Source organism: Hungatella sp. L36 (assembly GCF_014288035.1).
In genome coordinates this window covers 288,358-403,700 of record NZ_JACOPC010000003.1, presented here as the reverse complement: position 1 = coordinate 403,700, position 115,343 = coordinate 288,358, and the positions used below count along the sequence as shown (strand labels likewise).

Annotated in this window: 106 protein-coding genes and 1 pseudogene (2 of these 107 only partly in view); 11 read left to right on the top strand and 96 right to left on the bottom strand. The window is 50.2% G+C overall.

Going from position 1 to position 115,343, the window contains the following annotated elements; translation table 11 throughout:
• Window positions 1-618 carry the 3' portion of a hypothetical protein gene (locus tag H8S80_RS10695; protein WP_187049052.1) on the top strand. Its footprint begins 354 nt before the window's first position, so only the last 618 of its 972 coding nucleotides appear in the window; the start codon falls outside the window, past its left edge; its stop codon occupies window positions 616-618.
• Between the two features lie 212 nt (window positions 619-830).
• Here the strand turns inward: H8S80_RS10695 and H8S80_RS10690 are convergent, their stop codons facing one another.
• The 11 genes from H8S80_RS10690 to H8S80_RS10640 all read right to left on the bottom strand — a co-directional run bounded on the left by H8S80_RS10690 (window position 831) and on the right by H8S80_RS10640 (window position 10,603).
• Window positions 831-1,331: a metallophosphoesterase family protein gene (locus tag H8S80_RS10690; protein WP_002604602.1), complete on the bottom strand. Its 501-nt coding sequence runs from the start codon at window positions 1,329-1,331 to the stop codon at window positions 831-833.
• Window positions 1,328-1,942 carry an RdgB/HAM1 family non-canonical purine NTP pyrophosphatase gene (gene rdgB, locus H8S80_RS10685; RefSeq protein ID WP_117630769.1) on the bottom strand — a complete coding sequence of 205 codons (615 nt, stop codon included), beginning with the start codon at window positions 1,940-1,942 and terminating at the stop codon, window positions 1,328-1,330. Before rdgB ends, H8S80_RS10690 begins: the two co-directional genes overlap by 4 nt.
• A gap of 27 nt (window positions 1,943-1,969) precedes the next feature.
• Entirely contained in the window at window positions 1,970-3,520 is a 1,551-nt protein-coding gene (locus H8S80_RS10680; protein WP_117630768.1) for a lectin like domain-containing protein, read from the bottom strand.
• 4 nt (window positions 3,521-3,524) lie between these two features.
• Window positions 3,525-4,682: a THUMP domain-containing class I SAM-dependent RNA methyltransferase gene (locus H8S80_RS10675; RefSeq protein ID WP_412300522.1), complete on the bottom strand. Its 1,158-nt coding sequence runs from the start codon at window positions 4,680-4,682 to the stop codon at window positions 3,525-3,527.
• 1 nt (window position 4,683) lies between these two features.
• Window positions 4,684-5,232: a phosphodiesterase gene (yfcE, locus tag H8S80_RS10670; RefSeq protein WP_002604606.1), complete on the bottom strand. Its 549-nt coding sequence runs from the start codon at window positions 5,230-5,232 to the stop codon at window positions 4,684-4,686.
• A 67-nt stretch (window positions 5,233-5,299) separates the two neighbouring features.
• On the bottom strand, window positions 5,300-5,608 hold the full coding sequence (locus H8S80_RS10665; protein WP_002604607.1) for a rhodanese-like domain-containing protein: 309 nt from the start codon (window positions 5,606-5,608) through the stop codon (window positions 5,300-5,302).
• A 192-nt stretch (window positions 5,609-5,800) separates the two neighbouring features.
• The gene (locus H8S80_RS10660) at window positions 5,801-6,016 is read right to left on the bottom strand and encodes a hypothetical protein (protein ID WP_002604608.1); all 216 of its coding nucleotides are present in this window, start codon (window positions 6,014-6,016) and stop codon (window positions 5,801-5,803) included.
• A gap of 309 nt (window positions 6,017-6,325) precedes the next feature.
• Entirely contained in the window at window positions 6,326-7,051 is a 726-nt protein-coding gene (locus tag H8S80_RS10655; RefSeq protein ID WP_002604609.1) for a C40 family peptidase, read from the bottom strand.
• A 136-nt stretch (window positions 7,052-7,187) separates the two neighbouring features.
• The gene (locus H8S80_RS10650) at window positions 7,188-7,883 is read right to left on the bottom strand and encodes a C40 family peptidase (RefSeq protein WP_002604610.1); all 696 of its coding nucleotides are present in this window, start codon (window positions 7,881-7,883) and stop codon (window positions 7,188-7,190) included.
• A 208-nt stretch (window positions 7,884-8,091) separates the two neighbouring features.
• Entirely contained in the window at window positions 8,092-8,565 is a 474-nt protein-coding gene (locus H8S80_RS10645) for a DUF1700 domain-containing protein (RefSeq protein WP_002604611.1), read from the bottom strand.
• Window positions 8,566-8,665: 100 nt separating this feature from the next.
• On the bottom strand, window positions 8,666-10,603 hold the full coding sequence (locus H8S80_RS10640) for a fructose-1,6-bisphosphatase (RefSeq protein ID WP_002604612.1): 1,938 nt from the start codon (window positions 10,601-10,603) through the stop codon (window positions 8,666-8,668).
• A gap of 343 nt (window positions 10,604-10,946) precedes the next feature.
• On the opposite strand from H8S80_RS10640, the gene H8S80_RS10635 reads away from it, so the two are divergent.
• The 3 genes from H8S80_RS10635 to H8S80_RS10625 are packed head-to-tail and all read left to right on the top strand — an operon-like array spanning window position 10,947 to window position 13,931.
• Entirely contained in the window at window positions 10,947-11,753 is an 807-nt protein-coding gene (locus H8S80_RS10635; RefSeq protein WP_117630767.1) for an MBL fold metallo-hydrolase, read from the top strand.
• A 53-nt stretch (window positions 11,754-11,806) separates the two neighbouring features.
• Window positions 11,807-12,985, top strand: coding sequence for a M23 family metallopeptidase (locus H8S80_RS10630; protein WP_002604614.1), 1,179 nt, complete (start codon window positions 11,807-11,809; stop codon window positions 12,983-12,985).
• A 49-nt stretch (window positions 12,986-13,034) separates the two neighbouring features.
• On the top strand, window positions 13,035-13,931 hold the full coding sequence (locus tag H8S80_RS10625; RefSeq protein ID WP_117630766.1) for a helix-turn-helix domain-containing protein: 897 nt from the start codon (window positions 13,035-13,037) through the stop codon (window positions 13,929-13,931).
• A gap of 33 nt (window positions 13,932-13,964) precedes the next feature.
• Here the strand turns inward: H8S80_RS10625 and H8S80_RS10620 are convergent, their stop codons facing one another.
• The 7 genes from H8S80_RS10620 to leuB form a co-directional block, all read right to left on the bottom strand.
• Entirely contained in the window at window positions 13,965-15,152 is a 1,188-nt protein-coding gene (locus tag H8S80_RS10620; RefSeq protein ID WP_117630765.1) for an iron-containing alcohol dehydrogenase, read from the bottom strand.
• 435 nt (window positions 15,153-15,587) lie between these two features.
• A complete protein-coding gene (locus tag H8S80_RS10615; RefSeq protein ID WP_117630764.1) occupies window positions 15,588-16,835 on the bottom strand; it encodes a DUF1015 domain-containing protein in 1,248 nt (415 codons plus the stop codon).
• A gap of 142 nt (window positions 16,836-16,977) precedes the next feature.
• The gene (locus tag H8S80_RS10610; RefSeq protein ID WP_002604618.1) at window positions 16,978-18,141 is read right to left on the bottom strand and encodes a phosphoglycerate dehydrogenase; all 1,164 of its coding nucleotides are present in this window, start codon (window positions 18,139-18,141) and stop codon (window positions 16,978-16,980) included.
• Between the two features lie 19 nt (window positions 18,142-18,160).
• Complete coding sequence (gene serC, locus H8S80_RS10605) at window positions 18,161-19,246, bottom strand: 3-phosphoserine/phosphohydroxythreonine transaminase (protein ID WP_002604619.1); 1,086 nt, start codon at window positions 19,244-19,246, stop codon at window positions 18,161-18,163.
• Between the two features lie 27 nt (window positions 19,247-19,273).
• A complete protein-coding gene (ilvB, locus tag H8S80_RS10600; RefSeq protein ID WP_029467333.1) occupies window positions 19,274-20,953 on the bottom strand; it encodes a biosynthetic-type acetolactate synthase large subunit in 1,680 nt (559 codons plus the stop codon).
• 53 nt (window positions 20,954-21,006) lie between these two features.
• On the bottom strand, window positions 21,007-22,677 hold the full coding sequence (gene ilvD / locus H8S80_RS10595) for a dihydroxy-acid dehydratase (protein WP_002604621.1): 1,671 nt from the start codon (window positions 22,675-22,677) through the stop codon (window positions 21,007-21,009).
• Between the two features lie 29 nt (window positions 22,678-22,706).
• Window positions 22,707-23,789 carry a 3-isopropylmalate dehydrogenase gene (leuB, locus tag H8S80_RS10590; protein ID WP_117630763.1) on the bottom strand — a complete coding sequence of 361 codons (1,083 nt, stop codon included), beginning with the start codon at window positions 23,787-23,789 and terminating at the stop codon, window positions 22,707-22,709.
• 341 nt (window positions 23,790-24,130) lie between these two features.
• Between leuB and H8S80_RS10585 the strand changes: the two genes are divergently transcribed.
• The gene (locus H8S80_RS10585) at window positions 24,131-25,054 is read left to right on the top strand and encodes a LysR family transcriptional regulator (protein WP_002604623.1); all 924 of its coding nucleotides are present in this window, start codon (window positions 24,131-24,133) and stop codon (window positions 25,052-25,054) included.
• 182 nt (window positions 25,055-25,236) lie between these two features.
• Window positions 25,237-26,583, top strand: coding sequence for an SLC13 family permease (locus H8S80_RS10580; protein WP_117630761.1), 1,347 nt, complete (start codon window positions 25,237-25,239; stop codon window positions 26,581-26,583).
• 71 nt (window positions 26,584-26,654) lie between these two features.
• On the opposite strand, the gene H8S80_RS10575 is transcribed toward H8S80_RS10580, so the two are convergent.
• Complete coding sequence (locus H8S80_RS10575; protein WP_002604625.1) at window positions 26,655-27,833, bottom strand: MalY/PatB family protein; 1,179 nt, start codon at window positions 27,831-27,833, stop codon at window positions 26,655-26,657.
• Window positions 27,834-28,042: 209 nt separating this feature from the next.
• On the opposite strand from H8S80_RS10575, the gene H8S80_RS10570 reads away from it, so the two are divergent.
• Entirely contained in the window at window positions 28,043-28,372 is a 330-nt protein-coding gene (locus H8S80_RS10570; RefSeq protein WP_243010356.1) for a hypothetical protein, read from the top strand.
• Window positions 28,373-28,458: 86 nt separating this feature from the next.
• Here H8S80_RS10570 and H8S80_RS10565 read toward each other — a convergent pair whose 3' ends face one another.
• From H8S80_RS10565 to H8S80_RS10445, 24 genes are all read right to left on the bottom strand, one after another.
• Entirely contained in the window at window positions 28,459-28,959 is a 501-nt protein-coding gene (locus H8S80_RS10565; RefSeq protein WP_038258873.1) for a MarR family winged helix-turn-helix transcriptional regulator, read from the bottom strand.
• A 100-nt stretch (window positions 28,960-29,059) separates the two neighbouring features.
• Window positions 29,060-29,569 (bottom strand): hypothetical protein, encoded by a 510-nt coding sequence (locus H8S80_RS10560; protein ID WP_117630759.1) that lies wholly within the window; start codon window positions 29,567-29,569, stop codon window positions 29,060-29,062.
• A 129-nt stretch (window positions 29,570-29,698) separates the two neighbouring features.
• Window positions 29,699-30,679, bottom strand: a complete 981-nt coding sequence (locus H8S80_RS10555) for a DUF4340 domain-containing protein (RefSeq protein WP_117630758.1) — start codon at window positions 30,677-30,679, stop codon at window positions 29,699-29,701.
• Between the two features lie 47 nt (window positions 30,680-30,726).
• A complete protein-coding gene (locus tag H8S80_RS10550) occupies window positions 30,727-32,097 on the bottom strand; it encodes a GldG family protein (RefSeq protein ID WP_002604630.1) in 1,371 nt (456 codons plus the stop codon).
• Window positions 32,098-32,121: 24 nt separating this feature from the next.
• Window positions 32,122-32,988: an ABC transporter permease gene (locus H8S80_RS10545; RefSeq protein ID WP_117630757.1), complete on the bottom strand. Its 867-nt coding sequence runs from the start codon at window positions 32,986-32,988 to the stop codon at window positions 32,122-32,124.
• Window positions 32,989-34,218 carry an ABC transporter ATP-binding protein gene (locus tag H8S80_RS10540; RefSeq protein ID WP_243007834.1) on the bottom strand — a complete coding sequence of 410 codons (1,230 nt, stop codon included), beginning with the start codon at window positions 34,216-34,218 and terminating at the stop codon, window positions 32,989-32,991.
• 233 nt (window positions 34,219-34,451) lie between these two features.
• Window positions 34,452-36,041 carry an ATP-binding protein gene (locus tag H8S80_RS10535; RefSeq protein ID WP_117630755.1) on the bottom strand — a complete coding sequence of 530 codons (1,590 nt, stop codon included), beginning with the start codon at window positions 36,039-36,041 and terminating at the stop codon, window positions 34,452-34,454.
• A gap of 439 nt (window positions 36,042-36,480) precedes the next feature.
• On the bottom strand, window positions 36,481-41,223 hold the full coding sequence (locus H8S80_RS10530; RefSeq protein ID WP_118090452.1) for an Ig-like domain-containing protein: 4,743 nt from the start codon (window positions 41,221-41,223) through the stop codon (window positions 36,481-36,483).
• A gap of 200 nt (window positions 41,224-41,423) precedes the next feature.
• A complete protein-coding gene (locus tag H8S80_RS10520; RefSeq protein ID WP_117630753.1) occupies window positions 41,424-41,813 on the bottom strand; it encodes a hypothetical protein in 390 nt (129 codons plus the stop codon).
• 122 nt (window positions 41,814-41,935) lie between these two features.
• The gene (locus H8S80_RS10515; protein ID WP_117630752.1) at window positions 41,936-44,407 is read right to left on the bottom strand and encodes a helix-turn-helix transcriptional regulator; all 2,472 of its coding nucleotides are present in this window, start codon (window positions 44,405-44,407) and stop codon (window positions 41,936-41,938) included.
• 426 nt (window positions 44,408-44,833) lie between these two features.
• Window positions 44,834-46,093, bottom strand: coding sequence for an ABC transporter substrate-binding protein (locus tag H8S80_RS10510; RefSeq protein WP_117630751.1), 1,260 nt, complete (start codon window positions 46,091-46,093; stop codon window positions 44,834-44,836).
• A 78-nt stretch (window positions 46,094-46,171) separates the two neighbouring features.
• Window positions 46,172-47,086: a helix-turn-helix domain-containing protein gene (locus H8S80_RS10505; protein WP_117630802.1), complete on the bottom strand. Its 915-nt coding sequence runs from the start codon at window positions 47,084-47,086 to the stop codon at window positions 46,172-46,174.
• A 16-nt stretch (window positions 47,087-47,102) separates the two neighbouring features.
• Entirely contained in the window at window positions 47,103-48,182 is a 1,080-nt protein-coding gene (locus tag H8S80_RS10500) for a glycoside hydrolase family 88/105 protein (protein WP_117630750.1), read from the bottom strand.
• Window positions 48,175-50,703: a hypothetical protein gene (locus tag H8S80_RS10495; protein WP_117630749.1), complete on the bottom strand. Its 2,529-nt coding sequence runs from the start codon at window positions 50,701-50,703 to the stop codon at window positions 48,175-48,177. Before H8S80_RS10495 ends, H8S80_RS10500 begins: the two co-directional genes overlap by 8 nt.
• A 14-nt stretch (window positions 50,704-50,717) precedes the next feature.
• On the bottom strand, window positions 50,718-51,551 hold the full coding sequence (locus tag H8S80_RS10490) for a carbohydrate ABC transporter permease (RefSeq protein ID WP_110321994.1): 834 nt from the start codon (window positions 51,549-51,551) through the stop codon (window positions 50,718-50,720).
• A complete protein-coding gene (locus H8S80_RS10485; protein WP_002604639.1) occupies window positions 51,541-52,416 on the bottom strand; it encodes a carbohydrate ABC transporter permease in 876 nt (291 codons plus the stop codon). The genes H8S80_RS10490 and H8S80_RS10485 overlap by 11 nt, the downstream gene beginning before the upstream one ends.
• Before the next feature lie 346 nt (window positions 52,417-52,762).
• Entirely contained in the window at window positions 52,763-54,064 is a 1,302-nt protein-coding gene (locus tag H8S80_RS10480; RefSeq protein WP_187049050.1) for an MATE family efflux transporter, read from the bottom strand.
• A gap of 95 nt (window positions 54,065-54,159) precedes the next feature.
• Window positions 54,160-55,035 (bottom strand): sugar phosphate isomerase/epimerase family protein, encoded by an 876-nt coding sequence (locus H8S80_RS10475; protein WP_117630747.1) that lies wholly within the window; start codon window positions 55,033-55,035, stop codon window positions 54,160-54,162.
• 1 nt (window position 55,036) lies between these two features.
• A complete protein-coding gene (locus H8S80_RS10470; protein WP_117630746.1) occupies window positions 55,037-55,852 on the bottom strand; it encodes a sugar phosphate isomerase/epimerase family protein in 816 nt (271 codons plus the stop codon).
• Window positions 55,853-55,984: 132 nt separating this feature from the next.
• Window positions 55,985-56,662 (bottom strand): amino acid ABC transporter permease, encoded by a 678-nt coding sequence (locus tag H8S80_RS10465; RefSeq protein ID WP_117630745.1) that lies wholly within the window; start codon window positions 56,660-56,662, stop codon window positions 55,985-55,987.
• 11 nt (window positions 56,663-56,673) lie between these two features.
• Window positions 56,674-57,519 carry a transporter substrate-binding domain-containing protein gene (locus H8S80_RS10460; protein WP_117630744.1) on the bottom strand — a complete coding sequence of 282 codons (846 nt, stop codon included), beginning with the start codon at window positions 57,517-57,519 and terminating at the stop codon, window positions 56,674-56,676.
• Window positions 57,520-57,540: 21 nt separating this feature from the next.
• Window positions 57,541-58,272 (bottom strand): amino acid ABC transporter ATP-binding protein, encoded by a 732-nt coding sequence (locus tag H8S80_RS10455; protein ID WP_278320505.1) that lies wholly within the window; start codon window positions 58,270-58,272, stop codon window positions 57,541-57,543.
• Window positions 58,273-58,289: 17 nt separating this feature from the next.
• Window positions 58,290-59,069, bottom strand: coding sequence for a cupin domain-containing protein (locus H8S80_RS10450; RefSeq protein ID WP_117630743.1), 780 nt, complete (start codon window positions 59,067-59,069; stop codon window positions 58,290-58,292).
• Window positions 59,070-59,096: 27 nt separating this feature from the next.
• Window positions 59,097-59,837, bottom strand: a complete 741-nt coding sequence (locus H8S80_RS10445; protein WP_117630742.1) for a hypothetical protein — start codon at window positions 59,835-59,837, stop codon at window positions 59,097-59,099.
• Window positions 59,838-60,246: 409 nt separating this feature from the next.
• Here H8S80_RS10445 and H8S80_RS10440 point away from each other — a divergent pair, with 409 nt between their 5' ends.
• On the top strand, window positions 60,247-61,242 hold the full coding sequence (locus H8S80_RS10440) for a LacI family DNA-binding transcriptional regulator (protein WP_117630741.1): 996 nt from the start codon (window positions 60,247-60,249) through the stop codon (window positions 61,240-61,242).
• Between the two features lie 78 nt (window positions 61,243-61,320).
• Here H8S80_RS10440 and H8S80_RS10435 read toward each other — a convergent pair whose 3' ends face one another.
• A complete protein-coding gene (locus tag H8S80_RS10435) occupies window positions 61,321-62,154 on the bottom strand; it encodes a MerR family transcriptional regulator (RefSeq protein WP_117630740.1) in 834 nt (277 codons plus the stop codon).
• Between the two features lie 167 nt (window positions 62,155-62,321).
• Here H8S80_RS10435 and H8S80_RS10430 point away from each other — a divergent pair, with 167 nt between their 5' ends.
• Window positions 62,322-63,722: an MATE family efflux transporter gene (locus tag H8S80_RS10430; RefSeq protein WP_243007833.1), complete on the top strand. Its 1,401-nt coding sequence runs from the start codon at window positions 62,322-62,324 to the stop codon at window positions 63,720-63,722.
• 47 nt (window positions 63,723-63,769) lie between these two features.
• Here the strand turns inward: H8S80_RS10430 and H8S80_RS10425 are convergent, their stop codons facing one another.
• From H8S80_RS10425 to H8S80_RS10380, 10 genes are all read right to left on the bottom strand, one after another.
• Entirely contained in the window at window positions 63,770-65,455 is a 1,686-nt protein-coding gene (locus H8S80_RS10425; protein WP_117630738.1) for an alpha-glucosidase, read from the bottom strand.
• Window positions 65,456-65,482: 27 nt separating this feature from the next.
• A complete protein-coding gene (locus H8S80_RS10420; protein WP_117630737.1) occupies window positions 65,483-66,334 on the bottom strand; it encodes a carbohydrate ABC transporter permease in 852 nt (283 codons plus the stop codon).
• Window positions 66,334-67,203: a carbohydrate ABC transporter permease gene (locus H8S80_RS10415; protein ID WP_002604644.1), complete on the bottom strand. Its 870-nt coding sequence runs from the start codon at window positions 67,201-67,203 to the stop codon at window positions 66,334-66,336. The genes H8S80_RS10420 and H8S80_RS10415 overlap by 1 nt, the downstream gene beginning before the upstream one ends.
• A gap of 26 nt (window positions 67,204-67,229) precedes the next feature.
• Window positions 67,230-68,546 carry an ABC transporter substrate-binding protein gene (locus H8S80_RS10410; RefSeq protein ID WP_002604645.1) on the bottom strand — a complete coding sequence of 439 codons (1,317 nt, stop codon included), beginning with the start codon at window positions 68,544-68,546 and terminating at the stop codon, window positions 67,230-67,232.
• A gap of 439 nt (window positions 68,547-68,985) precedes the next feature.
• Window positions 68,986-69,963: a LacI family DNA-binding transcriptional regulator gene (locus H8S80_RS10405; protein ID WP_117630801.1), complete on the bottom strand. Its 978-nt coding sequence runs from the start codon at window positions 69,961-69,963 to the stop codon at window positions 68,986-68,988.
• 238 nt (window positions 69,964-70,201) lie between these two features.
• Window positions 70,202-70,678: an HD domain-containing protein gene (locus tag H8S80_RS10400; protein ID WP_117630736.1), complete on the bottom strand. Its 477-nt coding sequence runs from the start codon at window positions 70,676-70,678 to the stop codon at window positions 70,202-70,204.
• Between the two features lie 204 nt (window positions 70,679-70,882).
• Complete coding sequence (locus H8S80_RS10395) at window positions 70,883-72,610, bottom strand: Hsp70 family protein (protein ID WP_002604648.1); 1,728 nt, start codon at window positions 72,608-72,610, stop codon at window positions 70,883-70,885.
• On the bottom strand, window positions 72,607-75,978 hold the full coding sequence (locus tag H8S80_RS10390; protein ID WP_117630735.1) for a J domain-containing protein: 3,372 nt from the start codon (window positions 75,976-75,978) through the stop codon (window positions 72,607-72,609). Before H8S80_RS10390 ends, H8S80_RS10395 begins: the two co-directional genes overlap by 4 nt.
• A 13-nt stretch (window positions 75,979-75,991) precedes the next feature.
• A complete protein-coding gene (locus H8S80_RS10385; protein WP_117630734.1) occupies window positions 75,992-76,855 on the bottom strand; it encodes a DNA-3-methyladenine glycosylase family protein in 864 nt (287 codons plus the stop codon).
• Window positions 76,856-76,894: 39 nt separating this feature from the next.
• Window positions 76,895-77,515: an HAD family hydrolase gene (locus tag H8S80_RS10380; protein ID WP_002604651.1), complete on the bottom strand. Its 621-nt coding sequence runs from the start codon at window positions 77,513-77,515 to the stop codon at window positions 76,895-76,897.
• Window positions 77,516-78,011: 496 nt separating this feature from the next.
• On the opposite strand from H8S80_RS10380, the gene H8S80_RS10375 reads away from it, so the two are divergent.
• Window positions 78,012-79,388: a [FeFe] hydrogenase, group A gene (locus H8S80_RS10375; RefSeq protein ID WP_002604652.1), complete on the top strand. Its 1,377-nt coding sequence runs from the start codon at window positions 78,012-78,014 to the stop codon at window positions 79,386-79,388.
• A 5-nt stretch (window positions 79,389-79,393) separates the two neighbouring features.
• Here the strand turns inward: H8S80_RS10375 and H8S80_RS10370 are convergent, their stop codons facing one another.
• The 4 genes from H8S80_RS10370 to H8S80_RS10355 are packed head-to-tail and all read right to left on the bottom strand — an operon-like array spanning window position 79,394 to window position 83,381.
• The gene (locus H8S80_RS10370; protein WP_002604653.1) at window positions 79,394-80,731 is read right to left on the bottom strand and encodes an MATE family efflux transporter; all 1,338 of its coding nucleotides are present in this window, start codon (window positions 80,729-80,731) and stop codon (window positions 79,394-79,396) included.
• Window positions 80,728-81,981, bottom strand: a complete 1,254-nt coding sequence (locus tag H8S80_RS10365; protein ID WP_117630732.1) for an MFS transporter — start codon at window positions 81,979-81,981, stop codon at window positions 80,728-80,730. The genes H8S80_RS10370 and H8S80_RS10365 overlap by 4 nt, the downstream gene beginning before the upstream one ends.
• An 18-nt stretch (window positions 81,982-81,999) precedes the next feature.
• A complete protein-coding gene (locus tag H8S80_RS10360) occupies window positions 82,000-82,503 on the bottom strand; it encodes a GreA/GreB family elongation factor (protein WP_002604655.1) in 504 nt (167 codons plus the stop codon).
• 32 nt (window positions 82,504-82,535) lie between these two features.
• Complete coding sequence (locus H8S80_RS10355; RefSeq protein ID WP_025531964.1) at window positions 82,536-83,381, bottom strand: LytTR family transcriptional regulator; 846 nt, start codon at window positions 83,379-83,381, stop codon at window positions 82,536-82,538.
• A 177-nt stretch (window positions 83,382-83,558) separates the two neighbouring features.
• Here H8S80_RS10355 and H8S80_RS10350 point away from each other — a divergent pair, with 177 nt between their 5' ends.
• Window positions 83,559-84,554 (top strand): GGDEF domain-containing protein, encoded by a 996-nt coding sequence (locus tag H8S80_RS10350; RefSeq protein ID WP_117630731.1) that lies wholly within the window; start codon window positions 83,559-83,561, stop codon window positions 84,552-84,554.
• 87 nt (window positions 84,555-84,641) lie between these two features.
• Here the strand turns inward: H8S80_RS10350 and H8S80_RS10345 are convergent, their stop codons facing one another.
• From H8S80_RS10345 to rplX, 38 genes and pseudogenes are all read right to left on the bottom strand, one after another.
• Window positions 84,642-85,919, bottom strand: coding sequence for a 4Fe-4S dicluster domain-containing protein (locus H8S80_RS10345; protein WP_002604658.1), 1,278 nt, complete (start codon window positions 85,917-85,919; stop codon window positions 84,642-84,644).
• 171 nt (window positions 85,920-86,090) lie between these two features.
• Window positions 86,091-87,191: a DUF362 domain-containing protein gene (locus tag H8S80_RS10340; protein ID WP_117630730.1), complete on the bottom strand. Its 1,101-nt coding sequence runs from the start codon at window positions 87,189-87,191 to the stop codon at window positions 86,091-86,093.
• Between the two features lie 123 nt (window positions 87,192-87,314).
• Complete coding sequence (locus H8S80_RS10335; RefSeq protein WP_117630729.1) at window positions 87,315-87,806, bottom strand: hypothetical protein; 492 nt, start codon at window positions 87,804-87,806, stop codon at window positions 87,315-87,317.
• Window positions 87,807-87,934: 128 nt separating this feature from the next.
• Complete coding sequence (dgt, locus tag H8S80_RS10330) at window positions 87,935-89,365, bottom strand: dGTP triphosphohydrolase (RefSeq protein ID WP_117630800.1); 1,431 nt, start codon at window positions 89,363-89,365, stop codon at window positions 87,935-87,937.
• 87 nt (window positions 89,366-89,452) lie between these two features.
• Window positions 89,453-90,226: a hypothetical protein gene (locus H8S80_RS10325; protein WP_117630728.1), complete on the bottom strand. Its 774-nt coding sequence runs from the start codon at window positions 90,224-90,226 to the stop codon at window positions 89,453-89,455.
• A 230-nt stretch (window positions 90,227-90,456) separates the two neighbouring features.
• Window positions 90,457-91,725: a sensor histidine kinase gene (locus tag H8S80_RS10320; RefSeq protein WP_117630727.1), complete on the bottom strand. Its 1,269-nt coding sequence runs from the start codon at window positions 91,723-91,725 to the stop codon at window positions 90,457-90,459.
• A complete protein-coding gene (locus tag H8S80_RS10315) occupies window positions 91,725-92,438 on the bottom strand; it encodes a LytR/AlgR family response regulator transcription factor (RefSeq protein ID WP_117630726.1) in 714 nt (237 codons plus the stop codon). Before H8S80_RS10315 ends, H8S80_RS10320 begins: the two co-directional genes overlap by 1 nt.
• A gap of 728 nt (window positions 92,439-93,166) precedes the next feature.
• A complete protein-coding gene (gene rpsI, locus H8S80_RS10310) occupies window positions 93,167-93,559 on the bottom strand; it encodes a 30S ribosomal protein S9 (RefSeq protein ID WP_117630725.1) in 393 nt (130 codons plus the stop codon).
• A 27-nt stretch (window positions 93,560-93,586) separates the two neighbouring features.
• Window positions 93,587-94,021: a 50S ribosomal protein L13 gene (rplM, locus tag H8S80_RS10305; RefSeq protein ID WP_002604666.1), complete on the bottom strand. Its 435-nt coding sequence runs from the start codon at window positions 94,019-94,021 to the stop codon at window positions 93,587-93,589.
• A gap of 206 nt (window positions 94,022-94,227) precedes the next feature.
• Entirely contained in the window at window positions 94,228-96,228 is a 2,001-nt protein-coding gene (locus H8S80_RS10300; RefSeq protein ID WP_117630724.1) for a KUP/HAK/KT family potassium transporter, read from the bottom strand.
• Between the two features lie 504 nt (window positions 96,229-96,732).
• Window positions 96,733-97,467 (bottom strand): annotated as a pseudogene (gene truA, locus H8S80_RS10295) (tRNA pseudouridine(38-40) synthase TruA); the annotation flags it as partial.
• A 16-nt stretch (window positions 97,468-97,483) separates the two neighbouring features.
• Window positions 97,484-98,284 carry an energy-coupling factor transporter transmembrane component T family protein gene (locus tag H8S80_RS10290; RefSeq protein WP_002604669.1) on the bottom strand — a complete coding sequence of 267 codons (801 nt, stop codon included), beginning with the start codon at window positions 98,282-98,284 and terminating at the stop codon, window positions 97,484-97,486.
• The gene (locus H8S80_RS10285) at window positions 98,278-99,177 is read right to left on the bottom strand and encodes an energy-coupling factor transporter ATPase (protein WP_025532236.1); all 900 of its coding nucleotides are present in this window, start codon (window positions 99,175-99,177) and stop codon (window positions 98,278-98,280) included. Before H8S80_RS10285 ends, H8S80_RS10290 begins: the two co-directional genes overlap by 7 nt.
• Entirely contained in the window at window positions 99,167-100,072 is a 906-nt protein-coding gene (locus tag H8S80_RS10280; RefSeq protein WP_002604671.1) for an energy-coupling factor transporter ATPase, read from the bottom strand. Before H8S80_RS10280 ends, H8S80_RS10285 begins: the two co-directional genes overlap by 11 nt.
• A 188-nt stretch (window positions 100,073-100,260) precedes the next feature.
• A complete protein-coding gene (locus H8S80_RS10275; protein WP_181987875.1) occupies window positions 100,261-101,280 on the bottom strand; it encodes an N-acetylmuramoyl-L-alanine amidase family protein in 1,020 nt (339 codons plus the stop codon).
• A 27-nt stretch (window positions 101,281-101,307) separates the two neighbouring features.
• A complete protein-coding gene (locus H8S80_RS10270) occupies window positions 101,308-102,540 on the bottom strand; it encodes a cell wall-binding repeat-containing protein (protein WP_002604673.1) in 1,233 nt (410 codons plus the stop codon).
• Between the two features lie 185 nt (window positions 102,541-102,725).
• A complete protein-coding gene (locus H8S80_RS10265; protein WP_002604674.1) occupies window positions 102,726-103,793 on the bottom strand; it encodes a 5'-3' exonuclease in 1,068 nt (355 codons plus the stop codon).
• A gap of 255 nt (window positions 103,794-104,048) precedes the next feature.
• On the bottom strand, window positions 104,049-104,543 hold the full coding sequence (locus tag H8S80_RS10260; protein ID WP_117630721.1) for a macro domain-containing protein: 495 nt from the start codon (window positions 104,541-104,543) through the stop codon (window positions 104,049-104,051).
• Between the two features lie 316 nt (window positions 104,544-104,859).
• On the bottom strand, window positions 104,860-105,396 hold the full coding sequence (locus H8S80_RS10255; RefSeq protein ID WP_002604676.1) for a bL17 family ribosomal protein: 537 nt from the start codon (window positions 105,394-105,396) through the stop codon (window positions 104,860-104,862).
• Between the two features lie 94 nt (window positions 105,397-105,490).
• Window positions 105,491-106,459 carry a DNA-directed RNA polymerase subunit alpha gene (locus H8S80_RS10250; protein WP_002604677.1) on the bottom strand — a complete coding sequence of 323 codons (969 nt, stop codon included), beginning with the start codon at window positions 106,457-106,459 and terminating at the stop codon, window positions 105,491-105,493.
• 117 nt (window positions 106,460-106,576) lie between these two features.
• On the bottom strand, window positions 106,577-107,170 hold the full coding sequence (gene rpsD, locus H8S80_RS10245; RefSeq protein WP_025530789.1) for a 30S ribosomal protein S4: 594 nt from the start codon (window positions 107,168-107,170) through the stop codon (window positions 106,577-106,579).
• 16 nt (window positions 107,171-107,186) lie between these two features.
• Window positions 107,187-107,588, bottom strand: a complete 402-nt coding sequence (gene rpsK, locus H8S80_RS10240; RefSeq protein ID WP_006771855.1) for a 30S ribosomal protein S11 — start codon at window positions 107,586-107,588, stop codon at window positions 107,187-107,189.
• A 98-nt stretch (window positions 107,589-107,686) separates the two neighbouring features.
• Window positions 107,687-108,055, bottom strand: a complete 369-nt coding sequence (gene rpsM, locus H8S80_RS10235; RefSeq protein ID WP_002604679.1) for a 30S ribosomal protein S13 — start codon at window positions 108,053-108,055, stop codon at window positions 107,687-107,689.
• 28 nt (window positions 108,056-108,083) lie between these two features.
• Window positions 108,084-108,197: a 50S ribosomal protein L36 gene (rpmJ, locus tag H8S80_RS10230; protein WP_003497809.1), complete on the bottom strand. Its 114-nt coding sequence runs from the start codon at window positions 108,195-108,197 to the stop codon at window positions 108,084-108,086.
• A 185-nt stretch (window positions 108,198-108,382) separates the two neighbouring features.
• On the bottom strand, window positions 108,383-108,601 hold the full coding sequence (gene infA, locus H8S80_RS10225; RefSeq protein ID WP_002604680.1) for a translation initiation factor IF-1: 219 nt from the start codon (window positions 108,599-108,601) through the stop codon (window positions 108,383-108,385).
• A gap of 36 nt (window positions 108,602-108,637) precedes the next feature.
• Entirely contained in the window at window positions 108,638-108,904 is a 267-nt protein-coding gene (locus H8S80_RS10220; protein WP_025530788.1) for a KOW domain-containing RNA-binding protein, read from the bottom strand.
• Window positions 108,905-108,924: 20 nt separating this feature from the next.
• The gene (map, locus tag H8S80_RS10215; RefSeq protein ID WP_002604682.1) at window positions 108,925-109,689 is read right to left on the bottom strand and encodes a type I methionyl aminopeptidase; all 765 of its coding nucleotides are present in this window, start codon (window positions 109,687-109,689) and stop codon (window positions 108,925-108,927) included.
• Between the two features lie 3 nt (window positions 109,690-109,692).
• Entirely contained in the window at window positions 109,693-110,337 is a 645-nt protein-coding gene (locus H8S80_RS10210) for an adenylate kinase (protein WP_002604683.1), read from the bottom strand.
• A gap of 83 nt (window positions 110,338-110,420) precedes the next feature.
• Complete coding sequence (gene secY / locus H8S80_RS10205) at window positions 110,421-111,743, bottom strand: preprotein translocase subunit SecY (RefSeq protein ID WP_117630720.1); 1,323 nt, start codon at window positions 111,741-111,743, stop codon at window positions 110,421-110,423.
• Between the two features lies 1 nt (window position 111,744).
• The gene (rplO, locus tag H8S80_RS10200; RefSeq protein WP_002604685.1) at window positions 111,745-112,185 is read right to left on the bottom strand and encodes a 50S ribosomal protein L15; all 441 of its coding nucleotides are present in this window, start codon (window positions 112,183-112,185) and stop codon (window positions 111,745-111,747) included.
• Between the two features lie 25 nt (window positions 112,186-112,210).
• Complete coding sequence (gene rpmD, locus H8S80_RS10195) at window positions 112,211-112,393, bottom strand: 50S ribosomal protein L30 (RefSeq protein ID WP_002604686.1); 183 nt, start codon at window positions 112,391-112,393, stop codon at window positions 112,211-112,213.
• A gap of 13 nt (window positions 112,394-112,406) precedes the next feature.
• A complete protein-coding gene (rpsE, locus tag H8S80_RS10190) occupies window positions 112,407-112,916 on the bottom strand; it encodes a 30S ribosomal protein S5 (protein ID WP_002604687.1) in 510 nt (169 codons plus the stop codon).
• Window positions 112,917-112,935: 19 nt separating this feature from the next.
• Window positions 112,936-113,304 (bottom strand): 50S ribosomal protein L18, encoded by a 369-nt coding sequence (rplR, locus tag H8S80_RS10185; protein ID WP_002604688.1) that lies wholly within the window; start codon window positions 113,302-113,304, stop codon window positions 112,936-112,938.
• A gap of 18 nt (window positions 113,305-113,322) precedes the next feature.
• Window positions 113,323-113,865, bottom strand: coding sequence for a 50S ribosomal protein L6 (gene rplF, locus H8S80_RS10180; RefSeq protein WP_002604689.1), 543 nt, complete (start codon window positions 113,863-113,865; stop codon window positions 113,323-113,325).
• 66 nt (window positions 113,866-113,931) lie between these two features.
• Window positions 113,932-114,333 carry a 30S ribosomal protein S8 gene (gene rpsH / locus H8S80_RS10175; protein WP_002604690.1) on the bottom strand — a complete coding sequence of 134 codons (402 nt, stop codon included), beginning with the start codon at window positions 114,331-114,333 and terminating at the stop codon, window positions 113,932-113,934.
• 23 nt (window positions 114,334-114,356) lie between these two features.
• Window positions 114,357-114,542: a type Z 30S ribosomal protein S14 gene (locus H8S80_RS10170; RefSeq protein ID WP_002604691.1), complete on the bottom strand. Its 186-nt coding sequence runs from the start codon at window positions 114,540-114,542 to the stop codon at window positions 114,357-114,359.
• Window positions 114,543-114,557: 15 nt separating this feature from the next.
• Entirely contained in the window at window positions 114,558-115,097 is a 540-nt protein-coding gene (gene rplE, locus H8S80_RS10165) for a 50S ribosomal protein L5 (protein WP_002604692.1), read from the bottom strand.
• A gap of 21 nt (window positions 115,098-115,118) precedes the next feature.
• A protein-coding gene (gene rplX, locus H8S80_RS10160; protein WP_002604693.1) for a 50S ribosomal protein L24 crosses the window boundary here: on the bottom strand, window positions 115,119-115,343 show its 3' portion. It continues 81 nt past the right edge of the window; only the last 225 of its 306 coding nucleotides appear in the window; the start codon falls outside the window, past its right edge; the stop codon is at window positions 115,119-115,121.

Sequence of the window (115,343 nt, the reverse complement as noted above, 5' to 3'; positions counted from 1 at the left end):
TTACGTTTCGCCGACTACGACGCCAAACTTGATTCACGTTTCGCCGACTACGACGCTAAACTCGTTTCACAATTCGCCGACTACGACGCCAAACTTGATTTACGTTTCGCCGACTACGACGCCAAACTCGTTTCACAATTCGCCGACTACGACGCCAAACTTGATTTACGTTTCGCCGACTACGACGCCAAACTTGATTCACGTTTCGCTGACTACGACGCAAAACTCGTTTCACAATTCGCCGACTACGACGCTAAACTCGATTCACGTTTCGCCGACTACGACGCTAAACTCGATTCACGTTTCGCCGACTACGACGCTAAACTCGATTCACGTTTCGCCGACTACGACGCCAAACTCGATTTCCGCTTCGAATCAACCACCGCATACCTTCTGTCAGAAATAGACACCCGTATTGCCAAGAGCGAAGCCATGCTTCTCGATGAAATTGAGCGCATCCACATGCAGGTATGGGAAAACTCCAAAAAGCTGAAGCAGCTCCAGAAGGACGTATCCTCGCTGAGATCGAAAGACAATGATTTCGGCATCATTTATTCCTATCTGAATAAGCTCGACTTCCGGGTCTGCAGACTGGAGTCTGCCCTATCGCCCCTATAACCCCTGAAATGAAAAACGCTCCGGCATATCGTTGCGGGAGCGTTTTTATAAACAAACAGGTATCTGGCAGTACGGACTACCAGACCTTCGTATTCTAATATTCCATTTTTCTGTAACATCCCAAATCCACTTACACACCTTTACACATTTCTTCCCACAAATTTCACTACAAACACTTCTTCCGCAATCTCTTTTTCTTAATTCTCCACCCACTAATTATACTGCGGCTCCAGAAAGTTTAAAGTAAAATGCGCCTTCCCCTGATCATCCAGTTCCATAATCATAAACGACGGTTTCCTGCCATCCTGTCTGGGATAAGACAGACTTCCGGGATTCAAAATAGTTACACCGCCCCGCACCTCATAGAAAGGTCTGTGGGTATGTCCATACATGACGATATCCAGACGGCGGTCTCTCGCCTCCTGCTCCAAGCGCTCCACGCCCAAAGACACATTATAATAGTGACCGTGAGTCAGAAGGACGCGGTACTCTCCGATCTTCAATTCCTTCTCCCGGTCTAAATTGGAAAAAAAGTCGTTGTTTCCCAGCACCATTTCAAGGTCACAGCCTTCTCCAACCCAGCCGGCGATTTTCGTTTCGCTGCCTTCCGCATCGCCAAGATGAATAAGCATATCGAGCGGCGATGTCTTCTCAATCACTTTTTTCAGATTATCGTCTTTTCTGTGTGTATCGCTCACAATTAATATCTTCATCGCACGTCCCCCTTATAGATCTCTTCCAGCTTCCGCTTCATCGCCTCAAGCGCTTTTCCGCGGTGGCTGATCCGGTTTTTCTGCTCCATGGTAATCTCCGCGCTGGTCACTCCGAACTCCGGCAGGAAGAGGATCGGATCGTATCCAAAGCCGCCATTTCCCGCCGCTTTTTCTGCAATGGTTCCCTCCATGGTCTCTTCCGTATGGATAACACTTCCATCCGGCAGCACAGCTGCAATATTGCACACAAACCGGGCGCTTCTGTCGTCACCGGCCGCCTCATTGACCCTGGAGATAATGGTCTGATTCTTGATCTCATAGGAAGTATCCTCGCCCATATATCTGGCTGAATAGATACCCGGTTCGCCATTTAGGCAGTCCACCACCAGGCCGGAATCATCCGCAAGGACAATCCCCCCGGTCTCAGCCCACACCGCTTTCGCCTTGATCTCCGCGTTCTCACCGAACGTTTTCCCATCCTCGACGATCTCCGGATCGGCCCCGGCCTCTTTCATGGATAAAATCTCCATTCCCAAATCGGCCAGAATCAGCCGGATCTCCTTCATCTTTCCTTCATTGCCAGTGGCAAATACGATCCTGTTATCACTCATTTGTATATTCTCCTTCATAAAACGGATTCACTTCCTGTCCGTGGTATAGGCCTTCAGGCAGAGATTGCATTTCTGCTCCTCCTCGACCCTGGTAAAATTCACCCCATCGGGACTAATGTACCCCTCACCGTCACTGATGTCCACGATCGTCTTTCCATCCCCTGCATCGTATTCGATTGCGGCCGGATGGACGCTGTCCGGAGTCGTTAGCTTCACCAGCACGGCAAACCGCTCCCCCGGTTCAAGATCCAGCCCAGCCCTTGTATCTGCTTTCAGAGGGATCGTATAGAATCCGGCATAGTCGAGACTTCCTGACGCCGCCAGCTCCCGGTTTTTGAAACCGTCTCCGGCCTTTATGGACTCCTCGTCCCCGATATTTTTCACAACATAGACTTCATAGGAAGAATGTCTGTCTGTGGCATAGAATCCAGCCGCCTCCAGAGTCTCCTTCCCCTGCGCCTCATAGACATTGGAGAACCATACCGTATCGGAACCATATCCCAGCTGCCCCACCCAGCCCCTTAAATCTGTCTGGTAGTTATGGTCGTAATGATCCGGATCTTCCACATCCGTGTAGATAATATTATTCAGCCCGATATTGGAGTCGTAATACGACACATAAAAATATCCGTCATCGCCAAAGCCGTCTCCCCAGCTGTTCATGCAGATAAACGCTCCATCGCCATTGACTTCCGTGTTAAAATTCTCCCGCGGATACTCGTCATCCCATCCGATGATCACGGAATCATGGTTCGGCGGCTGGGACCCAATATAGCAGTAGGCGTATTTTTCCTCATTATAATGAACGGACTGGCTTTCCTCGTCCGTCATGGAAGTGTATAGGGAGCTTTGTACGCCTCCGTACTGCAGAATGGCCCGCTTAATCTTTTCATAATCTTTTCCCGGCACCAGTTCGACTCCCTGGACATGTTTGACCGCCTTTAAGCCCGCGGGAGAGACACCGTCTCCATAGGGATCATCCGCCTCCAGGACCGGCCCCTTCCAGGACAGGAGATACGCCATGGACATCGTATACTCCCCTCCGTCGCTCTGCGGAATGCAGAAACCATTATTCAGGGACATATGATCCTCTGAAAAGTCGTATACCTCATTGGGAAGCAGACGCGCTTCCAGCGCCATCAGAGAGGCAAAGGCCCAGCAGGTTCCCAGAGAGCCCTGGTTCTTTATCGAAGGCGCCCGGCCTGTTGTACGGCCGTCATAGGCCACAGGAAGCACCTCCGGCACCGGATTCGCGGCATTCCCCGTCCCATCAGTTCCGGCGTCTCTCCCCGTCTCCGACTTCAGCGGTCTGTTAAATTCTCTGCCGCCCATCTCCGCATTTCCATTGCCCTGGGCCACATCGTTTTGAGCCGCATTGTCCTGATCTGCATCCCCCTGATCTGCCTCCCCCTGATCTGTACTGTCCTTACCGGCATCTCTGCCGTTATCCCCGGTGCCCGTAAATGCCCATTCCGGTACTCGGAAGCCGCCTGTCGGCCACCGGCCGTTAATCCAGAGTACAGCGGTTCCGGTGAGCACCAGAATTGCCGCCGTTCCCAGCCATTTTCCTGCTTTCAACTAATCAATCTCCTGTTTTCCGCTTCGGAGGTTTCGGTCCCATAAACTGGTAGAAATACGTCTTCATCATACCATTGTAGATCTTCCGGTTCTTGTCCGCTTTTCGCCCGACGTACCGTTCCGCATCCTCATAAGCGGTTATCATATAGAGGGACCAGGAATCCAGCGCGCGGTACCGTTCACCGATCTCCTTATACAGCGCCGGCAGATTCTCCTTCTCCTCAATTCTCTCTCCATAAGGCGGATTCGTAATAATAAATCCATACTTCTTCGGATGGCTGAGCGCACTTAATGGCCTCTGCTGGAAATGAATCATATGATCCACACCGGCAGACTCCGCATTGGCTCTCGCCGCCTTCACAATATCGCCGTCGATATCGTACCCCTGGATATCGACCTCCACCTCTGTCTCCAGCAGATCCGAGGCCTCATCCATGGCCTCATACCAGAACTTCCGCGGTATGATGTTCTTCCAGTCTTCCGCCAGGAAGGACCGGTTCATGCCGGGCGCCATATTGGCCGCTATCATGGCTGCTTCAATCGGAAATGTACCGCTTCCGCAGAAGGGATCCACCAGAATCCGCTCCCGGTTCCACGGTGTCATCATGATCAGAGCCGCGGCCAGGGTCTCCGTGATAGGCGCCTTGCTGGTAAGGGTACGGTAGCCTCTTTTATGGAGCGAATCTCCTGAAGTATCGATCCCTACCGTCACCTCATCTTTATACAAAAATACACGGAGCGGATAGCTGCTTCCGCTCTCCGGAAACCATTCCAGGCCATACGCCTTCTTCAGCCGTTCCACCATGGCTTTCTTCATGATCGACTGGATATCGGAAGGGCTGAACAGCTTGCTCTTGATAGAGGACGCCTTCGCAACCCAGAACTTTCCGTCCTGAGGAATATATTCCTCCCACGGAATACTCCGCGTATTCTGAAATAACTCTTCAAATGATTCCGCATGAAAGCTTCCCACTTTCAACAGGACACGCTCTGCCGTGCGCAGAAATATATTCGCGCGGCAGATGGTCTCTTCATCTCCGATAAATGTCACACGGCCGTCTTCCACCAGTGTGATATCATAGCCCAGATCCGTAATTTCTCTTTTTAAAACAGCCTCCATGCCAAAGTGACACGGTGCAATGAGTTCAAATGTTTTTTTCACTTTATTCTCCCAGGTTCTTTTCTTTAATCACGCGGCCCTCGAAATCCAGGATCCGAAAGACCCCATCCTCCAAAATCGCGTATGTCGGCGGATTGCCTTCCTTCGGTATGGATACGGAGCCGGGATTTAAGATGGTAATATCCCCGCACTGATCCGCCCGGAGCACATGGGTGTGCCCATGAAGCAGCACATCCCCCTTCTGCATGGGTGGAAGGTGATTCTCATGATAAACGTGGCCATGTGTGGCATAGATGGTAATTCCATCCATCGCCAGCAGTGCATAGTCCGCCATCACAGGAAATTCCAGCACCATCTGGTCCACCTCCGTGTCACAGTTTCCCCTGACACAGTAGATTCTGTCTTTACAGCCGTTTAACATGGCCAGCACCTCTTTGGGAGCATATTCCTTCGGCAGATCATTTCTCGGTCCGTGATAAAGAATATCTCCCAGTAAAACAAGGCGATTCGCTCCGGATGCCTCAAACGCTTCCAGCAGCTTTCTGCAATAGAACGCGGAACCGTGGATATCGGACGCAATCATATATTTCATAAGTAAATTCTCCTTCTTGCATTAATAGGTATATTTTAAGTCTTACAGGGCGTATCTGTCAATAAATTTACCCTCGAACCAGATATTTTCCGCGGTAATAGGCGATTCCGTTGGCCACATTCAGCACAGAATACCCCATACGGGCCAGATAGCGGCAAACCATCATACTTTGTCCGCCTCTCGCACAGTAAAATACCAGCAGCTTATCCTTTGGAAGTTCGGAAACTCTCTGCTCCATTTCCTCATACGGAATATTGACAGCCCCATTTAAATGGGCTCTCTGATACGATGCGGCATTTCGCAGATCAATCAGCATCATATCGTACTCATTTTCTATATAATAATCGACTTCACCAATCGGTATTGTCTTGAACATACAATCACCTGTCCTTTCTATTACCATTATATTCACGACCCGTGAAAAGTTTATCTTTCTGATCATGGCTGCAGGAAAGGCGTCCTTACAATCAAAAAGCACAGGGAGATATGCTTTCGCATCGTTTCCCTGTGCTTTTCGACGAAATCATGAACTTATTGGCAAGTCCTTATTTTCGTGCCACCAGACAGATTAATAGTCAGACTTATTCTGGCTGTTATTCTGGTTGTTGTTGCGGCTGCTGTTCTGGCTGTTGTTCTGGCTGTTGTTGCGGCTGCTGTTCTGGTTGCTGTTCTGGCTGTTGTTCTGGCTGTTGTTCTTGTTGCTGTTCTTGCTGTTGTTCTGATTGCTGTTCTTGGAAGAATTGCTGCAATCGTTGTAGTTATCATTGTAGTTGTTATTAGACATCTTATGATACCTCCTGTCGGATTTTTTGTTACACGGTTAGTATGGCTGATTCCTCAAATATTATACGAAAAATTATGAAAAATAACTTTGCTTTTTTCATCTGCCTATATTATAATTAGAGTGAGGAATTAGATTTCCTCATCCTTATTAATTATTTATACTCCCCTCAGAAGAGTCCGGATAGCTCCCCTATCCGGGCTCTTCCTTTTTTTGACCATATTTTTGATCCCGGCGGATGCAAAAGACTCCCGGCAGCCAGTGCCGGGAGTCTTATATCCCTTATCGAAAATCCAGTTATCCGCTTGTCCATTATTCGCCAATGACATTGACAATCTTGACGGGAGTCCGGTAATTCCACTGAGAAATCTTGATTCCCGTTTTATAGGTGGAGGAGTGTACGATCTGTCCATTGCCGATATACATGGCTACGTGATTGATCGATCTTCCGTTCCCGTAAAAAATCAGATCGCCGGGCTTCATCTGGTCAGAACTCACAGCTACTCCCTGAGAGGCCTGTCCGCCTGAAGAACGGTTTAAAGAAATACCTGCCGCATGCTGCATGATGTATCTCGTAAATCCGGAACAATCCACTCCGGTATGAGGATCACTGCCGCCATAGGCGTAACGTCCGCCCACAAACTGCAGTGCGTAATTGACAACACTCTGTCTGAACTCCGCAGGAGCATCGTATGCTGCTTCCAGTGCGGCGATCGTCGCCTCGTCGGTCTGGGTAACTGTTGCATTCCCGTCGACCGGAAGATAACCGTATGTATCCTTAACCTTCACTTTCACGAATCCGTCACCCATGTCTTCCACGACCTGGAATGATGATCCCCTGGAAGCTGCCATCAATACTTCCTGGCCGCTCTCATCCGTGCTGATATTCACGGTCTCTGCTTCAACTGTTGCGATATAATTACCTGAACTGAGTCCTGGTCCGGAAACTTCATCCGCTTTGGCATCTGCCGGATTTGCAAGTACGATTGCTCCACAGAAAGCCAAAAGGCTTAATGTTTTCCATGTATTCTTTATCATTGGGACATTGCTCCTGTTTTTTACTTTTTCGTTCTAATTATTACGTAATTGTTAAATTCATTACGTTTATTATACATTTACCTTGCTTTTCAGTCAAGTATTATTTCATTCTGATAACATTCCATTATTTTCCATATCAGTTCAGCACTCTGACTACCTTGACAGGTGTACGGTACGTCGCGTTGGATACCTTGATTCCCGTCCGTTCCGTGGAGGCATGTACAATCTGTCCGTTGCCGATATACATGGCCACATGATTGATATAGCCCTTGCCGCCGTAGAAGATTAAATCGCCCGGTTTAATCTCGCTGTAGCTGACGCTGCGTCCCTCTCCCGACTGTGCTCTGGAGCTGTGGCTTAAGGAAACGCCTGCCGCGTGCTGCATGATATATCTTGTGAATCCGGAACAGTCGGCTCCGGTATTCGGGTCCGTCCCACCGTATACGTAACGGTTCCCTACAAACTGAAGCGCATAATTCACCACATCCTGACGCAGCTTCACGCTTTCATCCACTTTTTCCTTTGTCTTCTCGATCAGGGTCGCCCGATTGCTCGGTATGTACCCCTCGCCTTCCGCGGTGCTGATCTTTACCCAGCCGCCGTCTGCCGGTGCGGCAACTTCATAAGTCTGCCCCCGTAAGACTTTCGTAACTGCCTCTCCGCCCGCGTTCTTTGCCTTCCGTACCACGACGTCCGGCGCATCTATCTTCGCATACAGTGTTGTACTTGTTTCCACTTCGATCTCTGCCGCTTTTGCGGTAACCGGTGAATTCCAGGCCAGAACCGCATAGAGGCCGATGACCCCCAGCACTTTCCAAGTTTTGTTCCCCATGTTTTTCCAACTCCTGATTCTTACGTTTTTATTTCGTTTGTTTATCATTATGTAATATGTTACATAAATGTTACAAAAATTAGTATACTCTACTCATCGTCATATGTCAAGCAAAAATCAGGCAAAAACGGCAGTCATACCGAAAACACCGGTATAACTGCCGTTACACTTTTGTAATATTTATAATCTGTTTTTAATAATTTTCTTTTTACCGCCTGGGGCCCCGGATTAACCAGACCACCAGAAGAATCAGAAGAAGCGGTCCCATGAGAGGTATCAGAAGACTGAATAAACCGGTCACAATACTTGCGACGATGAAGAAGAACAGTACTGTCACAACCACAGCCAGAAGCTTCCAATACCACTTGTTCAAATCAACAAAGTGGAAATGGCGGCCCGGTCCGGCCTCTTCCTCATATACCGTCTGGCCCTCGTTCCGGTACGTATCATACGCAGACTGGTAGCTTCCGCCCTCTCTGGCGTTCTCCGTGGCCTCCATGATCGTCTTAGCGATCAGCCTCGGATCTCCGATCGCGCCGGTCACTTCGTCTTCCGTCTGGCCGCCCGCCGTCTCCGTTCTGATATAATCGTCGTAGTATCTTATATTTTCCTCAATCACATTTCCAGGCACTTCGCCGGTCAGCGTGTCCCGCAAACGCTGTAAAAACTCCTGTCTGCTCATTGAAGCCTCCTTCAGTAAAGTAACTGACCTTTCCTAGTATACCATTTCCCCCAGGCTACGTAAAGGAATCTTCTGTAAATTAATTATTAAAATTTCATAATTATTCTACTTTTTCCTTTAATATGCCTTCTCTGTAAGCGCCTACCAGTTCCTTCAGATCCGCAATGCGCCCCGCCAGCTCCACACCCTTGTCCGTGTCCGCCACCATGACCCGCTTATGCATATTCTCCACAATGGATACCCGGGGCGTGCTCTCTTTTTCCGGGTCAAAGGGCTTGTGCTCGGCCAGGGCCAGGTGGTTGGAATTATAAATCAGGGTATACCCGGCGATTCCGGTCCTGGACTGGTACGCCTTCGACAGGCCTCCGTCAATGATGAAAAGCTTCCCTCCCGCCTTTACAGGAGACTCTCCCTCCTTGATTTTAACGGGCACGTGGCCGTTGATAATATGGGAACCCGATTTCGGAAGCCCAAACTCCTCCAGGATCCGGTCACACGTCTCTTCCTTGACGCTGAGCCGGTAATACGGATTCATCGGTTCTTTATGAGTGGCCGGGTCCTCGATAAAATAGTGCTCGAAGGTCGTCATCTTGCCTTTACCGTAAACCGGTGACTTGGCCCCACACCACAGATACCACATAAAGTCCATGGCATCTTCCTTTTCCGGCGATTCCTCCGCCATGAAATACGCGTTCTGCACCTTCCGGTCCACGTAGTCCATCAGCGCCTGCCCCGAATAGGAAATGCCGTCCACCACGATCTCGTCGAAGCTTCCATCCTCCTTCATCGGGATACAGCCATGGTAAAGCAGATTGGAATTATAGCATTTGTAAAGACTTCCATGAGAATAAAGGAAACGGATATGCTTATGCAAAAGCTCATTGTGTTTAAATGACAGCTGAAGCGTATGAAGAAGGTCTTCCTCCTCTGCCGTTAATCGAAGCGGATCCTTAGGGTCCACCGTTGGAAATGACAGATCCAGCATCGGATATTCCTTTCCCTCCAGCACCACCACGCCCCGATCGAAATCGACAGCCTCCAGAAGTCTCCTGTCATCCATCTCATACTCCGGATGGCGCCCGATAATCTGCCCCTGCACCTTGAACTGAATGATGGCGATGGCCTTGTGCATCTTGGCCGCCAGCCCCGGATCCACCGCATCGTAGATATTTTCATCCAGAATCTGCGGAACAAAACGCTCGCACAGGTCATTGTGGTAAACCCTGGCCGCGAACATGGAAAGCGGACGGAGATTGATTCCGTAGCCGTCTTCCAGCACATCGAAGCTGTTGTAGCTGATCGCAATGCGCAGCACATTGCAGATGCAGGCCAGGTTGCCGGTTGCCGCTCCCATCCAGGAAATATCATGGTTTCCCCACTGGATATCCACATCATGGAACTGCATCAGCTCTTTCATAATAATATCCGCCCTGGGGCCTCTGTCAAAAATGTCACCGATAATATGCAGGCTGTCGATCGTCAGATTCTGAATCAGTTCACACAGCGCGATAATAAATTTATCTCCGACCCGGATGTCGATGATCGAACGGATAATCTCGCTGTAGTATACCCGTTTATTGTCGTCATTATAATCCACATGAAGAAGTTCATCGATCACATAGGCAAATTCCGGCGGCATTTTCTTTCTCACCTTGGAACGGGTGTATTTGGAAGAAACCACCTTGCAGATCTGTACCAGACGGTAAATGGCAACTCTCTGCCAGTCGTCCGTAGCCAGTCCCTTCAGCTGCATCTGGCTCACCACCCGCTCGGGATAGCAGATCATGTTAGCCAGTTCCACCTCTTCTTTTTCCGGAATAATATGGCCGAATGTCTCCGTGATCTTTTCCCGGATAATACCGGAAGCGCTGCGGAGCAGATGGATAAATGCCTCATACTCTCCGTGCAGGTCACTGAAAAAGTACTCGGTTCCCTTTGGAAGCCCCTGAATCGCCGTTAAGTTAATGATCTCGCTGGAGGCCGCCTTGATTGTCGGATACTCCCGCGACATCAGCTTCAAGTAAGCTAAGTCTCTCATAATCCTCTCTCCTCACCCATCATGCCGCTGCCTGAGTCACCGCAGACCGTCCCTCCTTTCCCTTTCCATACCGTGCAGCCGCATCTCTAATAAAGTAATAGTAACATAAAATATGGCCTTTTGAAAGCCCCATTCCCCGGCACAAACCGCGTAAATTCTACATATGGTCCTTCCAAACAGATAAGCCTGCAAATCCTGCCCCCGTGGGACTTGCAGGTTTTTTTAAGTTGTAGTAACATACTTACAGAGGGGCGTAAGACCCCCGAGCAGGAAATCTTGCCGCATACGGCATTCAATAAGCAGGACAGCCCAGATCCGGCTGTCTGTAATCAGGAGGCAGAAAGTGGAACAGTTATATGTATTCGGAACCGGTCACGCCGCTGTGACACGGTGTTATAATACGTGCTTTGCCATAGAAAAGGACGGGGAATTTTTCATGACGGACGCAGGCGGCGGCAACGGCATTCTGAGAGTTCTCCAGGACATGAATGTGGACATGACCCACATCCACCATATCTTCGTCACACACAGCCACACAGACCATATACTGGGAATCGTCTGGATGGTACGTTTCATCGGCACAAAGATTTTAAACGGCTCCTATGAGGGGCAGCTGCATTTATACAGCCACAAGGACTTACTGCCGGCCATCGAGACCCTGTGCCGCCTGACCCTTCAGGAGAAGCTGTGCCGCCTCATCGGGGACCGCATCGTGCTGATTCCTGTCTCTGACGGAGAACAGCGGCAGATACTGGGCATGGACGTCACCTTCTTCGACATCCACTCCACCAAGGCAAAACAGTTCGGTTTTACCGCCATACTCTCAGACGGGAGGAAGCTCACCTGCTGCGGGGATGAGCCATTGAATCCTCTCTGCGCCCCCTATGTGGAAAACAGCGCCTGGCTGCTTCATGAGGCCTTCTACCTGTATGAAGACAGGGACCGTTTTAAACCATACGAAAAGCACCACAGCACCGCCAGAGACGCGGCCGGAACAGCCAGAGACAGGAACGCGGAAAATATCGTGCTGTGGCACACCGAGGACACGGATCTGGAACATCGCAGGGAACGGTATACGGCAGAAGCGGCAGAGCTGTTCCATGGCGGGATCTTTGTTCCGCGTGACGGGGAGATCATCCCGCTTTCATAAAATTTCATATTCTCTCCACTTTCCGCATAGGATGAGATGGAGGAGATTTTCTTATGAAATCATGGAAAGAACGAATCGCAGAATCGCCTGAGACTCTGCACCACATTATTATTTACATAGAGGTCATCGTACTGACGCTCCTTTTGGTATCTCTTTTTCTGATCACCCCAGGCGGAAAATTCTCTTTTCCGGCGTCGAACCAGGACGGAAAAGCCACCTCCTCCGAGGCGAAGAAGTATATCAAGTGGGTAGACTTTAAGGTAACGGCCAAGGCCATGCAGGAGGCGTTCCGGTACGATGTCAACACCTGCCAGTCCAGCCCCCACCTAAACTGGGTGGATCTGCTCTCCTATTTAGGGACACGGTACGGCGGAGATTTTTCCAAATACTCCACCAAGGACTTAGATGCGCTGGCAGAACAGCTTTTATCCGGAAAAACGCTGGAGGAGCTGACGGCAAACATGAAGTATTACACCTACTACCGCCAGGCCTACGGCGCCGTTTTAGACGGTCTCGTCGGTCAGTACGACATCCAGATCGCCGCGGAAAATGCGCCCTTATTCGCCACTCCGGCGGTCAACTCCGACGGAACCACGGACCCGGACCGCGTGTGGGTCACAAAATATGGTTTAAAAGCCTTTTCTCCCATTGCCAAGGGATTTCCCTATCAGGATTACGACGACTTCGGCGTCTCCCGTTCCTACGGCTACAAGCGCCAGCATCTGGGCCACGATATGATGGGGCAGGTCGGTACTCCCGTGATCGCAGTGGAATCGGGATATGTGGAGGCCATCGGCTGGAACCAGTATGGCGGCTGGAGACTCGGTATCCGCAGCTTTGACGGAAAGCGGTACTACTATTACGCGCACTTACGGAAAAATTATCCCTACCATAAATCCCTCAAGCAGGGAAGCATCATCACAGCCGGCGATGTCATCGGCTATCTGGGAAGAACCGGTTACAGCCGGACAGAGAACACCAATAATATCGATGAGGCGCACCTGCATTTCGGCCTCCAGCTTATTTTTGATGAGTCTCAGAAAGAAGGAAACAACGAGATCTGGGTGGACTGCTACGAACTCACAAAGTTTCTGTCCATGAACCGCTCAGAGACGCTCAAGAATCAGGAAACCAAAGAGTACGACCGCATTTACGACATGAAGGATCCGGATATTCCGAACAACTTCGTGCCCCACGCCCCTTTGCCGGAGGAACAGCATATTCCCGATTAGCATAAAGAAAGGGGCTGCATTCACACATACAGAAAAAGGGGATCCAGTCATGAATCCAGTCAAAACCGGAGCATTGATCAGAGAACAGCGAATTGAAAATCATTTAACGGAACAGGAGCTGGCCGAAAAGGCCGGAATCTCTGTGGAATTACTGGAGTCGTACGAACAAGGTACGGCTCTTTTCCGTGCCTCCGTCTTAAAGAGGCTGACCGGGCCGCTGGGCCTGTCCCTGATGGAACTGATGTATGGAAAGAGGCTCACTGCCGTGCGCAGTTCCCATCTTCATACGATCCGCATGGACCTTATTCGGACCGCCTATGATTATAAAGAGTATTACTGGATTATCGACGGCAAGGCGATTGTCACTTATCTGGACGAGTGGGTTCGTGCAGGCAGCTGTCCCGATTTAGAGCCCTTCGGTTCTCTCACCGGACTCCTTCCGGCCTGGACCGGCGAACTGATATGGAAGGCGGACAACCGTTTCATCTGGGAAATGATCGACTCGCCGGAAACGCTCAATGTACCGATTCTGGTCTGTGAAGACGACTGCGATCTAAGCTGCATCGTCATCCTGGCCAGAATACGAAAAACAGAAAATCTCGTCTTCTGGGAAAAGCTGGGACGCCTGACTCATGAGAACGAAGACTTCAATCTGGAAAAACGTTCCGGAATCCTTTGCCTGGAGGCCTATACGGATGAAGACTGGGAACAGTACGGCGATAATATCGCCTGTGAGCCGTGTGACAGCGCAGAATACCGGCAGTGGATTTCCTCACACTGGGATGAGGAACTGATTCGAAGAAGACGCAACTATACGAAGCCCTACATGCAAAACGAGGCTCATATCCAATGGATCGCAGAACCTGGCTGGTGTTTTGAAAGGGCTGCATATGACCGCATGGTGGAGGCGTTCCGGGATGTATATAAGGCAGGCGGAAAGCGCTGATTTGCTGCGTTTACCGTCTGCCTTATTTCACCCCTAAAGTGCCATTCGATAGATATCCATCATCTCATGCTTCCCCAGCTCTCTGATTCCCGGAAGCACCCGTCTGCCAAAGTTCGTACACTTTTCAGCCATCTCGTCAAAGTCCTCTTCCTTCACGTCGGCTTCCAGTTCCGTCAGCCGAACCGGCATATTCAGGCTCTTAAAATAATCCTCCATCCGCTGAATGCCATCCAGCGCAGTCTTTAGCGGGTTCTCGAAATTCATCTCCACATCCCAGACACGGACAGCCAGCTGGGCGAACCGCATGGGATCGTCACCGCAGACGTATCTGGCCCAGGAACAGAAGAGCGCGGAAAGACCAGCGCCGTGAGCCACCTCCGGATATTTCCCCGACAGCTCATGTTCCAGCTGATGAACCGTCATCATGACCTCCCGTCCCAATCCGGTTAAATCATTATGGGAAAGACTTCCCGCCCACATCAGGGTCGCTCTCGCCTCATAATCTTCAGGGTTTAAGTCCACCGCGGTTCCTGCCTCTATGACGGCCTTCATAAGCCCCTCTGCGATACGGTCTGTCAGCGCCGTGTCCTTTGTAGTGCCGCCTAAATACCGTTCCAGCGTATGCATCAGAATATCCACAGTCCCGCATCCGGTCTGGAATCTGTTCACCGTAAAGGTCAACTCCGGATTGCAGACAGCAAAAAGCGGCCGATGGGTCGGACAGTTAAAGCCTCGTTTCAGACCATTCTCTTCATTGGTGATCACGCAGGACTGGCTCGTCTCGCTTCCCGAGGCGGACAGCGTCAGAATATTGCCATGCGGAAGTGCCTTCGGAGGAACGGCTTCCTTCTTAAAGTACTTCCATGGGTCAATCTCCGGATTCGGTGTCCCATCCGCAATACACTTTGCGGAGTCGATCACACTGCCGCCTCCTACCGCCAGGATAAAGTCCACGTTCTCCCGGCGGCAGATCTCCATGCCTTCCAGCGCCTTAGACAGCGTCGGATTCGGCTGCACTCCGCCAAAGAGTATGGATTCAATTCCTGCTTCTTCCAAAGATGCCGTCACCTGGTCCAAAAGGCCGCTTCTCTTCACGCTGCCGCCGCCATAGTGGATCATAACCTTTCGGAAACCGTACTCTCTGATGATCTCTCCTGCACGCTTCTGCGTGTCCCTGCCAAAAATCACTTTTGTGGGGACACAGTATTCAAAATTATTCATAGCTTTCCCTCCCTGTTCTATGCCAATCCCGTTTAGAGCTTTATTGTTTCAATTCACGCTCGATCCTTTCACAGAGTGCGGCTGCATCTTATAGATGCGCGGCTCGACTTCATGTCAGTGGGGGATACCGATTTCTCTCCGCCCGTCAGCGCCGGCAATAACATAAAATCAGCCAGTTCCAAATTTACATTGCAATCAAAAGAATACTATAAAATATCTCCAATCTCTGATCAGCTTATTGAAAGTATATTTACAGTATTTTTGATATTGATCGATGTTTCCATTTTACCATATACAGTTGTATTTTTCAATCGTCAAAATGTTTTATTTTTTGTGCAGGCGTAAACATTTTTACTGTATTTAAACGTACTAAATCAGCAATTAATCAAAAAAAGAGCAGGAAAGTTTTCACACTTTCTGCTCTTTCTGCTTACTCTACCTCCTGCGCAGCAGATGTATAAACAACCCGCTCCGCAGCTTCGGTTCAAACCACGTGGACTTTGGCGGCATCAACAGGCCCGCATCGGCCACATGGAACAGCTCTTCGATCGAGGTCGGATACATGGAAAACGCCACTGTCATATCCTCTCTGCACCTTTTTTCCAGCTCCGAAAGCCCCCGGATTCCGCCGATAAAATCAATTCTCTGATCGACTCTCGGATCACCGATTCCAAGAACCGGGCCCAGCAGGTGATCCTGGAGAACGGAAACGTCCAGCCCCTTCACCGGATCGCTGTCAAGTAAACGCTCTGCCGCTGTGAGACGGTACCATTTTCCACATAAATGCATTCCAAAGGTACCTTTTTCCACAGGCGCAAAGCCTTCTGTCCCCATAGAGTCCACTAAAAAGCCGGCTTCTTCCACACGGGTTAAGAATTCTTCCTCCGTCATGCCGTTTAAATCCTTCACCACGCGGTTGTAGGGCATGATCATCAGCTGGTCATCAGGGAATAAGACTGACAGGAAATAGTTAAACGGCTCCTTTCCCGTATAGTCCGGATTCTCTTCTCGCCGCTTCAAACCAACCTTAACCGCGGAAGCCGCGCGGTGATGGCCGTCCGCGATATACGTGGCCGGAATTTCCGCAAATGCCTCTTCCACCGTCTGGATGGAATCCGCATTGTCGATCTCCCACACACGGTGACGGATCCCGTCCTCTGCGGTAAAGTCATACAGAGGCTCTGTACCCGTCTTTAAATTCACCACTTTATTGATCATCGGGTTGGAACGGTATGCCAGGAAGATCGGGCCGGTCTGCGCGTCGGTAGTATCCACGTGCCGGATTCGGTCCAGTTCCTTCTCTTCACGGGTATTCTCGTGTTTTTTTACCACTCCATTCACGTAATCATCGATGGAGGAACACGCCACGATTCCCGTCTGCTTTCTTCCATCCATGGTAAGCTCGTAGATATAGTAGGCCGCCAGGGGATCCTGCACGAAAGTCCCGTCTGCGATCCAGCTCTCAAGCATCTCCTTTGCCTTATCGTAGACGCGGTCATCATACATGTCCATGTCGTCCGGGAACTGGGATTCCGGCCTGTCAATATTTAAAAATGATTTCGGATTGGCGGCGGTTACTTCCTTCGCCTCCTTCCGGTTATACACGTCATAAGGGAGTGCGGCCACACGGGCAGCATACCTTTTATCCGGTCTCACACACGGAAATGGTTTTACTACAGCCATTTTTTCTCCTTTTCTTCTATGAGTACTCCCGGAAACTCCGCCGCAAAGACAGGTACGAGAGCATTTTCGGAAGTACTCCAGCGTCCAAACGGGCCATGGATCCTTCCATGCCCCGTCTGAACTGCTGCATTTAATTGCTTCATTACTTAATTACACGTACCCGCAAAACGCCCTTAATTGCATTAAGCTTCTGAATCATCATTGCATCCGGTGTGGACTCCAGATCCAGTAAGGTGTACGCGTATTTATCACGGCTCTTGTTGGTCATATCGGAAATGTTGACATTTCCGGCCGCGAGAGTTCCGGTTACCTGGCCGATCATGTTCGGGATATTCAAATGCATAACCGCAACACGGCTTGCCATCTGGCACACGCCCATGTCACACGCCGGGAAATTAACGGAGTTGCGGATATTGCCGTTGTCTATGTAGTCCATGATCTCCTCGACAGCCATTCTTGCACAGTTGTCCTCTGACTCCTCTGTGGACGCTCCAAGATGCGGAATCACGATGGCGCCTTCCATATTGACAGACTTTGTGTTCGGGAAATCCGTCACGTAGCATTTTACCTTCTTGGCCTTTAACGCTTCCGCCATGTCATCCTCATTCACCAGCACGTCGCGGGCGAAGTTTAAGATCACCACGCCGTTCTTCATCTGGGCTATGGATTCACTCTTAATCATTCCTCTGGTGCTGTCTAACAGCGGCACATGGATGGTGATATAATCGCATTCGCGGTAAATTGTCTCCACGGAGGTAATATGCCTGACATTTCTGGAAAGCATCCACGCCGCATTGACCGAGATAAACGGGTCGTATCCGTAGACCTCCATACCGAGGGATGCAGCCGCGTTGGCCACCTCCGCGCCGATCGCTCCCAGTCCGATGACACCCAGTTTCTTTCCCTTGATCTCGCATCCGGCAAATGCCTTCTTGGCCTTTTCCACGGATTTAGCGATATTTTCGTCTTCTTTATTATCCTTTACCCAGTTGATACCGCCTACCACGTCACGGGAGGCCAGCATCAGTCCGGCAATTACCAGTTCCTTTACGCCGTTGGCATTGGCTCCCGGAGTATTAAACACTACGATTCCTTTGTCCGCACACGCATCCAGCGGAATATTATTGACTCCGGCACCTGCACGGGCTACGGCAAGCAGATCATCAGGAAGCTCCATCTCATGCATGGAAGCGCTTCTTACCAGCACGCCGGAGGCCTCTTTCATATTCTCGGTTAACTCATACTCTTCATTTAACAAAGCCGTTCCTTTGCTGGAAATGGCATTCAGGCAATATATCTTCTTCATATCCGCGTCTCTCCCTTTCCTATTTACCATTTCTGGCTTCAAAATCCTTCATAAAGGCAACCAGCGTTTCCACGCCTTCCATCGGCATAGCATTGTAGATGCTTGCACGCATGCCGCCTACGGATCTGTGACCCTTTAAGTTCTCGAGGCCCGCCGCCTTTGCTTCCTTTACAAACAGAGCGTCTAAATCGGCGTCTCCGGTTACGAACGGCACGTTCATTAAGGAGCGGTCTTTCTTCTCTACCGTGCCCCTAAACATCTTGCTGTTATCCAGGAAATCGTACAGAAGATTCGCCTTTTTCTCATTGTACTCCTTCATCGCTGCCAGGCCGCCGCGGTTCTTTAACCATTTGAAGACCTTGCCGCAGATGTAGATGCCGTATGCCGGCGGAGTATTGTATAAGGACGCCGCGTCCGCATGGGTCTTGTAGCGCAGCATGGTTGGTGTTCCGGGAAGGACGTCTTCCGTAATTAAATCCTCACGGATAATGGCGATCACCACACCCGCCGGGCCTACGTTCTTCTGGGCACCGCCGAAGAGCAGACCGTATTTTTCCACGTCAACAGGTTCTGATAAGAAACAGGAGGAGATATCAGCTACCAGTGTTTTTCCTTTTGTATTCGGCAGCGTTTTGTACTTTGTACCATAGATCGTGTTGTTTTCACAGATATAAACGTAATCCGCATCCTCTGATATCGGCAGATCGGAAACATCCGGAATATAACTGAAGGTCTTGTCGGCACTTGATGCAACGGCGTTCGCCTTTCCATAAAGCTGTGCCTCCTGATACGCCTTCTTCGCCCACTGTCCCGTGATGATGTAATCGCCGACACGGTTCTTCATTAAGTTCATCGGAACCATGGCAAACTGCTGGGAAGCGCCGCCCTGTAAGAACAGCACCCTGTAGTTGTCCGGAATGCCCATTAAATCCCTTAAATCGGCTTCCGCCTCATTGATAATGGTTTCGAACATCTTGGAACGGTGGCTCATCTCCATAACTGACATGCCGCAGCCCCTGTAATCCATCATCTCGTCGGCCGCTTCCTTTAAGACTTCTTCCGGCAGTACAGCCGGTCCTGCGGAAAAATTGTACACTCTGCTCATATCTCTTTCCTCCTCTTTGATAGGGTTCTAAATCTTCAGATCATTTTCGTCGAACGCATCCTGAATCGGCGCTCCCGGAGAAACCATCGGGAATACCTTATCATCACAATGGATCTGACAATCTATAACAACAGGAATGTTAAGCCCGATGGCTTCCTTAAGAACCGGCATGAACTCATCCTTGCTGGTTACCCGGTAGGCCTTCGCCCCCATTCCTTCTGCTACCTTAACAAAATCAACCGCATCATTTAATACTGTATGGGAATATCTCTTTCCATAGAACAAGGTCTGCCACTGACGTACCATTCCAAGCACATGATTGTTTAATACCACCTGGATAACCGGGATATTATAGCGCGTCGCAGTTGCGATCTCGTTCATGTTCATACGGAAGCAGCCGTCGCCGGCGATATTGATAACGACCTTGTCTTTGCATCCCATCTTGGCACCCAGCGCGGCACCCAGGCCGTAGCCCATGGTTCCAAGGCCCCCTGATGTGACAAAGGTTCTGGGATGTTTGTATTTGTAGAACTGGGCGGCCCACATCTGGTGCTGGCCTACCTCGGTCGTGATGACCGCATCGCCCTGAGTCAGTTCGTAGATCTGTTCCACCACATAAGGACCGGTTAAAAGGTTCTTGTCGTAGCGGAGCGGATACATATCCTTCATACGGTCGATATGAGCCAGCCACTCATCATGGTTGACCGGATCGAGCCGTGCGTTTAACTTCTTGAGAATCGTTTTGACATCTCCGATCACGCTGGCGTACGTCTTCACATTCTTGTCGATCTCAGCCGGATCCACGTCAAACTGGAGAATCTTCGCATTCGGCGCAAATTTGGCCGCATTGCCCGTCACACGGTCGCTGAAACGCGCTCCCACTACGATCAGCAAGTCGCATTCCGTGATTCCGAAATTGGAGGTCTTTGTCCCGTGCATCCCTACCATACCGGTATAGAGCTCGTCGGTTCCGTCAAACGCACCTTTTCCCATGAGGCTGTCTGCCACCGGGGCCTGAATCTTATGGGCGAAGGACTTAAGCTCATCCGCCGCGTCCGCAATCACTGCGCCGCCGCCGGCAAAGATGAACGGCTTTTTCGCATTGCGGATTAAGTACAGCGCCTTTTCCATGTCTTCCTCAGTGATTGTCGAATTCTGGCGCACGATCGGCTCCGGAGCCTTGTATTCGTAATCACAGGAATTGGCTGTGACGTCCTTGGTGATATCGATTAACACAGGGCCAGGTCTTCCGGTCTGTGCAATCGTGAAGGCACGCCTTATGGTATCTGCCAGCTTCGTTATATCCTTGACAATAAAATTATATTTCGTAATCGGCATGGTAATGCCCGCAATATCGATTTCCTGGAAACTGTCACGGCCGAGAAGGCTGACAGCCACGTTGCAGGTGATCGCCACAACCGGGATGGAATCCATACACGCGGTTGCAATTCCCGTTACCAGGTTGGTAGCGCCAGGTCCTGATGTCGCCATGCAGACGCCCACTTTGCCGGTAGCTCTCGCATAGCCGTCAGCTGCGTGAGCCGCGCCCTGCTCGTGAGAGGTCAGGATATGGGTAATTTCATCCTGGTGTTTATAAAGTGCATCGTAAATATTGAGAATCGTTCCTCCCGGATATCCGAATACCGTGTCTACACCCTGTTCTTTCAGGCACTCAATTACGATTTCTGCTCCTGTCAATTTATTCATACGCCTTACTCCCTTTCTCTTATTGAGCGCTCTCGAAAACTTTGAGAATGCCCTTATTTCCCCGGTACCTCCAGGATAGCCCCCTTGCTTGCCGGTGCTGCCATAGCCGCATAACGCGCTAAGTATCCTGTCGTTACTTCCGGAACTCTTGGCTGCCATTTCGCCTTTCTCGCCGCCATCTCCTCATCGGAAACCTTCACGTCGAGACGGTTGTTGTTGATATCAATGAGAATTATATCCCCTTCCTCGACAAGTGCGATCGGACCGCCTGTCGCAGCTTCCGGACACACATGGCCGATGGATGCGCCTCTCGACGCGCCGGAGAAACGGCCGTCTGTGATCAGCGCCACTTCCGAGCCAAGTCCCATACCTGCGATGACCGAGGTCGGGTTAAGCATCTCTCTCATGCCAGGACCGCCTTTCGGTCCCTCATAACGGATCACGACCACGTCGCCCGCCACGATCTTTCCGCCTTTGATCGCAGCCACCGCGTCTTCTTCACAGTCAAAGACTCTCGCCGGCCCTTCGTGCTTTAGCATCTCAGGAGCCACTGCGGATCGCTTCACCACTGCGGAATCAGGGGCTAAATTGCCCTTTAAGATGGCGATGCCGCCGGTCTTGCTGTATGGATTTTCTACCGGACGGATCACCTCCGGATTTAAGTTGACACTGTTTTTAATGTTCTCGCCGACTGTCCTGCCGGTTACGGTCATGCAGTCCAGGTTTAAGAGTCCCAGCTTGCTGATCTCCTTCATAACGGCGTAAATACCGCCTGCCTCATTCAAATCTTCTATGTAAGTAGGCCCCGCCGGTGCTAAGTGGCACAGGTTCGGAGTCTTTGCGCTCAGTTCATTGGCAATATCTACATTCAATTCCACTCCGGCCTCGTATGCGATCGCCGGCAGATGAAGCATACTGTTGGTGCTGCAGCCAAGCGCCATATCCATGGTGAGAGCGTTCCGGAAGGCCGCCTCTGTCATAATGTCGCTCGGTTTAATATTTCTGCGGTACATCTCCATGACCTGCATGCCCGCGTGTTTTGCCAGCTTCAGTCGGTCGGAGTAAACCGCCGGAATCGTTCCGTTGCCCTGTAAGCCCATGCCCAGGACCTCGGTTAAGCAGTTCATGCTGTTGGCCGTATACATACCGGAACAGGAGCCGCAGGTCGGACATGCCTTGCACTCATACTCCCTGACTTCTTCTTCCGTCATGGTGCCGGCCGTATAGGCGCCTACCGCCTCGAACATGCTGGAAAGGCTGGTCTTGTGGCCCTGCACATGGCCCGCTAACATTGGTCCGCCGCTGACGAACACTGTGGGTACATTAATGCGCGCCGCTGCCATTAAAAGTCCGGGTACATTCTTGTCACAGTTGGGAACCATGACGAGAGCGTCAAATGCATGTGCCTTCGCCAGACATTCTGTGGAATCTGCGATCAAATCTCTCGTAACCAGGGAATACTTCATGCCGATGTGGCCCATGGCGATTCCGTCACAGACGGCAATAGCCGGAACCATGACCGGAGTACCGCCTGCCATGGCGACTCCCATCTTAACCGCCTGCACGATCTTATCCAGATTCATGTGGCCTGGTACGATCTCATTATAGGAACTGACGATACCGACGAGCGGACGCTCCATCTCTTCTTCCGTCATTCCGAGGGCATGGAACAGGGAACGATGCGGTGCCTGCTGCATGCCTTTTTTTACTGAATCACTCTTCATAATCTGTCACTCCTTTTCTTTGTACGTTCTTAAATCCGCTCTGCAATTAAATCTCCCATCTCGCTGGTGGAAACCTTCCTGCAGCCCACCGACATGATATCGCCCGTTCTGAAGCCCTCGGACAATACCTTCTGAACAGCCGCTTCCACTGCATCCGCCTCCCGATCAAGATCGAAGGAAAAACGAAGCATCATGGCCGCTGACAGAATCGTGGCGATCGGGTTAGCAATGTTCTGTCCCGCAATATCCGGAGCGGAACCGTGGCTCGGCTCATACATGCCGAATTTGCCTTCATTCATGCTGGCAGATGACAGCATTCCGATGGAACCGGTAATCATACTCGCCTCATCGGATAAGATATCTCCAAACATGTTCTCGGTTAAGACTACGTCAAACTGGCCCGGATTCATTACCAGCTGCATCGCACAGTTGTCGACCAGCATATGGCTCAGCGCTACCTCGGGATAATCTTTGGCAACCTCTTCCACGACCTTTCTCCACAGCCGGGAGGAATCCAGCACATTGGCCTTATCCACGCTGATCACTTTCTTCCTGCGCTTCATGGCAATGTCAAATGCCTTAATAGCTATTCTCCTGATCTCATTCTCGTTATATGTAAGGGTGTCTACGGCGGTCATGACGCCGTCCACTTCCTTCGTACTGCGCTCTCCGAAATACAGGCCGCCGGTCAGTTCTCTCATAATAACCATGTCGAAACCGTCACCGATAATCTCCTTCTTTAAGGGGCACGCCTCAGCCAGCTCCTCGTAGAGATAGGCCGGTCGGATGTTGGCGAATAAATTAAGACCCTTGCGGATTGCTAACAGGCCCGCCTCAGGTCTCAAGTTCGGTGCCACGTCGTACCATCTCGAATTTCCCACGTCTCCTCCGACTGCTCCGAGAAGAACGGAATCACTTTTTTTTGCTGTCTCCAATGCTTCGTCCGTAAGAGGGACACCGTATGCGTCGATGGATACGCCGCCCATCAGAACCTCGGTATAGGAAAACGCATGGCCGTACACATTTCCGACCCTGTCTAAGACTTTTTTAGCTTCTCTGATGATTTCCGGTCCAATACCATCCCCGGGAATTACTGCTATATTATAATTCATTTTTCTATCTCCCTCTTCACAATTCTGTTCTGTCACTGTACCATGCTGATGTATTTCCCTTCATCATAGAACATTTAGAGGGATTTTTCAACTATATTACGGGATTTTTCTGCAAAATACTATATGAGATTGGAATTAGTACTATAAATGGAAGTTATAGAAATGGGGCTCAGAACGTGTTTATGTTTCTGCCATAGCATGGAAACCAGTGTCACTGCGGCGGCCCGGTACGATACCTATCTCTTATTCACTGCGATTTTTCAGCAGTTTCCTGCCCAGTATGATATGATAGCAGGATACAGGAAAACGGGAACTGGAATCCCCCGTGAATGGAGGAAGGTATGAGAATCGACTATCTGATATATTTTCTGAATGTGACGCAGACCCGTTCTATTAATATATCTGCAAAACAGCTTTATATATCCCAGCAGAGCTTAAGCCGCGCCATCAAAACTCTGGAGGAAGAGATCGGCGCGCCCCTGCTGAAACGCCACTATTATGGGGTCGAGCTGACTGAAGTGGGGGAAATTGTGTCCGAATACGCGGGACGCATCGTAAAAGAGCACTATGCCATGAGGAAATCGCTGCTGCCATACTTAGAGCCCGTATCTGAAGCATTTACCGGCCGGCTCCGTCTTGGCATTAATTACCATATAATTAATGAAGTTCTCCATACCATTGTCCATACCTTTGTCCGTCAGAACCCCGGCGTCCGCTTTTCCGTCAGCGAACACAGCGTGGAATGGATGCGTCAGGCGCTGATGGATGGAGAACTGGACCTGGCGCTGTTCGGGGACTGGGAGGAGGAGAATCCGTCTCTTTCGGATTCGTTGATCTGCGAGGAACTATACCGGGCGGATATGCTTGTATGCGTCTCCCAGAAATCTTCCCTTTCCGCCAAACGCGTCATCCGGCCGGAGGAACTCTTGACAGAACCGCTGATTCAATATGAGAATCAGTCTATCACAGAAAAATTCTTTAAAGGATACGGAAATCCCAGAATTCTTCTGGAGACCAGCAGTACGGAGCTGTTCCGCCAGATGGTACAGGACGGTGCGGGGTACGGGCTGACCAACCGTCTGGACTGGCAGGAAGACTACTCCTTTGCTGAGAAAAGCAAGCTGTCGGTCATTCCCGTAAGCCACCCGCACGCCGCCATCCGCTACCAGCTTCTGTACCGTAAAGAGGACCGTCTGTCCCCATGTCTTGCCGCGTTTTTAACCATTGTCCGAAAACGGTTTGCGCTTCTGGAATCTCATCAGTAGGCAGGTTACAACTTTTTGTTGTATCCCCCCAAAGGGATACTGATATGCAAACCTCCCGCATTTTGATAACATATGGCCATAATTGTTATGTTTTTGACAAACAAAAGAATGGCCGTAACCTCTTTTTCCAACCGTTATTTGTGAGGAAAGCTCCGGGGCTTGCGAGCCAGACGGAGGGAAAAATGAGTACAAAAAAATTAGAAATTCTTAAATGGGCGGCGGTTCTGGGAGTACCGCTCCTTATCTTCTGCATGCCGGAATCCGGGGCTTTCAGTCATCCGATCAAGCTTTTCTTATGCCTTACCGTGTGGGGTGTCATGACATTTGCCATGGAACTTCTGCCCAATATCGTACCGGCCATTGTTCTGCCCGTAGGTTATGTCATGTTGTCGCTCACCGGCTTTGAGACTGTATTCAGACCGTGGACCACCAACATTCCATGGATGGTCCTGGGTGCGTTTATCCTGTCGAATACACTGGAACGTATCGGACTTTTGAAGCGAGTGGCGGTCTGGTGCATTGTGAAAACCGGTGGCACCTACACCGGTATTTTGTGGGGAATCTTCCTGTTTGGCATGATCTCCAACTTAGTCATGCCCGGAGGCTTTGTCCCGGTTACTGCCGCATTTACCTACGGTATCTGCAAGGCGCTCGGCATTCAGAAGTCAAAGGCCGGCGCAGGCATCATGCTGACCGGTGTCTTCTCGACCCTGGTTCCAGGCTACTTCATCTTCGATCCCAGCAATACGGGAGTTTTGATGGGATCTGCGGAACTATCGATCACATACCTGGAATATTTAAAACAGAATCTCATATTCCTGCCGCTCATTCCCCTTCTGGTTTTCATCCTCTCTAAGATATTCCGGCCGGAACATGCCGTCAGCGGAAAGGCATATTATAAGGAAGAACAGAGAAAGCTGGGAAAGATTACCTCCGCTGAAAAGAAGGCAACTGTCATTATCATCTGCCTCTTCCTGTACTTAATCAGCGGCCAGGAAATGATGTTTGGCTTCATCCTGGCGGCGTTCGCAGGCTTTATTCCGGTTATCGGCATTTCCAGGGAAGAAGATTTCCGGACGGTCAATTACCCGTTTCTGTTCTTTATCACAGGCTGTATGACCATCGGAATGGTTGCAACGGAACTGGGCTTCGGCCAGATCCTGGCGGATATGCTCTTCCCGTACCTCTATCAGATGCACGAGACGGTTCTCCTGGGCGCGGTATGGTTTGTGGCTGTGATTGTGAATTTCCTGCTGACGCCGCTGGCCGCCATGGCCTCCCTCGGAGCGCCGCTGGCCCAGCTTGCCCAAACTCTGGGAATCAATCCCCAGCCGGTGCTGTATTCCTTCTTTCAGGGGCTGGATCAGATCCTTCTGCCCTATGAATATGCGCTCTACCTGATCTCATTTTCCTATGGCATGATGTCGTTGAAGGATTTTGTGAAGGGGCTTGCCATGAAAATGGCGGTGGCATTTTTGTATCTGATGGTAATTGGAATTCCATACTGGCATCTGATCGGTCTTCTGTAATCGAAAAGAGGAGGTCCGGCGGTCTGTACACACATGACTGATCGGACTTCCTCTTTTTCTGCTGCTCTGCCTTACAGTGTATCGAGTGCTGCTTTCATTCTATTCATGCACGCTTCCACTGTACTTCTCTGGGCCGCTGCGTTGATCCGCTCGAATCCATTGCCTTCGGGTCCGAAAATATAGCCTTCGTCGAATACAATTCCGGCTTTCTGAACCATCAGCTCCTCCAGTTTCTCAGGATCGGAGCAGTATTCATTTAAATCGAGCCATACCAGGTAAGTTCCCTGGCAGTCCATTACCGCTGCCTTTGGCAGATTCTCCTTTACAAACGATTCTATGTAACGGATATTTCCATCGATATAGGCCCTGGCCTGATCCAGCCACTCCTCCCCTTCCGTGTAAGCCGCGATGATGGCAGTCAGACCGAAAGGACTGCACATGCCAACGGATAAACGATTAGAGACTACATCGGTCCACTGCTTCTGATACTCTTTATTAGGAATAATAATGTTGGAAAACTGCATTCCGGCCAGGTTAAAGGTCTTGCTGGGGGCGGTGCAGACGATGATTCTGTCACTGTAGTCCGGCGCAAGCTTTAATAACGGCGTATGGGTGACTCCGACTCTCGTTAAGTCCGCGTGAATTTCATCGGATATAATCCACTTATCATACTTCTTTGCAATATCGACAATCTTCCTTAATTCATCCTCTCTCCACACACGTCCAACCGGGTTATGAGGACTGCACAGAATCATTCCCTTCGTATTCTCATCGGCGAATTTTCTATCCAGATCATCGAAATCCATCTCATAGGTGCTGCCTTTTCTAACCAGAGGACTATTGACCACTTTCCTGCCGTTGGCTTCCACTTTTCCCGTAAATGGGTGGTAAACTGGCCTCTGAATAATGACTCCATCCCCTTCTTTTGTCAGGAACTGAATCAGAAATGCCAGCGCAGGAACGACACCCGGACTGAAGAATATATCATTTTTGTCAATCTCCCATCCGAACCGCTTCCGGTACCATCCGGTAACGGCCTCTTTGCAGTCTTCATTTTCATAAACCGTGTAGCCGAAAATCCTCTGGTCTATCCGCTCATGAAGAGCACGGATAATGGGCTCTGCACAAGGCAGATCCATATCCGCGATAGATACCGGAATGGCGTTTTTTCCGGCTTCCTCCGGTATGGTATCGAACTTGCAGCAGTGTGTGCCTCTTCTTTCTACCAGTGTGTCAAAATCATACTTCATATTGCAGCCTCCTGTCATCTGTTGTTATTTACTCACTTATTACTCCGATACCTTTTTTAATTCATCTTCGTATAAGCCAATTAATATTTAATCTGCTTAACCGTTTATTCTATCATCAGATTAATACATCTCCCGCCGTTTGTCAACAGGAATCTATCTGTGTTTGAATCTAAACCGTTCAGTGCTTGAATCTGCTGGTAAGGCATGGTATGATACATGTAATTCAGAGCATGAACCATTCATTTGAAGCCTTCGAACCGTCACCAGAGAATGGAGGACATACCGATATGATTACCATATTTAATCGAAAAGAACTGGCCATTACTTATTCCATGAAAGAGCAGGCACGAATCCGCGATATCTTAACCGCAGAAGGAATTGATTATATCATCGACACCAAGGGAACAGTCATGCGCAATATGGGAGCGCGCGGTCCCGCCATACAGCAGTTTGGCGAGAATATCACTGCCAGCACCGAATACAGAATCTATGTTCTAAAAAAGGACTATGATAAAGCATCGCACTTAATCCATACGTAACAGAGTCAAAAGGGCCGCTGCGAAAGTAAGTATTCTTTCGCAGCGGCCCTCAGTACTACATCATCACGCAATACTGTACTGGCTATCTAATCGGCCCTGCCGTTTCCCGACAGCTGCCGGCTTTCCTCCACGTCCAGCTTAAACGCCCGGTTCAGTTGATTCTGGATTCTGATATACGTCCTCATCTCTTCTTCAGAGATCTCATCCAGCATATGATACGTCCTTTCATAGCAGGCATTTTCAAAATCTTCGTGCTTTTTATAGATAACCTTCCCCTCATCTGTCAGATAAAGGTTATACTCCCGGTTATTCTTTTCGTTCCGCTCCTGCCTGATCCATTCCTTTTTCTTAAGCTTGCGGATCAGCTGGGAGCAGGCGCTGTTGGTCTTATGAAACTCCCTGGACAGTTCCGAGGCCGTAATTCCCGGCTGGTCTCCGACAGCCTTGATTATCTGAGACTCTGCCTGGTAGAGGACGGTTCCGTGATAATCATGGAGCAGAGAATCGTATTCATCAATCGCATCTACGCCTTCATCCATTGTTTTTAACAGTTCACAAAATAATTCATATCGTTTATCTACGCCCATAGCCCCACTCTCTTCCCTGTTGGTTCCTTTATTGTAAGTGGAAATGCCTGTGTTTGTCAATATGGCCCTGCCTGTGTTTCTGCCTTTACGTATTCCGGCCTCACGGAAGGCCCTGTTCATCCGCTAGAAACGGTACTGCGATCCCGGCCAGCTGTTCAAACAGCTCCCGGCCCTTTTCTCCGCCTAATCCATAACCGATATGAACCTGCTTCATCCATTTATCCCCCTGCCGGTACTTCATAATCGTTCCATCCGAATAGAAGAGATACGTATCGTAATCAAATTCCGTATAATACACGGTTACACTCAGTTCTTTCGCCGCCTCTGTAAACTCGTTCCGGGGCTTATAAACGTAGGGCCGGTATTGATACGCCCCCAGTATGTCTATGCAGGGCTGAAGCCGGCTTCCCTCCGCCAGGTATCCCGGCGTCTTCCCATGATCCGGATTCTGAACGTCTTCCGTATAGGCGAAATGGATTCCATAGATTTCAGTCCCCCTTCGTAGAAAGGGCTGAGGAAATGTGGCCGCTATATAGGTCAGAATGACAAGTACTGTACAGAATATAAGGAGAACCTGTTTCTGGGACAGTTTCCGCTTCTGTTTTACCATCTTCATTCACCTCCGTCTGCCAAAACCGATTATCCTTTTCTACCTTTATCATACTACATTTGCAGACTGCGGAAAGTAATTATTTACTAAGTTATTCTTACGATATTCAGAGGGGAAGAGGAGAACTTTTTATTCCTCACCCCCGGTATCAACCGTCATGCATTTATCCAGAGTCGTTTTATCGATTTCGTTCACATATTTGGAATCCGCTGTCCTCGTATAGTAAGTAGTTCCATCCTCGCCGGTATTTCCTACCGCCAGCGTAAATGTCTTCTCTTCTCCGTCCTTCTCATACGTATAGGTCAGCACCGCCTGTGGATGATCCAGCCCGTAGCCAGCCAGTTCTTCGTCCGTAACCTTGTAATTCGCGCAGCTCTTAACCACAAGGCCGCTCAGCGAATCTGCCAGCACATTGAGTGCCGCGTTGTCCGGCAGTTTGTTGTCTTCCGTATCGTCCGAACCGCGGTACCAGGCAATGGTTCCGTCCTCATCCAGTGTCTTCTTCACATAATGTTCGCTGACTCCGTTTTTCTCTATTGTGATCGTCTGGATATCCGTCCCCAGGACAGCCGGGAACTCTTCCAGCGCCATCATATCCTCCAGTCCGTAAGCCGTCTCATCGAACAGGGAGGAACTGATGAGATAAGGCACATTCTGCCCGTCGATAACGGCATAATAGTTTCCGTCGTCCGTCTTATCACCGATGAGAATGGTGGTCGTATCCCCTTCATCTGCCGATACGGTCACCCGCCGCACCGGTGTATCCAGGCCGTATGCGGTCAGATCGTCCCCGCCCTCCAGTTTTCTCACTGCCGGAAGCTTCTTCACCGTTCCTGCCAGTGAATCCATGCGGGTGGTATTTACCGGAAACTGGCCGTCACCGTCATACGTCCAGGAATCGCCATCCTTTGTAAATGCCAGTACATTACCGTCATTATCGTAGGAAACAGCCTTTATTTCAGAGAAATCAGTCATATATATTTTTTCGTTTTCCGCCTGCTGCTGTTCCTTTTCCTTTGTATGAGCCTGATACGCCCCGACACCGGCATAGATAACGCCCAGCGCCGCGACCACCAGACAGCCTATAAGCAGTCCGTAATTCTTCTTCATTGCCACGCCTCCATTTTTATTTTGCCGCACGGCTAAATAATTACTTTCTATAAACGTCTCCGCTTCAGCCATACCATAAGGCCCGCCGCCACGGTTATCACCGGAATGACGAGAATAAAGACGATTCCCCACATGCCGCCATGTGTCACCGTGTTGTATGTCACCTCGAGGCTCTTGGACGGTATGGAAACGTTGGTCACATCTTCAAAATTGGCCGTTACCGCGTTCATAAACAGGTCCAGATTCGTAAGATTCGTAAAGGTACTGTTTAATCCGTCATCGATCAGAGAAGGCGTACCGAATACCGTCAGTCTCGCAGTGCCGGAATCCAGTGTTTTCACCGCCGTTGCCCCGAGAATGTAGGTGCCCGGTGTCTGCCCGTTTTCCGTGACAAGCATGCCGCCATCCGTTGTCTCCATAAACGGCTCTACCGTAACCTCATCGGGAAGTGTCTCCAGCTGGCTAAATGCAGCGGACTGAAGGATCAGGGCAGTGCTTTTTCTGTCAATTCCCGTCGTAATCTCACTGCCGGATACGAGAGTCGGGAAAATGTAATAGGGATTATTCTGATAGTAGCTCTTTGTATCGGCCGCCAGGCCATTTTCCATATTTAGACCGTAGGCGGTCATAACGGCATTCAGATTGGGGCGGTCCTTATCGGAATATCCGGCAATTAAAAGTACATTTCCGCCGCCATCCAGGTAGTCTGTCACCATGGTTTTCTCATCGTCAGCAAGATCACTTGCCGGCGCATTTATCATGAGAAGCTCGCAGTCCTCCGGGATCCCGCCTCCAGTCAGCAAGTTGATGGTATTTACCGTAAGGCCTGACTTTTCCAGCATATCGGAAGTAAGCGTACCTAACGCCGCCTCCCCATGGCCTTCCGTCACATAGATATTTTTCTGCACATCATTTGTTACATAAGAGACAGCGCTGGTAAGCTGGCCCTCTCCGTCGAACTCCGTCTCCTTTGCCTGACCGTAATAATAGTAAGACATCTGGTCATATTTAATGATATCGCTCATCTGGATCGTTTCTGTTTTTCCATTATCCTCACACATCACCAGAATCGTATTGTTCTCTGCGTTCAGCTGCTTTACCTGATCCGGGTGCAGGACGGAATCCACGTTCTCTACCTTAATATGATCCGAAAGATCCGCATACCGGTTAACAAAGCTCGTAATTCTGTCATCCACCGCCGATGGATCTGCCACCACGTAAATCGTTACGTCCTTATCGAGGGATGCGAGAAGCTCCTTCGTCGTATCTCCCACCGTATAAATCTGTGTACCGCTCAAATCCCACTGGCGTACCTTTTCAGGAAGACGGCCTACGATCATATTTAACAGCACGACAGCTGCGATTACGATCACAGAAAGGATCGCCGCGTAGCCGCCCTTTTTTAGTTTTCTTGTCATTTCCAGCCTCCTAGTTTTGAGTAATTAGCTCCATCTGCGTTTTTCCACGGACTGCACGGTCAGAAATACCAGCAGAAAAATAATGCTCGCATAGTAAATAAGACCACCCGCATCAAAAATATAGTTGTTGGCAAAATTCTGAAACACATCCGTAACCGCAATCTTCTCTACAAGATTTACGAGAGCGCGGTCAAACATGCTCTTTTTGGCAACATACGCTCCCACCAGGGCGACGATTCCCGCCGCCTCCAGCACAAACGCCAGAAGGTTATGGCTCGTTACCCGATGAAGGATCACCACGCAAAGTGTCCAGAGAAGCAGGAAGCCCACCAGCGAGCCGGAGGCCGAGGTCGGAAGGAAGTTCACGAGACTGGGCCATAAAAGAAGCAGCAAAATGACTCCGAAGGTTCCCACTGCCGCGATAATCTGGCTCTCTGTCGTGGACGATATAAACATTCCAATGGCAATGTAAACACAGCCCAGAAGGAAAAACGCCAGAATTGACGCGTAATCCGTCTTTAAGTATGCCGTTCCGTTCATCTTTATTATGAGCGGGCAAAGGCAGGAAATGAGGACCGGAACCGCAAAAACAGTAACCATGGACAGATATTTGGCCAGAACCATTTTCGGTACGGAAACCGGTGCTGTGAGAAGCAGCTGGTCCGTCTTCGTCTTCCTGTCATCTGCAAAGCTTCTCATGGTCAGAACCGGAATGGCGATCATCACGATCGTTACCATGCCGGACAATGTATAGGAAAAATACGGATAACCGCTCATCAGATTGTAAGCCATGAAGTAAATTCCGACAAACAGAACCAGAAACGCGATGAATACATATCCGGTCATGCATTGGAAATACGACTTCAATTCCCTTTTATAAATCGCCGCCATTTATACTTCCTCCTTTTCTGTTTCCGCCATGAAGTCTTTGTCAGGATCATTTTCCTCTTCTGCTGCGTACAAAGCATTGTCGGGATTATTTTCCTCTTCTGCTGCGTACAAGGTATTGTCGGAATCATTTTTCTCTTCTGCCGCGTACGAAGCATTGTCGGGATTATTTTCCTCTGCCGCGTACGAAGCATTGTTGGAATCAATTTCCTCTCCTTCCGCGCCCGAAGCATTGTCCGCAGTCAGTTCCAGGAATACCTCTTCCAGAGATGCCTTTGAAGTATGCATGGATAGAATCGGGATCCTCCGGTCTGCAAACGCAAAGAAAATAGTCTCTCTGATGTCCGTCTGCGGAATGATATTCATGTCTTCGCTCTCTTCTCTCTCCGCGTCCTCAGCCCCATCTTCCAGGCAATTCTCTCCCATCAGCTGGAAGGTCACCTTCCTCACGCCTTCCTCGCCGCTCTCGCTCACCGCGATTTCCTCTGCTCCGTCAATCGCTTCGAGAATCTCACGGATCTCTTCTTCCTGTCCCTTGACGAGCAGTTCCATGCCGGCGGCCCCGGCCATCTGACGCTCCAGATTCTCCGGCGTGTCGCTGGCAATCAGCTTTCCACGGTCTATGATCAGGATGTGGTCGCAGACCGCGCTGACCTCGGAAAGGATGTGGGAGCTTAATATCACTGTGTGTTTTTCTCCCAGTTCCCGAATCATATCCCGGATCTCGATAATCTGTTTTGGATCGAGGCCTACAGTCGGCTCATCTAAAATGATCACAGGAGGCATACCGAGCACCGCCTGGGCCAGCCCGACACGCTGCCTGTAGCCTTTTGACAGATTTCGGATCAGCCTTCCCTGCACTTCTTCCAGCTTCGCCAGCGCCACCACCTCACCGATGGCACTTTTCCGTTCTTTCTTCGGTATCCGTTTTAATTCCGCTGCAAATTCCAGCTGCTCCATAACCGTCATATCGACATAAAGAGGAGGAAGCTCCGGCAGATAGCCGATACATTTCTTCGCTTCCTCAGGTTCTTCCAGTATGTTGTGTCCGTTAATCAGGACATCTCCCTCCGTAGCACCGATATAACCGGTCATGATGTTCATGGTAGTCGATTTTCCGGCGCCGTTAGGTCCTAAAAAGCCGTAAATCTGACCGTCTTCGATGGTAAAGTTCAGATGATCCACTGCCAGATGGCCGCCGTAATCTTTTACGAGATTCTTTACTTCTATCAACTCGTTCTCCTCCTGAATTCTATATTTACACGGGCGCGGGAAAGGGCCGCTGACATCTGGCCTCACCGCACGCCTCGCATATTCGGTGTTAATACATAGGGTAAAAAATAAATGTGTTGATTCTGTGTTCATATTTTGATGTTTCTGTGATAAAAGTGTGAACCCAAAAAGCAGAGGCAGCTGAAACGCATCCGCGTCCAAGCCCTCCTCTGCTTTATAACCTCCTGCCGGCGTCATTTCTCCGTGCTTCTCTTCTGAAGCATCACCGTCAGAATAAATTGATTTTCTTTCACCTCATATTCCGCGCTTCCAAGGTATTTTTCCGCGCTTTTCCGAATATTCTGAAATCCCAGTCCATGCCATTTTAAATCGTCCTTTCTGGTTATCAGAGAAAAATCTGACGAATCCCTGCTCAGAACACCGTCGAAACTATTACGAATCACAGTAAAGAACATATTGTTTCTGCAATAGGATGAGATTTCAATCTCTGGTGCGGCCTCCCCGCTCTGCTCCTTCAGTTTCTGGCACGCTTCCAGAGCATTGCTTAACGCATTATTCAGGATAATGCTGATATCGAAGGCGCTGATTCCAAAATCCGCGGGGAACAGGAATGAACAGTGAAAAATGATCCCGGCGGCCTCCGCCTGTTTCTGCTTGCCGTTCAGCACCACGTCTGTCACGGGGTTCCCGGTGTGAAGCGAGTAATTAAACGTATCCAGAGATTTCCCGATTCCGGCAAGGTAATTCCCCAGCTCGCTGTCTCCCTCCTCCACCGCGATTCCCTCGACGGCCAGAAGGCTCTTAATATCAAACAGATAATTCTGCATATCATGCTTTACCGAACGGATCCCCGTATAGAGCTGCTCAATCTCCCCTATGTGGTTCTGCATCTGTCCCATTTCCTGCTCCAGAATGACGGCGCGGCCTTTTTCTTCTATGTATTCCATCAGCTGCCGGTAAATATCGTAGGCAAACAGAATTCCCATCAAGGCCGACAGGAGCAACAGAGGAATCAGCAGATAAAGCACAAATCCGTACTTCGTCGCCCAATCCACTGCCACCTGGAAAAACAGAAACTTCTTTTCAATCTCCAGAAAGAGATATACGATCAGGCCTGTAAAGCTGGGCATCAGCAGAAACAACAGTTCCTTTTTGTGAATACTGTCCAGCGAATTCTTCATGCACCGTGCCAGTTTTATGGAAGACAGTGCCAGTATGACACAGGTCAGCAGAAGGCTGAAGCAGGGGCCTGTATTTAGAGTCAGATCGTAACGCGGCTCCGCCGGCCCCCATTCTGAAACGTCGCTAAAGGGCCAGTAGGTAAGTGTTTTTATCACAATTTCCGGAAAATACCACAATCCATAATGAAGCCTGGTAAATTTTCCAATATAAAACCACAGGCTGCTGCAAAGAGAAACGATCGCCCAGAACGTAACGATCAGATACGTCTTTTTGCTGGCTGTCCCCTTATATAAGACTACGACAAATAAAATCAATACCGCCAGATGGCCGGCGACGCTCCAGATATCCCCCAGCTTGCCTGTCATATGTACGGAAATATAATAGAGAATACCCAGCAGCGGGACGCAAATGCGCCGCTTCTTAAATCTCGGCTCCAGAAAACAGCTTAAAAGATACATCAGACAGATCGTCTCCGTCAGCAGTAATAAGAAGGAGATATAATCAGACACAGAAATAAGCACTGAAAAATTTGTATATAAGCTCTCAAGCCGTTCCGGTGTCATAACGTCCGGTGCAGATACGGTGTCTGTAAATGGAAAAGCGGCCTCTGAGCCGCTGTAAAGCAATGATTGATACCACATAAATGCCCCCTCTGGCAGATGATCAGGCTACAATTCTCCTGATTCTCGCTTTTTCATACGTAACTGACAAATTATATCACACTTTCCCCATACTGGCGACACTCATGTTTTCCACCACGCAAAAAGGCCCTTTGCTTTTGCCGCCCTAGCGGCATTTAAGATGGACAGTCCATTTATGGAAGTTTCATGTCAGGATTCGTTCCCCCCTTTCCCAGAAAAGATGCGGCGAAGGTGAAACTGCCACCCTCGCCGCCTTGTCAATCTGTCATTCTTTCCACGCGCCGCCACAAATTCTATCTCGATCCCTGCTAACTTCCAGCTGCTCCACCATGGGTTTGAGACTCCACGGCAGGCAATGAGGCACCAATAACCGACTGCCGACAGCAAGAGTTAAGGAGAACCAATAAAACTAAGATTGCAGTTTAATCAGCGTGTTTGATCACTCTTTTTTCTGTTCCCCGTTCCAAAGCCCGTTTTTATCTACGTACCAGCCGTCTATCCAGGCATCTGCAAACATGATCCCCTGCTTACCGTCCGATACAGGATTGAAATAATACCATTTCCCGTCAATCAACTGCCAGCCTGTCTTCATACCGGTATTGATATCGATGTAGAAATATCCGCCCAGAGCCGGATCATAAATCATTCCGCTTTTTACATAACCGTCTGCCCCAAAGGGGTACCAGGCTCCGTTCACCATCTCCCAGGCAGGCTGCTCATAGGTGCTGCCGTCTTCTCTAGTCACAATAGTTCCGGCCGCAGTTGTTCCATCCGCATATTGCAGCTTCCATCTGACGTTTCCGTCTGCTGCTGTTTCTGACTGCCAGTTAGAGTATCCTGTGCCGCTGCCGGTGATGATACCGGTCAGGGAATTCACTTTCCCTTTCTTTGGATCCTGGGTAATTGTACCTGCCGGCTGCGAAGATGTGCCGCCTGACGAACCTCCCGAAGAACCGCCGCCTGTGCCGCCGCTGCTGTATGTCATTACCGTAACGGTGCAGGATGCTGTATAGCCGCCGTCCGTAGTGGTGACGGTAATCACTGCCGAGCCGTTGCCCACTGCCGTAACATTGCCATTCTGATCCACTGCTGCAACAGATGGATTGCCGCTTGTCCATGTCACTGTTTTGTCGGCGGCATTACCTGGAAAAACCGTTGGCGTCAGTGCGGCCGTGTTCGGTGTGGTATTGCTGTAAAGAGACAATGTACTTCTGTTCAGCGTAATGCCCGTCACCGGTATTGTTCCATCCGGAATCTTCTCATAGGTGACCTCGGCGGTCACTTCCTGATCCGGCATGGTGAATTTGGCGGTGGCGCTGGTTTTACTTGTGCCGTCCGCAAAGGTCACGGCGGGGGTGATGTTCCACGCTCTGAATCGCTGGCCATCCGGGGCAGCGCCCGCCGTGATGGCCACGGTTTCTCCCTGTGCCGCCGAGGTCGGATTCGATGTGCCATTTATGACGGTAATGCTATAGCTCTGCGGTTGGCCGCCATCGCTTCCCGTGACGGTACAAGTGATCTCCACTACGCCTTGTACGGACGGTATCCTGTAGGTATTGCCCGTGCTGCTTATCGGCACTTCGTTGTGGGTCCCGCTCCATGCATAGGTGTAGCTTACCGCGCCCGAGCCGGTGGCGGTGAAAACTACGTCTTCGCCTTTCAATAAAAACCCTACGATAAGGTATTCGTCTTGTGGGGTTCCGTTTATGGATATACTCATTGATCCATGGGACGCTGAGCCTTGCGGGATCACTGTGTAGGTGCAGGAAAACCAATCCAGTGCTGCGCTGGCAGGGCCATCCTTTATGACAATCATAACGCCGGTGTATTCCCCCGAAAAGCTGTCATACACTTTCCACGTACCGTTGGGTACGTTAGCTGTGCGTGTCGCGCCCGCCCCTGTCATGTCATATGCCGTCGCTTCGTCGCCGTCGAGCTTGAGCGTATAGGGGGTAGCCTCACTGTTGCTTGGAGAGCCGTCCAGCTGGATGTTCAGCGTGGCGGTGTAGGTGGCCACTTCGTCCATCACTGTGGCAACCAGCTTGCTATCCTCCACTTCGATGCGGAACGTGTAGCCCGATGCGCTGACCGTGCTGTTCGCAGGTACTCCGGTGAGCGTCCCCGCGCCGGCATCAATCAGCGTGATTTTACTGCCCCCGTTAAGGGAGGGCGCCGCCTCAAAGCCTAATGCTACGGTAACGCCGGTAATGTCCGCCTCGCCCGCCACGGTAAGAACAGTGGAACCGCCCGCTGTGGCGGCAGGCAGCGAAAAGTCAAGGGTCTGGAAGCCCTTCAGATTGCCGCCGACACTTTGCCCGGCGCCAATCAGTACCAGCCTGTTGCCTGCTCCGATCGCCAGAATACTCAGCTTATTGCCGCCATAAACATCATTGCCCACGGCGACGCCGGAGTGGAGGGTGACGGTGTTGTTGTCCGCGGTGATGCCCGAGGCGCTGCCGAGAATACCGCCGTAAACATTTCCCTCCACCACAGCGCCTGTGTGGACAATTACGATGTTGCCCGAGGCGCTGCCCGCGTCTTCTGCCCAGCCGCCGTAAAGATTGTAGACTGCGGATCCGGAATGGAGGGTGACGGTATTGCCTGTGACACTGCCACCTCCGGATGCGGCGCCGCCGAAAACGCTGTACTCCACCGTTGCACCGTTGTTCAGCGTGACGGTGTTCCCGGCAGACGCGCCAGAGTTGTTATACCCGCCGAACACGAAGCCGGGATCTGTTGTGTTGGAGGTGTCGTTCACCGTCACCGTGCTGCCGTTTGCCCCTTCAGTGGGGGCGAGGGCGTTGGGATAGCCTGCATTGCCTACGTGTACATTGCCCTGCAGCTCCACGCCGGGGTAAGTGATGGTGGATGCCCTTCCGATCTTCAGGTATTTGTAGGTGCCAATCTGGCGGGCGTCATAGTCGGACACGGGGTTGCTGCCGTCGCTGTTCACGCTGGCGGTGAGCACGGCCATGCCGCCCTCCAGAGAGGGGGCAATGTTCATGGCCTGGCCAGTTCCGGTGCTGATAGCGGTCACGGTGCCGCCGCTGATGATGACGGAAGCCCCGAAGAGCGCATTGTTAAGCCCCTTGCCATTGGCGGTCACATGGACGCTTCCGCTGATGGTCAGGGCGCCGGCAGCAGCACCAATACCCCCTTCGGCGTTCACCGTACCGCTGCCGGTGATGGTCAGGTGGCTGCCGGCGTTGCAGCAGAACGTTGTGATATACGGGCCTGCGGTCAGGGTGTGGCCCTCCGGGTCGATGGTCAGGGTGCCGGTGGCCCCCTCGTAGCAGATCGATGGCTGGCTGGCGATGCCGGCGGCGTCCAGGGCCACATCGCTTTCCAGCACAACTTTTGCGCCGCTGGTCACGGTATCGGCAAAGTCGATGGCTTGGACTTTCTGGCCGCCGTCAGGCTGTTTCAGCGTTAGGATGGAGCCGTCCCACTTCCAGCCCTCGGTGTCGTAATGGTCGGTCACTGCGCCGGTGTCCGAGAGGGTCAGCAGGCCGTTTTCCGCCAACTGGGTGGAGCCGGTGTCCGCATAGGCAGGAATACTCACCGTCAGCAGATTGCTCACGGTACTGGCACTCACGCCGTTCTCATTTTCCACTGCCGCAATGGAAAGGATATGCGCCCCGGCCGCAAGACCGGTCAGGCGGATGGTGTTCTCTCCGGCGATCATATTGGTGCGGTTTTTCATCGAGCCCGCGAGATCTTCCGCCGAGCTGACTGTGGAGTTTATTTCGTAGTAGAAGACTCCCGCCTGATTGCTGGTAAACGTGACCGTGGCCTCCGTATCGCTGGTGCAGGTGACGGTTCCTGAGGTGAGGACCGGCGGGGCGGCGGTCACCGTCACGCCGTCAACCGCCAAAAAGTCGGTGAGGGCGCCATTTGCATATGTGTAGCGGATGCCGCTTTCTCCGCCCTCTAAGGCCCATTGAACGGTAGAGGCATTGTCTTTCGACCAGGCCGTCAGGTCTGTGGTGCTTCCTTCTGTATAAGGGCCGGTGCCGGACGCAGCCCACGCAGCCACAACGCCTTCGCCTGTTATTCCGGTGAACGTGACGCTGCCGCCCACCTCGATCACATCTTCAAACGCACTGCCGCGGCCGAATATACAGTAGTCGTACACTTCAAACGCGCCATCACCTGTGAGGCGCACCATCGGAGCATTGGAGAGATTGCCGGAAAAGTTTGCATTCCATACCACCTTGGCGCCGGCGGGGATTTCCAGTTCAAGGGTCTTGGCCGCGCCGGTAACTGTGCCTTCGATGGCCCCGGATGCGCTGAACTCGCCCGTGCCGCCGTTTTCTGCGTGATAGTGATTGTAGGCTTCGATTGCGGCAATGATACGCGCATCATTGCTGACGTTATTCCACTGGATCGTCACCAAGATTTCCGGCATATCCACGCTGTTAGACACCATGTAGCCCTCCGGCAGCACGGGTGAGAAGGTGTATTCCCCAGGAGCTTCCGGGTCAAAGGCCGGGTCGCTCTCCCAGGTCACGTCCTCGATGGTGATCTTGCCTTCGTCTTCATCGGCACCGGTCAGGGTGTCCGGCAGGGTGAGAGCGTCTTGTGATTCGATATCCCCAGATTTGTAGCTCTGATAGAGCACATCGTCCGATAATTCGTCAAACGCCGCAATCACGACCGTGCCTGTGATGTCCAGGCTGCCCGAATCACTCCGGGACAGGCCGCCGCCCTCGCCGCCATTTACCTGATCCTTTTCGGCACATTCTTCACACACAAAAGCGCAGGGTGTGCCGGGTACGCCAGCGATATAGCCGCAGTTCTCGTTGTGCTCATGGAAGCAGTCCAGCGCCTGTGTCATGCAGCCGCTTTCCTCATCGCACCTATGGGAGCAGTTCACCGGCTCGTTTGCGTTGCTGCCGCTGGCAATGTCCGCTTCCTCATCATAACAGTCGTCCGTATGCTTATGAACGCATTTCGTAACTTCTTTGCAGCACTCGTCCGAGTGTTCATGTCCGCAGGGCGTACCCGTGTTCCCCCCTGCATAGCCGCACTCTTCGGTATGGGACGGGTGGTGTTCACACAGCCCGGTCGTGCTGGGTGGGGTACCTCTCTCAACCGCTAATACCGTATTCGTTGCCGTCATGCTGAACAGCATGACAACAGAGAGAAACACGGATAGAGCTCGTTTCCAATGTCGTTTCATCTTACTTCCTCCTTCTTTTCTTCTTAAACCGCCAGAATATATTCTTCAAAGCTTATGGTCTTTCCCGCTTTAAGTGCAGTTCTTATTGTTTGTTTCTTCTCATGATTTTTCCACCTTTCTTTTTTATTTACCATCTGCTTATTCGTACATTGCAGACAGCCATTCACTTTCTCCGGCCTGTTGGATTGTGCGGTTACCGTTTAATCGCTGACCGCCATGCGGTCCGCCAGAACGATATACTCAGCATTGTATTCCATGTAATGCATGAAAAGCTTAAAGCCGCGCCCCATCATCTCCTTCAGCTTTGCAAAATCGGGATCGTGGTACTCATCGGCAAACCGTGCCGCCGACTTTAGATGCTTCCCTGCTAAAAACTCGTCAAGGGTAATCCTTTCGGCGTTTAATATGGTCATGCCCCTGACGTTTTCATCGAGCTGAGTGTAAAATACGTTTTCGTAGAAAACTTCGCGCAAATCTCCGTCCGGATAGCAGACCATTAAATTGAGTGTTGTGTCAATTTCATCGAACTTATACCACTTGATAACCACGCTGTGAAAGAGAATCCCTCCCGTTAAACCGCCATCATTCAATCCTATCGCCTCCTCACTGTATTGGCGTGCAAATAAAAAACCGCGTCATGCTTTACCTGAAGCATAACACGGTTTATTTTTTTGCGCGTCACCCGAAACGGGTACCTTTGCGTTTTCACGTTTTATTTTTTCCACTTTTCCTGGAGGGCGTCCCTGCTGCACACATCCATTTTCTGAAAAATTGTTTTGAGGTGCTTCTTCACGGTATTATCCGTGACGAACAGTGTTTGTGCGATTGCCTGATTGCGAAGCCCGCGTGCAGCCAATTCCGCCACCTCATATTCCCTCTCCGTCAGCCCGAAGGGGAGACTGCTCAGATAGCGCTTGCGCCGCACCGCCTCCGCGCCTGCCTCCTGCTTCTGCGCAAGGGCAAATATCTTTTCCCGTTCTGTTTTGGGGCAATACTCCGCAAGCAGCGGTTCAAATAAGGCACGGTTTTCCGCAAACGGCATATACAGGGCATCAGGGAGCGCCATTTCAAGGGCCTCCTTCAGTGCAGATACGGCTTCCGGCATTTTTCCCCGTGCCTGCCATGCGGCGGCGGTTAGAATTTTGCCATAGAGCATGGCCATCTGACAACGCAGTGATTCTGCCAGTGCCAGAGCGTCACTCTCCATTCCCAGCCAGATTTCCGGCTTTCCGGACTGAATCATGTACTTGCCAAACAGCGTCTGCGCATAGGGGATGGACATGGCGAACAGCCGCTTTTCGCTGATATCGCCCTCGCGCAGCCACGCGGGAATGTCTTGCTCCGCCCCCAACAGCACCATCAGCGAGGCTGCCGCCATATCCGCCTCCATACGGTTGGATTTGAGCGGATTTTGCGCCGCATACCCTGCTATACGTTCCAGAACGGACGAAAATTCATCGCCGTTACCCCGAACAACCGCCAGTCTTCCCAGAAGCAGCGCCGCCCCAATGCAGACGCACTCCTGCTGCTTATTTTCCGCTTGATACAGTGCCTTATATGCCAAAATCTCCGCATTCTCCATCTCACCCCGATGGTAATGCGCCTCCGCCGCCATCAACACGTCCCCGCCACTGCCGTGGCCCTGGGTCAGCGCGAAGTAATGACTGCAGTTTTCAGTCATGTCAGCAAGCTCTGTGTCCAGGCGTCCTGGTGTTGAATGGTAAAGAAACAGCGCCGAGGGGCAGCCAAATGACCAGGCATCATTCATTTGTATAAGCGACGGCCTGCCTCCCAACAATTCATGGGCGCAGCGCATAAGGGCTCCCATTTCGGAGATGTCATTGAATCTGGTAAAGGAAGTCAGCAGGGAAAGCTCACCGGACAATCGGTTCTTCTCCGGCTCCGGCAGGCTGCTCCCGTCACACAGTGCAGACATCTCTCCACACCACCGGCCAAATTCTTCATAACGCCCTGCGCCGAACAGTATGAAGATGATCTTGACGACACTCACCGGGTGCCGCAGCTTTATTTCAGCATCTGTATGTTCCAGAATATCCTGCAGCAGATCGGCCACGCGCGTTTCCTCCGTCAGCTCAAATTCCATGCCTCTGAATTCCAGGGACAGGATTTTTTCATAATCTCCCACACGGTGGAAAAAGTACATGGCCTGTTCGCTCTGACCGTTTAATCCACACCATTCGCCCGCGCATGTAAAAATGTGCCGCCGCATTTCTTCCGGCAGCGCGGCAAGCTCACTGCGCAGAAACTCCAGGAGAGTGCTGTGGGGACGAAACAGATGGCAGTGAGCGTCTTTAAAGATAAAATTGTTGTGGAGGCTCAGGGTTCTCACATACTCCGGCACCTCCTGCAGGTTCAGCATGTGGGCGGCCTGCTGATATGTATAACTGTCAAATGGGGAAATAAGAAGCAGGAAGTTTTGCTCCTCCTGTGTGAGCTTGTCCCACACGACCTCCCCAATCAGCCGGTGGATGTCGCGGGTATCCAGAAAAGAGCCTGTATCCATGTAACATTTCAGTTGCAGCCGCAGAGCCGCAATCCAGCCCTCAGTGTAGCGGCTCACCGTGCGGATTTGCTCCGGTAAAAGGGAAACGCCGCACCATGCGAAATACTCTCCTGTTTCACACTCAGTCAGACGCATATCCTCCCGCCCAATGTACAGGACACCGGGCTTAAGGGTCATGCGTATTTTGACCGGCCTCTGTGTCAGGATGACCGTATGCAGATTTTCCGCGCCGTACTCTATTAACGCGTTCCAGACGGTTTCCGGCACGACCGTTTGGAAAAGCTGGAAATCGTCAATGACCAGCCAGGTTTCCTCTGCACACACAAGTTCCGTGAGCAGACAGGCTGCGTCTCCTTTGGTGTCCTCGTCAGGCAATCCTATTTTAAGCAAAGTGTTCCCAATACCGGTATCTATTTTTTGGATGACGCTGCCAAACCGTTTCCACGCTGCCCCCACCGGTTCCTCCAAACAGTCCAGATGATAGACCGCCGCTCCCTCTGGCAAATGCTGATCTAAAAAATAACGCGCCGCCGTTGTCTTGCCGTAACCCGCCGGAGCGCTTATTATGGTGGTTCTCGCAGTCAGCATCCCGTTAAGAAGCGCGAACAGGCGGAGGGAGAAGCAGGGCTTATTTGTGTTGTCTTTCTTTACTCTTGGCATGGTTTTATCTCCCCCCTTATCAGATGTGATATGTTTGGCGGCGGTTCTTCTTGGGTCAGTAAATTTCTAATGAGCGGCGTAGTTGCACCATGACCAAAGGCCGAGAATGTTTCCTCGGATGCAGTATTCATTGACCTGCTGCCCCGATCTCTATATTCTATATTCTATATTCTATATTATATATGAATATCAGCAGGTGTTCAAGAATCTGTCAGGCAGAGTTTACAAGCGTTACTGATACTATCGGCAAGCAATGCCTGTGTGTCCTGGGAACGCATTTTCGTTTACCTCCTTGGGACGAAAAAAGGACGCTCAATTTGAACGTCCTGGTGATTTTTATTTACTTGTATTCGCCGGGCCTGTATACGCAGGAATCGGACAGCATATCAACGCTCTTTCCGCAGCAGTAAATTGGTAGTAAATTAACTATTTCAATTCCTCCAGCGTATCCGTAATCAGCTTATCCATATCTTCCGCATACTGGTCCACCGTCAGCTGGCCGGCCAGCACCTCGATCAGCTTATCTCTCAAATCATTCTGAATCGCCCCGGTAAATGCCTGGTAGCCCCACTCTGCACCCGGCTGCGGTCCTGTAGCTGCCAGCTCCTGAGAGAAGATCGTGAAGAATTCTTTTCCGTATTCATAGTCCAGGCTCTCATTGCCCTTAACCTGAGATAAGTAGCTGTTTTCCACGCAGTACTGCGCATTGTTCTCCGCCTCGGAAATCCATTCAATGAATTCCGCAGCTTCCTTTTCCACACCGGTATTCTGGAAAGCAGCCAGGTACTTGCCGCCCGGTACGGAGGAACGGATCGCTTCCTTTGGCAGATAGGTGACGCCCCAGTCGAAGTCCGTAATCTCTTCCTTATAGTTTGCAATCATCCAGCTTCCCGCAAAATGCATGGCCACCTGACCGGTACGGAACAGGTTGTTGGGATTTTCCGAGCCCAGCCATACAGAAGTCGGGATAATTCCCTCGTCGTGCAGATCCTTAAAGAAGCTTACCGCCCTTTTCGTCTCATCTGTATTGAAATTCGACGCCGTCAAATCGCTGTTTAACATGCTGCCTCCAGCCTCGTACAGCAGAGTGGTGAAACGCTGCGGAGACTTGTCATAGACCAGTCCGTATTTACAGTCGCTCTTATCCATCACGGTCTTCATGGCTTCCTTCCATTCATCCCAGGTCCAGATCTCATCCTCTGACTGCGGCACAGCCACACCGGCTTTTTCAAACGCTGTCTTGTTATAAATTAATCCATTGGCCGTTACATCCATGGGCGCCGCCAGGATTTTTCCGTCAAATATAAACTTTAAACCCTCGCCAAAGCTGTTCTGGAACGCATCCTTGTCCGACACATATCCGCCCAAATCCACCAGCTGGTTCTGGAACGGCCCGATATTCGTAAGCCGGGCCAGCGCCGGAGCTTCCTTGCCGTTGATCATGTTCTTGATCTTACTTTCGAGGTCCGCATACGGAACTTCGATCAGCTCGATCTTGATATTCGGATGCTCCTCCATATATTTGTCGGCCAGTTTCATGAAGGATTCCCCCTCTTTTCCATCACTGAACCAGACGACATCCAACGTCTTTACTTCATTTTCGGCCTTCCTGCCCCCGCCGGAACAGCCGGAAAGCGTCCCCAATACCATAGCCCCTGCCAGCAGAACTGATAACCATTTCTTCATAAGATCCTCTCCTTTACTCTTGATACGCTTATTTTATCAGTTATTTTGCACAATTAATCACAGATAAACCATCAAAAATCATACATTATTGTTCTTTTTATTCTGTGCATACTTTTTCGGCGTGATCCCCGTACTCTTTTTAAACACCGAGATAAAGTGGCTGTCACTGTTGTAAGAGAGTTTCAGCGCCACATCCGTGACCGAAGTACCCTTTTTCAAAAGCGCTTTGGCCGCAATGATCTTCTGGTTCGTCACATACTGCAGAACCGTAAATCCGGTCTCCTTTTTGAAATAATGGCTCAGATAATAACGGTTCATATAGAATTTTCCCGCAATCTCATCTAAATCCAGCTTTTCCTCCACGTGGGTCGCGATGTATTTCTTGATCTGTTCCACCCGCTCCCGGTACAGAATCGGATCCCGGAACTTCTCCTCGTCCCCTTTCCGTTTCCGTTCCTCCGGATCCGCGGCAGTGTGTTTCTCCCTCGTAAAAAACTTATACATCTCATTGATGGCGGTAATCAGCTCCAAAATGGAGAGTCGGATCTTTACAGACGCTTCATCACTGCTGCCGCTGCCTATATTCGTCTCGATTCTGGCCAGCATCCGCTCCACCCGCTTTAGATTTTCCCCCTCCAGATAGAGCTTGTGGACGAAATCATCCCCCCTGTTCTCGAAAAACATGCCAAAGTCATAGCCAAACGCCTTTGTCATCGGTTCCAGCAGTTCCGGTTCAAACATCAGGACGTATCGGTTGTATTCCTGCCCCTCCGCCCCGCTGGTGCGGTGGTATTCCCGGTTGTTAATAAAAAACAGATCGCCCTTCATCACACGGTAGACGCGGTCACCGATTTCCAGCAGCGCCCCGTCGCTTAAGAACAGAATAATCTCATATTGGTTGTGAAAATGAAAGCCCTGCATCGACCAGTTTTGTGTACTTCCATGAAAATAATACAGAGATTCAAATTCTTCAAAAAATACGCGTTCTTTCATTGTCACAACCTCCATTCTAATGCCAGTAATCCGTCAATGCCTCCTGAAGGGCCAGTATCATCAGTGCCTGTCCGTACGTCATGGGGCAGCACGGAATTTTATTGTAAAATTCCTTATCAAGCCCGATTGGTGTGCCATAAGATACATTCTTCACCGTTCCGTCATCGTCGATGTTGTCCAGCAGCCCCTTCACGGCCTTTTCTATAAGCCCCTCGTACGCTTTCCGCTTTAGAATTCCAAGCCTCACGCCCTGCATAATACCCCTTAAAAATGCCGCGCTGGCGGAGAGTTCCAGGTAGCTATCCGGGTCGTCGATCACCGTGTGCCACAGCCCCGTTTCCGGATCTGCATACCGTTTCAGTGCCTCCACCTGATTTTCATAGACCGTAAGGAAATGGCGTTTCAGCCCTTCCTCCATAGGAATTTCCTGGATCAGCTCCATTGCCACAATCGTATACCAGCAATTTCCCCGCCCCCAGAGAATTCCGCCGTAATTGTCGTTCCGCTTAAAATTAAAGCCATGGTAAAACAGCCCCTCATTTTTATTCAGAAGGTATTTAATGTGGCACAAAACCTGATACTTTGCTTCCTCGATATAGTCCGGCCGGTTTAAAAGCCTGCCGGCCCTGGCCAGAAACAGCACCGCCATAAACAGTGTGTCGATCAGGATCTCCGAGTCATTGGGATTGCCGGTGATCATATGCTGAAAACAGCCGTCTCCGGTCCGGATCAGACCTTTTTCCTCCATGATCCAGTCTGCCCATTCCCCAATAAAGGAGAGATAGGACTCCTTTTTCGTAATTTCATAAAGGTAGGTGAGTGTCAGCATGGGAGAGGTCGTATTTACGTTTTTTTCGACGATCCCCTCCTCCATGCGTCTGTCATACCATTCCGTCAGGAACGTGAGCAGCTCCGGCTTCCGGCTCATCTCATAATACCGGTAAAGGCCGAAGAGCCCCACCCCCTGCGGCCATTCCCAACAGTTGATGTCAATCAGGCTGACCGGATATTTCTCCTTCATTCCATTATTTTTCAGTATCATCATCTTGTCAGATACAAGATTCAGCTTTTCTTCCATAATCTGCTTCTCAACCACGATCGCATTCCTCCAGAATTAATTTGCCCTCCACGTCCAGCGGATAGTCATAGACCGTTTCTCCGTTTACTTTCAGAAGGAAATCCTGGCCGGTCAGGAACTCCGTTCCCCTCTCATCTTTTACCACAGTCTCCTCCCCGTCTGTCCGGATCTCCATTTTCTTAAACGCAGCAAGCAGTGCATCCAAATCACCGTACTCGTCCATACGTCCTGCCCGGATAACCCACACATTATCACGGCCCTGACTCATAAATTCCCGGAAACAGTTTGGTCCTTCCTGCTGCATGGTCAGCCCGTTCATCGCCTTCACCGCAATGTAAGCGCCGTCCTTTTCCAGGACAATGACGCCGTCTTCACCAAGATACCGGGTAAATGCGGAGAGCGGTATGTAAGCATGAGTATAGCCGATTCGTTCCTCCCTGCCAATCCGATACCGGAGAATTGCCGTATTGCGGTACTGGACTGCAAGAGGCAGACTCCCATTCCCGGCCCAGAAGTTAGGCCGGCCGCTGCCGTATGGAAATGACTCCCCCGGGTGGTTTACGAACACCTGGGCCAGTTCATCAATCACCGCCTGTACAATATGCTCCTGATACCCCTTCTGAAATGGTTTGAATCCCACCGCAGTGGAGAGCAGAGCATAAGCGTTCTTATACAGATAGAGATTCACATGCTTCTCAAACCCTTGAGTATTCCTAAATATCAGTTCCTGATTCTCCTTTAACGCACCGTAAGGCTTAAACGCCTCCGGCGCCGCGTAGTCTCCGAGAGCCAGCGGAATACAGCCATTGCAGGCCCGGTTCAAATACCCGTCTCCATAGGCGAGATAGAGGAGAGACGTCGTGCCGGCATTGTAATTCCCCTTCAATTCCTTTTCGTAGGAGCGGCCAAAGCTGGTCATCACGGCTCCCTTGTGCGCATTCACCCGGAGCGAGCAGAAGATCATGTCCAACGCCCGTTTGGCCTTCTGATGGAACTCGCTTCCAGGCTCTGTCAGATTATAGAGCGTGCCCAGGCCCAGCACGTCTACCGGAATATAGGCGTTGGAGTTCCATTCGGTGATAAATTCTTCGAAGAAGCCCTCAAACCACTCGCGAAGCAGCTCCTCGCCTCTGGCGCTCACCTCCTGCCCGGTTTTCCCGCTGCATGTGAATATTCTGTCCGGAAGCCAGCTTCCCGCCAGGTACTGGCAGCAATGGAATAAAAGCGCGTGATTCTCACTGAAAAACCACATCACGTCATCTCCCGGCTCATCGATCCAGTACCGGAAGCCGCACATGGCAAGCTCCAGCTCCTCCCGCAGCTTCGGCGACAGACGCTCATAAAATGTACGGTAAATATACAGCATGATAATAAAATGGAAGTCCGAACAGTCCTTTCTCGCCCACACGCCGGGAAGTTCCGTGAGAAGGATCCGCTCCGCACGTTCCGTCTCGCGGCCCAGCTTTAAAAGCGCAGCCGCCTTGTATGTATTTTCCGGCGCATACTCTGTGATCACCTCCAGGATATGGCGCTTTCTCTCCTCCAGATCCGCCTCGTGATACTCTAAGAATTCTTTCCGAACCAGCTGATTTCCAATCTTACGTTTCAGAGAAATTCCCTGATGGTTTGCACATGCCGTAAAGTAACAGTATCCCGGCGGGATCTCATCCGACTCGAAAAGCTCCAGAACCTTCTGATCCGGCTCCAGTTCATAGCGGAAGGTGCGTACCAGACTTTCCTGCCCCTCCATTTTCTCGATAAATTCACCCGGAGCAACCGCAACCGTGACAGGCAGAGGACAGGAAAATGGATTCGATATATTTAGCTTCACCGTCTCACTGATATACGCTTCCTTATCGAAATACATCTGATCCAGCATATTTTCCAACCGCCCGATCACGTCGGCTTCCACTTCATCCCTCACCGGCACCAGCATGGTAAGCGCCGCGTCTCCCAGGCGTTTCAAGCGGAAATAGTAGTCCGTGTCCCGCTCCGCCAGATCATCGAGGCAGACCAGAAGCCGGTTTTTTCCCGCCTTAAGCGGCAAAACGACCGTCGTCTTCTTCACCATGTTCCTTGTAAATGGGGTAAAGTCCGTGACAAACGCCCCATCCACCCAGATTGTAACACCGCCGCAGGTTTCCAGCTCAAACTCCACATCGCAGCCCCTCTCCGCCTCCAGCAGCACATAACTGTACATGCGCAGCCAGGTCGGGCAGTAATAGAATCCAGAGCCATCCACGCCTGTGTTGCCGAACGGAAAGTATGGAATGAGCGGGCGCGTCTGCCCGAAGACCTCCACACTTTTCCCGTCTGTGGCCCCATCAAGCTCCAGATAATCCGGCATATTCTCCTGCCTCTTCCTGACAAACTCTTTTCTGCACGGATTTTCATGGATTGCAAATCCCTTTTTCAGCCACTCATTCACCCGGCCGTGCAGCTTCACCTTGTCAAACTGCTGAACCTCCGTGAAGACACCGGCGGTCAGAAATCGGTTGACATAACCTTCCGCAAACAGCGGATATTCCAAGTACTTCATAGCAGACCCTCCTCTTATTCCTTTACTCCTCCGGCAGTCATGCCGCCGATAATATATTTCTGAAGTGTTACAAATACAATGATCACCGGTATCATCGAGATCACGGACATGGCCAGAAGGCTGTTCCAGTCCACAGAATACTCACCCGAATAGTTGGCCAGGGCCAGCTGGATGGTATAGCGTTCCTTTCCGTTAATTACCAGCTTCGGCCACAGATAGTCGTTCCATCTCCACATGAAGGAGAAGATACAGAGAACCGATATGACCGGCTTAGCCATGGGAAGCATGATCTTTAAGAGGATATTTAACTCCGACGCACCGTCGATTCGGGCCGCCTCCATATAGGCATCCGGGATTCCCACATAATACTGGCGCACCAGGAACACCGCCGTCGGGGATGCGACCGCCGGAATGATAAGCCCCCACAAATTATTGTATAGATGAGTCGCCACGATCACCTTGAAAATGGGGATCATAATGACTTCCAGGGGTACCATCAGTGTTGCAAGGACGATTCCAAACAGGATTTTGTCCCCCTTGAAATGGTACTTGGCAAATGCATAGCCGCTCATCACATTTACCACTATGGTCAGAAATGTGGCTACAAGGCTGACAAACACCGTATTGAAAAAGTATATGCCAAAGTGGCCTTCCGCCATGGCCTTTGTATAGTTATCCAGAGACGGATTCTTCCCCAGCAGGCTGGGCGGCCAGGAAAACAGCTCGCCGACGCTCTTAAAGGAAGAACAGATCACCCAGACTACCGGCATCAGAAACAAAAAGGTCAAAACCAGAAGAAGAATCCATTTGAGCCCCTCTGTACAGATTTTCTTTGTTTTAGTCTGCATCCTGCTCACCTCCCTGATTCAGTTTGAACTGAATAATCGTAAACAGCGCCAGGATAAGAAACAGCGCCATGGTCATTGCACTGGCATATCCCATCTTATTCTTTTCGAAACCCGTCTCCTGGATCATCTGCACCATGAATTTCGTGGCCCCGGCCGGACCGCCCTGGGTCAGAGAATACACGAGGGGATACGTCTTGATGATTGATACCGTAGATAAAACCAGTACCAGTAGGCTGGTGGGTTTCAGCAGGGGAAGCGTGATGAACCGAAACTGCTGCCACGCGCCTGCACCGTCGATTCGGGCCGCCTCGTAGTATGTCTCAGAGATCGCCTTGATTCCCGACACGAACATGACCATGTAGTAGCCTGCCATGCTCCAGACCGTGACAAAGATCACGACTCCCATGGCATTGTTCGGATCAGTCAGCCATTTAACCGGCGACCGGTCCATCGCAGTCAGCAGGTAGTTGACCAGGCCAAAATCTTCTCCCAGCAAAAAACGCCAGGTAAGTCCGACGATGATCGTGGAAATCATGGTCGGCCAGTAGAACACCGCCCGGAAGAAATTGCTTCCGCGAATCCCTCCGGTCAGCAGAACCGCCAGTCCGAGGGCCGCCACATAGACCGAGGGGACGGATACCAGAGTAAATATAAGCGTCCTCACAAACGAGTTCCAGAAGCTCTTATCTCCGAAAAGCGTCACATAGTTTTTTACTCCCACAAATACCTGGGGATTCACGCCATCCCATTTCGTCAGCGATATCCACAGGCCGTTCAGCGCCGGAAAAAACAGAAACAGGCCGAAGATAATCATGGTCGGAGCCAGTAAAAGATACGGGAATATTTTCTGCTCAAAGCTCTTCATTTCCAGGTCCTCCTTTTATTTTTTATTATTATAACACTATTTTTTTTGTAAAAATCTTGTTTTCTTATGCAAATATAACAATATATTGTCACCCGGAGCCGTTATTTTTTTATCATTTGCATGAACAGAGAGCCCGGCTTATTTAAACAACAGCACCGGCGTCTGGACGTTTCAGCAGCTACATTTTTTTGCGGGGTGTGCATCTCTCACAGAGTTTTTTGTTTCACAGGGCAGGCTTTACTATAACGAAAAAAGTGACAGGTGATTTTTCGCAATCACCTGTCACTTTTTTCAACAAAAACCATCCCCCAGTATTTTCAACTCAGCATTCTCCATTCACCATTTCTCATTCCCGCTCCATCCTCCTCATGAATACAAAATACGGTATGACAACAACCGGCAGGCTGGCAAGCGCCGCGACTCCATCAGGCAGACACATTCCAACCATCCCCAGTGCAGGAACAAGCAGCGCTACCGTAAGCCACCTTGCGGCAATTTGCAGAAACGCAGCTATCATAGGATATACCGCATGCCCAAGCGCCTGGACGGCTCCTCTGTAGAAATGCATGGGCACCATAAAAAAAATAGAAACGCACTGTACATTCAAATACACTCTGGCCGCGCGATAGGCTTCTTTTAAATCAGCAGGATCCTGATTTTTATTCAGGAACAGCCCGATCAGGGAATCTCCGAACACAAGCAAAACAAGGGCCAGCCACGCCGCAAAGAGGAATGCAAACACAGTCATGCTTTTCATCCCTTTACGGATTCTGACCATTTTCATGGCCCCCAGATTTTGTCCTACAAAAACACTGATGGCCGAGCAAACCGCTTTCTCTACCGTTTCCAGCAAACAGTAAATTTTTTCACCCGCATCGATTCCCGCCGCCACAATGGCGCCGCAGGAATTAATATAGCGCTGCACAATCACCCCTCCCGCCGAGATCGCAATACTGTTAAAAAGCATGGGAATCCAAAGTGCAGAAGTCTCCCTGAGTATGCGCGGGTTCCACTTCCAGCTGTTTCTCGTAGTACGAAACGGTTCTTGCCTTACCGTCAGAAACAGCACCAGAACAGCCGCAGCCGTCTGCGAAATCAGAGTCGCCCGGGCGGCACCACAGACTCCCCAGTGCAGGTCCACGATGAAATACAGGTCAAGGGCAACATTGAGTATTGCCGAGAGCACGACAGCAGCAAACGGTCCCTTACTGTTTCCCGCCGCCCTCAAAAATGCACAGGCCATATTATAGATCAGCCCAACCGGAATCGAGACTGATGCATACCAGAGATAAAGTCTCGCATCTTCATAGATATTTTCCGGAATATGCAGGAGGTGCAGCACAAAGTCAAGAGAAAGACACGACAGCAGTGTCAGGGAAAGCCCCGCTGCCAGAACAAATTCAATACCGGCTGCCACCACCTCTTTGAATCCAGTCCGGTCTCCCGCGCCAATCCTTCGGGATGCCACAATGCCGAACCCCATCGTACAGTCCATGCAGACGCCCAATATCGCCCAGCGCACCCAGCCGGTGCCTCCGATTGCCGCCAGCGCGTTCAGATTAACAAACCGCCCGACAATAACCGCATCCGTCAGAGAATATAACTGCTGGAACAGATTTCCCAGAATTATCGGCAATGCAAAGTACATAATACAGCCTACTGACGATCCCGTCGTCATATCAATCACTTTACCGCGAGCACGCACAGACCACTCACCGCCTTTCGTCAAACGCAATCTCTGTTTCAGCCAGTCCTGGAGCGTGTATCTCCCGATTCCTTACACAGCACAGTGTCAGAAAGCGCTTTCCAGTTTTTCCGTTCCGCCTCCGCAGGATCTCCGTAATAAGCTTCATACTCCAGCTCCTGGGTCAGGTACCCTGCATATCCGTATTTCTCCATACATTGAACCATTTCCGCAAGCGGGAAGTCCCCATCTCCCCAAACAAGATGATCATAGGTACGCTTTTTCATAAATCCATCAATAAAATGCATATGAATCAAATCTTTTCCAAAAGCCTGAAACCATTCCTCCAGGGTTTCTCCCGCAGCATAAACCGCCACTGTATCAGCCATCGCTTTCAGATTCGGCGTATCGGCCTGTCGGATAAGCTCCCTGGTATGCGCAAGACTGTCTGCAATGTTCGTCTCATCGGCGGTCAGGGATTCAATCGCCATGGTAACCCCCTCTTGCCCGGCCACCCGTCCCAGCCGGTGCAAAAGTTCCGCCGGCCCTTTCACCGCCTCCTCAAAAGGGATGTCAAGCTCACAGCAGCCGGAGTTTACGACGGCAATTCTTGCCCCCATAGCGGCTGCCGCTTTTATTCCATTCGAAAAAAACAGAAACGATTTATCCCGGTATTCCTTGTTCCTGTGTCCATACTGATACTGGTATGCCATGCTTGGGACACAGGCACTTACAACTTTAAGCCGATGACCGCAGATCTGCTTCTTCTTTTCCAGGCACTGGAAATACCCCATTGTATCAATCCAGAAATGAGGAGATCCCAGCCAGAGCTCCAGGCTTCTTATCCCCGTCGCTTCCATACAGCTTAAAAAATATTCGAAGGAGTAAAACCGGTACATTTGATTCATCCCTGCAATCTGCTCCCGTTTCAGCATCTTAAAGCTCCTCCTCTAAAAGTTCTCTCAAAACCCGTTCATGCTCCGAACTGATTAAAACAGGGTTCTTCTCGCAGGAGAACTCCGTAAAAAACGGGCTCAAACCGCCCAGATAACCGCTTTTCATGATATCACCCAGATATTGTCTCATCGGCAAACAGCCATCTCCTATTTTGCAGCTTCCCATTTCACTGGCATCTGCGAAATGAATATGTACCAGCGCCTCCTTCAGTTCACCAAGCCATTCCCGCAGCGTATATTTGCTGAATAGCAGAATTTCCGTTTCAAAAAAACACTTTACGGAAGGATTCTTTATTTTCTCCATCAGCCTTCTATATTCAGGCAGATCTGCGGCAAATGCATTGCTCCCACCTGCCGCCAGCGAAATGTGATAATCCGCCGCGTATTCCGCCAGGCACTCCATATTTTCAGCAAATATCTCTTCGGCCCGTTCCCAGTCTCCGTCCCTGATCACAGCAGGGACATAGATCAGCATTCTGCCCGCGCCAAGAACTGCGGCAGCCTTTATGCATTCTTCAAAATAGGAAAGCGACCACGCTCTCACCTGCGAGTCACCGCTTCCCAGATTGTAGCGATACGTTTTGGGTGTAAACGCACTGCAGACCAGGCCGTGTTCATCCAGTATCCATTTCATTTTTTCCGCATCCTGATATCCATGGTGATCGATAAAAAGCTGAGGCACCGCCCCCCATATTTCTACGCGTTTTTTCCCCAGAAGGACCTGATCCCAGCAGAACTCCCGGAAATCAGCCCTCATATAATGCCGATTGCAGCCTTCCATACAGATCTTTTCCAACTTCTCCCCCCACTTTTTCTTTCTATATTGCCAGACCGTTTTCCGGTTGAAAAACCTTTTTCCCTTTAAAACAGGGGCTGCTGAGTATGCTGCAGCGGCCCCTGTTCCCTTACGTCTGATTCTTTGTATTCATTACTTCTCGTCTTTTACCAGCATGTGCTTGCCAAGTTTTCTCTCAAGCACACCCTGAAGCTGGCTGAGAACGGTACTGTAAATCAAGTAAATAACGCCTACCTCCAGATAGATCCACAGCGGTTCGAAGGTAACCGCAACAATCTGCTGGCCAATCTGGAACACTTCGCGAACCGTCAGAATGGCTGTCAGAGAAGTATCCTTTACCAGGCTGATGAACATATTTCCCAGGGAAGGCACTGCAATGAGGGCCGCCTGTGGGATAATGACATTCAACAACGTCTGAAGCTTGGACATCCCCAGTGCATGACAGGCCTCCCACTGCCCTTTGGGAATCGAGGTCAAAGCGGCGCGGATAATCTCCGAATCATAGGCGCCTTCGCTGATCGTCAGACCGATAATGGCAGATACAATAGGCGAAAACATGATTCCAACTTTGGGCAGACCGTAGAAAATTACGAACAGCTGCACAATCATAGGAGTTCCGCGTATGACCCAGACATAGAACTGCGCCGTCTTCGACAGCAGCTTATTCTTTGAAATTCTGCACATGGCGGTGACAAAAGCGAGAATCATGCCAAGAGCAAACGAAACCAGCGTCAGCGGCACTGTCATTTTCAGACCGGCTTTCATCAGCGGCCAAAAAGAACTTATCAAAAGCTGTATAATTCGTTCCATACCAGTCCCCCCTACTTTTGATACAGGGAAATATTATCTGCGACATCCTGGCCGAAATACTTAACCGCCAAATCGCGGCAATAGCCATCATCCAACATTTCCTGTAAAATTTCGTTGATCTTCCCGGTCAGCGTGACCTTATTCTTCAGAATCATGCCATAGCTATAGGCCTCCTCCGGCGTAGGGTATTCATACTTCGCCGCAACCTTTACCGGAGTATCCGGTTTTTCTGCCATATAGGTATTGATGGCAATCTGCGAGTTCACAGAACAATCGACACGATGCTGAACGATCAGCTCCATCGCCTGTTCCAGTGACGCATTGGTCAACTCTGCGCCATACTGCTTGGCGATAGCGCCGTAATCTCCGGTCAGCGCATTGGCGCTCAGCTTTCCAGTTAAATCATCCCAGGATTTGATCTCACTGTTGTCATCTGCAACCACTAATACGATCGGATCCTCACGGTAAGGAATCGTTCCCACGCAGTCAGGCGCAGACTCCAGATTGGCAAGAGTACAGCCGCAGAATACAACATCATACCGGTTGGCCTGCAGACCTGCAATTACGCCATCCCACTGGCTGGCAATACTCCACTCTACCTTGACGCCCATCCTCTTTGCAATTTCTTCTACGATTTCAACCTCATACCCAACAAGGTCACCCGTAGCCAGGTCGTTATAAATAAACGGATTCCAGTTTCCCTCCGCGCCTGCGCGCAGAGTCCCTCTGTCCAGGACAGTCTGGAGCGAATTATCCACGCCCCCGTTTTCCGCACTGTTCGCCTGCGTTTTCGAACCGCATGCAGCCAGCGACAATGTACTTATTACTGCCAATAATACAGCTATTGTTCTCTTCATAGTAAATCCCCCATTTGTATACTATAAAACTTTCTTTAAAAAACGCTGTAATCTTTCATTCCTGGGATTGGCAAAAAACTCTCCCGGCGCCCCTTCTTCCGTGATCACGCCTTCATCAATAAACACCACCCGGTCTGCTACTTCTCTGGCAAATCCCATTTCATGCGTAACAACGATCATGGTTGTCCCATCCTGGGCCAATGCCTTCATAACGTCCAATACTTCTCCAACCATCTCCGGATCCAATGCGCTGGTCGGCTCATCGAACAGCATCAGATCCGGTTTCATCGCAAGCGCTCTGGCGATCGCAATACGCTGCTGCTGTCCGCCCGAAAGCCTGCCCGGATACGCATCCGCTTTATCCTCCAGCCCCACAATTTTCAGCAGGTCCTTCGCCCGTCTTTCAGCCTCGTCCTTTTGCTTCTTTTGAACCTTGATCGGAGCCATCATGATATTTTCCAGTACGGTTCGGTGAGGAAACAGGTTAAACTGCTGGAACACCATCCCAAGTTTCTGAATTTTCTGGTCCACTAAAGGCCCTTTGCCGATCATATCCACTCCTTCAAAGTAGATATGTCCCCCAGTGGCTGCCTCCAACTTATTAATACAGCGAAGAAATGTGCTTTTTCCCGATCCGCTCGGTCCGATTACACAAACCACCTCGCCCTTCTCAACCTTCGTATTAACGCCTCTCAGTACTTGATTCTCTCCAAAACTTTTTGTCAGGCCTTCCACTTCCAGCAACGCTGCCATATGATCCCCTCACCACCCTATTCATTCTCTTTATGTTCTTTAAGAATATCGTCATCATGGATATAACCGTTGATTGCCAGTTCAAACCACACATAGTCAATGCACTGTCCCTCGGGCGCTTCACTTCCATGCGGAGAACCTATTTCGGTAAATGTGATATCACCGCTTTCTACATTTACGGTCTCCTCCGCGGCATGATAAGTAAAACTGGAACCCGGCATATTTAAATACCACTGCAGAAGGTCTTCGTGAACATGGGTACCGATAAACGTAGGTCCTTCTCCACAGTTCCAGCCCATGCTGTAGCGTCCAAGATATTCATGCTCCAGAACCATATGGCTTTTAATATTGGAACCGGCGTCCCCGGTAAAGCCTTCCGTATATTCCCAGGAGTCTTTCAGCAGGCGGAAGCGCGGCAGGACAATATGATCAATCTTCATTCTTTCCTGATCCCATCTGGTCATTTCACCCACGATGTGAATGTAGGTCAGATCTTTTGTTCCAGCTTTTATAAGCACCTCGTCCTTGTTGAAATTCGGAACAAATACAGCCCGGTCATCAATACGATAGGCCTCTGCACCCGTAGTTATGTAACCATTCCCGGCCACAAACAGAAAAATCTGCATTTTTTCTTCAAACGCATATACCGCGGGCTTCCATGCAGCCCCTGCCTTCAAAGTACAGCGGTACATAGCGATCTCGTCGCATATTCCCGGAAGGACCTCCTCTTTTGCCAGCCCGTTCACATAGTCTGTCGGATTGTAATCTTTACCCCTGGAAATTAATACCTTTGCCATTGCTTTCTTCTCCTTTCAAATCATATATTATTTTGCCTCATAGCTTTGTGGGTTGATCTTCTTTTCTTCCACCCAGTGCTCAAACCAGATATAAAAAACAGTCTTTCCGGGATCTGCGATCAGAGAATGATCCAGACCGGCTGTCACATAGCTGAAATCCCCCTCAGAATGATTTACCGTTTCCTCTTCAACTGTAAAATGGAAATCAGAACCCGGCAGGCAGTAATTCCACTGCGCCACCTCTGCATGGCCTCTCTCTTTCGTCCCCTCGCCTTCCGCTTTTACAACCCCCATAAGCACTCTCGCCAGATTGCCGTCAGCGATGACCGTCCAGCTCTGGGTATGCGGCCCCTTACAGCTCTGGTCATAAGGCTCGCATTCTGAAAAGCGTTTAAAACTCGGAAGAACCATGTGCGTATCCTCGTATGCCGCCCGATCCGATTCCAGCATATCAATAACCCACAGTACAATCTCCATGTCTTCTGCTGCATAAATCGAAAACTTTTCATGATCAAAATCAGGAATGTAAAAACTAAGTTCTTCAATGTTATAAGCTTTCTTCTCCCCGCATATGTAACCAGTACCACTTGTAAAGCTGAACACCTGTATTTTATCCGAATATCTTTCCGGTTCTGCCGTATGCCCCGCCTTCAGCAGACATTTGTACGTCTTTACCAGTGGATATACGCCTTTCAGCACCTCCGTCCTGGCGTATCCATCATGAAATTCCAGTGCGATGTCTTCTTTTTTTGTAATATCGATTGCCACAATTCCCCTTCCTTTCTCCAGGTTTCCGAGACCTTTCTCTTCTCCTTTTTGCTTTTCATTTTTAATTTTATGTAACTAGTTTCATTTGTTATGATTGTATTCTATAATCTAATTTTCTTTTTGTCAATATGTTTTGTACATTTTATTGCCATTTCCAATGTTTTATTGTAATTTAATATACATTTTTACCATTCATTTTTAATCTAAAATTAGTTTTCGGTCAATCCCTTCGGTAATACAGTGTAACTAGTTATCAATAATCTTACTGGATTTTTTGCATTTTGCATGTTATAATGTGGATGTTTCTATATTTCGTAATGAAATGCCCGCCAGAGTCACAGGCAAACCATGCGGGTATATCAGCCGGGCTCTCTGCCTGCGGAAATAAATGTGAGGAATTATATTTTCTATGAATATTAAAGACATTGCAAAACTATCCGGAGTATCTGTTGCAACGGTCTCCAGAGTAATTAACAACCAGCCGAATGTACGGCCGGAAAAGCGTGAACTGGTTTTGTCTGTTATGGCAGACCATGGTTATACCCCCAACATTTTTGCCCGTGGTTTGAATTCCAAATCCACCAAAAGTATTGGTATTCTGTGTTCCGAGCTGGACGATATCAACCACGCAAAAATCCTCTCTCTGCTGGAAAAACAGCTGCGCGAACACGGCTTCAGCTCTTTTCTGTGCTGCTCGGGAGAGTATCGTCCCTATCAGCGGGAGCATTTTGAATTTTTAATGGCAAAGCAGGTGGATGCGATCATCGAAATCGGTTCATCTTACGGAGATGCCAATGATCTGGAGGTCTACAGAGAAGTTTCAGAGCAGGTTCCGCTTATTATCTTAAATGGCTTTGTAGATGTTCCAACCGTCTACAGCATCCGCTGTGATGAACGAAGCGCCATCTGTAATCTGGTCGAAGAGCTGTATGAGCGGAATTGCCGCCATATCTACTATCTGGAGGACAATACCACCTTCTGTGCCGTCGAAAAGAGGAATGGATTCCTGGAAGGCGTAAACAAATGCAACCTGAAAGCAACCTCCAAATGCATTACAATTCCGATTTACAGCAATGAGATCCTGGATGCACAGCAAAAAATTGAACGGCTCATCCGGAACGGGCGGCGAATCGACGCCATACTTTCCGCAGATGATCTCCTGGCTGTCGGCGCCCTTCAGGCTCTGAATGCCGCCGGTTTAGGCATCCCGGTAGTCGGTTTCAACAACTCTGACTTTGCCTTTGCCTGCACTCCGCGCCTGACAACGGTCGACAACCAGAGAGAGTTCCTATGCACAAATGCAATCAATACGCTTATGAGTCTTCTGGACGGCAAGGACGCCGCTCACCATATCATTGTATCTCCAAAACTGATTGAGGGAGAGACCTTCAAGCTACAGGCTTAGAAAAAGAGAATGCAGCAGACATGTCATGAGATCTTAACACGTCTGCTGCATTCTCTTATATTTTCCCTCCGATTTATTCTATTTCTCCTGCTTCCATTCAGCCCGTACCTGCACCTCCGAAATATATTCAGCCGGATCCGCGGATATATGGACATCGATCCACATCAGATCCATAAACGGCGGTTTCAGGACAATACGATGTTCGGCGGCGTAGGCCCTTATGATATCGGCCTGGCGGCGGCTGTCTGTCACCCCATGGTAGCAGACCGATAAATAGGTCCCGCCGGGTATGTCGATGTCTCCCTCCTCGTCAAACATGACCGCACTCTCAAAGAGCGCATTATCGCCATTACCGCCATCTTCAGACATCACGGAAGCCATCCGGTTATTTCCAATCATATAAAGTTTTCTGTGATTCTGCTCCAGAAGCTGCATCATCAAAAGATCCATATCTTCGTCTGTACTGTAATCCTTACGGATCTCAAAGGCTTTTCTGGGTTTTAATTCCAGAGACCTCACTTTTCCAATCTCAAGCTCCTGGGCCTGCCTGATGGTTCTCACCTGCTCCTGTACCATTTTCTGCAGATTCGTCCATTCTTTTATTTTTTCGGCAATCACCCCCAGCTCTTCACAAAGCAGTTCCTGAGTCGTCTCCACCGTATGATTTTGAAAGTAATCCCTGATTCGGGTCACCGAGAAACCGAGATTCCTGAGATTCGTTATTACATTCATTCTCCAGATACTCTGACTGTCAAAATACCGGTATCCATTCTGGCCGCGAATCGGCTCCAGGATCCCTTTCTCCTCGTAGTAGCGAAGCGTATCCACTCCCAGATGATACATTTTGGCGATTTCCCCTATGGTATAATACCTCTCCTTTGTCATTCGATAGTTCCCCTTGTCCGGTTCCATGTAAACAATCCCCCTATCTGCATTTTGTACATTTGGTATTTCTGCTCTTACTCTATCACAGAATTTCGGTTTTTACAAAATATTATCAAGGCCCTTCTTTAAGGCTTGACTCTGGGACAATACCAGGGTTTATACTGAAAGCGCAAAATTTTGGGGAATATTTTCAAGTGAAAAAGCGAGGTTATAGTATGAATCTGGACGGCAAATCTTTAAAAGGCAACTTTATCCGGTACATCATTCCATCCATTCTGGCACAGTGGGTCTATTCACTCTACTCTATGGTAGACGGCATGTTCGTGGCAAAAGGGGTCAACGAAATCGCACTTACCGCGGTAAATCTATCCTACCCGTTTGTTGCGTTTCTCTTTGCGCTCTCCCTTCTGTTTGCAGTGGGGGCTTCCACCATTGTCTCGATACTGCTGGGGGAGAACCACCATCAGCGGGCCTGCGAGGTATTTACACAGAATATTGTTTTGCAGGTAATCTTTTCGCTGGTAATTGCGCTTCTGGTCATGTTGAACCGTGAGTCCTTTGCCCGTTTTTTAGGAGCGCCGAACCAGCAGACTGCCGATTACGTGATCCAATACATAACCTGGATTGCACCGTTTTCCTGCGTTTACCTGCTCTCCTACTCTTTTGAGATTTTATTGAAGACCGATGGTTACCCGAAAAAAGCAACCTTGATCGTTATTTTGGGCGCTGTGGAAAACTGTATTCTGGACTGGTTTTTCGTCATGGTGCTTCACAAAGGAATTCAGGGCGCAGCCTTTGCAACCAGCCTCTCCCAGGCCACGGTGATTATTCTGTACCTGCACCATTTTCTGAGTGGGAAAGGCGTATTGAGCTTCAAACGCTTTAAGCCGGATTTCGGTATCCTGGTCCGGCAGGTGCGCAACGGCTTTTCTTCCGGAGTTACGGAGATGTCCTCCGGTATGGTGACCTTTCTATTCAATCAGGTCATTCTGATGTATTTGACTCAGGATGCGCTGGTCAGCTACACCATCATCTCCTATGTCAATAACATTGTTGTGCTGTCCGCTACCGGTATCGCACAGGGAGCGCAGCCGTTGATCAGTTATTACTACGGACAGAAGAGTCTGGATAAATGCAAGTCGCTGTTCCGCTACAGTCTTGTGGCTGCCGGCGTGGTGTGTACTGTATCGTTTGCCGCCTGTTTCACCCTGGCACGCGGTATCGTGGATATTTTCATCGGGCCAGAACTACAGGCTCTGCGCGACAGTTCCGTGACTGCGTTCCGCATCTTCGCAGCCTCCTTCCTGCTGGTTGGCTTCAACATCGCGGTCAGCGGCTACTTTACCTCTGTCGAGCGGGCCGCCGAGGCTCTCGTCATCTCTGCCGGCCGCGGCCTTGTCCTGATGGCAGGCTGCCTGATCGTCATGACGGGAATCTTTGGAGGAGCAGGAATCTGGTGGTCTCCTCTGGTATCGGAAACCGCATGCCTTGCCGTTACAGGGCTGCTGCTGCTGATTTACTGCCGGAAGGACGCCTTCTGGAATCAAAAAGAACGATTCGAGGTGTTCAGAACGCCAAAAAGTGCTGTCCGATAACGGGCAGCACTTTCTTCTGTCACAGACGGAATTCCACGCCTGATCGATTATACCATTTTTCCATCGAACACCACCGCCTGGTAAGCCTTCAGCAAATACCTCTCTCCAATCCGTTCCGGCTCTCCCTCGTTGCTCAGCAGGCACGTTCCTTCCGTGGGATTCCCCGCCGCGGACAAGGCCCCGTGAATCGCCGGGATCTCCTGCTCCGTCTTTTTAAAATTCACAGCCACAGTTACGGTCCGCCCGTTCCATTCTCTCTCATAGGCGATCACCGCAGGCAGCTCTTCCATCACCGGCCGGACCGTGCCTTCCGCAAACACGGACGCATACGGTTCCTGATGGCGCAGCGCGGTCAGCCTCCTATAAAAGGCCAGAAGGGAATCATCGCGCGCTTCCTGCGCTTTCACGTTGATGCCCTGATAGTTTTCGTTCACCTTCAGCCACGGCGTTCCCTCCGTAAATCCGGCGTTCTTTTCATCACACCACTGCATCGGGGTCCGCGCGTTGTCGCGGCCCAGTTCTCCGAAGTATTCCAGGACCTTCTGTGGATCCTGCTTCTGCTCCAGGGCCTCCTGGTACATTCCCTTTGCACGCACATCGTCCATCTCCTCGATGGAGTTCCACACCGCGTTGGTCATGCCGATCTCCTGCCCCTGATAGATAAACGGTGTCCCGTAGAGATAGAAATACATGACCGCCATGGCTGAAGCGCCTGCATATCCAATCTGATCCTTTTCCAGGTATTTGTTGACACAGCGGGACTGGTCGTGATTCTCCAGAAACAGCCCGTTCCAGCCAATCTTACTGGTAAACCGCTGACTCTTTAAAATCCTCTGTTTCCACCTTTCCACGGCTTCCACGGAAGATTTGTCCGCCTCGCCTTCCATGTTCTCCCAGGTAAAATCAAAGATCATGGAGAAATATCCATGCTCTCCGGCATATCTGCGGAACGTTTCCTCTCCCACGCCCGGGGCCTCCGCCACGGTCATACAGTCGTGCAGGTCGAAACATTTCTCCTTCATTTCCGCCAGGAAATCCCCGATTCCCGGATAGTCCGTCAGATTTTCAATCGGGTAGCGAAGGCCGTCCTCCGTCTCCCTGGAAGCAAAGGTTAAGTCTTTCTTGATGAAGGTGATCGCATCCACCCGGAATCCGGCCACGCCCTTCTCCAGCCACCAGTTGATCATCTCATAGATTTTCTCCCGCAGCTTCGGGTTTTCCCAGTTCAAATCCGGCTGTTTTTTGGAAAACGTATGGAAATACCACCGCCCATCCGGAAGCTCCGTCCACACGGAGCCGCCGAAATTGGACCTCCAGTTGTTCGGCTCTCCGCCGTCTTCCTTCCTTCTAAAGTAGAAGTATCCTGCTTCCTCACAGTCCGGGTCCTGCTTCGCCTTTACAAACCACTGGTGTTCGTCGGAACAGTGGTTGACCACAAGATCCAGGATCACCTTCATGCCCCTTTTTCCCGCCTCGGCCAGAAGCCGGTCCATGTCGTCATTCGTGCCAAACATCGGGTCTACCTTATAGTAATCAGAGATATCATATCCGTTATCATCCATGGGAGAACAATACATCGGGCTGACCCAGATCACATCCACTCCCAGTTCCCTTAGATAATCCAGCTTTTCCGTGATGCCGTTTAAATCCCCGATTCCGTCTCCATTGCTGTCCTTAAAGCTTCTGGGATAAATCTGGTAGACTACTGCCTTTTTCCACCATTCTGCCGCCATAATTCTCTCCTTTTAATGAGTTACTGTTTATTTGATCGCGCCATCCGTAATGCCCTTAACAATATACTTCTGACAGCACAGATAGAAGATGATAATTGGTATGATACACATGATCAGTCCGGCGGACGCTAAATCCCAGCGCTTTGCAAACTGTCCGAAGAAGAGGTAGGTCTTCAGCGGAAGTGTCTGCCAGCCCGGCTTGTTGATAATCAGGGATGGAAGCAGATAATCGTTCCAGATCCACATCACATTAAGCACCGCAACCGTGATTAAAATCGTTCTCATAAGCGGAATCACGATGGAGAAAAACAGCCGGAAGGAACCGCATCCGTCGATGGTAGCCGCCTCCTCCAGTTCCTCCGGAATGTTCTTGATGAAGCTGTGGAACATAACGATGGACATGCTGCTGCCGAAGCCCATGTACATAAAAATCAGCCCCTGCGGGTTCATAATTCCGATGCGGCTGGCAAATCCCACCAGCGGAAGCATCACGCACTGGAAGGGGATCAGCATGGAGGCCGCGAACAGGAAGAAGATAATCTTGCTGGTCTTTGTCTTATACCGGACTAAAACCCACGCCGCCATGGACGAGATCAGCAGGATCAGAACCGTTGCGATCACCGTGATCGTCAGGGAGTTCACAAAAGATCTGATGTACTCCAGCGCCTCAAACGCGTTCGGGTAGTTTACCAGTGTAAAGGTAGCTGCATTCGGGAATCCGATGACATCGGTGAAGATTCCCTTCGTATTCTTAAATGAGTTCAGAACCAGAATATAGATCGGGAACAGAAAGAGACAGCCGAGAAAAAGTCCGGCAACTCCCATAATAAGCCTCTGAGCACCTTTGGAATCACGTTTTACATTCTTCGTCCCTGCCATTACATCTCTACCTCCTTCCGCTTTGTGAGCACCAGCTGTGTCACACCGATGGCTGCCACCGCAATCATAAAGATAATTGCCTTTGCCTGTGCAAATCCGAACTCATTGGCCCCGAATGCGGAGTTGTAGATGTTCAGCGCCAGCATTTCCGTTGATTTATAAGGGCCTCCCTGAGTCAGCGCCAGGTTCTGATCAAACATCTTAAACGAGTTGGAGATGGATAAGAACAGGCCGATCGTAAAAGCCGGCATCATAAGCGGCATGATAATGCTCTTTAACATATCCTTGTAACCGGCGCCGTCGATGCGGGCCGCTTCCTTCACGGACTCGGGAATCTGCTGAATCTGCGCGATATACACAATCATCATATAGCCGGATAACTGCCATACAGTCAGGATCAGAAGTCCCACAAATCCGGTGACCGGGTCGGCAAGCCATCCGTTAAGTGCCTGCCATCCGGTCGCCTTGGAGATGGCTCCGAAGATGGAGACGAAGATGAACTGCCAGGTGAAGCCCAACAGCAGGCCGCCGATCAGGTTCGGCATGAAGAAGATGCCGCGAAGCAGCGTCGCACCGCGGAACTTCTGTGTCACCAGAAGTGCCAGGGCGAATCCGACGATATTGACCAGCACCACCGCACAGATGGAAAACAGCGCAGTAAAGCCAAACGCGTGCATGAAGGAACTGTCTCTCGTAAATATTTCAATGAAATTTCGAAAACCTACGAATGTAATTTCACTTCCCACGATTCCGTTCCAGTCTGTAAAGGCGTAAAAGAAGCCAATCAGCATCGGAATCAAAACAACCAGGGAAAAAGAAATCAATGCAGGGGCCAGAAATATCCAGAATCTTGCTTTGCTCTTTTTCATTTTACACCTTCCTCTTTCCGGGAATCCTATTTCTGAGACTCGCGCATGGACGCCCACTGCTTAATGCTGCTCTCCGTCACTTCATCCCATGTCGCCTGTCCGGCTAAATACTTCTGCACCTCGACACCTGCTGCCTGCTGTCCCCATGTATTCGGAGCTCCGCTGTATACCCATCCGTTCATGGTATCTCCCGCCTCGTTGGCGTCCATGATTCTCTGGGAAAGGGGATCGCCTGCCTTTAAATCGCCGAAATTGTCATACGGGGGAACGAATTTACAATCTTCCACTACAATCTTCTGTCCTGCCGGGTCTTTATATAACCAGTTGATGAAATCCTTTGCCGCGGCTTTCTGCTCGTCGGTAACCTTGCTGTTGATCGCCCAGTAGCCGGACACACCTACGAAATACTTGCCGTCTGAGTATCCCGGAACCGAGTATGGAAGCATATCCAGCTTTGCCAGCACTTCCGGATCCGTCGTCTCTACTGCCGGTGCGATCCAGTTGCCCTGCTTGATGGAAGCCACACGCTCAATCGCCAGTCCGCCTTCCAGGGAAGCAGTGTAATCAACGGAATTTAAGTTTGCGGTATTGTCCGCGTTGGTGGTGTAGCTGGCCTGGAAATCAACCATCGTCTTATAGTCGGCAAAACCGGTGCCCGGAAGAGTTGCGGAGTCGTAAGCAGCCTTTGCCGTATCAAAGTCGTGAGTCAGCGCCACGTTCACATCGTGGTCGCCTGCGATCCAGAGCTCCTTAGTCGGATATTCCATAACCGCTTCCAGATTCGGATACTTCTCCTTCATCTCGCCGCTGTCGATCTTCGCCTTCAGCGTGTCGAAACCGGCCTTCATGCCCTCAAACGTCATCATGGATTCAAAATCGACCCCCGCATCCTCAAACATCTGACGGTTCACAACAAATCCGTATCCTTCCATATAAAGCGGAACCGCAAGCACCTTGCCATCCTTTGTAAACATATCCGTGGTTCCCGGCAGCGCATTCTTAAGCACCTCCAGATCTGAGATATCCTCCAGAATATCGCCGTAGTCCTTTAAATCCTGGAAACCGCCGACGGAAAAGATGGTTGGCGGATCGGACTGCATCTTTGCCTTTAAGGAGGCAGCGAAGTCGTTGCCGGTTACTGCTTCCAGATTAATCTTCACATCCGGATGGGACTCCTCGTAAGCCGCGATTGCCTTTTTGTAACCCTCGTTTGCTTCAATCTTGCTCTGGTAAATCGTAATCTCTGTTTTTGCCGATTTGCTGCCCCCTGCGCCGCATCCGGAAAGAAGTGATGCCGCCATTACTGCTGCCAGACCGAGTGCCGCTGTTCTTTTTGCCTTCATAAAAATATCCTCCTTGTTATAAGCGCCCAGTGACCTTCTTATAGCCACTTGTGTGCGATACATGTCATCTCCACTCAGCGTGCCCCGTTTCCCTGGGTATCATGAGATGATTCACGAATCTGGTGAAGTGATTTTCCGAATATGGAACTGTTCCATATTTTCCTATTTTTAAAGTTCCACAATGTGTGGAACTGTTCCATGTGCTTAATATACAACTTATGAAGTATTTTTTCAAGTACTTTTCTACATCTTTCCTACAATCATCATTTTTACTAAATTTGAGCAGTCATTTTATTGCACATTTACAAAAAAAGAGCCTCCTGATCTATATCTTACGTCTACCGGCCGCCCCATCCTGTATCTAAAAACCGCGCCTGCTTCCGGAAACTTCCGTTTCCCGGCCAGACGCGGTTCAAATCAGATTTTCACTGATCACCTTCTATATCGTATCCCCCTCTTTATAGCTCACAGGCACGTAGACCGCCTCGTTCACCAGCGGCTGCCCATTAATCAGTTTTACCAGTACCTGGACGGCTTCCTTTGCAATCAGGGCCACGTCCTGCTGGATCGACGCGATCGTCCTGTAATTGAAGTCAGTAATGTATGTCCCATCGTATGCTATAATTTTAAGCTGCTGCGGCACTTGGATATTCAGCTCCCTTGCGGTCTTTAAAAATGACGATGCACAGAGGTCATTGGCCATAATTCCGTCCAGATCCGGGTATTCCGCCAGAATCTCTCTGGTCCGCTGAATGCTTCTGGGATAGTGGATGACATCATCCCACAGGAACTCCTCCGTAATGACCTCCGCTCCCGCCTCCTGCATCTTCCTGATGAAATTCAATCCGCCGCGGGAGGAAGCCACGGTTTTCGCCTGCGGATCGATTAAATTCAGCACCTTCCTACAGCCCTTCTCCAGCATCTTATCCGCCGCGATTAAGCCGCCCTGTGTGTGATCCGAGGTCACCAGGGGGATTCCCGGGATAATCCGGTCCAGGGACAGAATTGGTTTCTGAATCTGCTCATAATATTTATCCGGAAGAAAGGCCGCTCCGACAATCATCCCGTCGAACAGGTTCCGTTCCAGCGTGTCTAAGTACTGCCGTTCAATATCCTTCTTACCGGACGTATTGCACAGCATCATGTTATATCCGTATTTGTTCAGCTCCAGCTCCAGAAAACTCCACAGTGACGAAAAGTAAGGATGCACGATCTCAGGCGCCATGACTCCGATGATTCCTGTCTTCTGCTGATACAGATTCCGTATCCACTGATTCGGCACATAGTCCAGTTCATCCACGGCTTCCCTGATCTTTTCCTTCGTCTCTTCTGCCACATAACCGCTCCCGTTTAGTGCGCGGGAGACCGTACTGGGAGCCACCCGGGCAAGTCTGGCCACCTCTCTGATACTTGCCATTTTCCCACTCCTTTTGTCTCTGTCATTTTTGTTTCTGTCACTTTTGTTTCTGTCACTTTTGTCTCTGCCACTTTTGTCTCTGCCATCGATTTCCGGCTCAGGCATCATCATGCTGACGGCCTCTTCTGTATTATCATACCATTTATGGAACTGTTTCACAATACGGATACGTAACAAAATCCAAAGGGGATTTTTAGCTATTTTTCAGTATTTCCTCCGAACTAATGGCTGAAAAATTCTACGGTTCCCTTCCTGTCAGCCCAAATTCTTCCTTCAGTTTCCCGAATCTCTCCGTTTCATGCTTCATGACATCAAACAGGGGATTGTACAGGCAGTGCTGCATGACATCCGCATCCTTTAACACTTCGTCAAACGGTGTGTGGGATATCTCCTTGCTGCTGTGATGATAGATTGCACTGCAGATTGCATCAATCTCTCCAGCCTCGAAGCACTTCATGGAATTCAGTAAATCCCTGGCCATGGCCGATCCCTTATGCGCGTGATCCCTGGGATCCATCGTGGCATACGTATGAATATCATGGAGCATCCCGGCAGCCGCCGCCAGCTCGGCGTTCTCATTTCTCTTTAAGGCAATCAGCACGCAGGCCTGGGAGACCCCGTACAGATGCATATATCCGCATCTTCTTTCACCGGCATCGGCGATGTTTAAAAGGACAGCGTCAACGGCTTCCCGCACTTTCTCAATTCGATTCATGGATTTTCCTCCTTAACATGTTGACACCATTCTAGCATATATCAATTGACTTTACCACCGCGGCACATTTCTGGCCCAAATACTTTGAACCGTATACCAGCGGCGTAGTCCGGCGAATTGATGAGTGTGCACTCGGAGCCATCTCATAGCTTAACCAGAAAAACACAGGGGAAATGCAGCCGTTCAGCCGCATTTCCCCTGTCTCTACAGTTCCTCAATCTCTTCCAGAAACTTCTTAAACTCTTCCTTCGCCTCATCAATAAGACCCGTATCATACGAGGACAGCGCCTTCTCATACTTATGAAGCGCCGCCTCCACATACAGCCGTTTTTCTCCGATGCTTTCCTCGTAGATCCGTTCACCGCGCAGCAGCAGATACTTGTTTTCCTCCCGGTCTCTCGGGTGAATCTTTAAGTAGGACAGCGTCTCGAACCGCTCCTTAATCTCCTCATCTGTCATATCCACATCGCTGCCCTTAAATACCTCCTTCACCTGCTTCTGGCTGGAGACCACCTTCACCTCCACTTCCAGAATCGAGTTGATATCGTAGGTGTACGTCACGTCCACAGCCTCCTCACCGGCCCGGCCGGCAGGAACATCGATCATCAGCTCTCCCAGCGACAGGTTATTGGCCGCAAAGCGGCTCTCCCCCTGAAGCACATTGACACGTATCTTCGTCTGGTTGTCGCCGGCGGTGTAGAGCCGCTCCGTACGGCTGGCCGGGATCACCGTATTCCGGTCGATGATCGGGCAGAACACGCCGTTTTCAAACACGCCCTTCTCCCATTCCCGCACCACCTCGGTTCCCAGGGTAAACGGGCACACATCCGTCAGGATCACCTCTTTGATGGATTCCCTCCGCTCCTTCATGGCGCCCTGAATCGCCGCGCCCAGAGCCACGGCCTCGTCGGGATTTACATTGGTGTCCGGCAGCATCTTAAACAACCGGCTCACAAACCGGCGGATCACCGGACTCTTCGTGGCGCCGCCCACCAGCACCACCTTGTCGATATCAGAGAGCCGGATATGGGCGTCTGATAAGCTTCGTTTTACCGGCTTCCGTATCCGCTCCAGAAGGTCTTCACACGCCTCCTCGTATCGGGAGAGCTCCACAGTAAATTCCATGATCTCCTCCCCGATCTTACAGCGCATCGAGGAGCTCCTGGCATCAGTAAATCCGATCTTGCACAGCTCCGCCTGCTTATGGATATGGCGAATCGTCTTCTCATCCAGGGACAGGCGGTCAAGCTCCCGGTATTTCTCGAAGAACATGTCCTCCAGAACCGCCGTGAAGTCCTCCCCTCCCAGGAAATTATCGCCCGCCACGGCGCGCACCTCTAAGATGGTATCGTAAAGCTCCAGAATGGATACGTCAAACGTCCCGCCGCCCAGATCGAACACCAGAAATCTGGCATGCTCCCGGTTCTGATACAGTCCGTAGGCGATGGCCGCCGCCGTAGGCTCGCTGATGATCCGCTCCACCTTGAAGCCCGCCAGTTCCCCGGCCCGCTTCGTCGCCCGCCTTCTGGCATCGTTAAAATAGGCCGGCACGCTGATCACCGCCTCCGTCACCTCTTCCCCGAGATAGTGTTCCGCGTCCTCCTTCAGCGCCCGGAGCACAAAGGAGGAGAGTTCCTCAGCCAGAAAGCTTTTATGGCCCAAATGAAACTGCTTCCTGCTTCCCATATCACGTTTAAAGACGCTGGCCGTACTCTCCGGATGGAGCAGTCCCCGTTCCACCGCAGAGTCCCCCACATAAATCTGATATTCCTCCCCTTCCGCCGAACGGACGTGAGGGGGAGTCTCCACATCCATACTGACTACGGAGGGCGTCAAACGCCTTCCCAGCCGGTTCGGGATGATCTTCGGCCCCTCATCTGTATAATAAGCCGCCAGGCTGTTGGTCGTTCCCAAATCAATTCCAATGATCATTTCTTTCTGTCCACCCTCTTCTGTAAATTATCCAGCGCACACATCACCGCGATAGAATGGGGATTCAGCCGGGCCGCCTCCCGGTACATGAGAAGCGCGTTCTCCTGATCGCCCATGGCCTCGTAACACCAGCCCTGGAAAAGGTATTTCTCATAGCAGCCCTGGTAACGGCAGCCCTTGCACCGGTATCCCCGGTCCATCTGCCCGAACAGCTCCATGCCCTTCTCCCGTTCTCCCATCGCCAGATACAGCCAGCCCATCACGCCTTCCCGGGCCGGTTTGTAGGGGCCGTAGGCCAAATAGTCCTCCTCCGTTCCCTCTCCGGACTGCTTAAAATGCTCCAGCGCTGCCTTCGCATGTTCCTTTGCCGGGCCATATTTGCCCATCAGGTAATACGCCCGCGCAAGATACCGCTCATAGTCGAATAAATCGCCGTGATCCGTCGTTCTGGCAATCGCCCGTTTCAGCCAGGCCGCCGCCTTCGGATAGTTTTGCAGCTGATCCATATAAGCCTGGCCTAAATCGGACTGCCGCTCCGCCTTCTTATCCGCCGCCGCGTTCTCAATCCCTTTCTTATAAAAATGCAGGGCCTTTTTACCGTTTCCCTGATAAAACCACAGATCACCCATACGGCTGTAGTAGTCGTCCATCTTCGTCGTATGGCCGTAGGCCTCCTCCGCCCTGTCATACTCCCCAAGGCAGGCGTAAAGCTGGCCGATCTCCTTCCAGAACGATGTGTAATCCGGAAACAGCTTCAGATCCTTCTGATAGCATTCGATCGCTTTCCGATAATCCCCAAGCGCCTCATAGCAGTCGGCCATATTGCTGTACGGAAGCAGGCTTTTGCTGTCCTCCATATATTCCACGGCCTTCTCGAAATATCCGATGGCCTCCTCAAAACGGCCCAGATACTTATAGCAGCACCCCAGGTTGTTATGCGCCGCCCAGTCCTCCGGGACATACTCGAGCGCTTTCTCGAAGTCGCGTATGGCCTCGTCAAGTTCCATGGCGTTCATGTAGATCAGGCCGCGGTGCACCAGATAGTAACAGTTCTCCGTAACCGCGATCTGACGGCTGATATAGGCGATAGAAGTGTCAAAATCAGCCCGTTTGTACTGATCCTCATATTTTTCCCGGTAGTAATCCGCCAGCTTCTCGCAGGCATCCCGATATCCCTCCTGGAGTTCCAGCGCCTTTTCAAAGTTCTCGGCGGCCTGCACCTTCATCTTCTTTCCCTCATAGCACAGTCCCCGGTTATAATAGAGGGAGGGCGAGCTGCGATAGACCTCCTCGGCGCCGGCGTATTCCGTCAGTGCCTCATTATACTTCTTCATATCCAGATAAATGTTCCCGCGCACCAGCCGGTACTGCATCCGGCCCGCATTTTTCCGAATGGCCTCGGCCATGTGGGACAGGGCCTCCTGAAACTCATCGTTATCCCAGTGGAGGAGGGCCGTCTCGAATTCCACCTCGGAAGTATCCTCAATGTCCGTTTCACCCTCGATCTCCTTCATCAGCTCCCCGCAAAGCTTTAAGGGAAGCTCCCGGTCCTCCTTCTTCCCGGCCAGATTGCGCAGAATCTTCACCTCATACAGCTTGAGGCAGCTGGAAAACTCCACCCCGTTCTCCTTTGCCCGGTCGATGACTCCCTTGGCATCCTCAAACTGGTTATGATAGAAAAATACCTGTGCCGCCATAAGATACGGCTTATAATATCCGGCGAAAATACCTACCGCCCGGTGGTAATCATCCACGACCTGCTGACCCTTTCTCAGCTCATAGCACGCTTCCTGCCTGATTAAATAGGCCGGATAGTAATTCTCATCTTCCTCCAGAATCTGATCGCAGACGTCCACCGCCTGCTCATACTGCTTCGACTCACAGAGAATGTGGGCGAGGTACTGACGGTACCCCATCCGCTCCTGCTGGCTGTCCGCTTCTTTCGCCGCCCGTTCTACATACGCGGCCGCCTCCTCCTGTTCCCCCAACTGGTAACAGCATCCGCCCAGAATATAGAGCGCCCGGCCCAGTCTGGATCTCCGTCTCTGATTCTCCTGCGTCCCGTCATCCACGGTCCCGGTAATCATACGGAGCCACTCCTCTAAATAGGGGCGCGCTTCCTGATAGCGCTCTGCCTGATATAAAACACGGCCGAACAGATTAGTGTAGCTGTATTCCTGTCCCTCTTCCGGTGTATAGTTCTCCAGATACCGGATCGTCTCATCGAGCCTCTCATTCTGGAACAGGCACCAGGCCAGCTCAATGGCCCCCTCTCCCGCCGGGATGTCCTTTCCCTCTTCATGGTACTCCGGATTTTCCTGAAGCCTTGTAATAAGCGCCTCATTGGCCTCCTTCAGCCGGCTCAGAATCTCCTCATCGCGCCCGTCCAGCTCCAGGATCTCCATCATCCATTCCCGCGCCTGCCAGTACCGCCCCTTCTCCATCAGACAGGAGACTGCGCCGGTTTTCGCCTGATAATAGTCCGGATAGTCGTTCAGCACTCGGGTCCAGACGGCATAGGCCTCATCCTTTTTTCCTTCCCGGTAACGGACACGTCCGATATAGGACCAGATATAAGGGTCATTTCTCATGGAACCGCCGCAGGTTTCCTCCAGCTCATCGGCGAGACGCGCCGCGCCGGCCGCATCCTCCTCCGCAAGCAGGAGACGCAGGCGCTCCACCTCCTCATAAGGATGCCAGACACCAAACGCCGCCAGGTCGTCCAGCTCCTGCCCGCATCCCTCGAACTCATTCCTGTCCGTCTTTTTCTTCACCGCAAAATAGTGGTCCAGATAGCCGTCCACATTCTCTTCCCCCGCGCCCCTGCGCCGGAAATACTCGAACCGGATGAAGCCCTCATGTCCCACGTAATATTCTACATAATTCAAAAAATTCTTTGGAAATTTCTCCTCCAGAAATTCGATGTCTTCCACAATCTGAAAGTTCTTATCCAGCAGCTTCCATATCTTCTGCGGCAGATAAACGTGATTCATCAGATAGGCCAGAAGCCGCTCTCTGGCTTCCAGCGACGTATCCAGACCATCACAGACCGGATCCTCCAGAAGCTCCCTCCACGCCTGCTCATCGGCGCGGCCGTATACATCGCGGTAGCACTCGTCGACCCGGCCGATCCACGCGTCAACCGCAGTCTTTTCCTCCGTACCTCCGCCGTTTTCCGGTTCCGCCTCGTCATCCGGCTTCGCGGCAAATGCCGCCGCAGTCTCGTACGCCGTTCGCAGGCGCTTAAAGCCCTCCGGGTCGTCTTCCGGATTCGTCTCCTTCAGAAGCTTCCTGTAAGCCATTTTCACGGCGTTCTCATCCTTCGTCTCTTCGATGCCCAGGATATGAAAACTCATCTCTTTTTCCATAAGATCCCCTGCCTTACTTATCGTTCAGTTTATAATAAAACATGTACTGCTGCAGAATCCCCGCGTATCCCCGATACCGTTCGAGTGGAAAACCGCCGGGATAATAAGCGTTCACAATCTGTTTTACATGGGTGTCCACCGGAAATGCCTCCACGTGGTGAAGCCCGAATAAACAGACACAGTCGGCTACCTTCCTGCCAATGCCAAATTCTGCTGTGAGCATGCCGTGAGCCGTGTGATAGTCGGCGGCGCGCAGGTCATCCAGCCACTTTGCGCCGTCCGGGCCGCTGCATTTCTCCGCCATGGTCCATATGTACTTATCCCGGTATCCGAGTCCCAGGCCGGAAAGCCCTTCCAGACCTCCCGCCGCCACCGCCCCGGCCTCCGGAAATGAGTCATACGTCTTCTCCACCGGTTTCACACAGCCTTCCGGATCCAAAACCAGCCCGATACCGGTTTTCTTTTCCCCAAATTTCGCACACAGTGCGTCCACGCTGTTTCGAATCCGGGGAATATTATTGTTCTGTGAAATCAGGAAGGTGACGATCATCTCCCACAGATCCTGGCGGAGAATCCGCACGCCGCCGCCAAAGGCCATGGCCGCCTGCAGGTACTCATCCTCCGGGTCCACCGAACATTTTACCGCCTCATAGTCCGTATCCATATCGAAATACGTACGCCAGCCCCCTTCAAATTCGTCTTCCTCACAGGAAAACAGAAAATGGCTCCCATCCTGCATGACTTCCACATACCGTCCCCCGGCGGCCGCGGACCATATTCCGCCATGCTCCGTTTCCGCAGCGAGCCGCATACGGAAGCACTGGCCGGACTTCGCCAGCTGGCCCAAATCCATATTTTTAATCTCTGTCTCGTACATTCATGGTCTCCATTCTATTGGTGCAGACACAGACATAATCTAATCCGCATTCCTGTTCAGCCGCTTCAAAGCAGCCCGGAGCGCCGCCTCGTCGCCATCCGCAAAACAGTATCCGTCCATACCGCAGGCTCTGGCGCCTTCGATATTTAACATCACATCATCAATGAAGAAGCATTCCTCCGGCTTTAAATGGAACCTTTCAAATAAATGCTGGTACATCTCCTTCTGCGGCTTCACGCATTTCACCTCCGCGGAGAAGAGGATTCCGTCAAAGCATTCGATGCCCGGGATAATCCGGTAACATTCCAGAAGCCGTTCAGACGCGTTGGAACAGAGGTAAATTCCGTACCCCATCGCCTTCAGTTCCCGGACCAGCTCCCCCATACTCTCCATAGGCCACATGTTATACTCATGCCAGTGCGCCAGGCAGAGGGCCGCCATCTCCTTCGCATGATCCGTTTCCAGTCTGTCCTGCATCCGTTTTAAAGCCTCTTCCTCCGAAATCACGCCCATATCCAGCATCAGCCATTCCGGCGACACAAATACGCTGGTGCTGACCGCCCTTTTCTCCTCTTCATTGTCCATGTAATGGCCGCAGACTCTGTCCGCGTCATAGCCGACCAACACTTTTCCCATATCAAATACGATATTCTTTATCATCTTCTTATCTCCCGTCTCTTGTAGTTACAGATGACTACATTGTATCGGATATTCCCCTATCCGTCAAGAAAACCCACGGATCGCGGTCGCTTCAGCGGCCATACTTCCTTAGCGCGGAGTGCGCATCCTCCCGTAGGGTTTTTATTTCATAGGACGGACTTTCTTATGAAATAAAAAATCCCCCGCCCGAAAACCACAGCGGCTGAATCAGCGGCTGTGGTTCCCGGACGGGGAAATGTGTTGTTTGGAAACATTATTATTGGGGGGGCTGCTTCCTTAATTACAAGAAAATTATACCGCCTCCGCGCCTTTCTTACAATGGCATTTCCCGAATCTTCACGATTTCTTTACGATGCTCTCTGGTCGTCATCCGCTATCGCAAAAGGCACAGGCAAAGAATTTGAAAAACAGAAGAACGCCATTGACAAAATATGTCAGAAGCTTTATAATTAATAATAGTTACTGTTATTAATTCATACCCAGGAGGAATATTCACATGAGCAAACACCTATTTACCGACATCCGGGTCCCCATCGAGCCGGATAATCCCTCTGTCATGCGGCATGAGGAATTGTGTATCAAATGCGGCCAGTGTAAAACGGTCTGTACCGAGTCCATCGGAGTCGCAGGCTACTATGATCTGTTAAAAACAGGCGACACCGCCATCTGCATCCACTGTGGTCAGTGCGCCAATGTCTGTCCTGTCGGCTGTATTACGGAAGTTCCTGAATGGGAAAGCGTAAAAGCAGCCGTGAACGATCCCGACAAAATCGTCATCTTCTCCACATCGCCGTCTGTGCGCGTGGCGCTCGGAGAGGAATTCGGCATGGAAGAGGGAAGCTTTGTGGAAGACCGCATGGTTGCGCTGCTTCGCGCCCTGGGCGGTGATTACGTCCTGGACACCAACTTCGCGGCCGACTTGACCATCATGGAAGAGGCCAACGAACTGATCCGCCGGTTAACCAGCAGTAATATCCCCATTCCCCAGCTCACCAGCTGCTGCCCCGCCTGGGTAAAATTTGTGGAGACGTACTATCCGGAATTCAAGGAAAATCTCTCCACCTCCAAGAGCCCCATCGGTATGCAGGGCCCGACCATCAAGACGTATTTTGCCAATCAGGAAAACCTGGACCCGAAGAAGATCGTAAACGTAGCGGTCACCCCATGTACCGCAAAGAAATTCGAGATTCGCCGTGAGGAGATGTGTTCCGCAGGCAAAACGCTGGGAATCGAGGGCATGCGTGATATGGACTACGTCATCACCACAAGAGAACTGGCCCAGTGGGCCCGGGCGGAGGGCATCGATTTTCTCGCCCTGGAACCGGCTGGATACGATCCATTTATGGGAAAGGGTTCCGGAGCAGGTGTGATCTTTGGCAATACCGGCGGCGTCATGGAGGCCGCGGTCCGTACTGCCTATGCCGCGCTCACAGGCGAACCTGTACCCGATGATCTCTATGACCTTAAGGAAGTCCGCGGACTGGCCGGCACGAAGGAGGCTTCTCTGACCATCGCGGGAACCAGGCTGGACATTGCCGTCGTCTACGGCACAGCCAACGCCAGACGGCTGCTAGACAGCATCAAACGCGGTGAAAAGTTCTATCAGTTCATAGAAGTCATGACCTGCCCGGGCGGCTGTATCGGCGGCGGCGGACAGCCGAAGGACAAGAACTTCTCCGGCGACGGGCTGCGCCAGAAACGAATTGACGGCCTCTACGCGAGAGACCGCCAGATGAAGCTGCGTTTATCCCATGAAAACCCGGAGATAAAAGCCATTTATAAGAATTTCTACGAAAAACCGCTCAGCCCTCTCGCGGAGGAGATGCTTCACACCTCCTACATAGACAGAAGCAGCGATTTAGGCAAAAGCTGATTGATTTAATTTTTTAACAGCTCGTGGCGGCGTTTAAACCAGAAGTAATACGGAACTTCCGCCATGAGCATGAAACTCCAGCCAATCAGACAGGCCCAGGCGACCCCTGTCATTCCCATCCGCGGCACCAGAAGATATACGAAGACAACACGGAAAGTGATCTGGATCAGCGTGGAGACCAGCGTAATCGACATATTCCCCATTCCCCTGAAAAACCCCTGGATTCCGTTGGTAAATGCCGGCATCAGATAAAAGAATGCCATCAGGCTCAAATACTCCACGCCGGGCGCCACCATCTTCGTATCTCCCTCCGACACAAACAGCCTCATCAGAGGCTCCTTCAGAAGCAGGATCGCTGTGCAGATCATCACCCAGTATCCTGCTTCGACGAGGAGACCGTACCGGAATCCTTTCTTCACGCGTTCTTTCTTCCCTGCCCCCCGGTTCTGGGCGATAAACGTCATCATACCACTCGAGATACTCTGTTCCGGAGTAAATGCAAAATCATCCACCCGGTTCACCGCATTAAATGCCGCTATCGTACTGACCCCCAGCGGATTGATGGCTCCCTGGATCAGAAGCTTGCCAATGGGCTGGCAGGACTGCTGCAGCGCCGTGATGGAGCCGTGCTTCAGTGTCAGCTTCAGCAGTTCCCTATCCACACGGATATCCTCCCGTTTCAACTGCAGCAGAGGCACCTTCCGGTAAACGTAGACGACACACAGGACCGCAGACACCGCCTCCGCGATATCCGTGGCCAGCGCCGCCCCCACGACTCCCATGCCAAAGCCGGCGACAAACACCAGATCCAGACAGCCGTTAAGCACCGAGGCCATTGCCAGGAAACGGACCGGTGTCCTGGAATCTCCCACACTCCGCAGGGCGGACGCCACCGCGTTATAAAGATAGGTAAACGGCATTCCGAGAAAGATAATCCTCAAATACACCACTGCATCCCCGAATATCTCCTCCGGCACCCGCAGTGCCCTCATAACCGGGGCCGAAAGCAGCACTCCCAGGAGAACCACGACAGCCGAAAAGAAGCAGCCGAAGATCAGCGTGGTGGATACCTGGCGCTTCAGCTGTTCCCCGCGGCCCGCCCCAAAAAATTCGCTCATTAATACCGAGGCCCCGATACAGATACCGGTAATCCCCAGGATCACAATATTCATCACGGGATTCGCCGTTCCCACCGCCGCAAGGGCATTCTCCCCCGCCCATCTGCCGACGATGATCGAGTCCACCGCGTTATAGGTCAGCTGAAACAAGTTGCCCAGTATCAGCGGAATAGAAAACCGGATCAGCTCCGACGGTATCTTCCCCTTTGTCATGTCCTTCATCATAATGCGCCGTCTGATCCCCTTTCTTTCGCCGGAACCGCACCGATCCAGACGAAGAGCATGCCGGCTCCCGCACAGGCCACACCGATGGTCAGCATGGCCGGAACCCCTGCCGCGTCAATGATCTTTCCGCCAAATAGATTGCCCACCATTCCGCCGACCGTGATAGCCGCAGTAATGAAGGCCTGCCCCTTTACCCGGTCCTGCTCTTCCATCACCTCATCCGAATAGTAGACGGAGGCCGGGATCAGAATCGCGAAGGACAGGGCCTGAAGCAGCTGGCTTGCATGGACCAGCAGCACACTGCCGGCCATCCAGATTGCAGCGGCTTTCAGCAGGAAGCCCAGACCCGCGATCTTAAGCAGGCGGTTGGGCCTGATTCTCTCTGCAATCTTCGAAAACATCACCATCACCGGGATCTCACAGACCGCGGCAATGGCTATGGACGTTCCCATATCAGAGCTGTCCCCGCCGAAACGCTCCATGATCTGTATTAAATAGGTATTAACCATATTATGAAAGGCGAACAAAAATACAATGCCGGCCAGCACCAGGAAAAACTTCCTGTATTTCCTGATCAGCCCCCAGCCGCTGCCCTGTGTCCGGGAAATGACGTCTCCTTTTAATGAGGTCTCCGATGGCTTTTTTGCACTCTCATCCTTTTCTGCGCCATTTTCCCTTCCTCGTTCCATCCGAAATGAGGAAAGCACTGCCAGCATGGTGACCAACAGGAAGCAGATGGCAATAGGGATCACATTTTCACCGAAAGACGCCACAAAATACCCCATAATCCAGGAAAGAACCGCAAATCCCAGAGAGCCCGTTCCTCTCGCAATCCCGAAGTTCATGGATTTCCCGCGGCTTAAGTAATATCCGTTCACCGCATTGACCAGAGGCTGCTGAACGCTTACCACAGCCATAACCACCATGAGCAGCCCTGCTGCCAGGTACCGCGATCCCGGTACGAGCGCCAGCGCTGCCGCCGGAATAATTCCCAGGGCGGTGATACACATCATCATCTGTTTCAGCGTATATTTCTCACTCTTATCCGCCACAGCGGCGATCCACGGCTGCAGGACTGCCCCCGTGATATTTCCAAGGGCCATCAGAACACCGACACCACCCGCCGAAAATCCCCGGGACAGCAGAAATACCGCTATAAACGTAAAGACCGAACCAAACAGCATCCAGTAGTTTCCCTGAAGCGCCGCATATTTTATCGTAAGACCGCCGTCACCCTGTGTTTTTTTCATACTTCGCCTCCCGCGGCTTTAATAGCTTCTCAGCTTGTCACTCCCGTCGTCCGTCGTATTCTCCAGACGTTTCACCACCACGTAGTATCCCGCCTTCTCGTTAATCCTCACATAGACCCGGTCTCCCACCCTGTGCCCCATAATGGCGCTGCCCAGAGGTGATTCCGAGCTGATAAGACCCTTCATGGAATTTCCCCTCACCGTGGTCACCAGCTTATACGTCTCCACCTCGTCGTCATCCTCAAAATATAAGTCCACCGTATTGTAAAGGCCAATCTCATCTTCCCGGGATTCATCGGACACGATCTGCGCCGTCTTGATCATTCTCTCCAAATACCGGATCCGGCTCTCATTCTGGTTCTTATCCTTCTTGGCCGCGTGGTACTCGAAATTCTCGCTTAAATCTCCGTGGGCCCGCGCTTCCTTGACCGCTTCCAGCGCTTCCTTCCGAACCACCAGCTTCCTGTGATTTATCTCTTCCTGCATTTTCTGAATATCATTCTTAGTCAGCTTATCATACATAATTCTGCATTCCTTTCTGTCATTCTGCCATCTTACGAGTATATCATATTGCCGGATTCATTTCCATCTGCACCGGCACGTTTTTTCAGAAGCGGTTTGATCTGCGCATACTTTTTTCTGGAGACAGGGATATCGAGGCCGTCAGGAAGTGTCAGCCGGTAGAGGGAAATTCCCTCAATACAGTTTTCATTTACCAGATAGCCCCGGTGAACACGGCGGAAGAAACCGGGCAGTTCCGCCTCATATTCCGATATCTTCTTTCTCACCCGGATCTTCCGGTCCTTTAGGATTACGTTGCAGTTATGGCTGTCCGACTCGATACAGTATATCTCATTCTCGTAAATATAGTGGTAATAGCCGCTGCAGTCCTTAATCAGAAGCTTCTTATGTCCCCTGTGATCCCCCAGCCATTTCTTCGTTCTGTCCCCATGGCTGCCGGCATATCCATAGAGATCCTCCAGCTCCTCATCGCTCATCTCAGAAGGCACCGGATAATCAAAAGGCTGGGAAATGTGAATATGGCGGGCCTTCCATTCCCCCTTCGTCCGTTTCCAGAGAAATGTCACCCGGATCTTGTGAAATACCGGCTTCTCTATATGCCACATGCCGCATACAAAGCTGCCGTATACGAGACAAATGTCCTTATCGTACATGACAGTCCGGTACTTCTCTTCCCGAATATTCACTTTCCATTTCAACCGTCTCAGATCCAGAATCGAATCCATCCCTTCTTTCGATTCCGCCCACTGAAATTCCAGGGGGCCGATCCATACGACATCATCAGCCAGAAGTTCTCTGACCCGCCCGATCCGTCTGGCACAGTGGTCTCTCACGATCCTGCTGGTCAGCCTCAGCACTTCATCCTCTCTGTCTTCCATATTCACCGCTCCTTTCCGTTATCATTTATTCTACCTTCTTTCCTGCAAAACGGCAAGCCGGATCTTCCATGATACATGCACTTCGTGCCTCTTTTCATGCATTTCATGTTATATTTCTTGACTTGCAGGGGGGTTCTGTGTATCATTAAGGCAGAGTGACAGGGGGCATAATAACATATGAAGCGGGATTTGGAAGCCTTGAAAGAGGAGAACGAAATTTTAAGCAGACTGGCCAGCCACGACTGGCTGACCGGCATCTATAACCGAGGTGCTACAGAGACAAAAATCAACCAGTTGCTGGCCGAAAAAAAGACCGGTGTCCTTTTCGTGCTTGACGTGGACCAGTTCAAGCAGATCAATGACCGATACGGCCATATTACAGGAGATTCCGTGATCCAGGAGGTCGTCCGGATCCTGAGTCTCATGACCTTTAAAAATGATATACTGGGCCGTGTAGGCGGAGATGAATTCGTCATCTATATGCCGCTTGCGCAGGACCAGAGTTTTGCAGATGAGCGGTGCCGCCAGATACGGACCCGCCTTTTAGGAATCCAGATGACCAGCCCGCTTATCAACGGTATCTCCGTCACCGTATGCGGAAGCCTCTATCAGCCCGGTGATGATTATAAAAGTCTGTTTGACCGCGCCGACCAGCTGCTTCTGGCAGAAAAACGGAAGAAAAATAAGAAACCGGCTCTGACCGCCGCCGAGGAACGCCGTTCCGCCGCCAAAAAGGGCATCGACATCGATATGGCGTTAATCCGTTCCGAATTATCGGAACAGGAGCTGACCTCCGGCGCTTACTGCCAGGACTATGAAACCTTTAAAAGCATATACCGATTTGTAGAACGCCGGCTGCGCCGAAGCGGCGAAAGCGCCTACATTATTCTTTTTACTTTGACCGACAAAAACGGAGATTTCCCCATGCTTCAAACGCGGGAGCTGCAGATGGATACCTTAAAATCCGTCACCCAGCATTCCCTCCGCCTCGGCGATGTCTTCACCCAGTACAGCAGCTGCCAGTACCTCGTCATGGTCTCCGATGTGGATAATCAGAACGCGGAACTGATCGCCGGCAGAATCTCCGAAACCTTTTACGCGGAGACGGCTGCGATTGAAGACAAGCTGCTGCTGCATCACTGCTATCCGTTAAAACCGGCGGGGACCAATTAAATAACCAAACAACACATAAAAACTCCGGAAAAGGGTCACAGAACCTTTTCCGGAGTTTTTCTATCTCCATTTGCCTCTTCTATCCCATTACTTCTTATGATGGGAAAGCAGCCTGTCCAGATACACAGATTTCAGCTGTTTGCTCGCCAGCGCCTGTTTGACCGGAGGCAGCTCCAGAATAGATGCAAACACAGCCGCCATCGCCCGATGATTGGCAAATGCCTGGTTATCGAAAATCAGATTCTGCAAAGTCCCCTTTTCAATCGCCTGAAGAACAAACCGGTGAGTGCTGTTAACCGGCGTAATAATCTGCTCCGGGCGTCTCTTCAGTTCGATGGCCTTCACCGCACAGTTTCTCGCGCAGACGCCGCAGCCCAGACAGATTTCCCTGTTCACCACTGCCTTTTTCTTTCCGTTCTCCCCTTCTTCCATGGAAATGGCCAGAACCGGACAGACCTTGGCGCACTTACCGCATCCCACACAATTCTCCAGGGATATTTCCGGTATATAATTCGTCGTAGCCACCGGCTGCATCGGGCTGAAATGTCTTGCCGCCTGCAGCGCCTCACAGCAGCAGCCGCAGCAGTTGCAGATGAATGCCGGATGTTCCCGTACATTTTCCCCGATCTGTACCAGGTTGCTGGCGTAAGAGCGTTCCAGGGCATCCAGCGCCTCCGCCTTGGAGATTAACCGCGCATAGTCGCCATGCTGCGCCAGAGAACGCGCCACATTGTCAAACGTAAGGCAGACATCCCAGGGTGCATTGATCTCACACGGATGGCCCGCGTGGAACATCTTGTGGCGGCAGTAGCAAAGCCCCAGGCCGATGTACTCCGCCTCCTCCACGATATGGGTGGCACGCTCGTAATCCAGGATATGATTCGTCTTGTCATTGGTCAGAACCGGCTCCTGCACATACACACGGCCCAGCTTTGTCTCCGTGGCAAAGAACAGGTCCTTGATAAAATCTTCCTCCACGTTCATATACTGGTAGTAAAGCTCCCCCAGATAGTGCTGATCGATATCCCCTCTCGTCCTCATCAACGCAAATTCAATGAATCCAGCCATTGGCGGCGGCATCACAAACTTGCGGATTCCATTGTGGTAAGAGTCCACCAGAAGCGCCTTCTCGCATAAATGGTCCAGCAGCCGCTCCGCCTTAAACTCCGACGTCTGCCAGATCTTCGCCGCCTTCTTCACCGTAAACGGGCGCACCGGCAGGAGTGCCACCCATTTCGCCTCTTTCTCCGTGTACAGCACTTCCAGTATTTTATAAAGGGTCTCCGAAGTAGGCGCGCCCTGTGTAAACCAATTGATACGGTCGCTTAAGTTCCGGTATGCGTCCCGCGTTGTCAAATGTCCCATTCTTGTTTCCTTCTTTCTGTTCTGCTTATTGCTGCTGTTCTGTTCATTGCTGCTGTTCTGCTCATTTCCACTGTTCTGCTCATTTCCACTGTTCTGCTCATTGCCATCGTCCTATCTACTGCCTTTTCCGCTCTTCCCCCCCCCTCAAACCGCCTCATGCACTTACGTTCCCTATTTCCGAACCCAATGTTCCTCCAGAAACTTCACCATATCCACCGCCTTCGGAGGACACCCGCCGAGAGAGTGCTCGTACAGCTCCGTACACCGTCCGATCCCCGTCTTTCCTGTTTTTCCCCTGCATCCCTGGCCGATCGAGACAGGGCCATCCCCTTTCGAGAGCAGTCCCCGGTCATTCAGCCGGTCCAGCGCATAGATCAGGGATCCATAACAGGCGCTGCACGCATCCTCCGGTTCCACATATCCAGCCAGCCTTTTCACCCGTCCGGTCATGGTAAATTTCGCTGTTCCCGCTGTATCTTCGTTCAGGAAGACGACATTGGCGCTCCCTGTATCGCTGCTTCCGACTCCCAGTCTCTCTGCCAGCCCAATATACGGCACCTCCTCCGTCCGGTACCCCATACTGCCGCAGACCCAGGCATCGCACAGCACAGGATCCAGAAATCCCAGAATCCGGTTCATCACCACCGGATTCCCGCCTTCCTCGAAATCTAAATCCCCGCAAATGTTATCCACCAGAATAAAATCATTTCTCGCTATCGTATTCAGGTGCGCTATCGGTTTATGTAAACCCAAAGTATGGAACCGTCTTTTCTCCGAATTGGGAATCACTCCTTTAAGATTCTTTAATGCGCACGTGACCGCAGTCTGGCAATGGCCCTTCAGCACCGGCATGTTAATCATGAAATCTACTTCCGCTGCCGCGTCACAAAGGCTGATCTTCATTCCCGCCGCGTCATACTCCGTAAAAGAATCCCGCTGTAAATCAACCAGAGGCACATCATACCTTTCAGATACCCGGTCATATCCTGCCGCCCGGAATGCCGCCTTCGTGCTGTCCCCCACCCAGGAACCTTCCAGAATGGAAATCCGTCCAAATCCATGTTCCTGCAAATACTCTATGGTCCCCTCCAGCAGCTCCCTGTGTGTGGTGGCCCCGCTCTCCGGCGCCTTCGCCACCGCCAGATTCGGCTTTAAACCGATCTTTTTATCCTTACTTCCAATCATTCCCGCCAGATCCGCCCACTCCAGAAGTTTCTTCGTCATCGCCCGGTATTCTGTACCGTGAATGATACCGATATCGTTCTTCTCCATCTTCCGCCTCCTTCCGGATCATGTACCGCTAATAGAAATATTAACATATTTTAGAAAATAATACCAGAAAAGAGGGCGAAACAGTGATTATCAAATTCCGATAATCGCGTCTCGCCCTCTCCATCACATGAAGGGCTTCTCTAAAATACTCTTAACCGTTCCGTCCTCCACCTCCAGGAAAAACGGCATCCCCGGCCTCGAATTGCGATACGTCTTCAGATAGCTTCGAAACAGTTCCCGGCTGGTGGTGCTGATCAGAAGGTCTTCATATAGATCTGCATCGACAAAGTCTCGTCCCCAGTCAATAAATGTATAGTTGGTCTCCTTCGTCAAATGCAGCGTCTCCTTCGTCTCATCCGGATTATAAATATAGTATCCATCCGGCATATCCCCCTCGGTCAGATCCAGTTCCCGCATCCGTTCCGTGTCTTCATCCGTAATGTATTCGGCAATATCCACCTCGATCGTATCCGTTCCCAGACTAATCACATATGCGCAGTACGATTTCACTTCTGACTCTGACTCGGTTTCTGCTTCTGCTTTCTCCGCGATCCCACAGGCCGTGATCCCCACGGTCAAAACCGCCACAATCCACAACAGAACTGTTTTTCTCATTGGATATCCCCCTTCCTGTCCGTTCTTTACCCTCATTATACATCACGATACCGGTTGGGGCACCTTACATCTTTCTTACTTCTGAATTACCTTTTCAATCGCCTATAGCTTTAAATCCCGCATCCGCCTCAGGAAAACAACTCCCGGTACAGCCGTCTGGCATAATTATCCGTCATCCCGCTGATATAATCCGTTACCATCAGAATTCTGAGATACAGCCTCTCCTCTTCGCCCTTTCCCGCCGCCTGTGCGTGGTACATGGATTTATAAAAGTCCGACACCGTATCCATAATCCGCCGTTCGATAAATGTCATTGCCTCGCCGGTATCATATTTGACTGCCGCCGGCATAAACTGGCCCATCAGGGAATCGATGACTCTGCGCCCGAACAGCTCCGCCTTTATTTTCACAGGGCTGGTATAGACCACCTCCTCGCAGAGCCTGGAGATGGCCTCCACCAGGCACCCGGACGGCGTCCCCGACAGCAGGTCTCCCTCAAGGGTGCCGTTCATTATCGCATCATAGTTTTTCTCAAACGAACTGGCCGCGTCCCCGATCATCATCTCCTGTACGTACCGGTTCCAACGCTGGATGGCTGTCAGCTCCGGCTTCGGGTTCCTGACCACAGCGCCTCCCATTTTCCGGTCACCGTGTGCAATTTCCTCTTCATACATCTGCTTCAGAAGAAGAACTGCCTCCGTCATCTCCCCTCTCCCGTCTCCCATTATGCCGTCTCCGGTCGCATACTCCTCCAGCACGGCGGCAATCTGGGAAAATGTCAAAATCTTCTTTACCATTGCATCCTCCAGATCCGAGGTCCGGTAAGCGATATCGTCCGCCGCTTCCAGGAGATAGGACAGCGGATGGCGCGCCCCGGCAGTCCCGACAGCCTCCTCGACTGCCAGAAAGAGCGGCCGCTCCGCCACATAATATCCGAACTTTCCGTATTGGCTGCTCCCGCTGCCATTCTTCATGGCAAAGGAGGAGACCGGATACTTGATGATGGACGCCAGCACACGGTACGTCAGATTGAACCCCTGCTGCTTCCCGAGATGAGGTGTTTTGGAAAGAAGCCGCAGCGACTGGGCATTGCCCTCAAAACAGTAAAGGTCCGTCACCATCTCACGCTCCAGCACCTCCGTGACGCTGCGTCCGCCCAGCTCCATGTCCTTCAAATAACGCTGAAACCACTCCCGTACCGCATACTCTCCAAAATGGCCGAAGGGCGGATTTCCAATGTCATGCACCAATCCCGCACACAGAAGCGTATCTGAAAATTCTGTTTCCGGGTTTTCTTCAAACCAGGCGTCTATCCGCCTCTCCTTCAGCCGCCGGAATGTCAGCTCTCCCAGCCTCTTCCCGATGGCAGATACCTCCAGAGAGTGCGTAAGACGCGTTCTGACATAATCGTCCGCCTCCAGCGGAAATACCTGTGCCTTGTCCTGGAGCCGCCGAAACAGCGTACTCCTGATAATCGTATCATAATCATTCCGGCCAGATTCTTCCCTGTCTCCCGAATGATAAAAACGTTCCTTTGAAAGCAGTTTCTCCCACTCCATACGGTTCCTTTCCGATGCTCCATCCATCTCCTGCGTTTTAGGAAAAATAGATTTTAGCACAGTACGGTCCATAATTCAAGCGGTATTTTAATCAAAAATCCCTTCCACCCACTGCTCGATCCGGCTGCCGAAGTCCTCTCCCCACTGGTCCATCTTCTTTTCATACTCCGTTTCCAGTTCATCGATACGCTCTTTCACCTCATCCGAAAATTCCCCTGTTCCGAAATTTCCCATAAACGCCTCTATAAATGGGTCTGTGATCTTCATAATCCATCTGTTATTTTCCCGGCATACCGTCACCTCCACATCGGTCGTCACACTTCCCTCCGCCTCATCGAGAAATGGAAGGACTCCGCCTCTGTCGTAATCAGACTCCGCGATCTCCTCAAACAGCTCCTTCAGCCCGGTTCCCCTGCCGCCCGCCATTTTCTCCAGAATATGAACCGTATAATATCCCATGACGTTGGACATATCCGTATTCGTGATGCGCAAGGTAATGACAGACTGGCCGCCCTCTGTCGTCTCCCCGATGATCTCCCAGGACAGATTCTCCACCATCTTCTCCGCAAACGCCTGATTAGACCGCTCTTTCGCCCCCTGCAGGATACCCGGCTGCTGCAGCTCGTTGAACACCCGGTACCTCCTTTCCACCGGTATCCCCAGCCAGTTTCTGTCGGTGCTGACATAATTATCCGTGCAGGCATTAAACGTCCCTAAATCCAGTGCCTGTAAAGCCTCCATGGCCGACTTAACCGCCGCTTCCGGCGTCTCTGCATTGGCAGTACTCCCCTTCCCGCCACAGGCTGCCAGGCAGACACATACCACTGCTGCCATTACAATCCTCATTTTCAGTCCCTTCATTTGCCATCTCTCCTTTCCGTGAAACGTCAGATTCTCTGATCCAGCCGCTTCTCTGATTCGTCCCCCTAATTATAGGAATCTTCGCCTCACAGAACAATAACCAGAGCACAAACAGACGGTGCGGCAGCAAAAAGAGGCGCCTTCCGGCACCTCCTTCTATTTTCCCCTCAACAGGTAACCAGTACTGCGTATCATAAACTTCACAATACTGACTCCACCAATAGCCCCCTTTACTCTGCAGCCGGAATCATCGCAGAAAAACAAAACCAACCGTCCTCACATCGCAGCGCAGAGGTTCCGCCGCTGCGCTCAATCACGCCATTCACATTGAGCAGCCCGATTCCATGCTTGCCCCCATCGTTTTTCGTGGTAACAATTCTTTTTCCGTCAATGATGACAGGCACCGCCACAGGATTTCTGACCGAAAGGATCAGCTCCCCCTCCTCCAGTACCATCTTAAACCGGATCACCCGGTTCTCTTCCAGCTTTTCGCAGGCCTCCACGGCATTGTCCAGCAGATTGACAAGCAGCGTGACTAAGTCCTCCTCACGCATCGTCAGCCCGGACAGATCGTTGACAGACAGAAGCATCGTAATATTTCTTTCCAGCGCGCTCTGATACTTCTGATTTAGCACCACATTGACAACCGCATGGTTCGTGTTTACAAAATCCGCGTCTTTTCGCAGATTTCCATTCAGCGTTTCCACATAATGGAGCGCCTCCTCCCTGCGGTCCTCCAGAAGAAGGCCCTGGATGCAGGTCAACTGATTCTTATAGTCGTGCAGGTCACGCCTCTGCCGTTCATAGTTTTTCTGCATGTTCTGGTACATTTCCATCTGGTTCTGTGTGCATTCCTGGAGCAGTCTCATCTCCTGCACCTGAGCATCCTTCTCCAGAATATTTCCAATAAAATACAGGGCGATCACATTGAGGACGCCAAAACCGGCCACCGCCACCAGCCGCTCCGTATCCCCGCTTCCCATCATCATACTGATTGCCATAATCACGATCATACTGAATATGGGAAAATACCCAAACCTGGCCCACTGCGCCCCAGTAAGGCCGCTGATCTTCTTCCGGTACCGGAAATGAAACACTAACATCAGACACAGCAGAACACTGTAGGACAACTCTTCCTCGATCATCTCAAGTCCACGGTACCCCGGCGGCAGTGCGTATACGGCCGACACGACAATGGCCGTCACGATCCACATGGCCGCGCAGAACAGCACGGAGAGAATCAAACTCTGCACCGCCTTCATCTGAAAGTAAATCCACGAGACCAGCCACAGGACAGCGATCACTCTCACCGGCTGCAGGATATAGGGCGGAATCTCCGTAAATGCGATCACCAGAAATCCCAGCGCAAACGCCGGAACCGCCGTATACTTCACCCATGCTGTGCGCCAGACCCGCACCGGCACGATCGTTTCATAGTAAATGCTGCAGCCAGCCCCCAGCATCAGGCACAACAGGATATTTCGCATCACAATCCCCATTACAGCGCTCCTTTGTATACTGCATACTCTTCTTTCACCGCCTGGAACCGGAGCCGCGGAATGGGCAGCCGTTCCCCGCTGTCAAGCTCAGCCTCATAATTGCTGATCCGCCTCACGTGCTTCATATTTACCAGATAGCTCTTATGGATTCGCAGAAAACCGTATTCCTTCAGCCGCCCTTCGATCTCATCCAGCTTCAAATACACCTGATAGGCGGCTGGCTCCGCCCCCTGATAACAGAAGATGGACTTGTGCTTCCGGCTCTCCACGTAGAGAATCCGATCCGTAAACAGCCTCACATTCCCCTCCACACAGGAAAATTCCACCTGTTCCAGCCGTTTTCTCTTAAGAACCGCACCCATACACTCCGGAAGAGCCGCCTCCAGGGTATCCTTCATGATAAACCGCACCGCGTCCACCTTATATCCCTCCGGCGCATAATGAATAAATGCCGTCACAAACACAATCTCCGTCTCCGAATGAAGGGACCTCATCCAGGCGGCCGTCTCGATCCCGTCCACACGGCTCATATTGATGTCCATGAACACAACGTCATATTTCACGGCGTTTTCCGGCAGGCTCAAGAACTCCTCTCCGGACAGAAATATGGAAAACGTGTACGTTAGCCCACGCTTCTCTAAGTATTCCGTGAGGAGCGACCGGATAGTTTCCCGGTAATATTTTTCATCATCACAAATAGCAATCTGAAGCATAAGACCTCCCGCACTTTCCCGCTGTATCAAAAAATCCCACAGACAAAACCGCCTGCGGGATTTGTATGAACTCGTGATTTGTCTGAATATCTCTTTGAGAACTTCAAACCCACAAAATAGGCTATTGAATTTAATATCATATTATGTTATATTATAGATAGAAAAGGAACAACTGCCCACAAGGGGTTGACCCATAAGTTTAGTTAAAGAACCGCCCTTACTCGCCAAAGTACAAGGGCGGTTTTGCTATGTAGAACTACTTACAAAACGAAAAAACGAATGTAAGTAATGCCAAAAGGAACAGACCAAAAGTCATTATATCCTTAAAATCAAAATGATTTTTCATAAGCATCACCCCCATTCTATAAGAATAGGAGTCAACTCACCCTGCAACACGATTGTCCTTGCGTCCATTTTATCATATGGAGTATCTCACTACAATCTATAAATTGTAGTGATTTTCGATATCCCCTATTCTTTTTGCCCATACATCAAAACGCCGCTAATCAAATTTATTTCTGACAAACCTTTATTGACGCTTGTTGATCTACCACCATACAAGTCTTATCTCAAATACCCCTTTTTGTCTATTATGTGTCCGCTACTTGTCTGTAACGAACATGTTTTCATAACTTTTTAGGCTTTCACATAATTGCTTTAGACATAGAGAAACCCTTGAAAACACTGAGTTTTCAAGGGTTCTGTTAATTTTCTTATAATATTTCTTATTATCTCTTGGAGAACTGTGGAGCACGACGAGCTGACTTTAAGCCGTACTTCTTTCTTTCTTTCATTCTCGGGTCTCTTGTTAAGAAACCAGCTTTCTTGAGGATCGGACGGTAATCAGCGTCTGCCTGAAGAAGAGCTCTGGAGATACCGTGTCTTACAGCACCTGCCTGTCCTGTAAAACCACCACCATGAACGTTAACCAGTACGTCAAACTTATCGTTGGTCTCTGTAGCAACTAACGGCTGACGAACAACAACTTTTAATGTTTCAAGACCGAAGTACTCATCGATGTCTCTCTTATTAACTGTGATCTTACCTGTACCCGGTACTAAATATACTCTGGCGATAGATTTTTTTCTTCTGCCTGTTCCATAAAATTTTGCATTAGCCATGATAACTTCCTCCTTTCAGTACCTTAATTAAAATTTGATTTCTAAAACTTCTGGTTTCTGAGCCGCATTATCATGTTCCGGTCCAGCGTAAACGTGAAGTTTTGTCATCATGCTTCTTCCTAAAGGTCCTTTCGGAAGCATACCCTTAACTGCTAATTCCATAACCTTCTCCGGCTTCTTAGCCATCATTTCTCTTAAGGTTGTTTCCTTCATTCCGCCTACATAATCAGAGTGATTGTAGTAAATCTTCTGGTCTAATTTCTTTCCAGATACGTTCACCTTATCTGCATTTACGATAATTACATAATCGCCGCAATCCATGTGTGGTGTGAAGATCGGTTTATTCTTTCCTCTTAATACTTTAGCTACTTCTGAAGCCAAGCGTCCTAATGTATGTCCTGTAGCGTCAACTACGTACCATTTTCTCTCAATTGTTGCTGGACTAGCCATAAAAGTTTTCATTGGTTAACCTCCTGTTAAATTGCTGTTATTATTCATAACTATATCGTAAAATGCTCACTCCGGGGCTTTGGCTTAAGCATTTTTCGTCTAACGTCACAGTTATACATTATATTACATTCAGCCGGGTGTGTCAACCTCTTTTTCCCATAAAATCAAGGTTTTTTCGATGTTTTTTACAAAATATTGTTTTTCATATTCCCAGTCTCTCATACCCTCGTGAGATGACTTACCGGCTTCATCTGGATAAAGAGCGGAACATACTCGATGATCAGGGACGAATTCTCCAGTCCGTACCACCGGTCCGGTGTGCCTGCGAAATGGCGGATCGCATATTTCAGCGATATCGCCGTCCGTTTAAAGGGACCGATATCGCTTTCCGGAACCAGAAGCTTTCGGATCATACAGAACTTAAAGGTCCCCACGACGCCCGGCTCATAGATGGAATACCGGCGCTTCTGAGACGGCAGCTCCCCGCTCTTTACCATCTCGTCCACGATCTGCCTCAAGTAGACATTCACCCGCTGATTTTCCCGAAAGCCCAGCCTGAGCTGCACACGGAACATGTAATTCGTCCCCATGCTGTCCACGCTGTATTCCCGGGTATAGGGCTCATCCGTGACGGTAATGCCCACAAACCAGTATGCATTGGCACGCTTTGGCTTCTTGTCAAAGATGGAATACAGAATATCTCTGTCCAGCTTATTTTTGTCGCTGTCCTTTGTGATGAAGACCAGATTGTCGGCCAACAGCTCCTGGGAACTGTCATTTTTTAATTTTTCCAGCTGGGGCAGATATTTCCGCAGGGGCAGGAGCACCGCCTGGGAAGACTCAATGCCGGTCCCCTCATGCCATACGACCATGATCCCAAACAGAATCAAAGCCATAAAGAGCGCCACGTATCCCCCATGGCTGAACTTGCTTAAGCTGGATATGAAAAAGCTTCCCTCCAGACCGCCGAAGAAAAACAGGAAAAGGAAAGGCACCACAGCCAGCTTCTTCACCTTCCGCAGATAGAGAAAGAGCAGCACCGTTGTCATCAGCATGGTCAGCGTAATCGCCAGCCCGTAAGCCGCTTCCATATGGGCGCTGGTCTGAAACAGAAGAACCACTCCGGTACAGGCAAACCACAGCACCTGATTCACCAGAGGAATGTAAATCTGCCCTTTTCGCTGGGATGGGTATGTAATCTGCATATGAGGCATTAAATCCAGCCGGCTCGCCTCCGATACCAGCGTAAAGGAACCGGATATAAGCGCCTGGGACGCGATAATCGCAGCGGCCGCGCCGAGGAACACGGCAAAGGGCCGGATTCCTTCCGGCAGCATCTGAAAAAATGGATTCATATCCGGTATCGCCGCCAGCGCCCCATTGGATTTACAGGCCATCAGCCAGGCCCCCTGCCCGAGATAATTGATAATCAGGCAGATCTTAACGAAAGGCCAGCTCAGGAAAATATTGTTCTTTCCCACGTGTCCCATATCCGAGTACAGCGCCTCCGCGCCGGTTGTCGCCAGAAACACGCTGCCTAAGATCATTATCCCGGCATCATTGGCCGGACTGGTCAGGATCTTCACCGCGTAGACCGGATTAAAGGCTTTCAGTACCGCCACATTCCCGCCTATGTTCCCCAGCCCCGCCGCGGCCAGAAACAGAAACCAGACTGCCATGACAGGGCCGAAGGCCCTTCCGATGGAACTGGTGCCCGCTCTCTGGACCAGGAACAGCAGCGCAATAATTGTTATCGTTATAAATATGATCTTATTCTGCCCGTCTCCCAGCAGCTCCCGCATGGAAGAGATGCTTCTCAGACCCTCGATCGCCGTCGTCACCGTCACTGCCGGTGTCATCACGCCATCTGCCAGCAGGGCCGCTCCGCCGATCATGGCCGGAAAGATGAGCCATTTTCCAAAATGCTTTACCAGACTGTACAGGGAGAAGATACCGCCCTCACCGTGGTTATCCGCCTGCATGGCCACCACCACATATTTCATCGTCGTCAGCAGGGTGATGGTCCAGATGACCAGGGACAGCGCGCCTAAGATCAGTTCGTCGCTGACTCCTCCCAATCCCCCGTTGCCGGCCACGATTGACTTCATTACGTACATGGGAGACGTCCCGATATCCCCGTACACCACCCCCATCGTGATCAATACAGCACCGGCACTCGTCGGTATCTCATGTGTCTTTTTTGTTCTGTCCGCCGTCATATCAAAACCTCTTTTTCGGCAGCGCCCTTATCTCCCTGCGCATTCAAAGGCCCGCCGCAGAATATTCATTTGCACGAAAAAAGACGGCTGTATCACAACCGTCCCGGCATTCCTGCCATGGAGATTTTAGCAAGTATATCAAAAACCTCCGCCGTATACAAGTAACAATTCCGTTAAAAATCAGGTCTCCTCCCCGCTCTTTCCCCAGACTCGCATATCGTGGGTCACATACCATCCGCCCTTCTCTTCCGAAGGCAAAAACACGTAATAGCCGTATGCCTTGCCTGTTTCGATCCGCCCAGCGGCTTCCTGATCGTTTACATAAACCGTCTCCGCTCCGTTCCTGACGGCCTGGTGCACCACCCGGAACAGAAGGCGTTCAAACTCCTCCGGGACGCACCGCTCTATGGTGAGAAACGACTGCTTCTCTTTTGCCGTCTTCGTCTGATCCAGAGAATATTTCCACTCCTTATTTTCAGCCGCTATGACAGGACGAAGCTCCGTCTCTTCCTCCAGGCTGATTAGCGTCAGTCCACGGGCCACCGCGGTAGGGCCTGCTGCCGCGCGGTTTCTTGCATCCAGAATCTCCTCCACATGCTCCGGCGGATAGACTCCCAGCCCCACCTTCATCAGCGTCCCCGCGATGATGCGGACCATATTATAGAGGAACCCGCTTCCGCTGACCCGTATCGTAATCATATCGCCCGTCTTCACGACGTCCAGGCTGTAGATGGTACGCACCATGTCCTCCGCCTGGGTCCTCGGTGCGCAGAAGCTGGTAAAATCGTGTTCACCCACCAGATACGCCGCCGCCTGCTTCATCTTCTCTGCATCGAGGGGGAAGTAACAGAAATAGGCGTACAGCCGCAGCGTCGGAACCTCAATCTTCCGGTTCAAAATTCTGTATTCGTACGTCTTTACGCAGTTGCATTTTCTGGGATGCCACGTTAAGGGAACCTCCTCCGATGCAAGGACCCGGATGTCCTCCGGCAGTCTCTGGTTGAGCGCGAAACAGACCTTATCCGCCGGCATCCGGCTCTCCGTGTCGAACACAGCCACATTACCATCGGAGTGGACGCCGGAATCCGTCCGGCTGGCCCCGATTACCGCCACCTTCTCGTGAAACAGGGCGGTCAGCGCCTCGTTTAAGACTTCTTCTATGGTCCGCCCGTTGTTCTGTATCTGCCATCCGCAGTAATTTGTGCCGTCGTAGGCCACTATTAGCTTAATCCGTTTCATCTTCTCAAAAACCGCCTTATATCAGGATTCTTAAAACAACTATCACGGCCAGGTAAAAGACGTAAACCAGATACGTCACACCATCCCGCTTTGCATAGTGAAGCGGCTTCATCTTCGTTCTTCCCTCGCCGCCGCGGTAGCATCTCGCCTCCATGGCCATAGCCAGATCCGTAGCCCGCCGGAACGCGGAGATAAACAGAGGCACGAGGAGCGGAATCATGTTCTTCGCTCTCTGAATGATATTTCCGCTTTCAAAATCAGCGCCTCTCGCCATCTGCGCCTTCATGATCTTATCCGTTTCCTCTACCAGAATCGGAATAAAACGAAGTGCGATGGACATCATCATGGATACCTCATGTACCGGCAGTCCTATCTTCTTTAAAAATCCAAGGCTCTTTTCCAGTCCGTCTGTCAGCTCATTAGGCGTGGTCGTCAGCGTCATAACCGATGAGCCCACCACCAGATAGATCAGCCTGACTCCCATGAATCCGGCCGTCATTAATCCCTCCTTCGTCACCTTTAAAAACCACAGCTTAAAGACCACTTCACCCGGGGTCAGAAATAAGTTAAAGCTGACACTGATTAAGAGCAGGAAGATGATGGCCTTAAGTCCCCGCACCATGAACTTAAACGGAACGTGGCTCAGTCTGATCGCCATGGCCAGAAAAAGCGTGGCCACCAGATAAGCCCAGATGCTGTCTGCGACAAACAGGGAAATAATAAATACCATGGTTCCGAACAGCTTTGTCCTCGGGTCCATCCGGTGAAGTACGGAATCCACCGGATAATACTGCCCCAGTGTAATATCTCTTAACATAATGTCTCCTGTCCGCGGCTTCCGTCACCGCAGGCCGCCTGTCCTTCCTTTTTTAACAGCGCAAGGATCTCGTCTCTCGCTTCCTCCACCGTCGTAATATTATTGTCAATGGGAACTCCATGATCCCGCAGCGTATGCACCACATAGGTGATCTGCGGGGCGGCCAGACCGATGGCCTCCAGTTCCCTGTAATGCTTAAATACTTCCTTCGGCGTGTCGTCGAACACCTTCTCCCCGTGGTTCATCACGAGAATACGGTCCACGTATTTTGCGATGTCCTCCATGCTGTGGGACACCAGGATGATCGTCATCTTTTTCTCATGATGAAGACGTTCAATCTGATCCAGGATCTCATCGCGTCCCCTCGGATCCAGTCCCGCCGTAGGCTCGTCCAGAATCAGCACCTCCGGCTCCATGGCCAGCACACCGGCAATGGCCACCCGGCGCTTCTGGCCGCCCGACAGCTCAAAGGGCGACTGCTTATAAAAGCTCTCATCGAGTCCTACCATCGTAAGCGCTTCCCTTGCCCGGCTCTGCGTCTCCTCCTTCGACAGGCCCTGGTTCTTTGGCCCGAAGCAGACATCGGTAAACACATCGATCTCAAACAGCTGGTGCTCCGGATACTGAAATACCAGTCCCACACGGCTTCGAAGCGCCCGCATGTCATAGCCGTCGTCATATATATTCTTACCATTATAATAGATCGCACCGTCCGTCGCCCTGATCAGCCCGTTTAAATGCTGGATCAGCGTGGACTTCCCGGAACCGGTATGGCCGATCAGTCCGATAAACTGGCCATCCTGGATCTCCAGATTCACGTCCTTAAGCGCCTGCTGTTCAAACGCGGTGCCCTGTCCGTAAACGTAATTTAAATGTTCTATCTTAATTGCCATTGCATCCTCCATCTCCCAGAGTCACCCTGTCCGGATAACGCTCTGCAAATATGGGAAGCAGATATTTCATCAGCTCCTCCAGCGTCAGAATCCCATCCGGTAAATCCACGCCGTTCTTCTGAAGCTCATAAGCCAGCTCCGTCACCTGCGGCACATCCAGCCGGTAAGACTTGAGCTCTTCCACCCTGGAAAATATCTCCCTGGGCGTTCCGTCCATCACCACCCGTCCGTCGTCCATGACGATAACCCGGTCGGCATGAATGACTTCTTCCATATAATGAGTGATGAGCACTACGGTGATCCCTTCCTGGCGGTTTAACTCATGGACGGTCTTCACCACTTCCCGGCGCCCGTTGGGATCCAGCATGGCGGTAGGCTCGTCCAGAACGATGCACTGGGGTCTCATGGCCATGACACCTGCGATGGCCACCCGCTGCTTCTGTCCACCCGAAAGCTTGTTGGGCGACTTCATGCGGTATGCCGTCATCCCCACCGCCTCCAGGCTCTCGTCAACCCGTTTCCAGATCTCGTCGGTCGGAATCCCCATATTCTCCGGTCCGAATCCCACGTCCTCCTCGACGATATTGCCGATAATCTGGTTATCGGGATTCTGGAATACCATCCCCGTTTTCTTTCGAACCTCCCACAGATTCTCCTCCTTGGAGGTATCCAGCCCCTGGATCCACACCGTCCCATCCGTCGGAAGCAGGATCGCGTCCAGCTGCTTGGCAAAGGTGGACTTTCCGGATCCGTTGTGGCCTAAGACCGCCACAAACTCGCCCTCCTTAATCTCGATGCTGACGTCGTCGATGGCACGGTTTACTTCTTCTATATTCTCTTCTTCATCTCTTCTGATATAATCGAAAATCAGCTTTGATGTCTTTATAATTCCCATGGCTTACCTTTCTGCGATAAACGCGGACAATGTCACGTCATATACTGTCTTTATATGTCACATAATTTTAGATGAAATTTGCTTAACAGTCAAGCCGGATTTCATAATCGGTCCGATTCTTCTTCGTCAGAAGGGAAAAAAGAAAGACATGGCGCCTTTCACCATGTCTTTCCTGAATTACGAATCCCTTACGGCACCCACTGTCCGGACGCATCTACCCGGTACGTACCGTCGACCACTGTGTCCGCAGCCATGCTGCCGTCTTCATACAGGTAATACCATTTCCCAGGCTCTGCCTGAAGCCAGCCCGTAGCCATGTCGCCGCCCGTATTGAAATAGTACCATTTACCGCCGATCTGCTGCCATCCGGTCACCATCTCAGCGCTATCATTCATATAATACCATTTGCTGTTCAGATTCTGCCATCCGGTCAGCGCGTAGCTGTCCTGATTGAAATAGTACCACTTGCCGCTTATCATCTTCCAGCAGTTCGCTGCATAATTTCCGTTCTCATCACGGTACCGTTTGCCGGTCTGTGTGTTGGACCACCGGCCCGATGTGTCTCCCAGCTCCTGAACCACGGAATCATTGGAAACGGTAAACTCACCGTCTTTTAGATACTTCTCCTCGGAGCTGTCCTTCGCAATAGCTCTTACCTCATAGTAATAGCTGTAGCCATCCTGTAAATACTCCAGTAAATCGATGGAGGTGGAACTGGTGGTCAGCGTCTTGATCCACTGATCTTCCCGGTAAAGGCGAAGCTGATACTTCGAAGCGTGAGCAACCTTTTTCCAGGAAGCCTTCGTCTTCGCGGCATCGCTCCATCCGGCAGATTCCGGTGCTCCGAGCTGTGCAACCGGTACGTAGGTGGCCTTGATGGTCGTCTCGCCGTCCAATGCCTTGGCGGAGACCAGTTCGCCGCCGTACACGCTGCAGTTGCTCTTCACATAGTCCCCGGAGATTGTGAAGGTAGCAGTCACCTTCTTTCCAGGAACCCAGTCCTCAGGAGTCTTGCTCCACTCCGGTGATACTTCATCGTAATTGACCGTGACCTTCGGTACCTTGATATCTTCCGTCCATTCACTTCTCGTATCATTATCAAATCGAATCTTAACACTTTTCGCCGCCATAGACGTCATGGCGGTACCGAGCGTCAACACCGCTCCCAGAAGTATCAGCCATCTGCCCTTTCCCTTTATTCCTCGCATTCGTGTCATCTTCCTTTCCTGATGATTTTACTTATGCCACACGCCGTTGCCGTCAACCGGGAAACCATCGATGGTGGTATTCACCGCCTTGGAGCCTTCACCTGGATAGAAGTAGTACCAGCTGCCGTCTACCTCGCGCCAGCCCTCAAGCATTGCGCCGGAGGCGTCCGTGCAGTACCACTTATTGTTGTAGGCGATCCAGCCTGTAAGCATCGCGCCTTCTACACCTGTAGTCGCGGAAGGATTTAAATAATACCACTTGTTGTTCGATACGACCCAGCCGGTTACCATAGCTCCCTGGTCGTTCATATAGTACCATAAATTATTTCTCTGCTGCCATCCGGTGAGCATCGCACCGTTGGAATCAAATAAATACCATTTCTCGTTGATCTTGGCCCAGTTGTTCTTCTGGTAAGTTCCGTCCGGATACTTGAAATACCAGTTATTGCCGTCCTTGATCCAGCCAACCTGACCGGTGGTTCCTGGTGTTCCGCTTTCCTGTCCCGAACCGTCAGACACCTTCTCCTCCGGCAGATAAACCTCGTCGGATTCCGTCCAGTCGCTCTTCTTTCCGTACTTCTTCTCACTCTCAGTATATGGAACCGTGCGCACCTTAAAGGAATAGGTGCCGGCCTTCGTCATGTAAGGATAGAAGTTATAGGACGTAGCCTTAAGCCCCTCAACCTTCTTCACAACCGTACTTCCTCGGTATAAATAGACGTCATAGGCGTCAGACGCGTTGTCAACCTTATTCCAGCGGGCGCCGCCGTAGCCGGAATCCTTCCAGTAGGCATCATCCGGGGAGCTGTACGTACCCTTGATCGGTTTGAACTTGAATGTCACGTATAAGGTGTCGCTGCCGGAACGGCTGGCCGACACATAGGTTCCGCCCTTCACCGTCACGTTGCTGGACTGATAGCCGCCTTTAAACGCATACTCGTCAGAATCGGTGGCATGCAGCTCCACTTTCATCTTAGGCTCATATCCGATCGTCATCTCTTTCGACTCAGAGGTAATCCACTCTACGCTGCTGACCTCGTATCTGCTGTTGTTTGTATATACATAGTTGCCCTTGGAATTTTCCTTAAGTTCAAAGGCCGTCTCCTCCGGAAGATTCTCTCCGGATTCCAATTCCTCAAGCCCCGCATAGATCGTTACCGATGATATCGTCTTCGACGCAGCAAATGACTGAAATGGTATACTCACGCCCAGCACACTCACAATTGCGGTCAAAGCCAATAGTTTCCCAAACCGTTTCATAAAAATACCTCCCACTCTTTATAATCAATCCTCATTTTCCTTTTTCTACTATTATTATAGCCCCTGAGGTAATTCACCGTCAACTTACGATATTCTTTCTTTATTCTTGCGTTTGGGAAAAATTGAGTAATTAATTTGCAAGAATGGCAATTTTTACCAGAATTTCTTGCTGGAGCTGAGATGGCTCAGCCGAATACAGAGGTTTCCTTGATATCCAGTTTCTTACACCATTTGCGGAGAACCTTCTCCTTGTACTGTTCCACGGAAAAATCAGCGAGTTCCAGATCCAGCGGAATATCCGTCTTAATGGTAGCCAGACGCTTCGACAGCACGGCCGCGGCTTCCCCGCACAGTTCGCCGTCCTCCCCTGTCTTCGTCAGCGCTTTGTAGGGAGTTCTGGAGATCCCCAGCTTCTCCTTCCAAAAATCCTGGAGCTCCTTTAGCTGCTTTTTGTCCGTCTCTGCGTCATGGATCGCCTCATACATCGCCTCCACGGTACCATACTCAGCCAGGAGAGGCGGCACCGCGCTGCTCACACCTTTTACTCCCGGAATATTATCGGAGGTGTCACCCTGAATTCCTTTTAAATCGGTGATCTGCTCCGGCCACACGCCTTCCTCGGCAAACACATGCTCCGAGGTAAACTCAAACGTCTTCTCCGGAAGGTTCACGTCTTTTTTCGTCAGGCCGTAAGGGCCGTAGTATTTTTCGTACAGTTCGTCTGCCTTCTCCTGCTTTGCCTGCACCATCCAGGCCCTGACGTTGTATTCGTCATTGACCAGCTGCAGGTAATCGTGGTCCTTCGTCATGACCACCACAGGCAGCTGGCTGCGAAACTTCATAACCAGGGACCCCGCATAATCGTCAGCCTCGTAATCGTCGCTGTAGAGCACCTTGAATCCGGCTTCCTGAAGGATTGACTCGATCAGGACAAACTGCTGCTTCAGAGGCTCGGGAGTCGCCCCCCTCGTCCCCTTATATTCCGCGTACAGTTCCCGCCGGAACGTGTCCCTCGTCTTGTCAAACACAAAGGCGATATATCCGGGTTCCTGTTTCCTGATGAGAGATGCAACGGTCTTCAGCATGCCGAAGATCGCATTGGTGTATGTTCCGTCCGCAGCGTGCAGGATCTTTCCGTAGTGCTTCTGCTTTTCCTCTTCGGTTTTGGCGAACATGATTTCCCGCGGAAGCACGGCGTAGTAACAGGTGGACAGCATGGAAGAACCATCCACGATCACAAATTTATTTTTCATCCAATATCCTTTCTGATGCTGTAGATTTCCCCGGTTGGTGATGTGGGGAACAGGGAAGTTATTTTTTTACCAGAGGCCGGGCAGAAGGGGCGTTTTAACGGCTGTAGCGGGCCGTATGGCGGGGAGAATGCGGGGCAGGCATAAAGTATGCCTGCGTGGCGGAAACGCCTTCTGTGGCCGGTATATGGTGGTTTATGGTGGTTTTGGTGGTTTATAGTGGTTTAGGTGGTTTATGGGGAGTATGTATCGATATTTTTATTTTCCGTCGTATTTCCAGATCTGTACTTCTCCTGGGTAATCTTCAAATACCCGCTTGATGATGGATTCTACAATCTGCCAGTCGCCGCCTGCAAAGCCGCAGCCGATTCCCTGCGGGAATGCGGCTGTCTCGTTTCTGCCGCGTACCGCCAGAAACTCGCGGATCTCTTCCATGGCTTTTTCTAAAGCCTCGTAATCAGTGTAGACTCCGCCTTTTCCATAGTCGTCCTGGCCGTAGAGGTTCGCAATCAGGAACCAGCGGCCGTCTTTCTCTACCGGCTGGGCCGATACCCGCCCCAACAGCGCCGACGTCTTACCTCGCGCTTCTTCTGTCCACTGCTTTGTCAGAATTTTATAGGACTTTTCTACCTCCGGAAATAACTTCTTTACCTGGCCCGCCATTCCACGACCAAACGCCCCCTGGCAGTTTACCTGGTGGCAGATGATGTCCGCATTGGAGTTGAATATGTCGCCTTCGTAGTATTTTATCATTGTAACCGCCCTCTTTCTTTTTTCAATTGCTCTTTGTCGTTCTTCTGTATCATAACACATTTGGGGGGATGGGGGAATATGTTGGGGGGAGAAAAATGTGGGGGGAGGAGGAGGGGAGGATTGGGACGACTCGCTTGCGCATCGTTGGGAGATTCGTTAGTCGTTCTCGGCCGGTACCCCGCAGTGCACACCTCACTTCCGCTGCGCTCCAGTTCGGTGTGGGGCGTTCGCCCTACAAAAAAAGTCAAGAGAAGATTTTCTTATGTGCTAGCACAACGAAAATTTTCTCTTGACTTTTTTTGACACTGCTCAGTGCTTAGACAAGCTCTAACACCACTTCCATCGCTGCATCGCCTTTACGCTGGCCAATTTTTACGATTCTTGTATATCCACCATTTCGGGATACATACTTCGGTGCGATTTCCTCAAATAATTTCTTCGGGAGATCTACGCTCTTTGTATTTTTCTTCTTTCCAGCAGCTGCCTGCGGTACTTCTGTTACATCGTACAGTACCTTTAACATCTGTCTTCTTGCGTGAAGTCTGGAAGGAAGATCCTTCTTGATTTCTTTTTCTACTTCGTCGTATACGGTAACTTTCTTGCCGTTCACCACTTCTTTGACTCTCTTGCCGTCTTTGTCCTTGCGGGCAACCTTAGCGGTTACTTTAACGGTTTCGAAATTGTCTTTCTCTTTTACGGCCAGAGCAATCAGTCCTTCTGCTACTTTACGGATTTCTTTTGCTCTCGCTTCTGTTGTAACGATCTTGCCATTGTGTAATAATGCTGTTACCTGGCTTCTGATCAGTGCTTTTCTCTGGCTGGAAGTTCTTCCCAGCTTTCTATATCCTGCCATGTCTTATTTCCCTCCATTTGTGGAACGCCGGCGCATGCTTCTTCGGTCTTACTGCATCCTGCGCTTAATCTCCATAAATTCCTGTAACGAGCAATTAGCTGTTCGCGTCATCACTCGGGTTAAGCTGTAAGCCTAACTCCTTTAACTTTGCCAGCACTTCTTCTAAAGACTTGCGGCCTAAGTTACGAACCTTCATCATATCCTCAGAAGTTCTGTTGCACAGCTCTTCTACGGTATTGATTCCGGCTCTCTTTAAACAGTTGTATGAACGTACGGAAAGTTCCAGTTCGTCGATATTCATCTCCAGAACCTTCTCTTTCTCATTATCCTCTTTCTCTACCATGACTTCTGCAGTCTTGGCATTCTCGGATAAGTCGATGAACAGATTTAAATGTTCACTTAACACCTTCGCAGCAAGGCTGACTGCCTCGTCTGGTGCCAGTGTTCCGTTTGTAAATACATCTAATGTCAGCTTATCGAAATCGGTAACCTGACCTACTCGGGTGTTCTGTACCGTCATGTTGACGCGCTCTACTGGTGTATAGATGGAATCAACGGCAATCACGCCAATCGGTAAATCTTCACTCTTGTTTTTGTCTGCGCTTACATAGCCACGGCCCTTTGTGATAGTCAGCTCCATGTAGAACTTACTGTCTGTGCCGCCGCTGAGTGTCGCGATCACCTGGTCCGGATTCATGATTTCAATATCCGGGTCCGCCTGAATGTCAGCAGCCGTTACCACACCTTCGCCTTCAAACTCGATGTATGCAACCTTTGCTTCATTGGTGTCGCTGTTATTTTTGATTGCTAAGCTTTTGATGTTCATAATGATCTCAGTCACATCCTCTTTAACGCCTGGGATAGAACTGAATTCATGCAAAACGCCGTCGATTTTTACCTGACTGACTGCGGCTCCCGGTAAAGAAGAAAGCATGATTCTTCTCAAGGAATTGCCTAAAGTCGTACCGTAACCTCTTTCAAGCGGTTCAACTACAAACTTGCCATATTTCTTGTCCTCAGAGATTTCAGCAATCTCAATGTTTGGTTTTTCAAAATCGAACACTAATAGCCCCTCCTTTTGGGTAATTTGTATCGAGGGTCTTATACTCAAATCCTTGCCCGGAGTACAGTTTCCCATACTCCGGGCGAAAGTTGTTGTTTCTCTTTAACAGACTTTCAATTATTTGGAGTACAACTCGACGATAAGCATTTCATTCACTGGAACATCAATCTCATCTCTTGTTGGTAACTCTTTAACAGTACCACGTAAATTCTCATGGTCAACATCAACCCAGGCCGGAGTTAAACGTCCTGCTGTGGTCTCTACTACATCTTTAAATCTGGCGTTTCCTTTGCATTTCTCTTTTACTTCGATTACGTCGCCAGCTTTAACTAAGTAAGACGGAATGTTTACACACTTGCCGTTTACTAAGATGCTCTTATGGTCAACCATCTGTCTGGTCTCTCTTCTTGTTCTTCCAAAGCCCATACGGAATACTACGTTGTCAAGTCTTCTTTCCAGAAGGATCATCAGGTTTTCACCGACCATACCACTCTGTCTGGAAGCCTTTGCGTAATAGTTACGGAACGGTTTCTCAAGAACGCCGTAGATGAATTTGGCTTTCTGCTTTTCTCTTAACTGCAGGCCGTACTCACTCATCTTTCTGTTTGCTCTTTTTAATTCTCTGTTGGATTTTTTATCTATTCCTAAATAGATTGGATCAAGACCAAGGGATCTACATCTTTTAAGAACAGGAACTCTATCTACTGCCACTGTAATTACCTCCTAATTAGACTCTTCTACGTTTTGGCGGACGACATCCGTTATGTGGAACCGGAGTAACATCCTTGATACTGGTTACTTCTAAACCGCATGCCTGAAGTGCACGAATAGCTGCTTCACGGCCTGAACCAGGACCCTTTACCATAACGTCTACTGATTTTAAACCATGTACAAGAGCTGCTTTAGTAGCAGTTTCTGCCGCCATCTGAGCTGCATATGGAGTAGATTTTCTTGAACCTCTAAATCCCAGACCACCAGCACTTGCCCAAGATAAGGCATTACCCTGAGTATCTGTTAACGTCACGATTGTGTTATTAAAAGATGACTGGATATGTGCTTGTCCGCGTTCAACGTTTTTCTTTACGCGCTTTTTTGTCACTTTTTTAGTAGTGGACACTTTTTTAGCCATTTTAAACTAACCTACTTTCTTCATTTCTTGAATCCTGTTATTCCTGTTTTTAAAACATGTAACGTGATTCACTGTTTTAGTTTCATTAAGTTTAATGCTTATTTCTTCTTGTTTGCTACGGTCTTTCTCGGGCCCTTGCGAGTTCTTGCATTGGTCTTTGTCTTCTGACCACGAACCGGCAGGCTCTTTCTGTGACGAATTCCACGATAGCAGCCAATTTCCTGAAGTCTCTTGATGTTCATAGCGATTTCTCTACGTAAATCACCTTCAACAGTCTGACTGTCAGCAATTACAACTGATATTCTCTTTACTTCGTCATCGGTTAAGTCCTTAACACGAGTGTCAGGATTAACGCCAGCTTCTTTAAGAATGCGGTTTGCACTTGTTCTACCGATACCGTAGACATAAGTTAAGCCGATCTCAACACGTTTTTCTCTTGGTAAATCAACACCTGAAATACGAGCCATTTGTGTAGTACACCTCCATTAATAATTTTTAACCTTGTCTCTGCTTATGCTTAGGATTTTCACAGATTACTCTGATACTGCCTTTTCTCTTAATGATTTTGCATTTTTCGCAAATCGGTTTGACTGATGATCTAACCTTCACAGCAATTCTCCTTTCCGTTATGCGTCCCCAAAATGAGGACATCCAGGTATACCCGCAATGTGTTTTATATAAAACCAACCAGTGCTGCCGTTTGGGCATAATACACCCGGTATTTCAACAAAGTCGCTATAGCATTATAACACTTTCCATATACGAATGCAAGCATTTTTTCCTTGTTTTTACTTTTATTTATCTCTCCAGATAATTCTTCCCTTGGACAAATCGTAAGGGGATAACTCAATGGTTACCTTATCACCCGGTAAAATACGAATATAGTTCATACGAAGTTTTCCGCTGATGTGCGCAAGCACCTGATGGCCGTTTTCCAGTTCTACCTGGAACATGGCGTTCGGAAGCTTTTCCACAACGGTTCCTTCAATTTCAATAACATCTGCTTTCGACATAAAATCTTACCTCCTGACAACCTGTGTCTTTACTCACTACTTTAATCTTTTGATACATTTGATGAAACGAGCGATCTCTTCATCGGTGACTCTCTGGTTTTCCCTGATCTTTTTACCCGGACCGTCCATCTCGCAGGAAACGGTCTCCACATGCTTTCTGTTTTTCTTCTTCGGCTTGTCGAGCGTCCGGTATTTTCCGTCCACCAGATAAACATATTCGCCTTCTTCTCTTAATATGAAGAAAACTTCTTCTTTATCGTGTCCGGCCAGGCTTTTTACAATCGTTCCTGTCGTGATCTCCATACTGTCCTCACTCAAATTCCCTAATGGGCTTCCGAAACCAGGCTTAGAAGCTCCGGTTCGCCTTCTGTAATCAGGACCGTATTCTCATAGTGGGCTGATAACGCTCCGTCCTCTGTTACAACCGTCCAGTCATCATCGAGCCATACCACTTCCGGCGTTCCCGCATTAATCATCGGTTCAATGGCGAGTGTCATGCCTGGCCTCAGTTTTAGGCCGCGCCGCCTTCCGGCGAAATTGGGCACCTCCGGGTCTTCATGGAGATGACTTCCGATTCCATGTCCTACCAGATCCCGTACCACGCCAAAGCCAAAGCTTTCAGCATAGGCCTGGATCGCAGAAGATATATCATTCAGATGATTGCCAGCTTTTGCAAATTTAATCCCTTCAAAGAAACTTTGTTTTGTCACCTCGATGAGTCTGCCTGCTTCGGGGGAGATTTCACCGATCCCGTACGTCCTTGCCGCATCGGAATGGTATCCCTTGTAGATCACGCCGGCATCCAGGCTCACAATGTCGCCTTCCTCTATGAAATGCTTCCTGCTGGGAATTCCGTGAACCACTTCGTCGTTCACCGATACACAGATAGAAGCCGGATAGCCGTTGTAATTTTTAAAGGAAGGGATGCAGCCGTAGCTTCTGATGATCTCTTCTCCCAAATGGTCGATATCCCAGGTTGTCATACCGGGCTTTAAGGCTTTCGCCAGCTCCTCGTGGGTCTTCGCGAGGATTTTCCCGGCCTCTCTCATAAGTTCTATTTCTCTTGCAGATTTAATCGTAACTGACATACATTACGCTCCCAGAACAGCGACAATATCGGAGAACACTTTTTCCATATCCTGTGTTCCGTCAACATTTGCCAGTACGCCGGCTTCTTTATAATAGTCAATCAGAGGCTGTGTCTGATCATGATACACGGACAGACGCTTCTTAACGGTTTCCGGCTTATCGTCATCTCTTAAGACAAGCTTATCACCGCAGACATCACAGATGCCTTCCACTTTGCTGGGTTTATAGACAATATGATATGTAGCACCGCAGCTTAAGCAGGCGCGGCGTCCTGACATACGATTCACGATATTCTCATCCGGAACATCCACATTCACAGCGTAGTCGATCTTCTGTCCTCTCTCATTAAGAGCGCTCGTAAGGCTCTCCGCCTGCGGAATCGTCCTTGGGAAACCGTCTAATACGTAACCATTCTGACAGTCTTCCTTCTGGATGCGGTCCATCAGCATGCCGATCGTCAGCTCATCCGGTACTAAGCCGCCCTGATCCATAAATGCCTTCGCCTTCATTCCAAGCTCGGTTCCCTCTTTGATGTTGAAACGGAAAATATCGCCTGTGGAAATGTGTGGAATCTGATACTTCTCAGCAATCTTCTTTGCCTGGGTACCTTTACCGGCACCTGGGGCACCTAACATGATAATCTTCATCAGCAGTCCCTCCCTGCAATATGTTCATATAGCACAAAGACCAAGAGAAACACGCCATAATGTGTTCCTCTTGGATTTGTCCATTAGTCATTCAAAAATCCCTTATAATAACGTACAAGCATCTGAGATTCGATTGCCTTGATTGTCTCTAAGACAACGCTGACAATGATGATTAAGGATGTACCACCAAATGACAGGCGGCTTACATTGAAGAGGCCGGATACCATAATCGGGATAATACATACAATCGTCAGACCACATGCACCGATAAATACTACGTAGTTCAAAATGGAATTAAGGTAATCGCTGGTTGGCTTGCCTGGGCGGATACCCGGGATAAAGCCGCCTGACTTCTTCATGTTATTCGCTACTTCCAACGGATTAAAGGTAATCGATGTGTAGAAGTAAGCAAACACGATGATCAGGGCGATATAAACCAGCATACCGATCGAGTAGACCGGACGCTCCGGCTTGAACCAGTTAGAAGAATTCAGCATCAGAAGGATATGTCCGCCAATGCTGTCATAGTTAATCCGGCTGCCGAAGAACTGGGCGATAACTACCGGGAATGACATGATGGAGGAAGCAAAGATAACCGGGATAACACCGGCTGTATTTACTTTTAACGGGATGTTGGAGGACTGGCCGCCAACCATCTTACGTCCCTGCATCTTTTTGGAATACTGGACTGGAATTCTTCTCTCGCCATCCTGAAGGACAACGACAAATACCACGATTGCAATCACGATGGCCACGATGATGATGGCAGCTACCGCTGACACTGCAACCGACTTGCCAGACATGAATCTGGTATAAAGTGTAGATGCGTCAGAGGGCAAACTGGAAATGATGTTAAATAACAGGACGATGGAAATACCATTTCCCACACCATTCTCAGTGATACGCTCACCAATCCACATCAGAAGCGCACTACCTGCAGTCATAGTGACTACGGCGATAATGACGCTGATTGCGTTGAACTCGCTTAACAGTCCCTGGCCGCCGAATCCGACTGCCATAGCAATGGATTCAATTAAAGCCAGAGCAACTGTTACGTAACGGGTGTATTCTGCTATCTTTTTTCTGCCGTCTTCACCGTCTCTCTGCATCTCTTCCAGCTTCGGAATCGCAATGGTCAGAAGCTGCATGATAATGGAGGAAGTGATATACGGGGTAATACTCAGCGCGAACACGGACATGTTGGTAAAGGAGCTACCTGTCATGGCGTTAAAAAATCCGAACGCATCGTTATTCTGCTGAGCGAAAAAATCTTTGAAAAATGCTGTTTCTACTCCAGGAATCGGCAGCTGTGAGCCAATTCTAATAACCACCAGCATCGCGAACGTATACAGAAGTTTCTTTCTGATGTCCTTGATCTTGAATGCATTACGGAGCGTTTTTAACATATTAGTTCACCTCGCAGGTTCCACCTAAAGCCTCGATTTTGGTCTTAGCGCCTTCGCTGAAAGCATCTACCTTTACTGTAAGCTTTTTGGTTAATTCTCCGTTTCCAAGGATCTTAACACCATCGCGCGGATTCTTAACAATGCCGCTCTCCAACAGAGTCTCAACTGTAACAACAGTATCGTTTTCGAACTGCTCTAAAGCACTAACATTGATTCCAATGATAGTCTTGGTATTTCTGTTTGTGAAGCCTCTCTTAGGAATACGTCTGTATAAAGGCATCTGACCGCCTTCAAACCCTGGTCTCGGAGCACCAGAACGAGCTTTCTGTCCTTTATGGCCCTTACCTGCAGTCTTACCGTTTCCTGAACCATGGCCACGGCCTCTTCTGAAGCTATCGCTGTGTTTGGATCCTAATGCAGGCTGTAAATTTGATAATTCCATCGTTTGCACCTCCTTACTGTTTTCCTTAAATTTCTTCAACTTTTACTAAATGTCTTACATTCTGGATCATGCCTCTTACAGCACCGTTATCCGGCATCTCAACTGTCTTATGAAGCTTCTTTAAGCCTAAAGCTTCAACGGTAGCTTTCTGTTTCGGAACTGCGCCGATCGGGGATTTCACCAATGTGATTTTTAATTTATCTGCCATTTTCTTATCCTCCTTAGCCTAAAATCTCTTCTACAGATTTGCCGCGAAGCTTTGCAACTTCCTCAGGAGTCTTTATCTGAGTCAATCCTTCGATTGTAGCCAAAACTACGTTTGTCTTGTTGTTGGATCCTAAAGATTTTGTACGGATATTCTTAATTCCCGCAAGCTCCACTACCGCACGGGCAGGACCGCCTGCGATGATACCGGTACCTTCCGGAGCCTTCTTAAGAAGTACAGATGCGCTTCCGAATCTTCCGGTTAAATCATGAGGAATGCTACTGTTCTCATCAATCGGAACAGTTACCATATTCTTAACTGCAGCCTCTTTACCCTTACGGATTGCTTCCGGAACTTCGCCGGCTTTGCCAAGGCCTGCACCTACGTGGCCATTGCCATCGCCTACGACTACTAAAGCAGAGAATCTCATAGTACGTCCGCCTTTTACGGTTTTCGATACTCGCTTGATAGCAACTACTTTGTCGTTTAATTCTAACTGACTTGCATCAATAATTGTATGTTTCAACGCCCTATTCTCCTCTCTACTAGAATTCCAGACCAGCTTCTCTGGCTGCGTCTGCTAATGCCTGAATCTTGCCCTGATATATGAAGCCGCCTCTGTCAAATACAACTTCCTTGATTCCCTTTTCGAGAGCCTTCTTGGCAACTACTGTACCTACATATGCTGCAGCATCAACGTTGTTAGTTTTCTCTAATTCAGCCTTTACTTCCTTATCAACTGTAGAAGCTGAGACTAAAGTTTTACCAACTGTATCGTCAATAATTTGAGCATACATATGATTATTACTTCTGAACACAGCTAAACGCGGTCTTTCTGCAGTGCCTGCAAAACGATTACGTAATCTGGTGTGCTTCTTCACGCGAACTTCGCTTCTTGACTGTTTGCTAACCATTTTTACACTCTCCTTAAATTATTTCTTACCAGTCTTACCAACTTTACGTCTGATAACTTCATCAGCATATTTGATACCTTTGCCCTTATACGGCTCAGGTCTTCTCTTGTCTCTGATTTCAGCAGCGTACTGGCCTACTTTTTCTTTATCGATACCTTTTACAATGATGACGTTCTGGCCTTCCATTGTGGACTCCAGACCTTCCGGATCTTCCATCTCAACCGGATGAGAATAACCGAGGGAAAGAACAAGCTTCTTACCCTGCTTCTGAGCTCTGTAACCTACACCATTGATTTCCAGTTTCTTCTCGTAACCAGCGGTTACGCCAACGATCATGTTGTTGATCAGTGTTCTTGTCAGACCGTGTAAAGATTTCATCTTCTTTAAATCACTGGGTCTTGTAACGATGATCTGGCCATCTTCTTCTTTGATGGACATCTCAGCCGGTAATACTCTTTCCAGAGTTCCCTTTGGACCTTTTACAGTCACTTTATTATTTTCTGCGATTGTGACAGTAACGCCTGCCGGAATCGCGATAGGCATTCTTCCTATACGTGACATGCCGTGTACCTCCTTAAATTTTCGGAAAAAGCGTCTGCGCCTCTTCTGTTTTCAGTAGTTCTTAAATTACCAAACAAATGCCAGCACTTCTCCGCCTACGCCGAGTTCGCGTGCTGCCTTATCGGTTACAACGCCCTGGTTTGTGGAGATGATAGCTATTCCTAAACCACCCAGAACCTTCGGTAACTCTTCCTTGTTTGCGTATACACGTAAACCAGGCTTGGAGATTCTCTTGATACCTGTGATGATTTTTTCGTTCTTGTCTTTGCCGTATTTTAAGGTGATTCTGATTGTCTGGAATGCACCGTCTTCTACGAGATCATATTTCTTAATGTAGCCCTCTTTTACAAGGATATCAGCAATAGCTAATTTCATCTTGGATGAAGGTACATCTACTGTATCGTGTTTGGCAGTATTTGCATTACGAATTCTTGTAAGCATATCTGCGATTGGATCGCTCATTGTCATTTTGAATTGCCTCCTTCCTTATTTTACCAGCTTGCTTTCTTAACGCCTGGGATCTGACCCTTGTATGCTAATTCACGGAAGCAGATTCTGCAGATACCGTATTTTCTTAAATAAGCATGTGGACGTCCACAGATTCTGCAACGGTTGTATTCTCTGCTGGAGAATTTTGCAGGTCTCTGCTGTTTAATCTTCATTGAAGTCTTTGCCATGGAATATTCCTCCTGTTATTTTGCAAATGGCATATTGAATAATGTCAAAAGTTCACGGGCTTCTTCATCGGTCTTAGCGGTAGTAACGAAAATGATGTCCATACCTCTGACCTTGTCAACTTTATCGTACTCAATTTCAGGGAAAATAAGCTGTTCCTTGATACCAAGGGCATAGTTTCCTCTGCCGTCAAAAGCGTTAGGATTAACACCCCTGAAGTCACGTACACGAGGTAATGCAAGATTGATCAGACGATCTGCAAACTCATACATTCTCTCACCGCGTAATGTAACCTTACAGCCGATTGGCATGCCTTCTCTGAGTTTGAAGTTAGCAATAGATTTCTTTGCCTTTGTTAAGACTGCCTTCTGTCCGGAGATGATTTCTAAGTCTCTGACTGCAGAGTCTAAAACCTTGGCATTTTCCTTTGCTTCGCCAACACCCATGTTGATGACGATCTTATCTAACTTCGGCACTTCCATGATGTTCTTATAACCGAATTTCTTAATCATAGCTTCTACGATTTCGCTCTGATATGTTTCTTTTAATCTAGCCAATTTTTATTCCTCCTCTCCGAATTAGTCAATCGCTTTTCCGGTTGTTTTGGCAACACGGACTTTTTTGCCGTCTTTTACTTCGAAGCCGACTCTGGTTGCTTTTCCGTCTACAACAAGCATTACGTTGGAGATATCAAGCGCAGCTTCTTTCTGAACAATACCACCCTGTGGGTTGCCAGGGCCTGGCTTTACATGCTTTGTAATCATGTTGCAGCCTTCAACCAGAACTTTGTTGTTCTTTGTATC

Excerpts from the sequence above, each read along its gene's own strand:
- ilvB (WP_029467333.1), bottom strand. The coding sequence starts at position 20,953 with ATGAATAAATTGACAGGAGCAGAAATCGTAATTGAGTGCCTGAAAGAA.
- H8S80_RS10385 (WP_117630734.1), bottom strand. The coding sequence starts at position 76,855 with ATGTACGAGACAGAGATTAAAAATATGGATTTGGGCCAGCTGGCGAAG.
- H8S80_RS10425 (WP_117630738.1), bottom strand. The coding sequence starts at position 65,455 with ATGGCGGCAGAATGGTGGAAAAAGGCAGTAGTCTACCAGATTTATCCC.
- rpsI (WP_117630725.1), bottom strand. The coding sequence starts at position 93,559 with ATGGCTAATGCAAAATTTTATGGAACAGGCAGAAGAAAAAAATCTATC.
- H8S80_RS10690 (WP_002604602.1), bottom strand. The coding sequence starts at position 1,331 with ATGAAGATATTAATTGTGAGCGATACACACAGAAAAGACGATAATCTG.
- H8S80_RS10565 (WP_038258873.1), bottom strand. The coding sequence starts at position 28,959 with ATGGGCGTAGATAAACGATATGAATTATTTTGTGAACTGTTAAAAACA.
- H8S80_RS10435 (WP_117630740.1), bottom strand. The coding sequence starts at position 62,154 with ATGGAACCGGACAAGGGGAACTATCGAATGACAAAGGAGAGGTATTAT.
- H8S80_RS10505 (WP_117630802.1), bottom strand. The coding sequence starts at position 47,086 with ATGAAAGAACGCGTATTTTTTGAAGAATTTGAATCTCTGTATTATTTT.
- ilvD (WP_002604621.1), bottom strand. The coding sequence starts at position 22,677 with ATGAAGAGTGATTCAGTAAAAAAAGGCATGCAGCAGGCACCGCATCGT.
- H8S80_RS10535 (WP_117630755.1), bottom strand. The coding sequence starts at position 36,041 with ATGTGGTATCAATCATTGCTTTACAGCGGCTCAGAGGCCGCTTTTCCA.
- H8S80_RS10575 (WP_002604625.1), bottom strand. The coding sequence starts at position 27,833 with ATGAAGTATGATTTTGACACACTGGTAGAAAGAAGAGGCACACACTGC.
- rplM (WP_002604666.1), bottom strand. The coding sequence starts at position 94,021 with ATGAAAACTTTTATGGCTAGTCCAGCAACAATTGAGAGAAAATGGTAC.
- H8S80_RS10455 (WP_278320505.1), bottom strand. The coding sequence starts at position 58,272 with ATGGCAGCGTTGCTGGAAGTGGAAGGCCTGACAAAAAGTTTTGGAGAG.
- H8S80_RS10550 (WP_002604630.1), bottom strand. The coding sequence starts at position 32,097 with ATGACAAGAAAACTAAAAAAGGGCGGCTACGCGGCGATCCTTTCTGTG.
- H8S80_RS10450 (WP_117630743.1), bottom strand. The coding sequence starts at position 59,069 with ATGGCAAAGGTATTAATTTCCAGGGGTAAAGATTACAATCCGACAGAC.
- H8S80_RS10640 (WP_002604612.1), bottom strand. The coding sequence starts at position 10,603 with ATGAGAGACTTAGCTTACTTGAAGCTGATGTCGCGGGAGTATCCGACA.
- H8S80_RS10370 (WP_002604653.1), bottom strand. The coding sequence starts at position 80,731 with ATGATGAAGGACATGACAAAGGGGAAGATACCGTCGGAGCTGATCCGG.
- H8S80_RS10545 (WP_117630757.1), bottom strand. The coding sequence starts at position 32,988 with ATGGCGGCGATTTATAAAAGGGAATTGAAGTCGTATTTCCAATGCATG.
- H8S80_RS10585 (WP_002604623.1), top strand. The coding sequence starts at position 24,131 with ATGAGAATCGACTATCTGATATATTTTCTGAATGTGACGCAGACCCGT.
- H8S80_RS10475 (WP_117630747.1), bottom strand. The coding sequence starts at position 55,035 with ATGCTGAAACGGGAGCAGATTGCAGGGATGAATCAAATGTACCGGTTT.
- rpsH (WP_002604690.1), bottom strand. The coding sequence starts at position 114,333 with ATGACAATGAGCGATCCAATCGCAGATATGCTTACAAGAATTCGTAAT.
- H8S80_RS10300 (WP_117630724.1), bottom strand. The coding sequence starts at position 96,228 with ATGACGGCGGACAGAACAAAAAAGACACATGAGATACCGACGAGTGCC.
- rplO (WP_002604685.1), bottom strand. The coding sequence starts at position 112,185 with ATGGAATTATCAAATTTACAGCCTGCATTAGGATCCAAACACAGCGAT.
- yfcE (WP_002604606.1), bottom strand. The coding sequence starts at position 5,232 with ATGAAATATATGATTGCGTCCGATATCCACGGTTCCGCGTTCTATTGC.
- infA (WP_002604680.1), bottom strand. The coding sequence starts at position 108,601 with ATGTCGAAAGCAGATGTTATTGAAATTGAAGGAACCGTTGTGGAAAAG.
- H8S80_RS10580 (WP_117630761.1), top strand. The coding sequence starts at position 25,237 with ATGAGTACAAAAAAATTAGAAATTCTTAAATGGGCGGCGGTTCTGGGA.
- H8S80_RS10325 (WP_117630728.1), bottom strand. The coding sequence starts at position 90,226 with ATGAAGGGACTGAAAATGAGGATTGTAATGGCAGCAGTGGTATGTGTC.
- H8S80_RS10350 (WP_117630731.1), top strand. The coding sequence starts at position 83,559 with ATGAAGCGGGATTTGGAAGCCTTGAAAGAGGAGAACGAAATTTTAAGC.
- H8S80_RS10280 (WP_002604671.1), bottom strand. The coding sequence starts at position 100,072 with ATGGGAATTATAAAGACATCAAAGCTGATTTTCGATTATATCAGAAGA.
- H8S80_RS10265 (WP_002604674.1), bottom strand. The coding sequence starts at position 103,793 with ATGAAAAATAAATTTGTGATCGTGGATGGTTCTTCCATGCTGTCCACC.
- rpsM (WP_002604679.1), bottom strand. The coding sequence starts at position 108,055 with ATGGCTCGTATTTCAGGTGTTGATTTACCAAGAGAAAAACGTGTTGAG.
- H8S80_RS10630 (WP_002604614.1), top strand. The coding sequence starts at position 11,807 with ATGAAATCATGGAAAGAACGAATCGCAGAATCGCCTGAGACTCTGCAC.
- H8S80_RS10625 (WP_117630766.1), top strand. The coding sequence starts at position 13,035 with ATGAATCCAGTCAAAACCGGAGCATTGATCAGAGAACAGCGAATTGAA.
- H8S80_RS10410 (WP_002604645.1), bottom strand. The coding sequence starts at position 68,546 with ATGAAGGCAAAAAGAACAGCGGCACTCGGTCTGGCAGCAGTAATGGCG.
- H8S80_RS10290 (WP_002604669.1), bottom strand. The coding sequence starts at position 98,284 with ATGTTAAGAGATATTACACTGGGGCAGTATTATCCGGTGGATTCCGTA.
- H8S80_RS10610 (WP_002604618.1), bottom strand. The coding sequence starts at position 18,141 with ATGAAGAAGATATATTGCCTGAATGCCATTTCCAGCAAAGGAACGGCT.
- H8S80_RS10375 (WP_002604652.1), top strand. The coding sequence starts at position 78,012 with ATGAGCAAACACCTATTTACCGACATCCGGGTCCCCATCGAGCCGGAT.
- H8S80_RS10270 (WP_002604673.1), bottom strand. The coding sequence starts at position 102,540 with ATGAAACGGTTTGGGAAACTATTGGCTTTGACCGCAATTGTGAGTGTG.
- secY (WP_117630720.1), bottom strand. The coding sequence starts at position 111,743 with ATGTTAAAAACGCTCCGTAATGCATTCAAGATCAAGGACATCAGAAAG.
- H8S80_RS10655 (WP_002604609.1), bottom strand. The coding sequence starts at position 7,051 with ATGATAAAGAATACATGGAAAACATTAAGCCTTTTGGCTTTCTGTGGA.
- H8S80_RS10400 (WP_117630736.1), bottom strand. The coding sequence starts at position 70,678 with ATGAATCGAATTGAGAAAGTGCGGGAAGCCGTTGACGCTGTCCTTTTA.
- H8S80_RS10460 (WP_117630744.1), bottom strand. The coding sequence starts at position 57,519 with ATGAAGAGAACAATAGCTGTATTATTGGCAGTAATAAGTACATTGTCG.
- H8S80_RS10665 (WP_002604607.1), bottom strand. The coding sequence starts at position 5,608 with ATGTTCAAGACAATACCGATTGGTGAAGTCGATTATTATATAGAAAAT.
- H8S80_RS10615 (WP_117630764.1), bottom strand. The coding sequence starts at position 16,835 with ATGGCTGTAGTAAAACCATTTCCGTGTGTGAGACCGGATAAAAGGTAT.
- H8S80_RS10490 (WP_110321994.1), bottom strand. The coding sequence starts at position 51,551 with ATGCAGACTAAAACAAAGAAAATCTGTACAGAGGGGCTCAAATGGATT.
- H8S80_RS10510 (WP_117630751.1), bottom strand. The coding sequence starts at position 46,093 with ATGAAGAAATGGTTATCAGTTCTGCTGGCAGGGGCTATGGTATTGGGG.
- H8S80_RS10555 (WP_117630758.1), bottom strand. The coding sequence starts at position 30,679 with ATGAAGAAGAATTACGGACTGCTTATAGGCTGTCTGGTGGTCGCGGCG.
- H8S80_RS10620 (WP_117630765.1), bottom strand. The coding sequence starts at position 15,152 with ATGAATAATTTTGAATACTGTGTCCCCACAAAAGTGATTTTTGGCAGG.
- H8S80_RS10315 (WP_117630726.1), bottom strand. The coding sequence starts at position 92,438 with ATGCTTCAGATTGCTATTTGTGATGATGAAAAATATTACCGGGAAACT.
- H8S80_RS10660 (WP_002604608.1), bottom strand. The coding sequence starts at position 6,016 with ATGTCTAATAACAACTACAATGATAACTACAACGATTGCAGCAATTCT.
- H8S80_RS10645 (WP_002604611.1), bottom strand. The coding sequence starts at position 8,565 with ATGAGCAGACAGGAGTTTTTACAGCGTTTGCGGGACACGCTGACCGGC.
- H8S80_RS10220 (WP_025530788.1), bottom strand. The coding sequence starts at position 108,904 with ATGGAGATCACGACAGGAACGATTGTAAAAAGCCTGGCCGGACACGAT.
- H8S80_RS10420 (WP_117630737.1), bottom strand. The coding sequence starts at position 66,334 with ATGGCAGGGACGAAGAATGTAAAACGTGATTCCAAAGGTGCTCAGAGG.
- H8S80_RS10570 (WP_243010356.1), top strand. The coding sequence starts at position 28,043 with ATGATACATGTAATTCAGAGCATGAACCATTCATTTGAAGCCTTCGAA.
- H8S80_RS10405 (WP_117630801.1), bottom strand. The coding sequence starts at position 69,963 with ATGGCAAGTATCAGAGAGGTGGCCAGACTTGCCCGGGTGGCTCCCAGT.
- H8S80_RS10415 (WP_002604644.1), bottom strand. The coding sequence starts at position 67,203 with ATGAAAAAGAGCAAAGCAAGATTCTGGATATTTCTGGCCCCTGCATTG.
- H8S80_RS10335 (WP_117630729.1), bottom strand. The coding sequence starts at position 87,806 with ATGAGAAAAACAGTTCTGTTGTGGATTGTGGCGGTTTTGACCGTGGGG.
- H8S80_RS10340 (WP_117630730.1), bottom strand. The coding sequence starts at position 87,191 with ATGGAGAAGAACGATATCGGTATCATTCACGGTACAGAATACCGGGCG.
- H8S80_RS10515 (WP_117630752.1), bottom strand. The coding sequence starts at position 44,407 with ATGCCAAGAGTAAAGAAAGACAACACAAATAAGCCCTGCTTCTCCCTC.
- H8S80_RS10495 (WP_117630749.1), bottom strand. The coding sequence starts at position 50,703 with ATGAAGTACTTGGAATATCCGCTGTTTGCGGAAGGTTATGTCAACCGA.
- H8S80_RS10390 (WP_117630735.1), bottom strand. The coding sequence starts at position 75,978 with ATGGAAAAAGAGATGAGTTTTCATATCCTGGGCATCGAAGAGACGAAG.
- H8S80_RS10255 (WP_002604676.1), bottom strand. The coding sequence starts at position 105,396 with ATGGCAGGATATAGAAAGCTGGGAAGAACTTCCAGCCAGAGAAAAGCA.
- H8S80_RS10440 (WP_117630741.1), top strand. The coding sequence starts at position 60,247 with ATGAATATTAAAGACATTGCAAAACTATCCGGAGTATCTGTTGCAACG.
- H8S80_RS10210 (WP_002604683.1), bottom strand. The coding sequence starts at position 110,337 with ATGAAGATTATCATGTTAGGTGCCCCAGGTGCCGGTAAAGGTACCCAG.
- H8S80_RS10380 (WP_002604651.1), bottom strand. The coding sequence starts at position 77,515 with ATGATAAAGAATATCGTATTTGATATGGGAAAAGTGTTGGTCGGCTAT.
- serC (WP_002604619.1), bottom strand. The coding sequence starts at position 19,246 with ATGAGCAGAGTGTACAATTTTTCCGCAGGACCGGCTGTACTGCCGGAA.
- H8S80_RS10395 (WP_002604648.1), bottom strand. The coding sequence starts at position 72,610 with ATGATCATTGGAATTGATTTGGGAACGACCAACAGCCTGGCGGCTTAT.
- H8S80_RS10285 (WP_025532236.1), bottom strand. The coding sequence starts at position 99,177 with ATGGCAATTAAGATAGAACATTTAAATTACGTTTACGGACAGGGCACC.
- H8S80_RS10485 (WP_002604639.1), bottom strand. The coding sequence starts at position 52,416 with ATGAAGAGCTTTGAGCAGAAAATATTCCCGTATCTTTTACTGGCTCCG.
- H8S80_RS10465 (WP_117630745.1), bottom strand. The coding sequence starts at position 56,662 with ATGGAACGAATTATACAGCTTTTGATAAGTTCTTTTTGGCCGCTGATG.
- H8S80_RS10355 (WP_025531964.1), bottom strand. The coding sequence starts at position 83,381 with ATGGAAGACAGAGAGGATGAAGTGCTGAGGCTGACCAGCAGGATCGTG.
- H8S80_RS10365 (WP_117630732.1), bottom strand. The coding sequence starts at position 81,981 with ATGAAAAAAACACAGGGTGACGGCGGTCTTACGATAAAATATGCGGCG.
- H8S80_RS10320 (WP_117630727.1), bottom strand. The coding sequence starts at position 91,725 with ATGGGGATTGTGATGCGAAATATCCTGTTGTGCCTGATGCTGGGGGCT.
- rpmD (WP_002604686.1), bottom strand. The coding sequence starts at position 112,393 with ATGGCAGATAAATTAAAAATCACATTGGTGAAATCCCCGATCGGCGCA.
- H8S80_RS10170 (WP_002604691.1), bottom strand. The coding sequence starts at position 114,542 with ATGGCAAAGACTTCAATGAAGATTAAACAGCAGAGACCTGCAAAATTC.
- dgt (WP_117630800.1), bottom strand. The coding sequence starts at position 89,365 with ATGGAGTGGGAGAAACTGCTTTCAAAGGAACGTTTTTATCATTCGGGA.
- H8S80_RS10260 (WP_117630721.1), bottom strand. The coding sequence starts at position 104,543 with ATGATAAAATACTACGAAGGCGACATATTCAACTCCAATGCGGACATC.
- H8S80_RS10345 (WP_002604658.1), bottom strand. The coding sequence starts at position 85,919 with ATGGGACATTTGACAACGCGGGACGCATACCGGAACTTAAGCGACCGT.
- rplR (WP_002604688.1), bottom strand. The coding sequence starts at position 113,304 with ATGGTTAGCAAACAGTCAAGAAGCGAAGTTCGCGTGAAGAAGCACACC.
- map (WP_002604682.1), bottom strand. The coding sequence starts at position 109,689 with ATGTCAGTTACGATTAAATCTGCAAGAGAAATAGAACTTATGAGAGAG.
- leuB (WP_117630763.1), bottom strand. The coding sequence starts at position 23,789 with ATGAATTATAATATAGCAGTAATTCCCGGGGATGGTATTGGACCGGAA.
- rplF (WP_002604689.1), bottom strand. The coding sequence starts at position 113,865 with ATGTCACGTATAGGAAGAATGCCTATCGCGATTCCGGCAGGCGTTACT.
- H8S80_RS10530 (WP_118090452.1), bottom strand. The coding sequence starts at position 41,223 with ATGAAACGACATTGGAAACGAGCTCTATCCGTGTTTCTCTCTGTTGTC.
- H8S80_RS10480 (WP_187049050.1), bottom strand. The coding sequence starts at position 54,064 with ATGTACTTTGCATTGCCGATAATTCTGGGAAATCTGTTCCAGCAGTTA.
- rpsK (WP_006771855.1), bottom strand. The coding sequence starts at position 107,588 with ATGGCTAAAAAAGTGTCCACTACTAAAAAAGTGACAAAAAAGCGCGTA.
- rdgB (WP_117630769.1), bottom strand. The coding sequence starts at position 1,942 with ATGAGTGATAACAGGATCGTATTTGCCACTGGCAATGAAGGAAAGATG.
- H8S80_RS10560 (WP_117630759.1), bottom strand. The coding sequence starts at position 29,569 with ATGGTAAAACAGAAGCGGAAACTGTCCCAGAAACAGGTTCTCCTTATA.
- H8S80_RS10360 (WP_002604655.1), bottom strand. The coding sequence starts at position 82,503 with ATGTATGATAAGCTGACTAAGAATGATATTCAGAAAATGCAGGAAGAG.
- H8S80_RS10650 (WP_002604610.1), bottom strand. The coding sequence starts at position 7,883 with ATGGGGAACAAAACTTGGAAAGTGCTGGGGGTCATCGGCCTCTATGCG.
- H8S80_RS10275 (WP_181987875.1), bottom strand. The coding sequence starts at position 101,280 with ATGCGAGGAATAAAGGGAAAGGGCAGATGGCTGATACTTCTGGGAGCG.